The following is a 115,343-nucleotide window of genomic DNA, read 5'->3' on the forward strand; positions in this document are numbered from 1 at the left end:
ATTACATAAATATACACGCTATCAGAGTTTGAAATCACTATGTTTTTACTTTAGTTTTTATGGGTTATCAACATTATAGTTTCTCTTACTATATCCTCCCAATTTTCAACTATTTTGAACACCAAAGAAGAAATAAAATAAGGTCGTTTTGTATTTTTGCAGCTCTTAAAAAGAGTACATATGTGGTACAGACGCGCGCTTAAAATATCAATCATTTTCTTATACCTCATTATCATCGCAGGGGCGGTGGTACGTATGACGGGAAGCGGTATGGGTTGCCCAGACTGGCCGCAGTGTTTTGGGTACTTAGTACCTCCTACAGAAGAGAGCGAGCTGCAATGGGAGCCTAACCATAGTTATGAAGATGGACAGGTCATTATACGCAATGAGTCGCTGCGCGTTGCGCCAGCAGATTTTACTTCTGGAGCCACCTATAATGAGCAAAACTGGGACACTTATGACACGCACGACTATGCCAGCTTTAACGTATGGCACACCTGGATAGAGTATATAAACAGGCTTGTAACGGCACTAGCCGGTATCCCTATGTTACTTATGGTGATTCTCGCTTTCTGGTACTGGAAGGGACGCAAGGGGCTTATTTTTGCCACCTTTATGGTGTTGCCTTTAATGCTTTTTCAGGCGTGGCTGGGGAAGCAAGTAGTAGACTCAAACTTACTACCGGTAAAAATTACCATCCATATGATTGCGGCCCTCTTCATAGTAGCGCTACTCTTGTTCTTGTGGTATAAATCGCAGCATAAAGAGATGGGGATTACGCTTTCGCGAAAGCGTACTTATGACCCTGTTTTTAAAAACCTCATTGTGGTCGCTAGTATACTCACGCTTGTGCAAATTGCACTAGGCACACAAGTACGACAGTATGTAGATGAGCGCGTGGCAGAGGTAGGCTATGAGGCAAAGGAGTTATGGCTTAACCCGGCTACGGTATGGTTTTATGTACATAGATCGTTTTCTATACTCGTGACATTATTAAACCTATATATATTCTGGCGTAATAAAAACCTACTGCTAGGGCATACCAAGTTACTTAACTGGACACTCATACTCATAGCCTTAGAGGTGGTGACGGGAATCGCGATGTACTATATAGATTTCCCGTTTGGGAGTCAGCCATTACATTTAGTCTTAGCGTCATTACTTTTTGGGGTTCAGTTTTATATTTTGTTAGAAAGTTTCCCAAAAAGGGAGGCTATCACACCTACGATATAGGGATAAACCAAGTATCTTTACCATCTTAAAATTTGTACAATGATTTACCGTTTTAGAGCAATTCTAGACACAGAAGAAGATGTTTTTCGCGATCTTGAGATCGAAGCTGCGGCTACGCTTGAAGACTTGCATAATGCTATAAACCAGTCTTTTGGGTTTGATGGGGCAGAGGTTGCTGCTTTTTACCTAAGTGATGATACCTGGATGCAGGGCGAGGAGTTTGCCCAGTTTGAAATGGGTGAGGGTGAGAGCCAGTTGCGCCTTATGAATGAGACGTCACTAGACGGGCTTCTGGGAGAACACCAGACGCGTCTTATTTATGTATATGACTTCTTAAATATGTGGCGTTTTCTTGTAGAGCTTGCAGAGATTACAGAGCCAGAAGATGGCGTGACGTATCCTAACCTTATGTTTGTACAAGGGCAAGTGCCAGACCAAGCACCAGAGTTTGAGATGGAGCCACAAGACGAGGAAGATGAGGATGATGATGAGTTTAATGATGATTACAACATCGACGATTTTGACGATTTAAGTTTTGATGAGAACTGGAATTAGTATTCTTGTATCTCTTTATAACCTAACCTGTGTGCATCGCATACATCACAACACATACATACGACTATGATAAATTTATATAGCGCTCAGATAGAGTCACTATCTATACACCGTATAGGTAATAAAGGAAAGGCAGAAGGACTTTTTGTATCTCAAGACCCGTATCCTTTAAGTGATGAGCTTACTCCGCTTATTAAGGAGTTTTTCTTTAAGCCTTTTAGAGAAAAGGAAGAGAACTACTATAAGTTTTTTCACGATCAAGATTTAGAGTTTAATACGCTTTTTACGTTAGCAAAGAAAGTTTTTGATAACCCACACGGGACGCATTTACTCTCTGAGGATATTGCAAAACACTTATATGCACAAAGTGATCACCCGCACATTAAGGCTGGTGAGTTGTATATCGCACACCTAGAAGGCGTGCAGATAGATAATATCAAGACAGATGCCCTAGGTATCTTTAAGAGTGAGTTAAAGCAGGATTTCTTACAGTTTCGCGAAAGCGGGACAAACCTAGAGATGATACTTGAGCAAGGTATTAATCTTAATAAACTAGATAAAGGCTGTCTTATCTTTAACCATAAAGAAGACGAAGGGTATAAGGTACTCTCTGTAGATTCTAACCGTTATGACACAAAGTACTGGCTAGAGAATTTTATGGGTGTAGAGACCTTTGAAGATGATAACTTCTACACAAAGAAGTATCTTAAGTTTTGTCAAGACTTTGCAAAAGACGTGGTACTCCCTGCCGAAGATAAAAAGGAAGAAGTGCTGTTTATGAACCGCGCGGTAAATCACTTTGCAAAAAATGACACCTTTGAGGAAACGGCTTTTATGAATGACGTGATAGATAATCCGGATCTTATTCCAGAGTTTCGCCATTATAAAACAGAGCAGTCGCCTAAGTATAAAATAGAAGACCTTACAGACTTCTCGATAAGCAATAAAGCGGTTACAGCCCAGCGTAAGAAAATAAAAAGTGTGATTAATCTCGATACCAATATCCAGATTAAAATGGACTTTATTAACCCAGAAAGCGCAGAGAAATTTGTAGAAAAAGGATGGGATGAAGAAAAGCAGATGTACTACTACCTTGTGTACTTTAACAAGGAGCAGAACTAAGCCTTTCCATATTATATAAAAAAAGCGTAGCTAGATAGCTACGCTTTTTTTATGCTTTAAATCTCCTTTATGAGACGTTTAAGACTGATGTCTTCATAATTACGTTTTACAAACTCTAGTGCTGCACGTAGTACGGCTCCCATATTTGCAGCACGTTTAAATTTGAGATCACTTGTAAAGTCAAAAATATCTGCTCTTAGCTGGCGCACATTCTCACGAGGAGAGATATTATCTGTAGCCATTACACGTAGTAATCTCGTGAGTCTCTTTTTACCATTGAGAATTCTCCTTGCAAGTAGAGCTCTCTCTTCATTACGGTATTGCTCGATAGAGCGGTTGTCTAGTCGCTTTGCAACCAGTTGTACCAGTCTTATGTTTTCTTTAAAAATAGCAGGCTGATATACTTTAAAATTACCTTCAAAACACTGTTGGTCAAAATCTATTGCGCGTATTTTATAACGTACCGTGTCAAAATCGTGGGTAGGGATAATAACGTAGTTATAAGCTCTCATATCACCCAGTAGGGTAATCATACAGCGCTCGTTAAACTTTACAAACTCCTTTGCGATTTGTGTAAGACCTAGGTCGTCACACTCGCTGAGGTGATTTTTTATAAACTCATCACCAGGTATACCAGAGATGTGCTCTTCTATAAGCGTGTCTTCATATACCAGAAAGTTAATACGGTTAGGCGACAAGATGTGCTCAAGCTCAAGTCCATAAACTCTACTAGCATCTGCCTGCTTTACATAAAAGTATACGTAGTTATTATTATAAATATTAAGCACCTTAATACGAAAGGGCTTAGAGTTACCAAAAGTGCAAAAGTCTATACCCGCAATGCGTAGGTAGTCAAAGATATTCTCATTACCATCTGAGTGCAGCTGGGTATAAATACGTTTAAGATTATACTCTATCTCATCTTGTTCAAACTCGGGATAGTAAACACGTATCCATAGCGTGTCATTATCTTCTTTATCAAAAACACTCACACCACCAGAAAACCTAAGCAGATCTTCATAAGAGATCGTAACCTCAGATGTCCTTGCGTAGGTGTCTAGATAGGAAAGAAGCTTCTCATTTACGGGAAATGAGGGTTTCTTTTTAGACATCAGTTTGTTTTCCATTGCGGGGCGTTTTTATGTAAAGATACTAAAGGCGTGTAACAAAAGGTCTACATAGCCGTCTTGTAAACACTAGCAATCAAAAAACATACTTCATATTGGAAACAATCCTAACGATTAATAATCTAACGAAACATTACGGCCTTGTAAAGGCTGTAAATGACCTCTCGTTTACGATAGAAAAAGGAAACGTATATGGCATACTAGGCCCTAACGGTAGTGGTAAATCTACCACCCTAGGTATGGTACTTAATGTGGTAAACCCTACTTCTGGAAACTTTCACTGGTTTGATGGGTCAGACACCACACATAATGCTTTAAAAAAGGTGGGAGCTATTATAGAGCGACCTAACTTTTACCCATATATGACTGCGGCACAAAACTTACAGTTAGTCTGCAAGATAAAAGATGTCCCGTCAGATAAGATTCAAGAAAAACTTGAAATTGTAGGACTTCTAGACCGTATGCATAGCAAGTTTAGTACCTACTCACTAGGTATGAAACAACGTCTAGCCATTGCCTCTGCACTTCTTAACGATCCAGAGATACTTATACTAGATGAGCCTACAAATGGTCTTGACCCACAAGGTATACACCAGATACGTGAGATTATAAAGAAAATTGCCGCAGGAGGTACTACCATACTACTTGCCTCTCACTTACTAGATGAGGTAGAAAAAGTATGTACACACGTAGTTATCTTACGTAAAGGCGTAAAGTTATATTCAGGACGAGTAGATGCGATGAATGCCAGTCACGGCTTTTTTGAGTTGCGCACAGATAACTTATCTATGCTCGAGACCTATCTCAATGCTCACTCAGATTTTGGCGAGGTAAAGATAGAAGGCGACTTGCTCACTGGGTTTTTATTAAATCCGCTAGAAGCCAAAGAGCTCAACACGCAACTACACCAGCAAGGTATCGTGCTCACGCACCTTGTAAAGCGCAAAGAGAGCTTAGAAGAGCAATTCCTTGAATTAACTAAAAACTAAACAACCCAATGTTACGACTACTCACCATAGAATATCATAAACTCAGACATAGTAAGACATCACGTGTCCTTATCATAGGGTACTTTGTGTTACTATCTGCTATAGCACTGCTTGCCTCAATTAAGTTTAACCTTTTTGGAGCCGAGTTTCGTCTGGCAGACCAAGGTATTTTTAACTTTCCATACATCTGGCACTTCAATACGTATGTAGCGGCAATACTCAAATTTTTCTTAGCCGTTGTAATAGTATCTATGACCGCAAATGAGTACAGCAATAGAACGCTTAAACAAAACCTCATAGACGGTTTGAGTAAGAAGGAATTTATACTCTCTAAGTTCTTAACCGTTGTTGTCTTCTCAGCCATCTCTACTTTATTTGTGGCGGTACTCAGTCTTATCTTAGGCTTCTCGTTTTCAGACTTTACAGAGATGTCTATCATATTTTCTGACCTAGAGTTCTTATTTGCCTTTTTCCTTAAGCTGGTTGCCTTCTTCTCATTCTGTTTATTTTTAGGGATACTTATAAAACGCTCTGCATTTGCACTTGGCTTTTTATTAATGTGGTATTTCTTTGAAGGGGTAGTTCAGCTCATCTGTTTATTCTTTCAAGAGAAGTATGATATGGAAGGACTGCGCAGCAATGTGTCACAATTTTTACCACTTGAGAGTATGAGTAATCTTATAGAACAACCACTCACAAGGCTCAATATTGTACAGTCTGCAGCAAATCAAATTCAGGCAGATGTCCTTTCAGATTACACGGTATACTTTCACGAGATAGCTATCGTATCGGTATGGACGTTCTTATTTATATATGCAAGTTTACTATTGTTAAAGAAAAGAGACTTGTAGTATCACGCTTTCGCGAAAGCGTAATCAATCACAATGCAACCTCAAAAGGGTTGCATTTTTTGTATATTCATTTCAGAAAACGGCCCTAGCGGTGACTTAAAAACCTAATGCTTTAATAATCTTGAGAAAGTGATGGTAGTTGAAACCCCGTTTATAGCTGAAAATTAAAAGGATAATACCCTGTAAAGTACTGTGAATCTTAAAAAATAACCTATTTTCGCGAGAATGTCTATGACCTTTAAAGATCTCAATCTCGATAAATTTTTGTGGAATGCCCTAGATGATATGGGGTACACACAACCTACTCCTATACAGGTAGATGCACTTGCGCCTGTAATGTCTGGAAGTGACGTAGTAGGAATTGCTCAAACCGGTACAGGTAAAACATTTGCATACCTCTTACCTATACTAAGAACATTACCATACTCAAGACAAGAAAACCCTCGTGTACTTATTCTAGTCCCTACTAGAGAACTTGTACTACAAGTGGTAAACGAACTTGAAAAGCTCACAAAATACATAGATGTGCGTATTGCGGGTGTTTATGGTGGTTCTAATATCAATACCCAAAAGGCACTCATTGCTCAAGGGCAAGATATTGTGGTAGCAACACCTGGTAGACTATATGATCTAGCCGTGAGTAGAGTATTGCAACTTAAATCTATCCAAAAGGTAGTGATAGATGAGGTAGATGTGATGCTGGATCTAGGTTTTAGACCACAGCTTATGAACATTTTTGACATTCTCCCAAAAAGGAGACAGCACATTATGTTTAGCGCCACGATGACAGAGGATGTAGATGCGCTTATTAAAGATTACTTTAACAAGCCTCAGTTCATAAAAGTTGCTCGTAGTGGGACACCACTAGAAAATATAAAGCAAGTAGGGTATAAGATACCTAACTTCTATACCAAGGTTAACTTTTTACTAGAAGAGCTCGCTTCCGCGAAAGCGTACCCAAAAACGTTGCTCTTTGTAAGAGACAAGCGTATGGCAGACAGGCTATACCTCAAGCTTGAAGAAGCGTTTCCAGGGCAAGTAGACCTCATACACTCTAACAAGACGCAAAACTACCGTATAAACAGTATCAATGCCTTTTCTGAAGGTAAAGTACGTATGATGGTAGCGACAGATGTAATGGCGCGTGGTCTTGATATAGATGACATAACACACGTTATAAATGTAAACACACCTCGTTTTCCTGAAAACTATTTACATAGAATAGGGCGTACCGGTAGAGCACAAAAAGAAGGTACTTCAATAGTATTAAGCACTCCAGCCGAAGATGCTTTTCTAGAAGAGATAGAAGCACTGATGGGTGTAAAAGTACCTATAGAGACGCTGCCAGAAGATGTTCAAATCTCTAAAGAACTCACACCAGAAGAGCGACCAGAAGCTAAAGAAATTTTTAATCCTCATAAATGGAATAAAAATGATGAGGATGCTCCGGGACCAGCTTTTCACGAGAAGAGTGAGAAAAACTCTAAGGTAAATCTGGGAGGTTCTTACAGAAGAGAAATTGCAAAAAAATACAAGAAGCCTAAGACCAGAGGCGATAAAAACTATAATAAAAGAAATAAACGAAAGTAAACAATGAAGCGACTACTGCAGATGTTAGGGATCTGTCTAGCCGTACTACTATTACATTCTTGTTTTGACAAGAGTAAGTATGCCCCCGAGCCTTACCTAAGGCCGCTAGAGATAATAAAACTATCTGATCAAGACTATATGCACGTCTCATATCTTAAGGACGGTAAAGATGGTTACATACCTTGTAATGGTTATATACGTAAGGAGGGTGATGAGGTTTTTGTATTTGAGACACCCCTAGATGATTCAACATCTGTACAACTTATTGACTTTATACAAAATGATCTTAACGCGACCATAAAGGCCGTTATGGTGAGTCACGCTCATATAGATGGCGCAGGCGGTGTAAAAGCATTTAATGAAGCAGGCATACCTACATATGGCTCGTCAAAAACAGCAGCATTACTTGCTAGAGATACAATCACCTTAAGTAATACTTTTCAGCGTAAAGATAGTTTGATGCTAGGGAAGACCCTCGTAAAGATGGATTACTTAGGTCCTGCACATACAGATGATAATGCGATAGCCTATCTAGAAGGACCAGAGGTATTACTAGGCGGGTGTATGATAAAATCTCTAGAAGCAGGAAAAGGCAATCTAGCAGATGCAAACCTAAAGGAATGGGCAAAGACCGTAGCCACAGCAAAGTATCTGTATCCAGATGTAAAGCAAGTAATACCAGGTCACGGGATGCGTGGAGACAGCACACTGCTTACCTATACCATAAAAATGTTTCAGGAGGAAAAGCCCATAATTAAAGAATTAACAAACACCACTGAGCAGGAAACTGTTCAATTATAACTAATATATAATGGAGAATAATAAAAAAGTAGCAGGTCTAGCACCTATAGCCGTAGAGCTTGAAGAAGGAAAAAAATACTCTTGGTGTACTTGTGGACACTCTGCAAAACAGCCATTTTGTGATGGCGGACATAAAGCGGCAGAGAGTACCCCTAGTTTACGTTTTGAGGCAGTAAAAACAGGCACTGCCTATTTATGTAATTGTAAGATGACTAAAAATCCTCCTTATTGTGACGGGAGTCATAAAACCTGCGAGATAGGTTAATACGGTCATTTATAGATATAAAAAATCCCCTTGATATACTTCAAGGGGATTTTTGTTTTATAAGCTATAATCTTATGCAGTAAGCCCCATAGTCTTTGCTTTATCCATCATAAAGGCAACGGCAGCTTCTTTTTCGTTAGGTATCTCTCCTTCTAGTATAGCTTCCTTTATGGCTTCTTTGAGCGTTCCTATCTCACGACAAGGTTTTAGATTAAAGGTTTCCATAATTTCTTCACCAGATACTGGTGGCTGGAAGTTACGTATGTGATCGCGCTCCTCAACCTCTTTCATCTTCTCACGCACAACCTTAAAGTTGTTATGGTAGCGTCTAAAGCGTTTTGGGTTTTTTGTAGTAATATCTGCCTCACAAAGCGTCATAAGATCTTCTATATAATCTCCTGCGTCAAAAATGAGTCTGCGCACAGCACTATCTGTCACGTGATCTTCAGAGATAACAATAGGGCGTGAGCTCATCAATACCATCTTTTGAACAAACTTCATCTTGTCATTAAGAGGCATTTTAAGGCGCTTAAATAGTTTGTAAACCATCTTTGACCCTACAAACTCGTGCCCGTGAAAGGTCCACCCCACTTTTTTTGAAAACTTCTTAGTAGGTGCTTTTCCTATATCGTGTAAAAGCGCTGCCCATCTCAACCATAGATTATCTGTATGGCGAGAGATATTATCTACCACCTCTAGGGTGTGGTAAAAGTTATCCTTATGTTTTTGACCCTCTATCTCGTCTATACCCTTAAGAGCAACAAGCTCTGGCAAGATATAAGGAAGTAAGCCTGTTTTTTCTAATAATAAGAATCCTTTAGAAGGCACTGGGCTCAACATTATCTTGTTAAGCTCGTCTACAATGCGTTCATTAGTAATAATCTTAATACGTGCTGCATTACGTGTGATAGACTCCATAGACTTGCGTTCTATCATAAAATCAAGCTGTGTGGCAAATCTTATGGCACGCATCATACGCAACGGGTCATCACTATAGGTAATATCTGGATCAAGTGGAGTGCGTATTATTTTGCGATCCAAATCACTTATCCCTCCAAAGGGGTCAATTAAATCTCCATAACCCTCGTCATTAAGACGTATGGCTAGCGCATTTATGGTAAAGTCTCTACGGTTTTGATCATCTGCTAGCGTGCCGTCTTCTACTACTGGGTTGCGGCTATCTTTTGAGTATGACTCCTTGCGGGCTCCTACAAACTCTACATCTATCTGGTTAGAGCGCAACATTGCGGTTCCGTAGGTTTTAAAAACTTGAACTTTAGGTTTGTTAGGTAACAGTTCAGAGACTTTGCGAGCTAGCTTTATACCGCTCCCTACGGCTACAACGTCTATATCTTTTACCTCACCACGTTTAAGGATGTAGTCACGCACAAATCCTCCTATGACGTATGTCTCGAGTTGTAAATCATCTGCAGCGCGTGAGATGGTATTAAAAATAGGATTGTTTAAAGCGTTTTTAAGATTCATTAGGTATGTAAAATATAAGGCAAAGGTACGGCTTCATTCCCTCTTTGTAAAAGTAGTATGAGCTGTAAAAAGGGTTGCCTATGTAGTATGTTTATGTGGGGGTAAGTACGCTTTCGCGAAAGCGTAAAAAACTACTTTCTAATAATAGTTACTTTACCGTCTTCTGTAAGTTTTATAATAGCACTTGGTTTGCTAGATTTACGACTACGATCTATGTTTACTACATAATCTACACCATCTATAATCTCTTGTGAGATCTCGCTAAAGCTTTGTGGTGTAGGTTGTCCAGTAATATTTGCACTGGTTGAAACGATAGGTTTTTTAAACTTTTTAAGAAGAAAATTACAAAACTGATTGCGACACACTCTAAAGGCTGTACTGTTATCTGGTGCAATAACATTAGTCGCTACACGTATAGGATCGTCGTAGATAATGGTAGTGGGCTTTGCAGCATATTTAAGAATATCATAAGCTACCTCAGGTATATTTTCTACATACTGGTTGAGCATTTTGAAGTCACTTACTAAGCAGATTAGAGATTTACTTTCTGCTCGTTTTTTTAGGGCATATACTTTATCTACGGCGTCTGGATTAGTCGCATCACAACCTATACCCCATACGGTATCTGTAGGGTAGAGGATGAGACCCCCGCGTTTAAGTACTGCTAGTGCTGCGTCGTGTTCTTCTTTCATTTAGTTTATTTATTGAGTACCTCTCGGTATACGTTTATATATTGTCTCGCCGCCTCATCCCAGCAAAACTTTTTTGAGTGTGTTATACTTTTCTCTTGAAAAGCGCTTTTGTTGTGAGCTACCTCTGCAAGACCTGATGTTACTATTTCTGCCATATATTTGGCATCATAGTGATCCCAGTAAAAAGCGACATCACCGCCTACCTCTGGTAAGGAAGTGTTGTTAGATATAAAAGCAGGTTTGCCAAAACGCATAGCTTCGATTGCTGGTATACCAAAACCTTCTCTCAACGTAGGAAACATAAAAGCTTCACAATTTTTATAGTAATAAAATTTATCTAAGTCAGAGATACGTCCAGTGAGGTGTACACGATTTTCTAAGCCCAAATCTTTTATTGTTGCTTTTAGTTTTCCTTGTGCATATTCTGATGCCATTTTACCCGAAATCACCAGGTCAAATCCATTTAAATACTTGAGCATCTTAACCAGTGCGTGTTGATTTTTGCGTTCACATACGTCTCCTATAGTAAATAGGAATGGCCTGGAAGGTGATATCTCTGGAGTGTATGTGTCTGAAATTTCGACCTCTTTTATAGTATTTCCATTATAAATAATATACTCTGGAACCTCTGGCACTTTGAAATATCGATGTGTAGATTGTTTTGCAAAAGTAGATATGTAAGTAATAGCTGTCGCTCTATCTAGTTTTTCTTGAAAACGTTTGTTTCTCTTATGATTTAGATCAGATGAAATTTCATCTATGAAGTTTACATCGTGTACTGTGAGTACATAAGGTAAATCGCGTAGAGGTTCAATTTTCGTATTTTGATTGAGTGAGTGCCATACATCAAAACGTTTCCGTATACCAATACTTTTATTTCTTGTAAAGTTGTAATACTTTTTTATTGCTACATTTTGACCAAAATGTTCACTCCATTTATTCTTATCTCTTGCGTGTATTACAAATTGAAAATTATTTGAATTTTGACGTATGAGTGCGTCTATAAGATGCTTGTTAAATTGCCCGAACCCAGAAAATTCATTTTTGAGGTTATGGCTTTCTAAAAAGATAGAGGACTGATTTGACATAGCCGCAAAGATAGCAATACTAATGCTAGGTTTCATAGTTCACAAATCTGTACTTTTACCTCGTGAAACACACTTTTTCTGATACATATACAGGCGAGCAAGAGGAGATTTGCGCAATGATTGCAAATTTTGATACGCAAGGAAAATCCTTTGATGAGCGTGATCGTAACTCACTTAAACTATTTAATATAGGTGATGAGACGATTAATGTAAAGTCATTTAAAGTTCCTCACCTTGTAAACAAAATTGCTTATAAATTTTTTAGAAGCTCAAAGGCCGAACGCTCATTTACTTACGCACATAAGTTGCTGGATAATGGTATTTTAACTCCTGCGCCTATTGCTTATTTTGAAGAAGAAACTATACTCTTTGGCCATAGTTATTATGTAAGTAAGCATCTTAAGTACGATCTTACATATAGAGAGCTCACAACCGAAGGTATTTACAAGGGTAATAAAGAGATACTGGCAGCCTTTGCAAAGTTCACGTATACACTTCACAATAAAGGCATACATTTTCTAGATCATTCTCCTGGTAATACGCTTATAGTTATCAATGATGATGGCTATGATTTTTACCTCGTAGATCTCAATAGGATGAATTTTGGACCTATGGATTTTGAAACTCGTATGGCAAATTTTGCACGCCTTTCATATAATGAGAGTGATATTGCTATTATGGCAAAAGCTTACGCGAAAGAAAGTGGAGAAGATCAAGAAAAAGTTTACAAAGCTATATGCAATGCAACTCAGTCTTTTCAAGAGAAATTTCATAAAAAGCAAAAGCTCAAAAAGAAGCTAAAATTCTGGAAGAAAGCATAAAGTTGCGTCTATTGTATCTAGATTAATTCTTACTAGAGATATTAAGACAGCAAGTCGTTATTTAGTTCTACCTTCGCGATTATATAGAAGTGGCTGCATATAGGTCATTTCAGAAAACCTATTTATGTCATTTAAATCTTTGGGGCTATCTGACGCCCTGCTCAAAGCTGTGAGCGAAAAAGGCTATACAACGCCATCACCTATTCAACAAAAAGCAATTCCAAAAGTACTAGAAGGTAAAGATGTTCTTGCCAGTGCTCAAACAGGTACCGGTAAAACCGCAGGCTTTACACTACCTATGTTACACAACCTTATCGCAAACCCGCGACAAGGTAGGCGCAAAGTAAGAGCGCTTGTACTTACACCTACTAGAGAGCTAGCTGCTCAGATCTATGATAATGTGCGCGAGTATAGTAAGTACGTAGATATTAAATCTACAGTAATTTTTGGTGGAGTAAACCAAAATCCTCAAGTACGTACCATACGTCAAGGAGTAGATATCCTTGTGGCAACACCTGGGAGACTACTTGATCTTGAGAATCAAGGCCTACTTAGTCTTTCTGATATTGAGTTCTTAGTACTTGATGAAGCAGACCGTATGCTTGATATGGGGTTCATACACGATATTAAAAAAGTATTAAGACTAGTGCCTGCAAAGAGACAGAACCTGCTTTTTAGCGCTACTTTTAATAAAGATATTAAGAAACTTGCAAGTAGTATACTTACAAATCCGGTACTAGTAGAAGCAACACCAGAAAACACAACCGCCGAAAAAGTAGACCAGAAGACGTATAGAGTAGATAAGTCTCGTAAGACTGAAATGCTTATAAAGTTTATTAATGAAGGTAACTGGGATCAGGTACTGGTATTTACGAGAACAAAGCACGGTGCAAACCGTCTTAGTCAAAAACTAGATAAAGCAGGAATAACATCTGCAGCTATACACGGTAATAAAACACAAAATGCGAGAGTAAAAGCACTTGCAGGTTTTAAAAGTGGTAAAATAAGAGTGCTTGTAGCAACAGATATTGCTGCACGTGGTCTTGATATTCCATTACTACCTTATGTTATAAACTACGAGCTTCCTAATGTGCCAGAAGATTATGTACATAGAATAGGTCGTACGGGTAGAGCAGGAGCTAGCGGCCAGGCTATATCTTTAGTAGGGGTAGATGAGGTTGCTTATGTACGAGGTATAGAAAAACTATTAGGAGAAAAACTTCATAGCGAGGTGCTAGAAGGTTTTCAACCTACAGATACAATAGAGCAACTTAAAAAGGAGGCAGCCGAAAATAAAGCGCGTCACCAGCAAGGGCGCCGTAATAGTCGTAATAACAAACCATCTGGTAATAGAGGTGGAGATACTTCTAATAGCCGTTCTAATAAGTCTAGAAGAAGAAGATAGGTATATAGTTTTTACGAAGAATTTAATCAAAAGTCCTCTTGAAGATAAACAAGGGGACTTTTTTTTGGACTTTTCATAAATTTTGAAAATCATTAAGTAGGTGTTTAATCTATTGATAATAAGTGGTGTGTGTGGTTAATTGTGTTATGTAGACTTGTCTTAACAATTTCTTATTCTTATTTATTCTAAATAAAGTTGTGTAGACCACTTCTCTCTATTATTTTTGCCGTCGTAAACAAATTTACTATTTATAATAAGTCTAAATAAAAATGAAGAACTACTTACCAATAGCACTAGCACTTACGACAATTGCATTTACATCTTGTGAAGATGATGATCCAGTAATAACTGATGGAGGTACAGATATAGAAGTGACGGCACCGGCTACATACTCTTTTGAGAGAGATGGAGAGAGTTCTGTAAGCTTTTCTGGTCAAACTACTAGAATACAAATGGCTCAAGAGCTTGTAAGCGAGATGAGCGATTTTGACAATGCAACTGTAGCGTCACTATCTAATATGTTTTCAAATGAAGAAAACCCTTTTGAGAACGAAGATTTAAATGCTTCAGATAAAAGTATAAAGAGCAAGGTTGCTGCATCAGCAGATTATTATGCTGGTAATACTGCAGCATCTGCAACAGTAAAGGCATTTTTTGAAGCACGTCTTGCAGATCAAGTAAACGAAGTTTTTCCTGCTCAAAACACAGTTGCTACAGAAGGCGTAGCTGGACAAATTGCAGATGGAGAGAGTACAAGATATGTAAATGCTCAAGGTTTTGAGTACAACCAGATAGTTGCAAAGGGACTTATAGGAGCTCTTATGATAGATCAAGCGCTTAATAACTATTTAGGTACGGCTGTTCTTGACGAAGCTACTAATGTGGAAGATAATGATAACGGTGTTGTAGTAGAAGGGAAGTCTTATACTAATATGGAACACAAGTGGGATGAAGCATTTGGTTACCTATACGGTAATGCTGCAGATGCGGCAAATGCAAATGCTACAGCAGGAACAGATGACAACTTCCTTAATAAGTACTTAGGTAGAGTAGAAGGAGATGAAGATTTTGCAGGAATTGCTCAGGAAGTATTTGATGCTTTTAAACTAGGTCGTGCTGCTATTGTAGCCGGAGATTATGAGCTTAGAGATGAGCAAGCAGAAATATTAAGAACAAGATTATCTGAAGTAGTAGGAATACGTGCTGTATACTACTTACAGCAAGGTAAAAATGCGATAGAGGCAGAAAACTTTGGTACAGCTTTTCACGACTTATCAGAAGGATTTGGATTTGTATATAGCTTACAGTTTACACGTAACCCTAATACAGATGCACCTTACCTTTCTACAGAAGAGGTAAATACATTTATTAGTCAGCTTACAGCAGATAATGGTTTATGGGATGTTACTCCAGAAACACTTGATGCTATATCTACTGCTATTGCGGCACAATTTGATTTTACAGTGGAGCAAGCAGGAAGTTAATTTGAGTTTGTATGTTTTCAACAAGGGAGCCCATTGGCTCCCTTTTGGTGGTAAAAAGAAGAATTAATTATGAAAAGAATTTTTGGAATACTAGCAATTTCGCTATTCATTTATGCCTGTGGAGGAGATGACACTACAGTAAGTACAGATGATACAGATACTGTAACTCCAGTAACTTTTGATCGTAGTGCAATGCTCACAAACTGGGCAGATAATATTATAATACCAGGTTATCAAGACTTTGTTGCAAAAGTTAATACGCTAGAAGCGCAAGTAGCCTCATTTACAGATACGCCTAGTGACCTTACCGCGGTAAGAGCAGCTTGGCTAGATGCATATACCACTTGGCAACGTGTATCTATGTTTGAAGTAGGACCTGCAGAGACGGTTAACTTACGTCTTAATGTAAATATATACCCGGCGAATGTTGCTACTGTAGAAGATAACATCACAGCAGGATCTTATAACTTAGATCTTTCTTCTAACAGAGCAGCCAAAGGTTTTCCCGCAATAGACTACTTACTTTATGGTCTAGGTGAAGACGACGCAGCTATACTTGCAATATATAATGGTACTAATGGTGATGCTTACAAGCAATACCTTCTAGATATAATAGCAGATATGAAAACTCTTTCAACCACAGTACTTAACGAGTGGGAAGGAGATTACAGAGATACTTTTATTGCAAACGATGGTGCCTCTGCAACGGCATCTACAGATCGTTTTGTAAATGATTATATCTTTTATTTTGAGAAGCACTTAAGAGCAGGAAAAATGGGTATCCCTGGAGGCGTGTTTTCTGGAAGTGTTGAGCCTAATAATATAGAAGCACTTTATGCTGGAGGTGTCTCAAAAGATCTTTTTATAGTAGGACTTAACGCTACACAAGATTTCTTTAATGGTAAAGCATATAACAGTAGCGCACAAGGTGAGAGCCTTGCAAGTTACTTAGATGAACTTAATGCAATAAAGGATGGGGCAGATTTAAGCGAGATAATTAACTCTCAATTTGATGTCTCAAGAACTGTAGTTTCGGCTTTAGGTAACTTTGAGCAGGAGCTGGCTATAAACCCTCCTACAAATTTCTTAAACGCTTATGATGAGGTACAACGCCTTGTGCCATTACTCAAAGTAGATATGGTAAGCGCTATGAGTATAAGCATAGACTTTGCAGATGCAGATGGTGATTAGATAACTAATGAGTACACGCATAACAACATATTTTAATACCCAAAGAGAGGCCGCACCACTAGCGGTCTTTCGTGTGTTTTTTGGTGTACTAATGTTTGCGAGTATTGTGCGCTTTTGGAGTTATGGATGGATAGAAAAATTTTATATCACTCCTAGCTTTCACTTTACTTTCTACGGGTTTGAGTGGGTGAGACCCTTAGGTGATTATACCTACTTACTTTTTGCCATTTGTGCATTAAGTAGTCTTTTTGTGATGGTAGGTTATAAGTACCGCTGGGCAATTATAATTTTCTTTTTGAGCTTTACTTACATAGAGCTTATGGATAAGACAATGTATCTTAACCACTACTACTTCATAAGTATGTTGAGCTTCTTGATGATATTTCTTCCAGCTGGAGCTTACTTTTCTGTAGATGCTATTACGCTTTCGCGAAAGCGTAACACAACCCCACCACAATTCATCCCTGCTTGGACTATTGATAGTATAAAACTGCTTTTGGGTATTGTTTATGTGTATGCTGGTCTGGCAAAACTTAATAGTGACTGGCTCTTTAAAGCGATGCCGCTTAAAATATGGTTACCCTCTAAATTTGATATACCCGTCATAGGCAATCTTATGGGTGAGGAGTGGGTTCAGTATGCCTTTAGCTGGTTTGGTGCGGGTTATGACTTGTTTATTCCCTTCTTTTTACTGTATAAAAAGACGCGTCCTTATGCCTTTGTAATGGTGATAATCTTTCACGTGCTTACACGCGTGTTGTTTCCTATCGGGATGTTTCCTTATGTGATGATTGTAAGCGCACTTATCTTTTTTGACGCAGCGTTTCATAAAAAGATTATTTACGCTTTCGCGAAAGCGTTAAAATACCCCACAGCACTACTTAAAACGAGTAGGCAATACGTTGCTAGTTCTGCTATTTCAAAAAATTACGCGGTTGCTGTTGTTGTCATATTCTTTGTGATACAGATATTATTACCGTGGCGATACCTGGCTTATCCTGGTGAGTTATTCTGGACCGAAGAGGGTTATCGTTTCTCCTGGCGTGTGATGCTTATGGAAAAATCTGGGTATGCTCAGTTTAAAATTGTAGACGGTGTGACGGGCAGACGGTTTTATGTAGATAACACAGATTTTTTGACTCCGTTGCAAGAAAAGCAAATGAGTTTCCAGCCAGACTTTATTCTCGAGTATGCTCACTATCTTCGCGACCATTTTGAGAGTCAAGGCCATCAAGAGGTACAAGTATATGTTGAGTCATATGTTGCTCTTAATGGGAGATTGAGTACAACATATATAGATCCAGAGGTAAATCTGGCAGAAATAGAAGATTCTTTTAAACACAAAACGTGGGTTACCCCATTTACAGATGAGATTAAAGGTTTATAATACACTTATTTTTATACTTATAGCAACTACTGCCATTGCTCAAAGCAGCCTGAGCGGTACGATCTCTTCTCAAGATGGGAAGGCGCTAGGAGATGTTGAGATTTACTTAAGAGAAGCAAATCAAGTAGCTAGTACAGATGCGTCTGGAAAATACCGTTTTGAAAATATAGAAAACGGCACTTATAACCTCATCGTTTTTGGACTGGCCTATGAACTTGTAGAGCAACAAATACGTATAGAAGGAGAAACTGTAAAAGACTATACACTTACACCACTAGGTGAATCCCTAAGCGAGGTAGTACTCACAAGCCGAAGAGAAAAGATTTTTGCCTTACGATCTCTAAAAAAAGTAGAAGGAACTGCAATTTATGCGGGTAAAAAAAGTGAAGTAGTATTGGTAGATCAACTTACGGCAAACCTTGCTGCAAATGCCCCGAGACAAATATATAGCCAGGTAGTAGGCCTTAATATCTACGAGAACGGCGATGCAGGGTTGCAGCTAAATATAGGTGGCCGTGGTCTAGACCCTAATCGCTCTGCAAACTTTAATATACGACAGAATAATTATGACATAAGCGCAGATGTGCTGGGGTACCCAGAGAGTTACTATACACCACCAGCAGAGGCGCTTAAAGAGATACAAGTAGTGCGTGGTGCTGCATCTTTACAGTACGGAACACAGTTTGGCGGATTGATAAATTTTAAATTCAGAGAGCCCGTAAAAGACAAGAAGATTGAATTAATATCAAGGCAAACCGCAGGCTCGTATGGATTGCTTACCTCTTTTAATAGCCTAAGTGGTACGATAGGTAAATTGAGCTACTACACATATTTTAACTACAAAGAAGGTGACGGCTGGAGACCTAACTCTCAGTTTAATAGTCGTAATTATTTTGCACACGTGGCATATGAGTTAAGCGAGCGCACTACACTTACGGGAGAACTTACCCTTTTTAATTATTTAGCAAAACAAGCTGGAGGTCTTACAGATGCTCAATTTATAGAAAACCCTGACTTTAGTAACCGTGATCGTAACTGGTTTGATGTAGACTGGAAGGTGTACTCATTGCGTCTTGATCACGCTTTTAGTGATAAAACAGATTTTAGTTTAAATGTATTTGGACTTGATGCACAACGTAGCGCCGTAGGTTTTAGAACTAATAGAGTATCACAGCCAGATGATGTAGAAGAGCCTAGAGAACTTCTTGTAGATAATTTTACAAACTGGGGAGCAGAGGCAAGATTACTTAGCAGGTATCGTATAGGTGATAAGGATGCGGTCTTCTTGATAGGAAGTAAGTACTATGATGCTAGTAATAGCCAGCAACAAGGACCTGGAACTACAGCTGCCGATGCAGATTTTAGTTTTGCAACAGAGCAGTTTCCTAATTATGAACGACAGGCACAGTTTGATTTTCCTAATAAGAACTTAGCGGTTTTTGGAGAAAATATCTTTAATCTTACAGATAGATTTACGGTTACACCAGGCTTTAGATTTGAGTATATAAAAACAGCAAGTGCTGGTTCTTATAAAGACATCGTGTTAGATCTAGCAGGTAACGTGCTTGTAAATCAAGACCTGGCAGATAATCGTGATTTTGAACGTGACTTTTTATTATTGGGACTTGGTACTACATACCAGCTATCTCCTGCTGTTGAGTTGTATGGTAACTTTAGTCAAAACTATCGTTCTGTTACTTTTAATGATATACGAGTGGTAAATCCATCTTTTGTGGTAGATGAAGATATTAAAGATGAAGAAGGCTTTACCTTAGATATAGGGGCAAGAGGTCGCATAGATAATAAGTTTGCTTATGATGTAAGTGCCTTTGGTGTGCGCTATGATGACCGTCTGGGAGAAGTGCTTTTTGAAGATACAGATGGTAGTATAAAAAGGCGTCGTGGTAATATAGGCGATGCTTTTATTTATGGTCTTGAAGTTTTTACAGACTGGAACCTACGCAATACTTTTTTTGAAAGTCATAAAGAGTTTAAACTCAATTTATTTACAAACCTCGCGCTTACTAGTTCAGAGTATCTTAGTTCTGAGGAGATTGGGGTAGAGGGTAATGAGGTAGAGTTTATACCAGATGTAAATTTAAAAACAGGATTAAATTTTGGTTATAAGAACCTTACAGCAAGTGTTCAATATACGTACCTCACAGAGCAATTTACAGATGCTACAAATGCGCCACAAGATGTAAATGATAATCAGCGTGGTATAGAGGGGAGTATTCCCTCATATGGAGTGTTAGATGTTTCGGCAGCTTACTCTTGGAAACAGTTTAAGTTAGAGGCCGGACTTAATAATGCACTTGATGAGTCATATTTTACAAGAAGAGCAACCGGGTATCCTGGTCCTGGTATTATACCTGCAGAGCCTCTCACATTTTATACTACATTACAGATTAAATTATAAGCCTGTCTTTTACGAGATATGCTACATATAACAAAAGCCCTCTCATAAAGGTATGAGAGGGCTTTTGTTATTTATTAATAAGTAAAGTACTAAGCTTGTGCTTGTGGTGCCCACGATGCACAGAGCATACCTGGTGCAGCAGTTTTTGGGTTTGCACAATCACTTTCTTCATAGCGCTTGCAAGTAACACAGTTACGGTCATCCTTAAGAGCAGCCTTCATTTCAAAGCTGTCACAGGTATATGCTGAGTTTACGTGTACTTGGTGCTTGTTACAATAATTATCGTCTTTAAGTTGATCACAGTTTATACAGTTATGTGCGAGTTTAATAGCCATTTTTTTCTTTTTTTAAGTTCGTATTCTTTCCTAAAGTTATGAATAAAGGATGTTTGAAAATTATAAATAACTGTTAATCAGGTTGTTTGTATTTAGATTGAGTAAGAATAAAGAGATAGTTGCGGTAAAATTGTTTCAAAATTTCTTAGCGATATTCTATTTAAATCACTCATTTTAAGTGTCTTAAATGTAGATTTGATAGATGGGCGAGTTATATTGATTAATTAAGCGTATCTTTGCACGCAATTAATTGTTAGCGTGGATTTATAGTAGTACGCTTTCGCGAAAGCGTAAAAAACTCCACTCTCACCTCTTAAAACAATAATTGCTATGACTGCACACGAAAATAAAATTCTAGGAGAAGGGCTCACCTATGACGACGTACTTCTAGTTCCTGCTTTTTCTGAAGTATTACCTAGAGAAGTAAGCATACAATCAAAATTTACTCGCAACATCACTCTTAATGTACCTATTGTCTCTGCGGCGATGGATACGGTTACAGAGAGTCGTATGGCAATTGCTATTGCTCAAGAAGGCGGTATAGGAGTATTGCACAAAAATATGACTATAGATGAGCAGGCTATCAAGGTGCGTAAAGTAAAGCGTGCAGAGAGCGGGATGATTATAGACCCTGTGACATTACCTCTTAAATCTTTAGTAAGTGATGCAAAGGCTGCAATGCGCGAGCATAGTATAGGAGGAATTCCTATTGTAGATGATAATGGAAAATTGATAGGTATTGTTACAAACCGTGATTTACGTTTTGAAAAAGACAATGACCGTCCGGTAAGTGAGGTGATGACATCAGAAAATCTTGTTACTGCAGCAGAGGGAACCTCTCTACAACAAGCAGAAGAGATACTTCAAAATCATAAAATAGAAAAACTACCTGTTGTAACAGGAGATAATACACTTGTGGGGCTTATCACTTTTAGAGATATCACAAAACTTACTTTAAAGCCTAACGCAAATAAAGATAAATTTGGTCGCCTACGCGTAGCAGCTGCTATAGGTGTTACTGGTGATGCTGTAGAGCGTGCTGGAGCACTTGTAAAAGCTGGAGTAGATGCTATTGTTATAGATACAGCTCACGGTCATACTAAAGGTGTGGTAGAGGTCTTAAAATCTGTAAAAGCATCTTACCCAGAACTAGATTGTGTGGTAGGTAATATAGCTACTGGAGCAGCAGCAAAATATCTTGTAGAAGCGGGTGCAGATGCTGTAAAAGTAGGTATAGGCCCAGGATCAATCTGTACAACACGTGTTGTTGCAGGAGTTGGTTTTCCTCAGTTTAGCGCTGTGCTAGAGTGTGCAGCGGCTATAAAAGGAACAGGAGTTCCAGTAATTGCAGATGGAGGTATACGTTATACAGGTGATATCCCTAAAGCGGTTGCCGCAGGAGCAGACTGTGTGATGCTAGGTTCTTTACTTGCAGGCACAAAAGAGTCACCAGGAGAGACTATTATTTATGAAGGACGTAAGTTCAAATCATATAGAGGTATGGGATCTGTAGAGGCTATGAAGCAAGGCTCAAAAGATCGTTACTTTCAAGATGTAGAAGATGATATTAAGAAACTAGTACCAGAAGGTATTGTAGGTCGTGTACCTTACAAAGGTGAGCTTAACGAGAGTATCCACCAGTTTGTAGGAGGTCTTAGAGCTGGTATGGGTTACTGCGGTGCTGGTAGCATCGAGGCTCTTAAAGAAAATGGACAATTTGTAAAAATTACTGCTAGTGGTATAAACGAGAGTCACCCACACGATGTGACTATCACAAAGGAAGCTCCTAACTATAGTAGATAGAATTTTTTTAATTACGCTTTCGCGAAAGCGTAATTACATATAGTGAAATAAAAAAAGAGCCGTCTCAAATTGAGGCGGCTCTTCGCATTAAAAATTGGGGACTTATTAATTTTTAATGAATCGTAGCGACTGGCTTGCTCTATCTCCAGTAAGTTTAAGGAAGTATACGCCTGTCTGTAAATCTGAAACATTAAGACTGGTCATAGCATTTTTAAGGTCAAATGACTTGACTACACTACCTACGATATTAATAATCTGTGCATTATGAATAGTCGTGTCTGTTGGGTTTGATACGGTTAGTGAGCTTTGAGCTGGATTTGGATAAATAGTGACACCAGTTTCTATTTGAGCAGTGGTAGTAGAGAGTGCTTCGGCATTTATTGCCCACTCTAGAGTGTTAGACATAAGTTGCGCAACATCAGAACTGCTTTCCCAAAAATCTGCTCTAGAGTCTGAAGAGGGTGGATAGAGGTTTATAAATGCGCGTCTCGCATCCATAGGACCTATGTTTTCTTTAGTAATCACAAGAGGAGATCCATCTGTCCACTCTGCAACTACCGTTGCGCCACTAGCAACATATCCTTCTGCATTATGAAAAGATGCCATACCACCATCTATAGTATTGACCTCTGTAAGTATGTAACTATCTGGCTGGTGAATAGTGCCTAGACCTAAAAAAGAGTCGCTAGCTTGCCCGCATTGCATATACAGTTCATAGGGAGACCAGTTACCAGTAATAGGTATGTTTGCAGTAAAAGTGGCATCTACTACAGAACCACCACTTTCTAAGTACTCTGCGAGCACATTGCCAAAAGCAACAGGATCATTAGGCTCATTATCTGTAAAGGTAAATACAGCGTCATATGCTTGTAATTCTTCTAATGTAGGCGTGGCAGATGTTGTATTAAATGTGACAACATCGTGTTTGCCTATAGTTTCAATTTTTTCTTCAATATCAAAAAGCCATACAGCGTGTGCGGGTGAGGCAGCTATAAGAACGGTGGAGCTAGAAGAACTACGTAGGTTCTGATTGCCATAATGATTTTGATAGCCAGTAAGTGTGTCAGAAATTTGTGTTGCAGAGCCGCTCCCCTGTGCGAAACTCTGAGAACCAATTAGGAGTAAAAGGGTCGTAAGTAATGGTGTTGTAATTTTCTTCATAATAAAAGAGATTAATTACGCAATTGCGTTATGAATACTAAGAATGATTTGAGGGTAAGTAAATTTAATCGGATAAAGTGTTAGTTCACAGGTGTTTAACCTATTTATTTAGTCCGAATACACTTACGTTAAAATGTTGAAAGTCAGAATATTACAAGTTAATAATCTCATTTTTTCATCAATACAACGTTTTAGTGAAAAAACTGCTGTTTTTCTTACTTGTATTATTTTAGTATGCTGAAAATCAGGAAAAAGTAAAAAAGTCAGATAAAGCGTAGAGAGGTGACTAAAAAGAATAGGTTTATAGAAGTCAGAATTTACAAGTTGGGTGCAACCACACATATATAAATATTGAGATTTTAAGCAGTACTCTCCTTAAAATCCCGTACTTTTACACCCCGTAAACGAACCTTCAGAAAAACCTTTAATGGCATCTACAAAATACATCTTCGTAACGGGCGGAGTATCCTCTTCACTAGGTAAAGGTATTATCGCAGCATCACTAGCAAAACTTTTGCAAGCGCGAGGATACAGAGTCACTATTCAAAAACTAGATCCTTATATTAATATAGATCCTGGTACACTTAATCCTTATGAGCACGGAGAATGCTATGTGACAGATGATGGTGCAGAGACAGATCTTGATCTGGGACATTACGAGCGTTTTCTTAATGCACCTACCTCACAGGCTAACAATGTTACAACGGGGCGTATCTATCAAAGTGTGATAGATAAAGAGCGTAGAGGTGAGTTTTTAGGTAAAACAGTGCAAGTAATACCTCACATTACAAATGAGATCAAGGAGCGTATCCAGATTTTAGGGAAGAGCGGAGATTATGATATCGTTATTACTGAGATAGGAGGAACTGTAGGTGATATAGAGTCACTACCATATATAGAGAGTATACGCCAGCTCAAATGGGAGCTAGGTAAAAAGAACTCGCTAGTTATACATCTTACACTTATACCATACCTTGCAGCAGCAGGAGAGCTTAAAACTAAGCCTACCCAGCACAGTGTAAAAACACTTATGGAGAGCGGTATTATGGCAGATATACTTGTATGCCGTACAGAACACGAGCTAGGGTATGATCTTAAGGCAAAACTTGCACGTTTTTGTAACGTAGAGCAAGAAGCTGTTATAGAGTCTAGAGATGCTAGTACTATATATGACGTACCAAACTTGATGCTTGAAGAAGGTCTTGATGCAATCTCTCTTAAAAAATTGGACCTGCCAGACGCTACACAACCAGAACTTACGAGATGGAATGAGTTTCTAGCAAAGCATAAAAACCCAAAATCTGAAGTAACGATAGGCCTTATAGGTAAATATGTAGAACTTCAAGATTCTTATAAATCTATACTTGAAGCATTTATACACGCAGGTGCAGAAAATGAGGTAAAGGTAAATATAGAGAGCATACATAGTGAGCATATCACTCCAGAGGTGATTAAAAATAAAATTGCAAACCTTGACGGTGTGCTAGTAGCACCAGGTTTTGGAGAGCGCGGTATAGAAGGTAAAATTAAGGCAGTGCAATATGCAAGAGAGCATAAGATTCCGTTTTTAGGGATATGTCTTGGTATGCAAATGGCAGTTATTGAGTACGGAAGAAATGTTTGTGAGTTTACAAAAGCAAACTCAACAGAGATGGACCCAAACACTCCGCACCCAGTCATAGATATAATGGAGGAGCAAAAGAGTATCACAGATATGGGAGGTACAATGCGTCTAGGGGCTTGGGCTTGTAAGCTTGCGCCAGATAGTATTGTAAAAGACGTATATGGCGATGAAATTATTATGGAAAGACACCGCCATAGATATGAGTTTAATGACGCATATCGTGAGCGATTAGAAAAAGCCGGTATGAAAATTACAGGTACTAACCCAGATACAGGTCTTGTGGAGATTGTAGAAATAGAAGATCACCCTTGGTTTGTAGGCGTGCAATATCACCCAGAGTATAAGAGTACGGTAAGCAACCCGCACCCGCTATTTGTAGCGTTTGTGAGAGCAGCCGTTAGTTATGCTCAAGACAGTACGCGTGCCAGTATGGCATAAATAAACCCTTTGGCGAGTAAATTGCTTTGAGAAAATCACGCTTTCGCGAAAGCGTAATCAAAAAACACCCACCTAAACAGGATTAATGAAAAAGAACTTTGACACAAATTCACTTATTGGAATGCTCCTTATGGGAGGTATCCTTTTATGGATCATCTACTTTAATAAGCCTACAGCCGAAGAGCTAGAAGCTGAGAAAGCGGCACAAACAGAGCAGGTAGAATCACAAGATACAGATGTAGCTAGCCTGCCAGTTGCACAAACAGCTCCTGCAGTAGCATCAGACTCTATTACAAATATTGCATTACAAAACAGACTAGGTGCATTTGCATACTCTGGCTCATTACCATCTGCAAAGGAGGGAGCAACCACTACCATTTCTAACGATGTTTTAGAAATTAAAGTGAGTAATAAAGGTGGATATATAACAGAGGTGAAGATGCTACAGCATAGCACTTATGACTCGATACCTGTATACCTTATTAAAGATGGTAACAGTACTTTTAATGTAAGTTTTAGTACGTCTGATAACCGTAATCTTAATACTAAAGACTTGTTTTTTGAGCCTAGTCTTTCTAAAAACGGTAACAACGATGTGTTATCTATGAAGCTTAAGGTTTCTAATAACGAGTACCTAGAGTATCGTTACGAGCTTAAGGAAGGCGATTATATGATGGATTTTGGGATGCGTTCTCAAGGACTTTCTACTAGACTTAACACATCAAACCCTATGCGTATGCAGTGGGATTTTAAAGGGATGCGTCACGCACGTAGCCAGTCTTATGAAAATAGATACACGCGTCTTACATACAAGTATGAAGAAGATAAAACAGATAAGCTTTCACCAGCAGGAGATGATGATGAGATAGAAGAGGATCTTGTGTGGATGAACTACCGCCAGCACTTCTTTAGCTCAATGCTTATCTCTGAGACACCTTTTAAAGAAGCGAGACTTACCTCAAAAGATCTTTATAAAGAAGCAGACGATAGAGATGAAGAAACCATATTTACAAAACAGTATGGATCTGACGTTTTACTAGAAGCCAAAAACGGAGAGCTAGACTACGCAATGCAGATGTACTACGGCCCTACAGATTACACAATCCTTAAGTCTTATGATCAAGGACTAGATGAGGCAATGCCATTAGGGTGGGGGATATTTGGGTTCTTAAATAAGTACCTCGTTATCCCTTTCTTTGGGTTCTTATCTGGATTTTTACCAGCAGGTATTGCTATTATAGTAATGACTATTGTTATAAAATTATTTTTATCTCCTGTACAGTATAAACAGTACACGTCACAGGCTAAGATGAAGATTCTTAAGCCAGAAATTGCTGCTATCTCAGAGAAGTATAAAGATAACGCAATGAAGAAGCAGCAGGAGACTATGGCGCTGTATAGTAAGGCAGGGGCAAGTCCCGCTGCAGGTTGTTTACCAGCGTTATTGCAAATTCCAGTGTTTTATGCGCTATTTACTTTCTTCCCATCTGCGTTTGATTTAAGAGGAAAAAGCTTCTTATGGGCAGATGATTTATCTAGCTATGATGAGATTGCAAAGCTTCCGTTTGAGATTCCTTTTTATGGTGATCACGTGAGTTTATTTCCTATACTAGCTGCAGTTACTATTTTCTTCTCTATGAGATTAACTACAGGTAACCAGCAAATGCAACAGCCTACTCAAGAAGGTATGCCAGATATGAGTAAGATGATGAAGTATATGATGTACTTCTCACCATTACTTATGCTTGTTTTCTTTAATCAGTATGCAAGTGGTCTGAGTTTATATTACTTTATTTCTAACTTACTTACTATAGGTATTATCTTAGTTATTAAAAACGTGATTATCGACGAAGAGAAGATAAGAGCAAAGATAGAAGTGAAAAAAGCTAAGCCTAAGAAGCAAGGTAAGTTTGCAAAGAAAATGCAACAAATGATGGAGCAAGCAGAGCAACAGCAGAAAAACAAAAAGTAAGCTGCTTCTTTATAAATATCATATCAAAAACTCCTACCTCTTCAGGTAGGAGTTTTTTTAGTTTTTATGGGGTATGAGAGCGCTTTCGCGAAAGCGTAAAAAGAAAATGTAACAACTGCTGTAACAAAACCTATGATGTATCGTCTTCCTAATAACTAACCAATTAATCGATGGACCAACACTCGTTCATAAAGCTTGTAAATCCTTTTAAGGATAAGATATATCGCGTTGCAAAGCGATTGCTCGTATCACAAGATGAGGCGCAAGATGCTACGCAGGAAGTACTACTGCGACTATGGACAAAGAGGTCTAAAATAAAAGAATATCGAAGTGTTGAAGCATTTGCGATGACGATGACAAAAAATTATTGCTACGATAAGCTTAAAGCTAAGGGAAGCAATAATCTTAAAATCGTTCATAACAATTATGAAGATCACTCAGGTAATACAAGCAAGCATATTGAGGTTGCAGATGAGGTCGCGTGGGTGTTTAAACTTATGGAAGACCTACCAGAGCAACAACGACTTATTGTACAAATGAGAGATGTAGAGCAAATGGACAATGCAGAGATTGCCGTGGCACTCCAGATGAATGAGACCGCTGTGCGAGTAGCACTCTCTAGAGCCCGCAAAAAACTAAGAGAAGAATTGATTAAAAAACGAAATTATGGAATCTCATAATATAGAGAAACTACTAGAAGATTACTTTGAAGGAAGTACCACGCTCCAGCAAGAAACAAAACTACGTGACTACTTTACGGGTGATAACGTGGCGCCACATCTTAAAGAGTATGAAAGTATGTTTACAGCATTTGCCGTAGCAAGTGAAGAGACTTATGATAGACCTATTGTATTACCTAAGCAGCACAAGCCTAGATATAGATTTATGGCAAGTGCAGCAGCAGCGGTAATAGTAGGACTAGTAATCTGGACACAAGGTACTCAGGTAGATAATCGTATCTCTACAAATTATGAAAACGAAGAAGTAGCCATCTTAAAAACCAAGCAAGCTCTTGGTATGATGTCTCAAATGATTAACAGTAGCACCACACAGCTGGATGTGGTAGAAGAATTTGACAAAGCCTCTAGCACCTTATTTAAATAAAAATCAAAAAACAAAGAAGATGAAAAAGTTAATAATGATAGCAGCTCTTGCATTAGTAACCCTAGCAAGTAACGCTCAGAGCCCTTTTGATAAGTACGAAGATCTTAAAGGAGTAAGCTCTATAGTAATGAACCAGAAGATGTTTAAGCTACTCAGTAAAGTAGACCTTAACTCATCAGACCCAGAGATGCAGCAGTACATAAACCTAGTAGATAATCTAGAGAATGTAAAAATGTATACCAGTGCAAATGCAGGTATAATGGACCAGATGAACGCCTCTATGAAAGGCTACATAGCAAGCAGCGGTTTACAAGAACTAATGCGAGCAAAAGACGATGGTAAGAATGTAAAGTTTTACTATAAAGAAGGAAGTAGTGAAGACTATGTAAAAGAGTTTGTAATGTTCTTAAACGGAAATATGGAAGGTGAGCAACGCGCTGTATTCTTTCAGGTAACTGGAAACATAGATTTAAAGCAAATATCTAAGCTAGCTCAAGACCTAGATTTTAAAGGGAGTGAAGCTCTTAAGGAAGTTCAAAACGCAAAAAAGTCATAATATGTATAACACAATAAAAACAGTAGTAGCAGCCTTTGCGGTGGTGCTCACACTTGCAAGTTGTAGTAATAAACAATCGTTGCAAGAGTATTATGTAGATAATCAAGAAAACGGCGACTTTATTCTTGTAGACGTACCTACTAGTTTACTAGGTAAAAATGTAGAGGCGTTAAGTGAAGAGCAGCAAGAGGTTTTTAAAACCGTGCGTAAAATAAACCTAATGGCATACCAGACTAAGTCTGGTGACACGGCAGCAATGCAAGTAGAGCGCGATAAGGTAAAAGACATCCTTACCTCAGATGATTATGAGGAGCTTATGAAAGCCAGCGGAGATATGGGACAAATGCGTCTCTATTTTAAAGGAGAAGAAGATGCTATAGATGAGGTGATCTTCTTTGGTGCAGATGATAATAAAGGTTTTATGCTTGCTCGCTTACTAGGTAATGATATGAATATAGGAGATATGATGCGTATGGCAGAGTCTCTAGAAAAGAGTGATATAGATGTATCACAATTTGGAAGCATTATGGAAGTTTTTGATAATAAATAAAGTCAAAAAATGTTGAACGCATAAGCCCTATTTGGCGATAGGCTTTCCATATATAGAGGTACCCGCAAGGGTGCCTCTTTTTTTTTGGAGTATATTCAGCAGGTGTATTTACAAGAGCAGTATCCCGCTTTACGTTGCAATTCCTCGGGATGGCACAGCCAGCCCTGCGGGATTTACACTACAATCGGGGCTAGCTATGAGATTTATAGAGTACTCCCTTAGTACCTTATAATTGGCAAGTATATTTTCATCTAAACGTGTATCTTAGACAACCTAATTTTACGATATGAAAAAATACAGCATTCTTGCCATTTGTTTATTAGTCGCAACCAGCACCTTTGCACAGTTTTTAGATTCAAAAAAAGATCTAGTAACCTCAAAAGGATTTTTCACACTGCATTATGATGAGAGTGATGATAAGATATATGTAGAAGTAGATAAGCTAGATGAAGAATTTTTATACGTACACTCACTGCGTACAGGCTTAGGAAGCAACGACATAGGTCTAGATAGAGGGCAACTAGGTGGTAATGCAGTAGTAAAATTTCAGAAAGTAGGTAATAAAATAATGCTGGTACAGCCTAATATGCGCTATAGAGCAAATACTACAAATGAGCTAGAACGCAAATCTATAGAAGAAGCCTTTGCAAAGTCTGTACTCTTTGGGTTTCCTATAAAAGAGCAAAAAGGAGGGAAGTACCTCATAGACTTCACACCGTTTTTACTAGAAGACACACACGGTGTAGCTGCGAGATTAAAACGTGGTAAGGAAGGTACTTATAAATTAGACAAAACAAGAAGCGCTATGTATATGGAGCGCACAAAGGCTTTTCCAGAAAACACAGAGTTTGAGGCGTTACTCACTTTTAAAGGAAGCCCAACGGGAAGAAACATACGCTCTGTTGCACCAGATGCAAAGGCACTTACTGTGGTACAGCACTACTCATTTGTAAAGTTGCCAGATAATAAGTACGTGCCTCGTCCTTTTGATCCTCGTGCTGGAGTAAACGCAACTACATACCTAGATTATGCAACACCGGTACAAGAGCCTATAATAAAGCGCTATGCAAACCGTCATAGACTGGAGAAGAAAAATCCTAATGCAGCTATGAGTGAAGCAGTAGAGCCTATTATCTACTACCTAGATCCTGGTACACCAGAGCCAGTAAGATCTGCATTACTTGAGGGAGCAAGCTGGTGGAATCAAGCATATGAGTCGGCGGGATTTAAGGATGCATTTCAGGTAAAAATGTTGCCTAAGGATGCAGACCCTATGGATGTGCGTTACAATGTAATACAGTGGGTACACCGTAGTACTAGAGGGTGGAGTTATGGAGCAAGCGTGCGTGACCCACGCACTGGGGAGATCATAAAAGGTCACGTAAGCCTAGGGAGTTTAAGAATACGTCAAGATTTTTTAATCGCTCAAGCTTTGATGAATAAGCCTTTTGCAGAGCGTGATGATAATTATGAGCCTATGCTAGAGATGGCGCTCGCAAGAATAAGACAATTAAGCGCTCACGAGGTAGGTCACACTATAGGGTTTGCACACAACTTTGCAGCAAGTTCAAACGGTAGAGCCAGCGTTATGGACTACCCGCATCCTACACTTACGTGGGATGGAAGTGAAGTAGATTTTTCTAATGCCTATGCAACAGGTATAGGAGAGTGGGATAAAGTTACTGTACAGTATAACTACGGAGTGGCTCCTAAGGGAGTTTCAGAAAAAGACTTTCTCAATACTATCTTAACTAAAGCAGAGCAAAGCGGCTTACGTTATATAACAGATAGTGATGCAAGACCGCAGGGAGGAGCTCACGCTAAGGCGCATCTATGGGATAATGGCGCTAGTGCTTACCAAGAGTTAGATAAGATGCTTGCTTTAAGAAAAGGAGCTATCACAAACTTCTCTGTAGATAACATACGTAGCAATGAGCCCTACTCTGTGCTTGAAGATGTATTTGTACCACTATATTTTTACCACAGATATCAAACTGAGGCAGCGGTAAAAATGGTGGGAGGTCTTGAGTATAACTATGCTGTAAAAGGAGATAATAATCTTGACGTTACAAAAATTCTTGACGCTGGTGAGCAAAAAGCAGCGCTTAGTAGTGTTTTAATAACCTTAACTGCAACAGAGCTGGCTATACCTAAAGACAAGTTGGCCTTATTCCCTCCTCGAGCACAAGGGTATGGGAGATCACGTGAAAGTTTTAAAAGTAATGATGGCGTAGGCTTTGATGCTTTAGGCGCTGCAGCAACAGCAAGTGATATGACGTTGTCACTGCTTCTTCATCCAGAAAGAGCAAACAGACTTGTGCAACAGAAGGCGATAGACCCGTCTCAAATGGGACTTGATGGAATGCTCTCTACGCTTGTAAATAGCACCATATTCAGCAACGAGCAAGATTCTTATAAAGCAGGAGTACAACAAACTATAAATTACAATGTACTTAAACATCTTATGAATCTTTCGGCGCATAGTAAGTCTATACCACAGACTAAAGCTTTTACGAGAGCACAGCTTAAACAGGTGAGAGCAAAACTCGCTAGTCAAACTACAGATGCAAATGCGGCATTTATGGTAGATGAAATTGAGACATTCTTAAAAGCACCAGAAAAGTTTAAGGTGTTACCATCACCAAAAATTCCAGATGGATCACCTATAGGATGTATGTAAGTACGCTTTCGCGAAAGCGTAAACTTAAAACTCACCACCACATATTATAATTATATCATACACTAGAATTAATGAAAATAGATTTACGCTCAGATACACTCACAAAGCCTACTCCGGCTATGCTCGATTTTATGATGAAAGCACAAGTGGGTGATGATGTTTACAAGGAGGACCCTACAGTAAACGAGTTAGAAAGTCGCCTGGCTAGAATGTTTAAGATGGATAGCGCTCTATACTTTCCTACGGGGAGTATGGCAAATCAAGCAGCCATTAAGTTACACACACAGCCAGGAGAGCAACTTATAGCAGACCAATATGCGCACGTTTATAATTATGAAGGAGGAGGAGTATCCTTTAATAGTGGCGTGTCGTGCAAGCTTATTAATGGCACTAGGGGTATGATAACTGCATCCCAAGTAGAGGCAGCTATAAATCCGCCAGATTTTTATCATAGTCCGCTCACAACATTAGTGTGTCTAGAAAACACAACAAATAAAGGTGGAGGAGCTTGTTATGATCTAGAAGAGATAAAGAAAATTAAAGCAGTATGCAATAAACACGGTTTAGGTTTACACCTAGATGGTGCAAGATTATGGAATGCTCTTGTGGCAAAAGGAGAGGAGCCATCTAGTTATGGAGAACTATTTGATACAATATCTGTGTGTCTTTCAAAAGGTCTTGGAGCGCCTATGGGATCTGTATTAATAGGCAAGCAGCAATTTATGGATAAGGCAATGCGCGTGCGTAAAGTTTTAGGCGGCGGTATGCGTCAAGTAGGTTATATGGCGGCTGCAGGGCTGTATGCGTTAGATAATCACGTAGATAGAATGGTAGAAGATCACCAGCGAGCGCAAGAGATAGCAACTTTATTAAAAAGTCAAACTTACGTTAAATCTGTTGAGCCTACAGAAACTAATATTGTCATATTTAACCTTAAAGAAACAATTAATGAGACTTCATTTGTAAAGTATCTTTTTGATAATGAGATAGCTATAAGTGATATGGGCCAGGGTAAATTAAGAATAGTTACTCATTATGATTATAATAAAATTGCACACGCCCGTGTTCTAGACGTTTTAGGCAGATTTTGAGCGATTTATCATAATTAGAAAAATCACTAAAAATGCGTTAAGACGTGGAGATTGAGTTTTTTTGTGTTGTTGGTCGTTTTAAACGTGTATTTAATCCTTTTTAAACTTTCTTAAAAAAAAGTTAACGTCTTTATAAGGGAAAGCGGTTATTTTTGTACTTTTAAAATTGAATTCCAACACTTTAATCTTTTAACTATCAATTATTATGAAGAAAATTTTATTTTTATGTGCATTAGTAGGATTTGCATTTGCAAATGTTCAAGCACAAGATTTACCTACAAATCCAGAACCAGGTAAGTGTTACGTACGTTGTACAACTCCAGACATCTATGAGACTCAGAGTGTACAGATCCAAAAAACACCTGCTTACAAAGTACTTAAAGTAGTACCAGCTCAATACGATACAGTAACTGAGCGTGTAATGGTAAAAGAAGCTTCTAAGCGTCTTAGAATTATACCAGCTACTTACAAGACTGAAACAGTAACTTATGTAAAGAGTACTTCAGGTTCTTCTTTAAGAGTAGTTCCTGCTTCTTTTTCTAACGATTCTGAAACTATCGAAGTTAAGTCTGCTTACGCGCAGTGGGAATTAGGTGCTCCAGCTCCTGATTGTGCTTCTTCTAACCCAGACGATTGTCGTTACTGGTGTTACAAAGGATACCCAGCTGAGTATACTACAGTATCTAAGCGTGTACTTGCTGCAGATGCAACTGTACAGTCTACTCCAGGAGGTTCTGCAAACGGAACTTACACTAAGAGAGTTGTTGATCAGCCTGCAAGCGTAGTAGAAGAAGAAATTCCTGCTGAATTTGCAACTATCACAAAAACTGTTCTTGTAAAAGATGCTACTACTACTGAAGATGTAGTACCTGCAACTTTCAACACTGTTTCTAAAGAAGTTCTTAAGCAAAAAGGTGGTCTTACTACTTGGAGAGAAGTTGAGTGTGCTCTTGTTGAGTACCAAGCACTTCCTATCAACTGGAATACTAACTCTGCAACTTTAACTCCTGCTGCAAAAAACATTATCGATACTAGATTAATGCCATTACTTGCTGAAAACCCAGGTGTAAAATTAGAGATCGCTTCTCACACAGATTCTAGAGGAGCTGCTTCTTCTAACCAAGATCTTTCTGAGCGTCGTGCACAGTCTGTAGCAAACTACCTTATCTCTAAGGGAGTAAACAACAGTCTTCTTGTAGCAAACGGATTTGGTGAGCGTAAGCTTAAAAACCGTTGTGCAGATGGTGTTTCTTGTACTGAGCGTCAGCACGCTGCAAACCGTCGTACTGAGTTCCGTCTTATCAACAACTAAGACTTACATTAGCACTAGCTAATCAGTTATATATTAAAGCGCCTTCATAATGAAGGCGCTTTTTTTTGCTTTATACTCAAATAAGTGATTATAACAAAAAAGGCAACCACGGTATGTGGTTGCCTTTTTTAATGCATAATATATATTGTATTATTTAAACATATCCATTCCTGGTATATTAGGCATACCTTCCTTAGCAACGGCAGCCATTTCTGTGTCGTGTATACCTTGTGCCTTTTCTAGTGCCTTATTAAGGGTTAATACAAGATAGTCCTCTAGTTGTTCTTTATCTTCAAGTAACGCTTCATCAAGGCTAATCTCTTTTATACGTCCACTTGCTGTAACAGTAGTTTTAAGCAATTGGTCTGACGATACTTCGTCTATTAAAACTGTTTTAAGTCTTTCTTTTGTTTCTTCAGCTTTTGCTTTGGCTTCTTGTAGTTTTCCCATTAAGCCCATCATATCTCCAAACATAAGTATTGTTTTTAATCATTAGTGAGTACAAAGTTATTAAAAGCTTTGATGACCTATTTCATACAAGCCAGAATTGTTAGACAGATGGGTTGTACTTTTGCATTTCTATAAAATATAAAGCTCTTGATAAAAAATAATATACCACCTGTAGCCAAAAAAATCGCTGTTCAACTAGAAAAGCATAATGATACCCGAGTAGATGATTATTTCTGGATGAATGAAAGAGATAGTCCAGAGGTGTTATCACATCTTAAAGAAGAAAATAGGTATTATGATGAGATGACGTCCCATACCAAAGCTTTTCAAACTGAACTTTTTGAGGAGATGAAAGGTAGAATAAAAGAAGATGATACCTCTGTACCTTATAAGCATAATGGATACTGGTATTATAGGCGTTTTGAAACAGGTAAGGATTACCCATTATATTGTAGAAAAGAGGGAAATTTAGATGCCCCAGAAATCATCGTTTTTGATAATAATGAGATGGCTTCTGGTCATTCATATTTTAGTCAAGCTAGTTACTCTGTCTCAGAAGATAATACCATTGCAGCTTACGGTGTTGATACTGTAAGTAGACGCCAGTATACCATACGTTTTAAGAACCTCCTTACTGGAGAGATATTTAGTACAGAAATTAAAAATACAACCGGTGGTGCTGTATGGGCAAATGATAATAAAACTGTCTATTACTCTAGAAAAGACGAAGAGACACTGCGCTCTAATCAGATATTTAAACACACATTAGGTACAGATCCTAGTGAAGATGTGCTTGTTTATCAAGAAGACGACGAGACTTTTTATACATATGTCTTTAAGTCAAAGTCAAAAAAATATATTCTCATAGGTTCTGACAGTACGATGACGAGTGAGTTTAGATTTGCATCTGCAGCCCGAGGAACAACAGATTTTAAAGTTTTTCAAGAGCGTACACGAGGTCTTGAGTATGCAGTATCGCATTATGATAACGCGTTTTATATACAGACTAATAAAGATAAGGCTACTAACTTTAAGGTAATGAGAACCCCAGAAAACCAAACAGCGATGCAGCACTGGGAAGACCTTATACCTCATAGAGAAGACACGCTTATAGAAGATGTAGAGATTTTTAAGGAGTACTTAGTGATAAGTGAGCGCAGCAACGGGTTAAATAAGATAAGAATCAAAAGCTGGGATGATAGCGTAGACTATTACCTTCCTTTTGATAATGAAACTTATGATGCATACCCTACGACAAATATAGATTTTGATACTCCGGTACTCAGATATGCCTACAATGCTCTAAATACGCCTGCATCTGTTATAGACTTTGATATGAAAACTCAAGAAAAAACGGTTCTTAAAGAACAAGAAATTCTGGGTGGTAATTTCTCAAAAGATAACTATAAGATGGAGCGCATCTGGGCACCTGCTCAAGACAGTGCAAAAATTCCAATCTCTATCGTTTATCATAAAGATACAGTACTAGATGGAAACGCTCCGCTATTACAATATGCATACGGAAGCTATGGAAGTACCATAGATCCATCCTTTAGCAGTATACGTCTTTCTCTGCTTGACAGAGGTTTTATCTATGCCATTGCCCATATACGAGGTGGTGAGTATCTAGGTCGTAAATGGTATGAAGATGGAAAACTCTTAAAGAAGAAAAACACTTTTACAGATTTTATAGATGTTTCAAAACATCTAATAGCACAAAATTATACGTCTTCAAAACACTTGTATGCCTACGGAGGGTCTGCCGGAGGGTTGCTTATGGGTGCGGTAATAAATATGGCACCAGAGCTTTACAACGGGGTCATTGCTGCTGTTCCTTTTGTAGACGTAGTTACAACAATGCTTGATGATACCATACCACTCACCACCGGAGAGTATGATGAGTGGGGTAACCCTAATGATAAGGAGTTTTATGAATATATGAAGAGTTACAGTCCATATGATAACGCTTTCGCGAAAGCGTACCCAAACTTATTAGTAACAACAGGATATCACGATAGCCAGGTGCAATATTGGGAGCCAGCCAAATGGATTGCAAAGCTAAGGGAGAATAACACTTCTAATAACCAAATCATCTTTCAGTGTAATATGGATGCAGGTCACGGCGGAGCATCAGGACGTTTTGAGGCTCTAAAAGAGGTGGCGCAAGATTATGCGTTTTTGCTTGATTTAGAAGGGGTTACTAAGTAGTGGTGAGCGGTGTTGTTTATAACTGTGTGGAATAGAACCCATAAGAAAGAACTTATTTTTAAAAATTATGGTACTTTTGCCCTGTTTTGAGCACAAGTTTTAACCAGAAACCGCTCAAGGCGCTAACCTAGATATATGAACAAGGACTTAAATGTTTATGATAACGCGTTACAACTTATAGGTAACACACCACTCATAAAATTAAATAGCATTACGGCAGACTTTGATGGTGAATTTTTAGCCAAAGTTGAAGCTTTTAACCCAGGCCACTCATCAAAAGATCGTATAGCACTTCACATTATAGAAGAAGCAGAGCGTACGGGAGTACTTAAACCTGGTGATACCATTATAGAAACTACATCTGGTAATACAGGTTTTAGTATTGCTATGGTAAGTATTATAAAAGGTTATGAGTGCATACTCGCTGTAAGCTCAAAATCTTCTCCAGATAAAATTGATGCTCTTAAAGCAATGGGAGCAAAGGTGTATGTATGCCCGGCAAATGTAAGTGCAGACGACTCTAGATCTTATTATAGTGTAGCAAAAAGACTGCACGAAGAAACTAAGGGTTCTGTATACATTAATCAGTATTTTAATGAGCTCAATATAGATGCTCATTACTTATCTACAGGTCCAGAAGTGTGGAATCAGACAGAAGGGAAGATTACTCACCTCATTGCTTGTAGTGGTACAGGTGGCACAATATCTGGTACGGCTAGATTCTTAAAAGAGCAAAACCCAGAGATAAAAGTAATAGGAATAGATGCTTATGGGTCTGTGATTCAAAAGTATCACCAGACACGTGAGTTTGACGCTACAGAGATTTATCCATACAGAATAGAAGGTTTAGGTAAAAACTTAATACCTACAGCTACAGATTTTGACGCTATAGACGAGTTTGTAAAAGTAAGTGATGAAGAGGCAGCACATAGTGCTAGAGAGATTGCGACCAGAGAGGGGTTATTTGTAGGTTATACAAGTGGTGCCGCTATACAAGGTTTAAAGCAGCTTGCTGCACAAGGGGAGTTTACAAAAGATAGTAAAGTAGTTATCATATTTCCAGATCACGGAAGCCGCTATATGAGTAAGGTCTTCTCTGATAAATGGATGAGTGACCAAGGCTTTTTTGATAGTCAAAATGAAGAAGCTGTCGCAACTATAGAATACATAAAGTAATCTAAAATATTACGTATATTTAAACTCCTACCTCGTGTAGGAGTTTTTTGTTTTTGGCAATCATACTATTAGATTTTACTGTTAGGTAAAAATGTCAAAATTGTGTACTTTTGCACCTGTTTTCAAAACAAGCATATGAAAGATTTATTTGATAAAATTTACAAGGATAAGGGACCATTAGGTAAATGGGCATCAGTAGCAGAGGGATATTTTGTATTCCCAAAGTTAGAAGGGCCTATTTCTAACCGTATGAAGTTTCAAGGGAAAGAAGTGATCACGTGGAGTGTAAATGATTATTTAGGTCTTGCAAATCGTCCAGAAGTAAGAGCAGTAGATGCACAAGCAGCTGCAGATTATGGATCTGCTTACCCTATGGGTGCTCGTATGATGTCTGGTCACACAGAGCTACACGAGCAACTTCAAAATGAGTGTGCAGCCTTTGTACAAAAGGAAGCAGCTTACTTACTTAACTTTGGTTATCAGGGCATTATGTCTACTATAGACGCGCTGGTAGGTAAGGATGATATCATTGTGTATGATGTAGATACCCACGCTTGTATTATAGATGGTGTGAGATTGCATATGGGTAAACGTTTTACCTACAAGCATAACGATATGGCAAGTATCGAAAAAAATCTTGAGCGTGCTACAAAAATGGCAGAACAGACAGGTGGTGGAATCTTAGTGATTTCTGAAGGTGTGTTTGGTATGCGTGGAGAGCAAGGAAAACTAAAGGAAATAGTTGCTCTTAAGAAAAAATTTAACTTCCGTTTACTTGTTGACGATGCACACGGTTTTGGTACACTAGGTGCTACTGGTGCAGGAGCAGGTGAGGAGCAAGGTGTTCAAGATGATATAGATGTATACTTTGCAACGTTTGCAAAGTCTATGGCATCTACAGGAGCATTTATTGCTGGAGATCAAGAAATAATAGATTACTTAAAATATAACCTACGTTCACAAATGTTTGCAAAGTCACTGCAAATGCAACTTGTGGTAGGAGCACTTAAGAGATTAGATATGCTACGCTCTATGCCAGAACTTCGTGAGAAGTTATGGGAGAATGTAAATGCATTACAAGGTGGTCTTAAGGAAAGAGGTTTTGATATAGGTACAACACAATCTTGTGTAACACCAGTATATCTTAAAGGATCTGTGCCAGAAGCAATGGCACTTGTAAAAGACTTACGTGAGAACCACGGAGTATTCTGTTCTATTGTTGTATACCCTGTAATACCTAAAGGTCTTATACTTCTTAGAATGATACCTACGGCATCACATACGCTTACAGACGTAGAAGAAACACTTAATGCTTTTGAAGCGATACGTGAGCGTCTTGATAATGGAACGTACAAGAGACTTTCGGCAAAGGTGGCAGAGGCTTTTGGAGCTTAAGTCTTAAGCATAATAAAAATTAAAACCCGTTACTAGTTATAGTAACGGGTTTTTTTATGCTTTCGCGAAAGCGTAATAACAACTATTCACTTTCACTTACCATTGATAGTTTGTTATCAAATTGCAGCGTTCTTATAGGGAATGGAATATTTACATCATTTGCATCAAATGCTTTTTTAATAGCTAGCATCCCTTTGTGCTTTGCTGTGAGCTTCTCTTTTCCGTTTTGACAGTCTACCCAGTAACGACATACAAAGTCTATAGAACTGCCACCAAAGGCCGTGTAAAAGAATTCTACCTCCTCATTAGATCCATCTTGTGCAAATGTATTATTAATGGTCTCTTTAGTAAGCTTTTCTACCATCTCAAGGTCAGACTCATAGCCTACACCACATTCTATAACAATACGTGCGCGGTCTGTGATAGAGTAATTCTTTAGTGGATTATCTGTAATCGTTTTGTTAGGAATGATTACAATATTGTTATCTGGTTCACGTAGGCTAAAATTATTGAGTTTTATGTCTTCTACATAGCCTGTATATCCACTCGTTTCAATCCAGTCACCTATATTAACTCGTTTTCTAAAGGAGAGTATAATCCCTGCAATACCATTTGCAAGCGCTCCTTGTAGAGCCAGACCTATAACGAGTCCAGATACACCGGCACCAGCTATAAGTGTGTTGAGCGTTTTATCAAGATTAAGAACGCCTAAGGCAAGAAATAAGCCTACAAGCACAACGATTACGGCAAGGGCTCTACCTATAAGTTTTGTAATAGACTTTTGCGGTACATACTTCTTTACTACCTTTTGTGAGTACTTGTTTACTAGGCGTGATACAAAGTATGCGATCACAAGTACAAGTATAGCGACTGCTAGATTAGGAAGGTTTCTTATAAATGCTTCTACCCATCCCCATAATTTGGTTGATAGATTATTTAATGATTCTGTTATTTTATCCATTAGGTTTTTTTCTTTGGTTTAAAACCAAATTACCGTCAAATGTTAAAATTTCTATCTCATTTAACCTTCATTAACTAGTAAATATGGGTATTTCTAAAAAAAATTAAGAAAAATAGGAGTGCGCTTTCGCGAAAGCTATCTCGTCGCCTCTAGCTCTTCTTGCTCTGCAATGCGGGCAGAAATCCTCCCATCTGCTATGATCTCTTTGATGTCTTGAACTTCTTCTTTTGACATACTAGGGTTAGGAACGTCTACATCTACAAGCGGGAAAGCGATGTTATAATACATCGCAAAATGATCTGAACCAAAGCGTGGTAAACGCTTCATCTGGGTGACGTGCAAATCCTTTGAATAAAATAAATGATCTAGCGGAAATCTAAGCAACCAGTAGTTTGCGTGGAAGGATGGATACAACCCTCTTCCTACACGTGGGTCAAGATATCCTGTCATTTTACTAAAAAGGCGTGAGGTTTTAGACCATACCACATCATTGAGATCACCACATACTACGGTAGCGTCTTGTGACTCTCTACATTTTTTACCCACAAGCATAAGTTCTGCATCCCGTTCTTTTGACGTTTCATTTTCTGTAGGGCTAGGTGGAGCAGGGTGTATTGCTATGAGATTGAATAGCTGGTTTGCGTAGTTTATCTCACAATGTATGGAAGGAATATCCTTTTCTACTAGATAATGTACATCTGCACTCTTAAAGGGAATTTTAGAATAGATATGCATCCCATAAAAGTTATCTAGCGTAGCTTTTACAGTATGTATATACTCTGGAAATGCCATAGAGATAGCGTCATCCCACTTTTGGTCTGACTCCATCGTAATAAATATATGAGGCTTGCTTTCTTTTATGAGTTCTATAAAGGCATCATAATGTGTATTAGTTTGTAAAACGTTTGCTGTGACCAGCGTGAGTTGTTCTTTGTGAAATTGCTGCTTAGGCTTACGTCTGTGATAAAATGGCGTGTATGGTCTTATAAGAATGACCTGGTATAGTAGTACAGCAGCAATGGCAGTAATAGCAATTATTTGCAAGACATTAAATTGCTTCCAGAAAATAAAAGCAAGGGCAATGAGTATAACTTGTATAACAGCCGTTTGTAATCGCACAAAATCAAAAAACCTAACGGTCCAGTGAGATTTAGGCAAAAGTGGTAGCAGTGGTGCTACAATAAACAAACAGATAAGCCCTATTAACATAGTAGTAAATGTAAACAGGCTATATGATATTTACTATATTTTTTACAATACTTTGTGACGACAGCTTTTAGCTCTCGCCTAAAAGCTCTTTCATTTTTGCACCTAGGGCAGACCCTCTAAGGTCTTTTGCGATAATAACTCCATTCTCATCAAGTAAAAATGTAGCTGGTATTGCACGCACACCATAGCTTCTAGGTATTGGGTCTTGCCAGTAGTTTAAGTTAGAGACGTGGTACCAGTCCATTTTATCATCTTTAATAGCTTTTTTCCACCTAGCATCTTGCCCTGGTCTATCTAGAGATACACTTATAATGTTAAGTCCTTTATCGTGATACTGGTTGTATACATTTACAACATTAGGGTTTTCCATACGACAAGGTCTACACCAAGAAGCCCAAAAGTCTATGATCGTGTACTTTCCTAATGCATCAGATAAGGAAAGTTCTTTACCTTCTGGAGTCTTTGCGCTAAACTCTGGAGCTTTGTTACCCACACTAGCCAGAGCACTTGCAATACGTTGTGATTTGAGCTGTGCGATATAGTTTTCTACACTTTCACCTATAGGAGAATCTTGTATGTCTTTTGATAGGCTCTGGAAATAGGCATCAGACTCTTCTACCTTAAGAACTTTTGCATTAATAAGATCAGATAGAGCTATAATTGAGACCATCTTGTCTGTATTATTCTCTACTACGGCTTTTTTATCAACAATAAATTGCTCGTCTATGTCTGAAATTTTTTCACGCATAAGAGTGACCATTACGCCATCTGTCTCACGTTGCGCTTTTTGCATTTCTTTAATGTATTGTTGTTTTTTTACAGCAGTCTGTCTAGCGCTATTTCTGTAAGAATTAAATAATTCATTTTCTAAACTTCCTGTCACAATTGATGCGCCTAGACTATCTTTGTACAATTCTACAGTAAGAGGTTTTGCGTCCTTTACTAGTAAGAGTTGGTTATTTGGTTTTCCTTGGCTTAAGATTAAAATGCCTGTACCGTCAGTAATAGGTTTTTGAAAAGTAAACTTTTCTGCTGTTACAAGAGCAGTATCTACAGCTACACGTTTATTGTTAGAACCTAATTCTTCTAAGTAAAGCTCAGTGCCATCAGGCATTCCAGCAGCGGTACCTTGTATTGGAGAAATGTCATTATTCCCACAAGAATAAAGTAAGAAAAGTACGGCTATCGCTACTAATTGTTTCATAAATGATTATTTTAAGTAACAAAAATAAGAATAGTGCGTATAATAAAGAAAGAAAGAGGGCTATAGAAGCCAGAAGTTATGAAAACGAGTATGCAATTTAAAAATCAAGATTTTCCGTTGGACCTACGTTTTAGCGTGGAGAAGCTTATGGCGCACTACACGCAAGAAGCAGCAACAGATCATCTACAGGCTCAAAATAGAATTAAAGAGCTTACTCAAATAACACAAAAGTTTCCAGAGCTTGTAACAGGTATAAGCGATCTAGACAACTTATCACAATATCAAGAGCAGATAGATAATTTACTCTTAGATCTTTTTCCTGCAGTATTACAAGGCAATGAGATAAAAATAGTCTCAATGCCATTTCAAGAGACGGTATTACAATCTACAAAGCGATATAAGTCTATTATAGCTAGCGGAGGTGAAGAGTATACTCCAGAGATAACAAACTTTGATGATAACCATTATTATATAATGGGGTGCAGCATTATCTTAATGCAGTATTACGGATATAAGATTGATTTTAGAAGGCCATTTTATTACGAGATACCAGATGCAAGTGGTATGACACGTTCATATAGAATGCTATATAACGGAGACTTTGTAGGTATAGAAAAAAAGCCAGAAACTCCAGAAATCACAGAAGAGGATGTTGCCGTGTTACTAGATAACTTTGATAACATAGAGGTGTGGAAAGAAAAATTCCCTTCTCAAGGTTATATTTTTAAGGGCTTTGTAATTGCAAATCTATATGATGCTACGGTAGATGTATCCATATCAAACCTAAAATCTGGTCTATTACAATATGACCAAGAGAACACAAACTTTACAGAAGATTTTCATAAAATCTTTCAGGCAATATTCAATTTACCAGAAATCCAAATAGGTTTTTCTAACTATAATGAGCAAGAAGGTAAATTTGAGCTGGTACCCCTTAAAAAAATAAACAGCTATATCCTTTATGGTGAGACTGAGGCTACCTGTACATCTGCACTCTGTACAGGATCATATGACGCCGTTTTTAAGACAGGTAAGTATTTTGCAGTTTCAGACATCAACCATCATCATAAAAGTTTTCCAGACATCAAGATGTATGAAAACTTTAAAGATCAAGGTATAGGGAGTGTGATTCTTGCCCCTGTGAGGTATAAGGGCAAGTTACTAGGTATTTTTGAGTTAGCTTCTCCTAATGTAGGTGAGCTTAACACTATTAATGCAAATAAGCTAGAAGATGTAATGCCTTACATTGTAGAGGCAGTAGTTAGAAATAAAGAGCAGCAAGAAAATGAGATAGAACTCATTATTCAAAATGAGTGTACCTCAATACATCAGAGTGTCTATTGGAAGTTTGAGCAAGAGGCAAAACGCTTCTTAAAGTTGCAAGCTCAAGGAGATGCAAATGTTCAGTTTAGAGATGTTGTTTTTAAGGATGTATATCCGTTATTTGGTCAGATTGACATAAAAGGGTCATCAGAGTCACGTAATAAAGCAACCCAAAAGGATATCTTGTTACAGCTAGATAAGGCTATAGAAATTCTAAAAGAAGCGCGTAGCATTGAGAATTTACCCATATATGAGCAACTAGAGTTTAATCTTAATGAGTTTCTAATTGAAACTACTGAGCAACTTGAGGTAGACAGTGAGCGTAAAATACTTAACTTTTTAAAAGAGAATATACGCCCATTATTCAGTCATTTATTAAAACGCAGTGATAAGCTTAAATCACTCATCACATCATATAGAAGCCAGATAGAAGATAATCTAGGGCTTGTGTACCGACACCGTAAAGAGTATGATGAGTCTGTTATGTTGCTTAACAAGCGTATGGCGGCCGTACTCGAAAAGAAGCAAAAAACGGCTCAAAAAATGTATCCACACTTTTTTGAATTGTTTAAAACAGATGGAGTAGAGCACAATATGTACCTGGGAGAGTCTATAACAAAAGACGATAGCTTCAATAAAATTTACCTCTATAATTTACGCTTGTGGCAACTACAAGTAATGTGTGAGATGGAAAATGAACATTTCTCGCTTTCGCGAAAAATGGATCACCCACTAGAAGTTGCTTCTATGATATTAGTTTTTAACACCTCATTATCGGTACGTTATAGAATGGACGAAAAACGTTTTGACGTAGATGGTACTTATAACGCAAGATATGAAGTTGTAAAAAAACGTGTAGATAAAGCTTATATAAAAGGCACTCAAGAGCGTATTACACAAGCTGGTAAAATTACCATCGTGTACTCGCAATATGAAGACGAACAAGAATACTTACGTTATATAAAATTCTTGCAGACCAAAAATTATTTAGGATCTGAGATAGAGATACTTAAGTTAGAAGATTTACAGGCTGTTACTGGCCTCAAGGCATTACGCGTTAACGTACTTTACGCTCAGAAAAAGGGAAAAGCAAAAAAGAGCTTCTATACCTATGAAGATCTTATGGAAGAGATAAAAGCATAAATAATATATCTTAGGCTTTATTTATATAAAGCCTAAGGTCATATTAGTAAGATCTCCCACGCCTTCTACCACTGTTGCGGCTTTATCTCTATAGATAAAGAATACTGCAAACGTGATTACAGATATGATAATACCTATCATAAAGACATTATAGGTCATACGCAGCAACTTATATTTCCTGTCGAGTACGACTCCTAAGAAGTATAAATCTTTTGTAAGTGCAGAGTATATATACTCTTTATCTTGCAACATTTCTCCTATAGCCCACTCATAATCTTCAAGTTTCATTTTATGAAAATTTCCAAAGAAGAGTAGGTTTACCTTTTTCTGGCGCACATCTTCTTTGTCAAATTCACCACGAGTAACATTTGGTCTAGTAGCTATAATAGACATTACCATAGAGATCATTGCAAATAGCACAAATACGGCAGTAGGATATATTAAGTGAGCATTACTTTCATTCTCAAGTTTTGGGATAAGATTTGCAAGAGCAAGAGAGATCACAATAGCGTTTACAGAGAGTAAAATGTTTGCCTTCGTATCAGCAATATCACTAAGCTTGATATGATTACGCAAAGCGATGCGATACATAGACTGTATACCTTTCTCTGGGCTTGCATCTTTAAGTTGCATTTTAAGTTTTTCCTTCTTTTTGGCTTTTTTTGCCTTTTTACGAGCCTTTGTTAGGTCATTGAGGTTACTATCTTTCTTGGGTTTCCAGTTTTCTTGGGCATAGGTGGTATAGTATCTATGCTTAACTGTAAACATCTCTATATTAGCCTTTGTCCACTCCTCTGGAGTATATTCTTTTATATCTTTAATTTTAAGTTCTTGGCGTAAATATTCGCTAGCTTCAGGAAAGTAGTCTTTTGCAAAGTGTGATGCATCTGCATCTCTAAGCACCTTCTCTAGGTAGGTTTCTGGCTCTACTCGCATATCTGTTGCGAGTATTACTTTTTTAACTTCAGAGATGATATGATCATCTACACCTTCACCTTTTAAGAAGGTCTCAGCCATTTGTGCACTACGTGCTTCGTGCTCTTTTGTACCGTCTACATACCCTATATCGTGCAATAGTGCACCTAGTTGAAGAATGAGTTTTTCTTCATCTTTAAGGTTTTCTTCACTATTATCTATAATTTCTTGGGTACTTTTAAGGACTCTCTTAGTATGTACGTAATTATGATATATACACGTCTTAGGTAGTTCGTTATCAAAAAGTTGTGAGATATAGTTATCAGTTTTTTCCAGTAATTCGGTCATAGTGATCGTAAACGATTAGACTTCTAAAGTACATTAAAAATAGCCATATGAACAAATATTACGTTTTTCTTAACTTCTTACTCGCCCTCTTTTTAAGTGGTTGTGCGACGTATGCGCCTAAGTATGCAAATGAAGTAACTGAGCCTCAAAATTTTGATAGTAGTACGCTTTCGCGAAAGCGTATACATAAAACCTTTTACCTTATAGGTGATGCTGGTGGTGACAAAGACGGCGGTAGTACATATGCGCTTGATGCTTTCAAAAAAGTAATAGATACAGCAGATACAGAAAATGACTATGCAGTCTTTCTGGGAGATAATATTTATGATGCTGGATTGCCTAAAAAAGATCACCCAGAGCGCGCAGAAGCAGAGCGCAGACTTGATATACAAACCGCTGCTGTAGAAAACTTTAAGGGGAAAACACTTTTTATACCAGGTAATCACGACTGGTACGCCGGTGGAGTAGAAGGTGTAAAACGTCAAGAAAAGTATATCGAAAAGGCACTAGATGATAAAGAAGCTTTTCAGCCAGAAAATGGATGCCCTATCGAGATGAAAGAGGTAAGTGATGATGTGGAGTTAATGATTATAGACACGCAGTGGTATCTAGAAGACTGGGATGAAAATCCTACTATAAATGACGATTGTAGCATACGTACTCGTGAGGGGCTATTTTTAGAAATAGAAAATGAGTTTAAAAAGAACAATGAGAAAACGATAGTTGTTGTAATGCATCACCCTATGTATACAAATGGGGTACACGGTGGTAAATTCAGTTTTGATAAGCAATTATATCCTACGCAAGGTAAGTTTCCGCTTCCGGTGCTAGCTTCTCTTGTAGCACAGATTAGATCACAAGGTGGTGTTTCTATACAAGATAGATATAATAAACGCTACAATGAGCTTATGAAACGTATAGCGGTACTTGCTACAGATACAGATAAAGTAATTTTTGCATCTGGTCACGAGCATAGTATACAATATATAGAAAAGGACGGTATCAAGCAGATCGTGAGTGGAGCTGGGGCAAAAAACTCTGCAGCAGCACTGGGAGAAGATGGGCTTTTCTCTTACGGAGGTCAAGGCTTTGCAATATTAGATATTTATGAAGACGAGTCTTCGGCAGTACGATTTTATGCGGCAAACCAAGGAGAGCCAGAATTATTATTTACCTCACAAGTACATCCACCTCGCGAGCCGGTTAATCTAGACTCGCTGCCAGAGTTTTATCCAGAGACGGTAATGGCAACGGTATATGAACAAAATGATACAGACGTCTCAGATGTACATACGTCACTCTGGGGAGATCATTATAGAGAAGTTTATGGTACGCCAGTTACCGCTCCTGTTGCAACGCTAGACACGCTTATGGGAGGTTTTACAGTAGATAGAAAGGGTGGTGGGCACCAGACACGCTCTTTACGACTTAAGGATAAAGATGGGCGCGCTTATAACTTGAGAGCCGTACGTAAGAGTGCAGTACAGTTCTTACAGAGCGTGGCATTTAAGGATAATTTTATTCAAGAAGATTTTAGAGATACGTTTACAGAAGACTTAATTCTTGATTTTTACACATCTGCACACCCTTATGCTTCACTTGCGGTGGCACAACTCTCTGATGCGGTAGGTATATACCATACTAATCCGCGTTTAATTTATGTACCTAAGCATAAAGCTCTTGGTAAGTATAATGCAGATTATGGAGATGAACTATATCTCATAGAAGAACGACCAGACGAAGATTTTACAGATGTAGACTCTTTTGGTAATCCAGACAGTATAGATAGTACAGATGATGTATATGAAAATTTAAGAGATGATGAGGAGTACCAGATAGATGAAGCAGCTTACCTAAGAGCACGTATTTTTGATATGCTTATAGGTGATTGGGACCGTCACGCAGACCAGTGGAGGTGGGCTCGATTTGATTCAAAAGGAACAAAACTTTATAGACCTATACCTCGTGATAGAGATCAAGTGTTTTCAAAATTTGATGGAGCAATTTTAGGTCTTCTTAAAACGCTTATCCCAGCGGTAAAACAATTTCAAAACTATGATGGAGATCTAGAAAACGTAAAGTGGATTAATGAGGCGGGTATCAAAATGGATCGCGCACTACTCAAAAATGCCGTAAAAGAAGACTGGCTACGTGAGGCTACATATCTACAAGAAAATCTAACAGATCAAGAGATAGATGAGGCTTTTAAAGCTTTACCTCTAGAGGTGCAAAACCTAGGAGTTGATGAAATTAAAAAGAGCCTGCGAGAAAGAAGATCTAACATTGTAGATATAGCAGAGACTTACTATGACTATATCTCTACACTCGTAATTCTTACGGGAACAGATAAAGATGATCACTTTGAGATTACAAGAGGTGATGAGAGTACCAGAGTACAAATCTCTAGAATAAAAGATGGAGAGGTTAAAAAACCTTTTGTAGATAGAACAATTTCATCACAAGAGACTAGCGAAATATGGATTTACGGTCTCGATGATGATGATGTTTTTAATGTAAGTGGAGGAGGGAAGAGACCTATTAAAATGAAAATTGTAGGTGGTCAAAACAACGACATTTATGAGATAAAAGACGGACGTAGACTTAAAGTGTATGAGCATAAAACAAAGCCAAATACCGTAAAAGAAAAGAGCGGAGCAAATGTGAAGTACTCAAATATCTATAACTTTAATACATACGACCCACTCAAGAAAAAAAGTACAGCAAATAGTACATTACCAGCCATAGGCTTTAACCCAGATGATGGGCTTCTCATAGGCGTGACTAATGTATTTTCTACATATGGGTTTAAAAATGACCCTTTTAGCAGTAGGCATACACTTAATGCGACATATTCATTTGCGACAGAGTCACTTAATTTAAAATATGAAGGCGACTTTGCAAATGCTTTCGGACAATGGAATCTCGTAGTAGGAGGTAAGTTTACAAACGAGGCATTCTCTCGTAACTTCTTTGGTTTTGGAAATGAAACAGTAAATAATGACGACGATTTAGGACTCGACTTTAACCGTGTACGTAATGGCGAGATTGGTGCACACATAGGTGTAGAGAGTGATAATACCTTTGGTAGTAAACTACGTTTTGTAGCAAACTTTGAGCGTATAGAAATAGAGCAAACAGGAGGACGTATTATAGACGATGCTACACTATTTACCCCAGATACAGATAACTTTTTTGGAGGGCAATCTTTTATAGGTGTAGAAGGTTCATACAGTTATGTAAGTGCAGATAATCAAGCAAACCCAACTAGAGGTATGGAGTTTGAAACAGTTATAGGTGCTAAGCGCAACTTGAGCTCTGGTGATAGAATGTATGCATATATCAACCCAAAAATAGGGTTTTATAATGCGCTTTCGCGAAATAGGAAATTAGTCTTAAAAACACTCGTACAATCACAAATAAGAATAGGTGACGACTTTGAATTTTATCAAGCAGCCTCACTAGGAGCAAGAACAGGATTAAGAGGCTATCGCTTTAATAGATTTACCGGGGAGTCATCACTAGCAGCTTCTGGAGATATAAGATATAGTTTTGATCGTTTTAGTACAGGTCTTATCCCTATACAGCTAGGAGTTTTTGGAGGAGCAGATGTAGGTCGTGTGTGGGTTGATGGTGAAGAAAGTAAGAAATGGCACAACGACTTTGGAGGTGGTTTCTGGATAAATATGGTAGAAACCATATCTGGACAAATAGGAGCCTTTGCTGGTGAAGACGGGATGCGTATAGATTTTAGATTTGGAGTTAGATTGTAAAAATCTATAACTCAAATAGCTTTAACAAATAAAGGCTCCCAAGTGGGAGCCTTTATTTTAGTCTAATCTCAAGCATACCTTTACAAACCTAATGATAACCCAAAACCTAGTCTGCCTCCTTCTGGCCCGTAAAAATAATGTACATCTGTTTTAAGCACTGCAGCGGTAGTAAATTGTAATCCGCCGCCATAGCTGTAGTGTAATGTGCTATCTTCATTTCCACTAGTCCAGACGCGTCCCGTATCGTAACCTACGTATCCTTGCGTACGCAAAGGAAATAAAAAGGTACGCAAGGGTTTTAATTTAAAGCCTATATCTACAGATCCAGCAAGTGATTGCTCACCTCTAAAACGACCTTGTCTATAAGATCTCAATCCATTATTTGCACCTAGCCTTGCAAGTCTATAAAATGGAATATCATCACCAAATCGTAACTCACTAGCAATACTTGTTTTTAAAACTATATTGCGTGATCTATCTATAGCATTCCAGAATGTTATACTAGGATCTATGGCTCCCACATATTGCGATGAGGTAAGCTCATCTGCTACACTACTACGTATTGTAAAATGCATTCCTCTTGTGGTAAAAGCTTCATCATCTCTACTTTCATACTCATATTTCCCAGTGAGGGAGAGATACTCTGTACTTGCTAGTGCAGGAGTTGTGACATTTATACCTCTCAGATCTGTGTTTTCATAAGTAAGATCAAAAGCTGTAGAAGAGCCATATTCACCAGTATAGTATAGACCTATCCCACCTTGTAAATATTGAGTGTACACTCTATTATCATCAAAGCTATTTGCATTGTTCAAGCTACCATTACCGAGTCCAAAAAAATTCTCTGTATAATTTGCAGATGTCAAACGCCCAAAAGCTTTAAAATTCCAATCGTGAAAGAGGTGAGCCTTATGCCACTCTAGTGAAGCGTCTACCGCCTGTGTGAGTGATATATAACGGGCATCGAGCTCAATCTTTGTTGTAAAAGGATGCCTCTCGTAGCCCAATGTAGATTTTCCAAAAATAAGTCGCGGTGAGAAGCCCTCATCCGGATTGTAATTTGCCTCAAGGCCAAAAGTACCGCCGCTATCTGGTCTACGCTCGCTGTCATAAATATGATTCTCGTAAATATCATCTATGTGGCGAGTTGCCTTCCCTTTATTTGTAATCGAATTTTTATAAGACTTTTGATCATAAATGGTAACATTTTTTCCGCCATTTACAGTAAACGTGTCATTCTCTAGTCCTCCTACAAGCACTATTTTTATAGGACTAATAAGTGAGCCGTTTACTTCAAATATATCTTTATCATCAAGGCCATAAATCCATATGTTTTCTGTCACGTCTTTATCCAGTATTCGGTCAAAGAGTAGTGTGCCTTTCTTACCATCCTTAATACGATAAGCCATCACTCGCACATTTCCATTTGTCAGGTTTTCAATGATAAAGTGATCATCTTTATCAGTTCCTTTAAGAGATACAAACTTGCTTAAATGGCTATAATAGCGTTGTACGATATCGTGAAGATTACGCTTTCGCGAAAGCAAACTCTCCTGTATCTCCATCCACGTAGCATCTTGGATTTCTTTTGGAGCAGCTTTAAAAGCACTTTGCACAACCTCTTCTGTAATGCGTTCTTGAATATAAGTTACCTCCTCTAGCCAAAGCGATAGATCTGCTCGCTGTAATATGGCTCTGTCTAGGTTTACGGCACTCTCGCTAAATTGCTCAATAAATGGAATGTCTGCCCCATAGTTACCAAACTGTCGCATCCCGCTCATTATTTTTTGTGCTTTTTCTAAAAATGCTCCGTCAAATTTTGCAAACACCTGATCCCTATCTCTGGGTACAGCAAGATATTTTATGATACCATCTGCCTCATCTACCTTATCTTGGGCCCAGCGCCACTGGTCTTCGTGTCTATCCCAGTCTCCTATGAGCATATCAAATATGCGCGCTCGTATGTACATACGCTCATTAAGCTGGTTAGACTCATCCTCTCGTAGTTCTTTAAATAAATCTGGTGTGCTTTCTACCTCATTGCTAAATTCAAACATATGTGACTTATTAAAGTCACCACTAGGTTTTTCTACAATCATATAAAGCACATTACCGTGATCTTTATTAAAGTTGCCTAGTGCTTTTTGCTTGGGTATATAATATAGTTTTGGGTGTGTGTGAGGGATATCTATAGCACCAGCAAGTCTTGGTATTGCAAATGCGCCATAAGGATGCGCGGCTGTATAAAAGTCTTCAATTACAGTTGCGGGCACGGTATCTTCAAAATAATTTTCGGCATCAAGATCATTATACCCCGCCGACTTTAAAAAAGCAAGCGGATCTTTTGCAATAGCTCTCATATTATACTCACGCCCTTCTTTGTCCTCAAGGCGTAGACCATTAGTCTGATTTCCGCCACCAGCACGTTGCACCGTGAGGCCTCCATACAATGTGTCGAGCAGGGCGACGGGAGCTTCAACAGGCACTCCATATACATATCTATAATGCTTTCCCCAGAATTTTTCATACTTAGCACTTTTTATAACGCTTTCTTGGGGGTAAATAGATGCCACCATCGTTTTTGGAAAACGTGTAGGAAGGCTGTCTATGTTATAATCCTTAGGTTTTTGAAAAGCTGTTTTTGAGTATAGTTCTGTCAGGACCCCATCTTGTAATCCATAAAAATGAACAGAAGATGCGCCTCCCTCATACAGTCTCACCTCAGAAAAACCAGGTTTTGTAGACGTAAAAAGTCCTTTTTTACTCAATCTTGCAGGCTTTACAGAACTTCCCGTACCGGCAATGACTTGCTTTATTTCTCCCTGGTCTATGTATTGCATAGATCGCTCGTGTGAAGAGAGGATAATAACTCTAGGTGCGTCAAAACTAACGAGCTCTATATGAGACATAAGCTCGTTCATAAGTGGGTTGTATCTGTCTTGTTTTGATAATCCTCCTTGTGATCGTAAAAAAGACCAAAATGTTCCCACTCCTGGGATAAAGAGGTTTTCTGCCGTGGGACGATAAGTAACCTCTGCAGGTATTTCGCCTCCGTATACACCATTTGCATAGAGCGGGTGGTGCATCCCTATAATAATTGTTTTGTGACGAGCCTTGCGTATCTCGCTACTTAGTAATGTAGTAAACTGCTCGCGTGTCTTAAGCTCACACTTGTCGTTCATCTCTTTTACTTTACTCCAGTCTTCTATATACCACTGTGAGTTAATGAGAATGAGCTCAACTTCGTCATTAATTTCTATGGTTTCTAGTGGGCAACCATTTTTCGGTATAAAATGATCTTCTTCGTCATAAAAGTCTTCTATGGCATCTTCTATTTCTTCCATTCCCTTAAGACCAGTCTCGTTCCACTCAAGTTCTCCTGGTAAAAAGAGTGCGGTGCCCTTAAAGTTTTTTGTGATCTCAAGTTGTTGTAAAAGTTGTTTTTTACTGCGAGTATCTTTTATGTCATTGCGATGTAGGTTATCGCCCGTAAATAAAAAGTAATCTTCTTTTTTACTATGTTTTTTTATGTAGTTACTTACACCATTTAGTAATGACTCATTTGCACCGCGCGCATAGGCACCAGCGTTACCTAGCTGGAAGAAACTTACATAATTTTGGCTGGTGTCAACTGTTATGTTATGTGTTTGTTCTCTATACAAGTCGTGATGTACAGCACAAGATGCACATAGTACTATGGCCCCTAGCAGGAGGAATTTTGTGATTATAAATGAAAGGGAGTGTACTGTTTTATTCACGTTTTAATTTTATTCAATCTACACATCATTTTTCATAATTATCCTTAGCAAAAGATTAATGTTTGTTAAATAAAAACTGCCTATCTCATTAATGAAATAGGCAGTCTAAAGAAGCTTTATGTCTTTGTCTAAATGCGAATATAATTTTTGTTGAGGTTCGTATCTGCTATCATATCACGTGTAAAACTTAGATGCCCTTTTGTGGTGATAATTCTAAAGCGATAGTCTTTCATTTTTGTGAGTGTGTCTAGTAGTAGCCACTTGGTTTTAAGCAGCTGAGGTTTTGTAGATTTTAAACTCACCTCAAAGAAGTATTTTATGCCACGCTTTTCGGCCACGATATCTGGTATGATGGTGTTTCCGGTTTCTTGTCTTGTAAAGGATGTAGGCGTCTCATAGCCTGCTACATCTGCTTTGATATTTTCAAAACCTTTGTTTTCAAGATAGGTAATGGTCGTGTTTAAAAATGCGTTGTTTTTGTTTTCTTCTTTGTCTAAATGTATCATAACCCGTAAGATACAGTTGTAGTATCCCATTTTGTACTAAAAAAGGGTTAAAAGAAAACGACACAATGTTAAAACCTGTAGGGTGTAGTGGTGCGCTTTCGCGAAAGCGTAATTACCCCGAAGTGCTGTTTTATCTCACAATGAGTAAACGTGTTGTGGCAGTTGTACTTGTCATCACTTTTAAAATATATACACCGCTAGGTAGGTTATGAATGATAGGGCTACCACTCTGAAAGTTATCTTTATAAACCTCACGACCTAGAGTATCAAACAAGAATACCTCACCAGTTTCTTGAGGGGTAGTTATAGTAATTGCACCCGAAGATGGGTTAGGATATATAGTCATATCACTAAGCTTATTATCTTCAACCCCCAACGGATTAGTCCACTGCTCACCTACGTTTGTACCCCAGATATACTCTACAAGTTCTGGCATATCTATAAAGGGATTACGATTAAACTGCCAGTTATAAATAACGTTATTACGATTCATCTCATAATCATCTGGTGGGTCGTTACGGTGCCAGTCTAGTAAAATATCTAGGTCACCTAGAGCTCCCACAGTCGTATTTGCGGGATTGCCAGATACTACGTCAAGCCCGTTATAGCGTATGGTTAAGAAAAAGATACTACGCGCTACATCACCATAAAAACTACCTTGATTACCTGTAGGGCCACTGTACTCGCCGTAGTCTTGGTTACCGCGAGAGCTATTTTCTGGTCCATCTGCTGCACGCAGTGCGTGGGCATCACTATTTGCGTGGCGTAGTGAGTCTGCCTTTGTGGTTGTAAAAATGTCTATACCATCTGCTACTTGATCGTACTCTATGTCATTAAAACCTCCACGCGATCGTGGGTAGGTGTGCTCTCTGTTCCATAAGCCCTCATTACTACCTCCAGAAGTCTGAAAATCTAACTTAGGACGCTGCTGCTCTGTATAGACTAGCCATACCTGATTACTGTTAAGTGGGCTTTGGTCTGCCTCTTTTAAAATATCTATAATATCTGCATAGGTTTGCGCACGTACAATAGATGGATCTGCTATGATATCTTGTAAGGCTTGTATAAGTGCGTCATCTGCAAGTGTATCAATGGGGTCGTAATAGCCATCTGGTTGTGTACTCTCTACTTGGTCATAGGTAGGAGCGAGGGGAGTACCGTATGAGGCAGTTGTAAAGTCATTGTCTATGATACGTATGATAATATTATCATTTGCTCTTTTAAAACCATCTGGCATTTCGCCAAAGGTGATTTTCAGCTCCTCATCACCCTCATCGTCTTGATCGTCTATAATTGTAATGGTAGTTTGTCCTGTAGAAGCACCCGCTGAAATGGTAACACTTGTGTCACCCGTAAAATCTGCCGAGTTAAAGCCTGCATTGTCCAGGGTAAATGTAAATATGGTAGTGTTTGTAACGGCTGTAGTCGTGGTGAAGTTTATGGTAATCTCTTCACCTTCATTATAAGCTGTTTGAGAAGTACTAGCGCCTATAAAATTAAATACCACTCCAGATCCATCATTAAGTTGTCCTGGGGTAGGGGTTGTGACATCATATCCTCCCGTACTATTAAGTTGGATGGAGTTACTGGATGATGCACCATTACCACCTTCGTTTACTTGTGTGGTTTCTCCTAGTAGATTGAGGAGGTTTGTATCATTACTATCGTTAGTATCATAAACTAGTGCATCTACAAGATTTGCTGTGGTAGCAAGTGTACCTTCAGGAAAGTCTTGTTCGTCTCCTTGATATATTGCAACGGCATCTGCGCCGTTTTGTATCGTATTATCAAACAGTATAAAATCTGGTACAGGTACCACATTATTACTGCCTATAAGTACAATACCGTTTACATCTGCCACAAGGCCATCTAGATCAAGTGCAAAGTAGCTGCTATCACCGCCACTACTAGATCCATTAAATAAAACAAGCACATATCCGTCTAGAGAAGCTTCTGGAGTGGTAAGGAGTTCTATAAACTCTTGGTCATCTGTACTAGGTGTATCTGCATCAAGTTCATTTATAGTGACCTGCGCTATTAAAGGATTACAGCAAATAGAAATAAGAAAAGCAACTAAGTAAAAATGTTTCATACAAGAGATATTGTAGCTACAAAATTATTACTTAAGTGTTCTAGGGGTGTTAAGTGAGCGTTAAGTCCCTTGAGAACAAATTACTAAAACAACTAGTTTACACCCATATTGAGTAAGTTCTGCTCTTTGAGTTGACTTTTTGCACTTTTTATTTCAGAGTCTGTTGGTTCTTGGGGAAGTTGTAAACTTGCTCCTTGTGGCTCATAGGTAAGCTCTGAATATACTGGGAAATGATCAGATTTTATATGACCTGTGCGCTCTAGCTTTTTTACTCTAAACTCTTGAGAGGTAAAAAGGTGATCAAGAGGCCATCTCATCAGTATATTTTTCGCATTAAATGTGTTGTAAAAACCACGGCCTATGCGGGGGTCTAGTAGTTTACTCACTTTTCTAAAGAGCGAAGTCGTTCTTGACCAAGCCACATCATTAAAGTCACCCATCACAATTACGGGAAGCGTTCTTTTATTTACTGTAAATGCCGTTTTCATCATCTCTGTGTCTCTATCCGAACTCATAGGGTTGTGTTGAGGCATAGGTGGAGTAGGGTGTATGGCATAAAGTTGTATTTGGTCTCCGCTCTCTAGTGTAACAATGGCTTCCATAGATGGAACTTCCTTATCTACGAGGTGTCTTACCTTTTTTTGGGTAAGCGGTAGTTTTGAATAAAGTAGCATTCCATACGTATTACCACGCGGCTCAAGTAAATGGTGGGAGTATGTAGATGCGAGACTACTGTGTACCGCTTTTTTCCAGACTGTATCTGTTTCCATAAGTAATACAATGTCTGGATCATAATCTGCTACTTGAGATAGTAGAAGGTCATATTGTGTGTTTTTTTGTAAAACGTTTGCACTATATATTTTTATAGACTTGCTAGTGTCTGTGATTGTATTTTCTAGTGCTTCTGGAGCTGCAAGTGGTGTATAGTCATAAATCTTAACAAGCTGAAATATAAAACACGCAGCGAGAACACTCACAAAAATATAATCTCCTACATACTTGATATTAAAGCGTATAAAATAGGTGACAAGAGCTATAAACGTAAGCAGCGTAAGCTGCGCGTGCGGAAAATCAAAAATGCGTATCCACCAGTAGTCTATAGCAATAAGCGGTAATAAGGTGAGGATAATGGCTATAATACCAAAACCTTGTAGGAAGTTTTTAAGTGAGAATTTCATTTAATGTGATTGGTTAGTACAGTAAAGTTACTTCTAACCTAGCCTAACTATCTTAAAACCATATTAAATGGGATAGATTTAAGATTTTAATTGTTTCATAAAACAGAGACTATTTGCTACTCCTTTATATTGCCCATAGTTTGCGATACTAGTGTAACCTAACTTGTTGTAGAGTTGGACGGCATCTTGCATACGCTTACCAGTTTCTAGTACGGTATGTGTGGCACCTAGTTCTTGCGCCCATTCTTCTAGTGCATTTACAAGTTGTATTGCATATCCTTTACCTCTTGCAGTGTGGTGTACGTACATTCTTTTTATTTCAAAGCTTGTGGACTCAAACTTTTTGATGGCACCACAACCTACGGCAACGTTATCATCATAAATTACGAGGCAGTGTTGCAAGGTAGTTATGCCATTAAACTGGTTATAAAAATGGTGGTCGTCACCATCTACTTGAGCTAGATATGCATCAAGTAATGCGACTAGTTTTATAAAGTCTGGATGCGACGAGCTTGTACGTTCTAAAAGTATCATCACCTTAATACTACAGCGGTACCCATTGCAGAGACGCCTAGTTTTGTGTTTTGGCTTATAACCTCTACATCCATAGTGACTCCCACAATCGCGTGAGCTCCCATTTCCTTAGCTTTCGCTTCCAGTTTCTTGAGTACTTCTTGTTTGGCGGCATCTATTCCTTCTTCGCCACTTTTATAGACTTTACTCATACTAAAGGAATCTTTAAAACTGAGTCCCTTTGTATCAAAAAGTTTGGCATACATAAAACTTGTAATCACACCTAAGTACTGTGTGATCTCTCTGCCTTGTATACTGTTTGTAGTTGTTATAATCATTTATATGAGTTTGTATGTAAGTAGCTTTTAAAATGGTTTTGTTACGCTTTCGCGAAAGCGTAATTGAAAACAATCAAAATTACAGAGGTATTTAATAGTAAACAATCTCTTATATTAGTACTCTATGCTCACGACCACTGTTTACACCGTTACTGCCATTGTCTGTCTTATTACGGCTGTGGTTATACAGCGCATTTACTTTAAGGAATTACAACGCGGAGCTTCTTTGAAGGCTGTAAACGGTATAAAATGGTTTGGATGGGCCATTTTAGTTTGGGGAGTAGGCGCATTATCTAACCTTGTACTGGTAGGGATATTTGACAGTAATTACAGCAGTAGATCAATCATATATCTAGGTGTACTTTTTTCCTTAGTAAACTCGCTGTGTATTTTACTCTCATTACCATCTATAGAACATAACAAAGAGCGTAGCCTAGTTGTACGACTAGTAGAACGTTTTACAGAGCGTGAGTTTGTGCGCGTATTTTTAGGGATACTTATGATGATCTCTTTTGTTTTTATAGTAACCTCGTATAATAATACAGCTATAAGCAATACACTTATCTGGCTTATAGATATCCCTATTTCTATTGTTGTGGCGGTGGCATTACTTATCGAGTTGCATAAAGCATTTAATAATAGAGATATGCGATTTATGGTAATCCCTGTAATTGCTCTTTTTATCCTGATTGTAATTGCAGTGACGCATCGTATTATACCAAATAGCTACATAGAGAATACATCACTAGCAGCAAGTTGGGCAGCCATAGGTGCGGTAACTTCTATATCATTTAAGTTTCTCTTTATTTTATTATTTTCCATCTTGTTATATAGTTGGAAATTCTTATCAGAAAAAGAACAAGAAGAAAGTAGAGCGGCATCACTCACCCTTGAAAATAGTAGACTACTTAAAAATCAAGAGCAACTTACACTGGCAAATGAGAGCCATCTTGATACTATAAAAAGTATGAAGTCTGAGCTTAAAACGCTCAAGGCAGCACATAAGATTGAACTCTCAGACAGGCAAAAAGAAGTTTTAGGCAACTTAGGGTTATATGGCGATACAATGTCTTATGGAGAGATGGCAGAGGCGATGCACATCTCGCTAGATGGTTTTCAAGCCCATATACACCAAATCAAAAAGATGCTAAGCATAAGCGGAACAGGAGGTAAGGAACGACTAATTGCATTTGCAAAAGCAAATGACTTATTGCAGCACGCTTCTATAAAACAATAGGGTTAAGAAGTACTTAAGTACTTAACTATGTCTTTTTGAACACTGCGTAACCTTTTATAGTGAGCATAAGTATATGACTTTTGAGAAGATCAAAAACATATACTATGAATCTCTTTTTATGTATTCAAAACAGCTCTCTAGATGAGCGTATTAATGAACAATTTGATAAGGCAACTAGCTGGTTTGTAGATGCAGTAATGTGGCAAATTCCCATTACTGAAAATGTGGGCTTGCCTTGGGTACTTATCGTTCTTATTGCTGGAGCTACATATTTCACCTTCTATTTTAAGGCTATTAATGTAAGAGGTTTCTGGACTTCTATTCAGGTTGTGCGAGGTAAGTATGATGCAATAGAAAAGGGAGAAACGCATACGACCACAGTAGATTTACCAGATACTATAAGAGACGAAAGTGAGCAGGGAGAGGTAAGTCACTTTCAAGCCCTCACAGCAGCATTATCTGCAACAGTAGGACTTGGTAATATTGCAGGGGTTGCAATTGCACTTTCTATAGGTGGTCCAGGTGCAACTTTCTGGATGATTGTTGTCGGGTTGCTAGGTATGTCATCAAAGTTTGTTGAGTGCACGCTAGGTGTTTCTTATAGAGAAGTAGCAGCAAATGGAACTGTATATGGAGGGCCTATGTATTATTTGAGTAAAGGTCTCAGGAGTAAAGGATTCACAAAACTAGGAAAGGTGCTAGCTGTTATTTTTGCTATAATGTGTATAGGTGGGTCTTTTGGTGGAGGTAATATGTTTCAGGTAAATCAAGCATTTAAGTTATTTGAACACGTCACGGGAGCAGAGCAAAGTTGGTTTTATGGTAAGGGATGGCTTTTTGGACTAATAATGTCCATACTTGTGGGTATCGTTATCATAGGAGGAATAAAGAAAATAGCCACGGTTACAGATAAAATTGTTCCAGCTATGGTGGTGATGTATGTACTTGCCGTGCTCACAGTAATAGGGCTAAATATAGACGCATTGCCTGCAGCATTACTAAGTATATGGGACGGAGCATTTAGCCCAGAAGGTGTTACTGGTGGTTTTGTAGGTGTGATGATACAAGGCTTTAGGCGTGGCGCTTTCTCTAATGAGGCGGGTATAGGTAGTGCCTCTATCGCACACAGTGCTGTGAAGACCAATTATCCAGCAAGTGAGGGATTAGTAGCTTTGCTAGAGCCTTTTATAGATACCGTGCTGGTTTGTACAATGACTGCGTTAGCACTTATTATAACAGATACACTAGTGGTAGGGGCAATTTTGAATGATGAGCAAGGCGTCTTGCTCACGGCATCTGCGCTAGAGAGCGGGATTTCTTGGTTTCCTTATTTACTTTCTTTTGCAGTGATACTTTTTGCCTTTTCATCTATGATATCGTGGTCTTATTATGGGTATCAATCGTGGAGTTATCTCTTTGGGAGAGGTAAAAAAGTGGAGTATGCCTATAAGACGCTCTTTTGCATATTTGTAGTAATTGGTGGTGCAGCTAGTCTAGGAGCGGTCATAGGATTTTCTGACGCAATGGTATTTGCGATGATGGTACCTAATATGATAGGGCTTGTGATACTTGCTCCTAAGGTTGCAAATGAATTAAAGAAATATATGTCTGTCATTAACAAGCCATCATAATGCGTTAGGGATAGAGGCAATTGTTGAAGCTCCTCGTAGAGAGCGACTGCCGAAAGCCCGACCGACAGGTAACGCCCAACTATTAAAACTGCATAGGCACCTCGATAAGTAATATTTTAGAGTCAGATTGTGCGGTAATTTCTAGCTCGGCAATGTCATAAACTCCTATGGCATCACGTCTGTCTAGTAGTTCGCCAGCGGCGTGAGCACTACCTTCAAGTACAAAAATAAAAAGGCCGTTCCCTTTTTTATGTAATTTGTGTACAAGCGTTTGCTCTTGTGTAAACTCACCCATATGAAACCAAGCATCTTGGTAAATCCATACACCCTCATCACCTTGATTTGGTGATAGTATTTGTACAAATTCATTTTTGAGGTGATGCTCATTTATTTTAATCTGATCATATCGAGGCGAGACTGGACGCTGGTTAGGCATAATCCAGATTTGTAAAAACTGCACCTCGCGATCCTTATTTTTATTATACTCACTGTGATCTATTCCAGTCCCAGCACTCATCACTTGGATGTCACCTTGCTGTATCACCGTCTGGTTACCCATACTATCCTTATGCTCTAGATCACCAGAGAGCGGGATGGATACAATTTCCATATTGAGATGCCTGTGCATATCAAAACCTCTACCAGCCGCAACCGTGTCATCATTGAGCACACGCATCGCTCCAAAGTTCATACGATTAGGGTTATGGTAACTCGCAAAGCTAAAGGTGTGAAAACTCTGTAACCAGCCGTGGTTTGCGTTTCCTCGACTGTTTGCTTTATATAGAATCGTTTGCATAGGTGATAAATTAGGGGTTAAGTAGCTCTATTTTTTGTTATAAAGTTACGATATGTGAACTTGTTTTTAAATGTGATTGTTACGCTTTAGCGAAAGCGTAAACCTCATACTACTCTACGTAAGCTATATTTCTAATAGTGAGTTTCTTCTCGTCATTACCTAGCTGAAATGTAGGTGTTTCATCCACCTTTCTGCCAATAAGGGCTCTAGCAATAGGAGCGGTGAAGGCAATTTTTTTGTCTTTTACACTAGCCTCATCTACGCCCACAATCTGGATGGTAATGGGCTTAGTCATACCAGCGATGGTATAGGTGACTGTGGCGCCAAAACGTATTTCTCCCTCATCCTTTATGTGATCAAGTAGTCTTGCGCTCTGTATGCGTTCCAATAGTAAGTTGCGCTTCCCATTAAGAACTGCGAGTGCGCGCCTGCGCTCGCGCTCATCTGTCTCATCTAGGGTGGAGATTTTATTATCTAGCGTGCTAAGCTCTTCCTTAAGTTGCGTTAATCCGTGGCTAGTGACGTAGTTTGTCACACCATCTGGTAGTGCTGCCCTAGGCGGAATTATAGGAGTTTCTTCTTGGTCATCTTCTTTTACAAATCCTCTGCTCATCTTCTTTATTTTTCGTTCTTCATTAAGGCTATACTGCGCTCAGACCAGCTTATAGTGCGCGGTCCAAAACATTCTAAAATTGCATCTACACCTATCACACTTCCCTTAGATAGTCTGCCCAATACCGCTAGTGGTACAAAACTTTTACCTTCTGGTACTTCTACATAACCATAATCGTCTGTGCGTATGCCTAGATCTGTATGTTTAGGCTCAATCATCTCGTTGCCTAGTAAGTTTTTAATGATAGGTGTATCTACGGTGACAAGTTGTGGAGAATCTAGTACGGAGTTAAGCATTACATCTACGGTAACCTTATTACTATCAGATTTAAGTTGCCAGCCTCCGTCTACGTAAGTGATTTCTGGATTATTTACAAAGCCGAGATCTAACAATCCTGCTTTTGCAAGCGCAATAAGTTGTTGTATGCTTTCAACGGGTGGACCGTAAGAATATCGTTTTGATGCTTCGTCTAGCGCAATAACTTCGGCAACCACATCATCTGCGATTGCTGGATATGAGAACTCTCTGTAGATGGTAGGCTGGCAGTGTCGCCATACTTGACCTATAAAGTAGTCGAGGCTTACCGGTGCTTCTCCTACTGCCATTTCCACTTGTTGTTGCATCATTTGCAAGACAGGTTTTTGATGCGATAGGAGTAGGGGATGCGCTAGTGCTTTATTGTTGAGGTAGTTTATGGTTAAGTAATAAACTTCTTCTTCGGTAAGATCGTGTCGTATGGCTTTGTCTCCTAATTTTAAAAATAAGGGAGCCACAACAGCTGCCATTGCTTCTAGTAGGAAGTATTGATCCTTGGCAGGGTGATCGCCACAAGCTCCTTTATGTATCGCTTTCGCGAAAGCGTTTATAACATCATCACTTGGCATAAACCACTTATCTACCGCTTTATTTATAGGTTTTGGCACCATAGGAAGTCCATCTAAGGAAAAGGGAACAAACCGTTGTGGATGGTTTTTTCCGCCGTGAAAAGCTACTTCTTTGGTATCATTATCAAGTATCTCAAAATGTGCACCGCGCTGCAAGGTAAGCGCACGTATCTGATCAATCATTGCAAGTCCAAAACCTCTAAAAGCAACTACGCTCTCTGAGGTGATGTTTGCATTTATCATTTTTTCTACGGGATAGGCTTCTGTAAATAGGAGGGCGTTATCAGTTTGTGCAATGTGATCTTTCCACTCTTGCAGCTGCTCTGATAGTTCCGTATCCTGATGCCCAATGGTAAGTACTACTTCATCTATTGCGGTGATGGATGTATCTTTTGTATTTGCTGTGAATTCTGGTGGGATATAGGTGAGTTTAGTGACAGTCTCCTGTACAATATTTAGCAAGTCAAATCCCTTAAGCGCACTTGTAATAGTCTCAAAACGAGCATTAAGATAGGTTCCCATCTTTGCCCGTGGAGGAAACTGATCTGGATGCGTAGCTGGTGGATTTTGTTGTTTTTCTGGTAACCACTCCGTATATGAGGGAAATGCAGGGATAATATCATTACCTAGTTTTATTTCTGGTCTGCCAGGTAAGTCTTGTAAGGCACGCTCAGTAATATTAAGCCAGTTGCTCGCTACTTGCTCAGGATTCCATACCCAGCCTGCTCCAGGATATTTAAAAGGTTCAAATAAGGTAACTTTTATTTGAGCTTCTGGAGCGTTATTGTAGAGCGCGGTAAAAAGGCTTTCAAGAGCAAAAAGTCCTCTGGGACCTCCTCCTATTATGGCGTAGTGTTTCATAGGTTGGTTGTTAAACTCACCCTTTGTAAAAGGGCAAGTGTAACAAAGCTATGGCATTACTACGCTAGACGGTAGTTGTTTAAGATTGTGTTAGGAGTTATTTAAGACCCCATACTGATAGTTACATCATTTGCAAAGCGCTCGTTATTAACCACAAATCGTGTGTGCAACTCTTTAAATAAATCTATAAGCGGAAGCACAGGACTGTTCCAATTATCAAATTCTAGATGATATTTTGCTATCAAAAGATAATGATCATCCTCGTTTGTACCCGTAATTATAGGCTGGAAGCTATCTTCTTGAGCAATTTCTTTTAAGATTGCAATTTGACTGTTGTTTCTTAAAAACTCAGCCATTTGAGCGCTGTCGCTATTGATGTTAAAGCGCTTTGATTTACCTATAAAAAGTGATTTAATATGCGAGTTTGTAGTGAGTTCAAAAGTGTGACTCTCTGGCTGTTTTGGTAACTTCATAGAGATATGACCAGAAAATTCTTTTCCTGTGATATTGATGATGTTTATCTCAGTATCCCCTACAGGTATTTTTAATAAATACTGAACCTTAGGAAGGCGTATGCCGCCACCTATGCTAGTATCTTGATCTTGGTATAAAAAAGTACCTCCTTGCTCTGTCGCTATATTTTGAAAAAATGATTTATACATACCCTATATGTAGGAAAGTATTTCACTTTGTTACATCAACTACGTTTTTTTAATCTGTTAAAGTCTAAAAACCAACGCATACGTAAACTCAAGGTTTCTATACCTGTAGCATCACTAAGTGTATGTATTCCGTCTAAGTAATCTCCATCTACATTATCTGCAAAGGCAGTTTTACCTACACGATACCCTAGTGATAGCTCACTTGCGGGAGCAAACTGCCAGCGCGCGACAAAGTCAAGATTAAAAGCATTAAATGTGCTGTCAAAACTATCAGGATCTATAGAGAGGTTATTTACCGTCAGGTTTCCGTCCTGCTGTAAAGCGTATTGATTTTTATAATCTACTTTAATCCAGTAGTGACGTAGTCTTAGATTCATATTAATTTTTGCGTTTACCGCATAGTTGAGCTGTATTGCATTGGTGAGCTGGTTTATAGAACGCTGGCCTATGATGATCTGGTCCTCTTGATTTGTGATATAACCTATATCGTTAGGGTTATCTGTATAATCTTGCTCAAACTCTGCAAAGAAGTGTTGCCCCAGTCTTGCACGTAAACCATAACCCATCACGTACTGTTCGGTTTGTATGTTGTGATTTTTATAATCTACTGCTACAAAGTAACCAGCCCACGATAGATTCTTATTTCGGTTAGTTTGATATTCAAGAACGATCTCAGAGAGCGCAGGTCTATTAAAAACGCGGTCTTGTACTCGTGCTTCAAAAAAGTCTTGACGTTTTGAGACGTAGCTTAGCGTGACAAAGAGATTTTGGTTACCCTTTGTCGTAGCAAAACTTGAGAAGCGATATTGCGAGCGCTCACGTTCCATAAGGCTGTAATAAAATCGCTGCTGGTGATCTAGATCTAGTTGATACTGCTGGAACCATTTTTTTGGAGCAGTATTGCGATAATTTACATTCCCACGGAAAACCATACTGTTGTTACGCTGCAAGAAGCCAAAATCATTATTATCAAAATCTTCATCCTTTAAGTTCCAGCTCACGCCTCCCGTCCAGGCGCCACTTACTTTTGATACATAAGCATTATACTCGTGTCCAAAAATATTATCTCCGTCCAGCCCATATTGTTGTGACACGGCCTTCTTAAAGCTAGCCCTATAAGTGCGTTTTGCATTAAACCATTCGTATAAAAGTGCGCTAAAGTTACTGTCATAAGCACTTCCAGATCGTAATACGGAGTTATTTATGAGCGTGACAGAACTATTGTTTTTGAGTTGTTTATCTATGACCAGCGCATTATAATTTGTGAGCGGATTTGTAATTACCTCTCTTACTTCATCTGTAGATGTGTTTTTTATTTCCGCTTTCGCGAAAGCGGTTACCCCATTAAGCACCCCTACAGAGAGTCCGTTTTGTGACTTTCCGGTAAATTTCACAAGATTTATAATATTTGAACTTGTAGGATAACTAACCACCGTCTCATTATCTGAAAGCGTAAAAGCATTTGCATTTATAGGTCTACCACCTATGCGACGTGTAAAGAGGTAGCCGCCTTTATCAAAAAGCTCTGTACCTTCAATAAAGAATGGACGTTGCTCTGCAAACTGTACTTCAAAAGGAGATAGGTTGAAAACCTGGTCATCACTGCGTGCCTGGCTAAAATCTGGAATAACAGATACATCAAGCGTGTATGCATTATCAATCACATACTTTACATCGAGTCCAGGGTTAAGCGTGGTCTCTGTAGCGCCATCGCTATCTGTCTCGTGTACGGCAGATACAAAGGGTACAAAAGACAAGTTGAGCGGTGGCTTTACACGCTCGATACCTACAAGCGACCCAAACTGGTTGAGGTATCCATCTATAGTAGGATCTATGGGACTCCAGAAAGATTCTTCATTAAGCGCCCCAGAAAAACGCTGAAAGTTAATCGTAAAATCTGATAGGTCTTCTTTTGGGAAACGTATGCTATTCCAGGGGATGCGTATCTCAATGTCCCAGTGAGTATCGTGCACGGTGACTTCACTTTCCCAGATAACATTAAAATTTTCGTCTGCACCGGTGTTGCCAGATATTTTACTGTCAAACTGCACACCGGCTGCCGTCACAGTAAAGTCATAACCCTCGCGTGTCTGCCCAAAGGGATCAATTTGCACCCCAAAATAGTCTGCATTACCCACATCATCACGAGCGGTAAGGAGGCGTCTTATTTCATCTTTATCATTTGTATTGAGTACAGCGCCTACGTAGAGGTAATTATCATCATATAGTACGGCAATCTCTGTTGCTCGTAGAGAGGGTTGTCCAGCATTAGGTGCTTTTTGTGTAAACGTTTTGGTTTCTAGTTGTGCTTTCCAGACTGCCTCTGTGAGGTTTCCATCTATTTTAGGTGCCTCTCCTGTGCGATGCGCTTTAAGAGATTGCTGTGCAGTGACGCTTGTTGTGAGTAAGGTGAGTATAAAAATGAGTACTGTTTTCATAAGGTTGGTTCTTTTGTTTGATGGCACAAAAGTGAGATCATCTATTTGATAATCAGGTTAACCACGGGTTAAGGGCTAGGTTAATGTAAAAGCAAGAACAACAGTCGTTGTATTAACCTAAGAGCGAAGTACATACTGAGTAAGGGTTACAAGCAATTTTAAGGTTAATGCTCGGTTAACGATGGGTATTAATTATGTCTAACTGTACTTTCCCACTACATTTACAACATCAACCAGCTACAGATGAAAAGTAAATTCTCCTTATTAATAGCAATATCTGCACTAGCATTACTAGCGTTATGTGCCATACAAGCTTATTTAATAAGTAATACCTACGAGCTCAAAAAAACCGCTTTCTTTAATGAAACCTCAAATGCGGTTTCTGAGATTGCAAATGATAGAGAATTAGATTCTCTCTATGACGCACTTATAGAAGTAGACCTAGAAGATCACCTAGCAGATTACTTTAATGAGAGTATAACTAAGCGACAGGTGGTAGAACGATTTTACCGCAATGCAGATACTTATAACGAGCAGTATATGCAACGCTATGAAGCCTTGCAATTACAAAAAGAGTTGGGTTATGAGGTTGCTTATAGACAGAATTTGTTAAGCATTGTCATCATAGACTATCCTAATACAGACACCATTTTTCCTATAAAAGATAATGAGAGAAAACGCATTTTTGGGCAGAAGTTTAAAACAGGAATTTCAAGAAGTATCAACTATGCACGCACCTTTGATACAAATGAGTTTATAGACCGTAGGGGTGACAGTATAAGTATAAGCTCGTACGATTTTGAAGTGCGCACCACACAAGAGATACAAGTACCTAACTGGAAATCTCTGGTACTTAAAAGAATGTGGGTACTCATTGTAGGAAGTATCATTTTATTCCTTTTTGTAATAGGGTTACTGTACTACTCAATAAAAAACCTAATTACTCAGAAAAAAATTGCCGAGGTAAAAACAGACTTTATTAATAATGTCACTCACGAGCTCAAAACACCTCTCGCAACACTAGGTATCGCTACCAAAAGCTTGCGCAATGAAGCGATAAAAAGTAATCCAGATGCCTTTAATAACACGCTAGGCATCGTAGAGCGACAAAATAGTAGATTACAAAAGTTAATAGATCAAGTACTTACTAATAGCTTGAGCGCAGAGGAGCTACAGCTCAATAAAGAGCAGGTAAGTGATAATGTGTTTTTTAAGGACCTACTTTCAGATTTTGAGATTGCTACACAGCACGCACATCTCACAGTCTTAAACAAGGTCTACAGTCCAGAAGTGCTCTTGCGCATAGACAGATTTCACCTCACTACGGCACTTCTTAATGTGCTAGAGAACGCAGTAAAGTATGGTAAAGACCAAGTTACCGTGACGGTCATCACGCGCCTTGTAAATAGAAACTATTGCATTGAGATATCAGATAACGGGACCGGTATCTCACCAGCAGACCAGAAAGCTATTTTTGACAAGTTTTATCGCGCTGGTAATAGTGATGTACATAACGTAAAAGGGCTAGGTCTCGGTCTCTATTTTACACATCAAATTATTACTGCTCACGGGGGAACCATAACCCTTAAAAGCATAGAAAACGAGGGAAGCACCTTCACTATAAAATTGCCTTTATAATGATTGCAAAAAACAACATACTACTCGCCGAAGATGATTTTGATTTTGGGAGTATCCTCAAGCAATATCTCGAGATACACAATTTTGAAGTTACTTGGTGTAAAGATGGGGAAGAGGCTCATAACGCTTTCGCGAAAGCGCACTCAGAAGGAGTAACCTATGACATCTGTGTTTTTGATGTGATGATGCCTAAGATGGATGGGTTTACACTTGCAGAGAAAGTGATAAGTATTAACCCAGAAGTTCCCTTTGTGTTCCTCACCGCACGTAAGATGAAGGAAGACCGCATACAGGGGCTCAAACTTGGAGCAGACGATTATATCGTAAAACCCTTTGAGGCAGATATACTCGTGCTACGCCTTACTAATATTTTAAAACGATCTAGACCTAACCTCGCAAAGGTTAGACCAGATATAAATGAAATCACTGCGATAGGAAACTATCACTTTGATGCTCACAATCACACGCTCACCTTTGGAGAGACCGTACAATCTCTCACAGAAAAGGAAGCACAGTTGATTCAGTTTTTTTACGAAAACAAAAATCAGCTACTTCGAAGAGAAGATATTCTGTCTAAAATCTGGGGAAACGACGACTTTTTCTCAGGCCGCAGTATGGATGTCTTTATCAGTCGGCTTCGAAAATATTTTAAAGATGATTCTTCCATTTCAATTGCTAGCACAAGAGGTGTAGGATTAACCTTTACAATTGAATTATCAAAAAATGAATAGGTAATCGCTTTCGCGAAAGCGGAAGATTAAAAAAGTAACACAATGAAAACAGTAAGAAATATATGCACAGCAGCCCTTATAGGCTTAGGAATGAATGTAATTGCACAAACAGCTCCACCAGCTCCGCCAGCCCCACCTGCAACGGTTTATGAAGATGCAACCACCACGGTAACTACAAACTCTTCTAACGTATCTGTGATTACCCAAAATGGTAATTATGGAAGTGGCGGCAGTACGTCGTACTCAGTAAGTAACTCAAATGATGAGTACCGAGTAAAATCTCGTTATCCGAGTAACAGATATGCCGCTATAAAAGACTTCTTAGTAGCCGAAATGGGTACAAAAAATATGCAATCTAGCGGGAAGGATATGGTCTGGAGTCTTGAGGGTGATGAAGATACCGTTTATGAAATCGCACTGAGTGAGAAACGCCTCAAGATTGAACTAGATAAAACGATCGCTGCACCAGATATGATTGCAAAGTTTACAGATATGGGTAACATCTTACGTACCCTTGTTTCTGGAGGAAGCGAGCGACAAGAAATACAACGATTAGAACGCGATGCAGACCGTGCAAGACGTGATGCAGCACGTATGCAACGAGAGGCTGCACGACTAAGGGAGGTTTCTGTAAGAGATGCTGCACGGCTAGAGAGAGAGGCACTGCGCCTCTCTAATGAAGCAGAGCGACTAGGTCTTAACTCAAAAAGAGGTGGAGGTATAGATAGTTACGTGCGTAATTTACTAGAGTTACCTAGTACAAAAACGGCAGCAAGTGATGTGAATAGTAATATCTGGCAATGGCCAGTGGTACAAGAAGCCCTCATTAACACTCTAAATAATGAAGGACTACTTAAGGGTGAAGAAACTATTGTATTTGTAAAAGAAGATGCCGGAGCTTATGCAAACGGTACACGCTTATCTAGCACTCAATGGTCTAAGGTGAATAGCGTTTTTAGGAAATACGGTATGCAGGACGTTACAGAGGTAAGTTTCTATAAAAAGGGAAATCATATTGTTATTGTAGATGGCTTTACAGCTGTAGAAAAGATTGTAACGTGGTTAGTACGTAATGATTACATAGCTAGTTCTAGTAGATCTGTAAAAATGATGCTTAACGGAAGTTCGGTTATAGTAGATAATGTTGCCTTGCCTAACAGTGATGTCAAGAAGATAAACAACTACTTACTTACTGAGGGAGTAATAACAGCTCCGGGCAAATCGCTTGTGATAAAAGAGACCGGTATGTCGCTGGGTTACAGTTATGATAAAAGTACACTAGGCACCTGGGTAGGTAAGGACTAGTTTTTACTCCTCTTCGTCTTGAAAAGTATCTCTTGCGAGCAACTTTGCAGATACTTTGTAGGTTGCAGCGTAGGTAAGACCTGCTTGTTTTGTTTTTGAAGTTAAGAATGCTCTTTTAAACCAGCGATGGTCGGTAGCTCTTTTCTTTAAATCTTCGTGAGTGGTTGTAGCATATGGAGTCCCTTTGAAGAATGACTCAATGGTATAGATACCCAGCCCATAATGCTCTGCACGATCTAGTACAGTTTCAAAATCTGCTTCAGAAAATTGATAAGCAGTATCTGTTCCTGATCCATCATTTTCTGGTGTTAATCCTGCAAATACTTGTTGTTCTAAAAACTCTGATTTTTCCATAGTGCAAAAGTCGTTATTTAATCATCAAATCTATCACGATTTATAAAATAAGAATACCCTTATGGCGTTTTACGCACACCATCTAACAATGCCTTGTTAAGCACACCATCATCCTCTGACGATGAGGTGTGTAACACAGATATGTCACCTGTAGATTCAAGTACAACTGCCTCTACTTGCTCATAGGTAAGTACATTTGCCTCTCTAAGTTTGGCAATAAGTTGCCCTTTTTCTATACGAGCATACTTTAGGTTTTCTTCAAGAATGGTACTTCCGTCCATAAGGAGTAGGGGTTTATTTGATATAAGTTTGTTTATGGCAGGCACAGCACGCTGTAAGTAAGAAAATATAAATGTAAGAATCAGTAAGGCCCCCACAGCTACAGATCCGTGCGCAATAGAGGTGCTAGAAGTTAGTGTAGAAGATATGATACTACCTATTGCGATGGTAAATGCAAAATCATAAGCTGTAAATTTTGCAAAAGATCGCAACCCTATAATACGTGTTAATATGATGACTACTATAAAAATCATTAAGCTTCCGGCTATTGTTTGTAGTAGTGGGTCGTCTGTGCTATAAATCCAATCCATATTGTTGTTTTTTGAGCATAGTTTATTCACAAGTTGTGATAAGCTATTATTGGTTAGACTGTAAATTATTAAATAATCACAGTAAACCAACGACCCATAACAAAGGTTTAATATCTATTGTGAAGGTATTAACGTGCTGCTTATTATATATGCCGACAGATAGCTATGTATGAATTGACCAGTTGAGGTGGGAAGCGTGTATTTACGCTTTCGCGAAAGCGTAATTCTCAACTTAATACATTGAGCAATTATAAGTATGATTTCAGTTTATTAATACTTACTCTCAGACTTGTCATCCTCTTTGAGAGGTTCAAAAGTAATTGTAGCAGTAACTCCAAGTTCTGGTCCAGCGTCTATGTAAAGCTCATAATTTTTGAGAAGCTTTATTTTTTCTGGCGTGTGTGAAGAGATCTCGATGGTATCTATAATCTTCCCTTCTTGTTGTATCCTTAAGATAAAGTGAGAACTACCTGAATTGCTTATGATAGCGTAACACTCTTTACCATCATATGGATTTATGACGCCGTCTTGCCCCTGGCCTTTACCAGTGAGTAGCATACTTTCTGAAGCGCCTATCTCAACAGTTTCTTGAGCAAAGCTATCTAGTTGACCTAAAAAAGTAAGGCAAATAAGGAGGAGGAATGTTTTCATTTATAATAATTTAAGTTTTAATAACTCTTTTAAAGGTACTTATTAATTTACTTTTTAGGTAAGAACAGCTTTAAATTATCGATAGTTAAATTGTCAAGATGCCTCATTTTGGACTCGTCTTTTGTAATGAGATGTAGGTGAATGTCGCTGTCGTGATGGGTGAAGATACCCTTATGCATTGTAGAGAAAAATCCTATAATTTCTACTTCTTCGTCTTGCAGCGTGTAATTTGTTTGGCCTTGATGCGCTTCTTGTGGAGAAGAAACTTTTGTGTCTTTAGTCAAGTTTTGTATGTGTATCTCTGCCTTAGATACAGTACCCTCTAGTTTAAATGCAAATGGTCGCTTTGCTTCTTTTGTGCGTTCACTTACAAAGTCTTCTATATCTTTTATAGTCTTCACAGACGCGGGAAGATTTATCTCATACCAGTCTGTCACATTCGTATACACAAAAAAAGGAGCAGAGACTTCATAAGTAGGCGTTACCGTCATTGTAGTGTCTGAGTTCACTTTTGATAGATAGCTAGTACCGTTTACAATGAGAAGTTCGCCAGTGAGATAACTCTCAGGGCCTAAGCCATAAAGTCCTTTCTTATTTGTGATGGTATCTAGTAATATAGAACCTTCTAGTTCCCCTTTCCACATCACGTTTTTCATAGCGCCCACCACCTTTACATCTGGATACGTCGTGGCGGTTCCGGTTTCACCTTTTGAATTGCAGCTTGCTAGGCATATAGCAAATGTGAGTAGTAAAATGTATTTCAAAATATAGGTCTCTTAGGGTTTTATAGAGCACAATATAATACTAATTCATTTTATACTTCTGCCTGTACTGGCTTGGGCTTATGCCTTCTTTCTTTTTAAAGAGTCTTGAGAAATAAGGAGGGTATTCAAACCCCAGTTCATAAGCTACTTCAGAGATAGACTTCTGCGGATTGAGCAAGGTGTTCTTAGCCTCGTCTATTAGGTACAACTGTAAGTGTTCTGTTGTGGTTTTACCTGTTTCTTTTTTGAGGGTGTCGCTCAGGTAGCGTTGTGATACAGAAAGCTTGCCTGCGATTTGTTCTATACTGGGGATGCCGTTTTCTTGCAGCTGTCCGGTTTCAAAATAGGTGTCTAGCTGTTGATTAAATAGACTTAGTAAATCTGTAGAGAATTCTTTACGGTTTAAGAACTGACGTTCATAAAAGCGGTTTGCATACTTAAGTAGAGTACTAAGTTGTGAGATGATAATATCTTTACTAAACTCGTCTTGATTATTATGATACTCTGTATCTATGTTAGTTACGATAGACTCTATTTGCTTTTCTTCTTTTGGTGAGAGGTGTAGTGCTTCATTAACATTATAAGAAAAGAAGTTGTATTTCTTGATTTGAGCCACAAGCTCTGTACCTTTTATAAAGTCTTCGTGAAAGGTAAGAGAAAAACCTTTTTGATCATAAATCACACTACTATCCCATTGAAGAACCTGTCTAGGTGCAATAAAAATGAGTGCACCATTTGTAAAGTCATACTTAGTGCGACCATAGGTTAAGTCACCTTTTATTATTTTCTTAAGGCTTATGGTGTAGCAATCATTTGTGATAGGAGGGGAGCTTTCTCTTGGACAAGGTAGATATCCATCTCCCACGGTTGTAAAAACACTAAGCATAGGGTGCTCTGCTGGAGGTAATCCTAAGTAGTTAATATATGATGATAAGGTTTTAAAATGCTCCATATTAAAAAACTAATTGTACTAAGTCGCTTTTGTGAAGTTACTTATAACGTTTTAGATCTCTATTTTATTTTAACTATCTAGTAGCTATTATCCTTTTGTGCACTTACTAGATGCTTGTTATAATCGTTTATTCTTGCATAAGCCGTACCATCTATAAGTAAGATTACGATAAGCATTGCTATGGTAGTGATACTTATGGCACGCCAGCTAGGTGTGTTTACAAATATAATGAGCAATGCAGCTATAATAATTATGATGGGGATAGCTCTAAACACAACTGTAGTATACTCCTTAAGGGTTGCTTCTGTACGGTCTATCTCTGAGGTAATAAAAGCTGTTGCGTCCTGCTGGTATGCGGTCTCAAACTGTGTGATTCTAGCCTTATTTGTAAAAAACAACCCTAAACCTATGGTGACTAATAATACTCCCGCTACCAGTGTAGGTATAATGTATGCTCTTGCAATATCTGTTTTTCCCAGTTGCCAGAAGCCTATACTTGCAGCTATAAACACCACCCCAAAGAGTACAAAAAAAGGTGTAGAAAATAGCTCTGCTTTTGCCCAGTCTGTTGCGGCTTTTAATATATCCATATCTTAAGGTTATAGTATAATTTTAAGTCTAAATGTTTGTATAACACGTTATAAATTCCAGCTAAAGCCTGTTGCTTCTTCAGACACTTTCCATAGTTGCTCCATCACCTCTTTATTTTTTGCGTGTGGCTCTAAGGTACATTCACCCACGGGTCCCGTCCAGTAGTTTCTTCCTGTGGGGCCATAAAAGGCAGTTTGATTGAGATCTGGCTCTGTAGCACACATAAGTTCTGGATATGCACCCTTCTCTGCAGATTGTACAAAGGGTGATAGCTTCATAAGTTGCCACACAAAACGAGTCATAAGGCTGCCACTCGTCTTAATTAATGAGGTACGTGAGGCACCTGGATGGCACGCATAGGTTTTTACATTAGTCTTACCAGCTTTTTTGAGTCTGTCTTGTAACTCATAGGTAGTCATAATTTGTGCAAGCTTACTCTGGCTGTATACACTATTAGGGTTATAGTTATGATCCCAGTTCATATCGTTAAACTGTATCGTTTTTATACCCATTTTATATCCTTCACTACCTACGGTGACAATACGCCCATTAGATTGCTCTACTAGCGGAAACAACAAACCTTGTAATAAGAAATTACCGTAGTGATTTACACCTAGCTGACTTTCAAAACCATCTACGGTAAGTTGTTGTTGGGGAACTTGGGCAATGGCTGCATTAAGCATAAGGGCATCTATGCGAGGTACTGTTTTAAGTACTTCTGCGGCTGCTTTTCTCACAGATGCAAGTGAGGCTAGGTCCATCTCGATATTAGACACATTAACAGTATCTCCTACTTCTTGTTTTAAAGTAGCAATGGTATTTGCAGCTTTAGTATTATTACGATTAAGCATTACAACAGTCGCACCCTTAGCGAGTAAAATTTTTGCTGCTTCATAACCAGTACCACTCGTAGTACCTGTAATTAAAAAGGTTTTATCCTTAACATCTGTAATTCTTTCTGGCATCCATCCATTTTTTCCAAACTGATAATCTTTCATCTTGCTTCGTTTTTAATTACTGGGGCAAAGGTAAGAGTGAGAAGTGGGAGGTTTCTTATACAGATTTTCAGATGTAGTATAGATTTTGGTAATCAGTCCCTTAGAAGGTGCAAAAAAGTATAAGTGTATGTGGTGTTATGGTATTCCGCTTTCGCGAAATTTTAAAATCAACAAAAGCTCCCTAGATAAAATCTTGCTTTCTATTAGTATGTAGTCAATAATACTCTATAACCTGCTGAATGGTAGAAGGGTTTTAATTTGGAGAGGGTTGTTTTTTGTTAAGTGTTTTTGGTCAGTAAAAAGTATTATTCTAGCTTCAGGTAATTTCCATTTTCAAAACTTATAAGTTCTATTCCTCTTCCTTCTGATGAATACAAAATAAGCTCAATTGTGTTGTTTTCGTTTAAAAAACTGTTATTGAAAACATAAACATTTTCAAATTCAAATCCATTTACATTGATATTAACAATTTGCTCATTGGAAGGGTTTCTTAGAGTTTCAAAATATTCATTTTCAGTATTATCACTATTTTGAATACCATAATTAATATCAAATGAAGTAATATCATTAGACGTTTCCATATTTAATTGTATTGAAAACCCATTTTGACTAAAATTGATGAAATTTGTTATAGTTTCAACTTCCCAATATCCGCATCTTTCAGCTCCTCGAGATTCTTTCTCTATTTGAATAGTTCGCGGTTGAGTAGTGGCTCTTACTTGCTCACCATTTTCATTTACATAAAACAAATCTTGATAATTGTCAAATGGGATTAATGATTTTTCAAAATCCGAAAGTAAAAATGTATCAATAATTGAATCGTCACAGGTACAACTGCAACAAAGAAGTGTAAATAAAATGGAAAGGCCTTTTAGGTAGAATTTCATATTATTTAGTAGATTTTCTAATCTTAGAATTAAGTTCTGTTATGTGCTTAGACTTTAATTTAACCACTGCCGGTTTTCTTCATTTTTAGTTATTTCATAACTAAGTAAAACTGTGATTTAGTTCTTTACTTTTATTTTATCTAAGTCTATAGCTTGTTTACTGTCATTTCTTTTTATGTATGGATAAAATCGAAATCTATATTTAGTATTAGCGACTTTTGGTGTGCCGTGAATGAAATCGTGCAAAATATTTGTCAAATAGTATCTATCTCCATTTTCAAATTCCAGTTCCCAATATCCGAAATCAGATATAAGCATTGGCATTCTACTTCCTCGGTCTAGTGCATTTTTGTAATAAATACCTAAGTGATAGATGGATTTTTTTATCTCACTTTTTAAATACGCTTTTTTAATACCACAGTGAGTTATAATAATTTTTTCCTTTTCATTGTCTAGAGTGAAAATTGTGTTTTTATTTTCAAAATAATAGTTGAGGTATATTATTAATACAGGGATATTCAATAGTGCAATAAATCCTAAAAACATCCAAAGCCAAATTTCATTATAAATAAAATTAGTTCCGTTACGCCATTTGTAATAAATAGGTAAAAAGATAATGATGACTCCAAAAACTCTTAAGTTGTCTAGAGCTATCTTTCTAATTAGTTTGTTGTGTATTTTAAAGTGTTCTCTCAAATATTGGTTATGATATTACTACTCTATACAAGTCCAGTACATTCCTTGCTAAGTCTCTATTAATTTGTTTTTTAATTGTCGGCTTAAATATACATTTATTTATGAGGTTAAGGCCTTAGCATCGCATTGCTTACTTTTTTTTGTGAAGTATCCCGCTTTCGCGAAAGCGTAAATGTAAGAACGCGAAAAATCACCGATATCACAGCATCAAATAACCTTTTAAAACAAGCTATTACCATCATAAAATGAGGAAATCTTTATGATGAAAATTACAAATCACAAGAGTCCCAAAGCTACCGTTAAGCCTCGTCTAGACAAAGGTGATTTTTAACTCAGTTTTTTGTTGTTTAACTTTTTATTAAATTATTTTCAATTATTATACCCTTATTTTTAACTATCAATTTTATTGTATTGATATTTTGAAGATTCTTCAAAATTAGGTAGTGTCAATATTAAATTTAATATTATGAAAAATTACATTTTAAGTTCAGTTTTAGCGTTATTTATTTCAGTCTCTTTGTATGCTCAAGGGCCTCAATCAAATTTTAATGAAGGTGATGTTTTTCAAATAGGTACTGTAGATTATAATAATTACAAGCATATCAATTTTCCGAGAGCAAACTTTATTATAAAAAAAGGAGGAATTGCAAATTATGAGAATGTTAAGGGTCAAAGAGTGGTAATAACCTCAATTAAAGAGAAAAGTAATGGGAAGAAAGTCGCAACAATAAAACTTGCTGATTCAGGAAGGTTTTTTAACAGTCATAAATATATAACTGTAGATGTTGATGCGGCATTAAAAAATGAAGAGTTGTTACCTGTTAAATAAAAAATTCACTTTTAAAGGCTTTCTAAAATAGAAAGCCTTTTTTAATATAAGATCTAAAAGACTCTATATAGATTGTTGTAGATCAATAGTTTTAAGATTCTACTCCAGGCGCACCTAGAGTAACTTGTTTTCTTATTAAAAGAAGGGAAATGGCGTTAATCTTTATCTATTATTGCTGGTAAAATATATTCACTTATCATCTTATCAACATTAGTATGGGCACTGGGACTATTATATGCTGAAGCAGTTATAACGATAACAAATGGGATGTTTTTGAAAATAAAAATCTTATTTCCACCTCTTCCGCTACAATAAGATGCTTCATATTCTTTGTCGTTATATTTATAGACTTTATTCCAAAATAAATAGCCATAGTGACCATTTTCTGTTGGTCGTTTTACTTGCTTAGCTAAGCTCTTTTTAACCCATTGTTTACTTAAAATTTGCTTGCCATTCCACTTTCCATTATTCTTATATAATTGTCCGTATTTGGCAAAATCAATAGCTCTTAACTGTATCCCGCCAGCGGTATTACCAACTTTTTGAGGTGTGTATTGCCACTTATAATCAGTTATATCAAGAGGGTTAAATAGTTTTTTATCTGCATAAGACACTAAACCACTAGGGACAGATTGATGTATGACATCTCCTAGTACCACTACACCTGCTGTAAAATAAATGTAGTCTTCTCCTATAGTTCTATCTTGTTGCATAGGTAAATCAAGTGTAAATTTTACCCAATTTTTTGTAGGGTACATATTTTCTTCATTTCCAGGGTTACTATAGTCTGCATCATCACCAAGAAGCCCAGAACTCATTGTTAAAAGAGATTTTAAGGTTATGGCATCTTTTTTAGGGCTATAATTATCAAAAGACTTTAGGTTGTAAAAATCTTTTAATAAGACGTTTTCGTTTTTTATGAAACCCTCTTCAATTGCAATTCCCATGATTGTTGAAGCAATAGTTTTACCCACAGATCTTGGGTCGTGCAAGCTATTTCTGTTTTCACCATTAAAGTATTCTTCTATTAAAAGCTTATTTTCTTTTATAACCACTATGCCATTAATATCTTCAAAACGTCCTTGTGCAATTTTTTTGTTTAGAGCTTCTATTTTAGTACTGTTGTAAGTATCATTAGATAATTCCCAGCCACTATCAGGTTGTATTTTTTGAACGGGTACTAAGCTTTTATCTATAAAGGCTTGTGTGTTAATAGTACCTTTTGCAAGAATCTCGCCTATCTTTAATGTATCTTCTTTTATATATGGTCTTACTTCGATATTTAAAGAATGATTGCCTTCTAGAAGAACATCTTGACCTCCTCCTAGTTTCATAAACTTTGACCACATAAACCAACCCCAAAAGTCAATTTGTGTAGGATACACTAATGGTACTAAATGTTTGAGTTGCGTAGTTTTTGAGTCTATTGTTCCTGCTCCCTTGTTTAGGTTTTCTACATAAATTACTTCACCATCAACTAAAAATGAAAACTGAAAATTTCCCTTATTTAATAATTGATCTTGTGATAAGTGTGGTGCTAGCAGTTTAATACTTTCAATAAGGGGTTTTTCTAAGGTAAAGTCAATGCTGAGAAATTTATCTTTATTGAGAGTAAAACTGTTTGAATAATTATTTGATGTAGGCTTATTTTTTTTAAAGTCAACTTTTGTAAAATGCAAATTCTCTATTTCATTTGTTTGAGAATTTTTTGCGGTTGATTGCGTCCTACCTTTGCAAGATATTATTAAACAAGCAAGGAGCACTAAGTAATAGTTTGAGTTCATAAATGTTATTTGATTTTTGATTGAAATATTCATCAAATCTAGTACTTAAGTAAAGTATCAAAAGCCCCATATTATAGAATGGCACTAATTTTAATCCTTCTTAGGGGTACTTTTTATTGACTTTTTATAATATATAGGAGTTACGCCCGTAATATTTTTGAAAACCCTATTAAAAGTAGTTTTTGAATTGAAACCGCATTCATAAGACATTCCTAATAGCGTTATATGATTGTATTTATCACTGTGTAATTTATCAATAATGGCATTTACACGATATTCATTTACAAAGTCAGAAAAGTTTTTACCTAAGCCATCGTTTATTATTTTGGACAATAAATTGGGATGTATATTGAGATTATCAGCCAGAGACTTTAATGTTAATTCTGAATTAAGGTAAAAAAGATTAGTTTCCATCTGTTCTTTAAGCCAAGATGCTTTGGTTAATATTTCTTCAGAGGGACTTTTTGTGGTTTCTTGAGATGATTTAGTCTTGTAAATATCATTTTGTTTGTTAGCCTCAAGTAAAATTATTTCAGGTCTTAAAAATGCTTCTGCACTAATCCAAATTGTTATAATAGAGAGTAGCATATAAATAGGGTAATAGTCACTTATATCTAATTGAAAATCATAGATTATATAGTCTATAAACGTATAGGGCACTAATAAAAACCAAAGTATTGCAAATAAGATAAGTAATCTGTACAACCACCTTAAACTATATGCATCATTATTACTATAGTTTTTCTTGAGCCAAGAATGATAGGTTTTTATTAATCTAAGTGCATAAATACAATAGGTTATAATAGAGATAATTGCCAGAAGTTGAGTAATAGGCATTAGTATAAGATAAGTTTCTGTTTCTATACCAATAACATTATTTGAAAGAGCATCTTGACTAATAATAATATGTACGCATAGTTCTATAATTACAGGCAAGAAATGAATACTATCTCTCTTAGAAAGGTGATAACTAAAGTTAGTTGTCTTTTTTACATATAAATATAATAATGGACCAAGAGCTAATGAATAGTTCAACGGTATTAAGTAAAAATGTGGTAGATAATTTGTTATTTGAAAATCTATACTCAATACCCATATATTCCAAAAAACAATAATGAACGTTACTAGGCCCAGTAATACATTAGCCTTTTGATTTATCCGCCTAGTGAAAATAAGTAGTAGCCCAAATGTGAAACCTATAAATACAGATGCTATTATAATAAGGTTAAAAAAATTTAAATTGAATTCACACATTAATAAATGACGTTCTTTTTACAATACGAAGCTTATCAAAAGCTAGCCTTTGATAACGTGATTAGTAAAACACTCTTGGTTTTAATTTGTAAAGCTCGTTGTACAACTGGCCACTTTAAAACCAAGCGAAGCTCCCGGTAACGACCGGGATTGCTAGATAGCCTGTATTGTTTTGTTGTTTAATTGATTGGCTTAAATATACACTTATTTAAGACGCTATGGTTTTATCTTCGGGTGGCTCAATTTTTCTGGAGGGGATCCCGCTTTCGCGAAAGCGTACTTAAGATTCTCTGTAACGATAACTCATTGCGCTAAAAATAAACTTAGTAGCTTCTGGAGCTTAATTTCTTATCCCGTTCAGTTCGGTTTCCAATGCTGTTTTTATGGCGTTTTGGGTAGTTGTAAGTGTTCCGTTTAATAAATTCTCTTGTTCGTAAGGATCACTAGTAAGATCATAAAGTTGGGCATCGCCATCAATGGTTTGGAAAAGCTTATAATCACCATTGCTTATAGTCCAGAGGTTGTTTACTCCGTCATCTTTTTCACAATATTGATAATCTCTTATACTGGCTGACTGTGACAGTAGGGTTTTAAAACTTTTACTATCATTAATACTGCTACTAGAGACACCAGCTAGTTGTGCAATTGTGGTAAATACGTCTGTACTTGTTATTAAGTTGTGATCACTACCTGTTCTTAAAACTCCTTTGCCAGCTATAAATAGTGGTACATTTATACCACCTTGATTAAGGGAGCCTTTTGCCGTAAAGAAGCTATATGGATTTTGTGCTACCTCATTAGGGGTGCCATTATCTCCTATAAAAATAAGTACAGTATTGTCTTTTTCTTCTTCAGGTAAAGAATCTAGTAGTTTCCCTATCTGAAAATCTATAGCCTCTATTGCAGCCATATAGTATGGTGTTTCATCCATTCCATCTGTAAAAGGTGGCAAGTTGCCTTGAGAGTGCATATCGCTAGGTGGTACGTGATAAGGCGTGTGAGGGGCATTATAGGCTAGCCATAAAAACCAGGGCTTGTCTTGTGCATTTACCCAGTTTATAGCTAGGTCTGTAAATTTTGTAGTAGCATACGCTGTCTCGATATTGCTCACTCCATCTTCTGTAAGTAGCCAGTTATAGTAACTTTGTGGCTCACCTCTTAATAGTCCAGCGTAGTAATCAATACCAAATACCTCTGGATTAAAGGTGCTACTATTGCCAGAAAGATGCCATTTACCTATAATAGCGGTCGCATAGTCATTGCTACTTTCTTCGGTAATATATTGCTGCAAACTTCTTTCTGATAGATTAATCTCATCACCAGCCCATTTTACCCCTGTTCTATAACCGTATTTACCAGTAAGTATAGAAGCCCTAGTAGGGGAGCAGGTAGGATAAGACCAGAAATTAGAAAAAGAGAGTCCTTCATTTCTAATGGCATCTATGTGAGGAGTAAGAGGTTTTATGGTTCCTTCTGTAAATCCTGATATTGCATCCTTTCCTAAATCATCTGCTATAATAAATAAAATGTTTGGAGCATTTTCTGTGTTATCATTTGTTGACTGTGTTACTGATGTCTCATCTGTAGAGCTACAACCTAGAAGGAGCAGTAAAGAGCAGCTCAAAAAGTAAAATTTCATAAAATAGGAGATATTTAGTTGAAAGGGTTGCTGTATTTCTCATCACTTATCATTTGTATATCTGTAAGTGTATTAAGAAAAGCAACAAGAGCATTTTGTTCTGCTTGTGTGAAGTTAAACTGGCCCACCTCACCATTTGAGTTTACGAGAGGAGTGATAAGGCTAGAATGATTTTTTATCCCAGAACTATAATGGCTCACTACTTCCTCAAGGGTAGGAAATCTACCGTCGTGCATATATGGCGGAGTTATACCTATATTTTTAAGAGAAGGCACTTTAAACTTCCCTATGTCATTAGGATTTCCAGTAGCTTCATTTACACCTAAGTCTGTTGTAGATGTCGCATCTAGGCCATTTGTTGTAGCAAAAGAAGTAAGTGTAAAATTAATATTAGGTAATGGGCCTACAAAAGCTTCTGTTTGATGGCAAGCGGCACAGTTTGCCATCTCACCATTAGTAAGTTCTCTAGGTATAAAAAAGAGCTGTTTTCCTTGGTTTTCTTCCGTTGTAAAACTTGGAAAAGGAGCAAGAGGAGAAGAAACTTCACTTCTCGCTTGATCATACCTAGAGGTGGTACTTACCATACTTCTTACAAACTGAGCGAGCGCACTAGAAATTCTGTCTGTGTTAATTGTAGCGTCTCCAAAGGCTTCACTCATTAATGGTGGGTAATACTCTTGGTCATTTACTATCTGGACAAGCTCTGTGAGGGTTAGTCCCATCTCTACTTCATCTTGAAAAGGCATTAATACTTGTTCTTCTAGCGTTTGTGCTCGTTCATCCCAAAAAAACTGTCCGTCGGCATAAAATCTAGCATTTGCAAGACCCATAGAATGTCTTCTAGTAAATTCACCATCAAAACCTTCACTTAAAACACGTACGTCAGAAAAACCGTTTGCAGCTTGATGACAAGACGCGCAAGAGGTTGAACCATTTGCGCTTAATTTTTTATCATAAAAAAGTACTCTCCCCAGTGTTGCTCCTGCATCTGTAACTACGTTGTTGCTTGGCGTGTTGTCATAAGCCGTTACAGCCTGAAACTGGAACTGATCAGGAAATTGACTCTCTGTATAGTAATCAGGAAGTTCAATATTTGCATAGTTAAAATAATCCTCAGGTAAGTTTAATTCTGCTAGTTGATTATCATCTATTGGAGTATACTGCTCATCATCTGTAGTGCTACAAGAGCAAAGAACAATTACCATAAGTAAGAGCGTTGCGATAAGATTTTTCATAAAGAGAGAGTTGGTTAGTCCTTATGTTAAGACGCAGTTTTTATGAAAAGGTTTAATGGAGAGATATTACAAGCTCGTTTTGTGTTTGTAAAGTTATTTGATTTGAAATGTAAATACGCTTTCGCGAAAGCGTACATAGAACTATAACCACCGCAATTTAATTTCTTCCATCTTAATGGCAACTAGTATAATAGCAGCTACATCCTCCATTCATCGCCAAAAAACAAGCCATAAAAAAAGCCTCCCAAGATTAAAAGGAGGCTTCTACGCACTAATAAAACTAAGATTTTATAAGTCTATCGTAATCTATCTACAGATTTTACAAGATCTTCATCGCGCTTGATTGCCTTGTTTGCCAAGACTAGTAAAACGATAGAAACAAGCGGAATGATCATCCCAATACCCTTCTCAAGAACCGCCGTCCCTCCAGATAAGATTTGTGATCGATATACCAATACACCTAATAAAACAAAGTTTAATAAGATATTAAGACGTCCTAAGACGAATTGGTTTTGTCTTTTGCTCCATAAAAATATGGAAATAAATGAGAGTACAGCACTTACACTAAAAAGAGTAATATAAAGTACCTCATCTGCAGCCCATACAGCTTCACCCGTAGCATCTGCATATAGGCTAAAGGCATACGGCAAGCCTAAAGAGGCAAGCGCTGCAAGTAATAAATAAACGGTTTGAATACGTTGTATCAAATCTTTTACATTTTTTATATACCAGCAAAAATAAGTTTCATTTTGTGATATTGCTAAGAAAACTTTAAAAATAAAATTGTATCATTGTTGTATAATATCATAACAAGCTCTCCGCTTGTTATTTAATTACTTCAATATTCGTATCAAATTCTTCTTTTGATACATAATAATCACTCGATTTTTAATTTACTACATTATTAGATGTTTGACATTTCAGAATTAAAAGCAAAGAAGCTTCCCGAGCTTCAAGAAATTGCAAAAGGGATAAACGTTCCTAAGTTTAGATCCTTAAAAAAACTAGATCTAGTTTATAAAATACTAGACCTGCAAGCTGCAGACCCAAAAAAGGTAGAGGCCGTCGTGCCAAAAGGTAAGGAAGAAGCTGCTCCAGCACCTAAGCCTAAGCAAGAGCGTAAGCCACGTACACCTAGAGCACCTAAGGCTACTACAGAGGCAAAAGCTACCACTCCAGAAGACAAAAAAGAAGCCCCAGCACAAAAAGAGGCTCCAGCAAAGAAGGAAGCCGTAAAGCGTGAGCCAGCAAAAGCTAAGGTAAAAGATACAGAAGAGGCAAAAACACCTCAAAAACGCGATACTCATAAAGACAAGCGTTCTAATAATAATAACGATAAGCGCTCTAGCAATGACAACCGTCAGAGCAACGACAAGCGCTCATCTCGCGATAATAATCGTAACAATAATAATAACCGCAATAACAACCGTAATAACCGCAACCAGAAAGATGGTAATACACACGGTAACAACGGTAATAAGGATAATCGCAACCGCTACCGCGAGCCAGATTATGAGTTTGAAGGTATTATAGAGAGCGAGGGAGTGCTAGATATTATGCAAGATGGTTACGGCTTTTTACGTAGCTCAGATTATAATTACCTAGCATCACCAGACGATATTTATGTATCACAATCACAAATACGTCTTTTTGGTCTTAAAACAGGAGACACTGTACTAGGTGTGATACGCCCTCCAAAAGAGGGAGAAAAGTACTTCCCACTTATTAAAGTAAGCCGTATAAACGGTCTTAACCCTAACATTGTGAGAGATCGTGTCTCTTTTGAGCACCTCACACCATTATTTCCTACAGAAAAGTTTAACCTAGCAGAGCGTCAAGCCAGTATCTCAACACGAGTGATGGATATGTTTGCACCTATAGGTAAAGGGCAGCGTGGTATGATAGTATCACAGCCTAAAACGGGTAAAACAATGTTACTTAAAGACGTTGCAAATGCCATTGCTGCAAACCATCCAGAGGTATACCAGATTGTACTCCTTATAGATGAGCGACCAGAAGAGGTAACAGATATGCAACGTAATGTAAAGGGAGAGGTTGTAGCCTCTACCTTTGATAAAGAAGCACACGAGCACGTAAAAGTGGCAAACATTGTACTTGAGAAGGCAAAACGCCTCGTAGAGTGTGGTCACGATGTAGTCATACTACTAGATTCTATCACACGTCTCGCAAGAGCATATAATACCGTACAGCCAGCTTCTGGTAAGATTCTTTCAGGAGGGGTAGACGCAAATGCACTACATAAACCTAAGCGTTTCTTTGGAGCAGCACGTAATATAGAAGGTGGAGGGTCACTCTCTATCATAGCGACAGCACTTACAGAGACCGGTTCAAAAATGGACGAAGTAATCTTTGAAGAGTTTAAAGGTACTGGAAATATGGAGCTACAGCTGGATCGCAATATTGCAAACCGCCGTATCTTCCCAGCTATAGATCTTACCTCTTCATCTACACGTCGTGATGATTTACTACACAGTAAAGACACCTCACAACGTCTATGGGTATTACGTAAGTATCTAGCAGATATGAACCCAGTAGAGGCAATGCAGTTTATGAGTGATCGTATACGTAGCACAAAAAATAATGAAGAATTCTTGATTTCTATGAATCAGTAAGACCACTTCATAACCCTTATAAAAAACCTCTTGAGCTATCTCAAGAGGTTTTTTTGTTTAACGTGTTCGTTTAAGGAGCACTAGGGTAGGAGCATCTCATTAAAAGTAGTAACCCGCTTTACATTGCAATTCCTCATTGCGCTGCGCTACATTGCGGGATTTTCATTACAATCGGGGCTAGCGAGTATGGATATAGCATTTTTTTCTAAATGAAGAAGTGAGTTTGTATGTAGGGTGTTGTAGATAGTCTATTGTATATCAATGTTTTGAATTGTATGTGGGCTATGGGTAAATGTAAAAGCAATGCTAAAATTGTTGCTCAGCCCAAAAATTTACTTACTTTTGCCCATTAGTCTAGTAATCCCATAGATTAATAGATGTATATTAGACAAAACAATGATTTTAGATCAAATCTTTTTACAAAGAGACAAAGAGAAAAGTAAATCATACCAAAAAGATAAAACTTCAGAAAAGCCTATGCGTAGTATCGTAAAGGCATTAAGCTGGAGACTCGTTGGTACATTAGATACTCTTTTTGTTTCATACCTATTAACAGGTGAGTGGTTACTAGCCACTTCTATTGCCTCTATTGATTTTTTAACAAAACTTATTCTTTACTTTGCGCACGAGCGCATTTGGAATAAAATTAACTGGGGAAAAACCGCATCATAACTATGTACACAGCAAGTGATATAGACGCCCTCAACGCGCGCTTTGCAACTGCAACGCCGCAAGAGGTAATAAGCTACGCCATAGCACAGGCTAGCAAAGCTATTATAACAACAAATTTTAGACCCTACGAGGGAGCATTGCTACACGCAGTGACACAAGTAGCACCACAACTGCCTGTTGTATGGTGTGACTCGGGTTATAACACAAAAGCAACCTACACACACGCACAAGAGCTTATAGAGACGCTAGACTTACAAATAGACCTCTATGTGCCTAAACAAACGAGGGCTCACAGAGATATCCTTATGGGTATCCCATCTATAGATGACCCACAGCACGCAGTGTTTACAGAGCAAGTAAAGATTGAACCATTTACTAGAGCAATGGCGACACAAAAGCCAGATGTGTGGTTTACAAACTTACGCAAGGGGCAAACTGCTCTGCGCGACTCACTAGATATTTTTAGTGTAAGTAAAGCAGGCGTACTTAAAGTGAGTCCGTTTTATAATTATAGCGATAGTGATCTAGATGTCTACCTTAAGGAGCATAACCTTCCTAACGAGACAGATTATTATGATCCTACAAAAGTGCTAGCACACCGTGAGTGCGGCATACACCTTTAAAAAAATTATGGATATTACAACACAACCTATTATAGATACTAAGGCTACTCTTGCACTCAATCCATTAGAGAGTGAGGCGGTTTACATTTTTAGAGAAGTCGTAGCTCAGTTTGACCGTCCAGTGTTATTATTTTCTGGAGGGAAAGACAGTATAACGCTTGTACGACTAGCACAAAAAGCCTTTTTTCCGGCTAAGATTCCTTTTCCATTATTACATATAGACACTGGGCACAACTTCCCAGAGACAATTGCCTTTAGAGATAAGCTTGTAAAAGAGCTAGGTCTTGAGCTTATAGTACGTAACGTACAAGATGCCATAGATGAAGGTAGAGTGACAGAAGAGACGGGTAAATATGCCAGTCGTAATATGTTACAAACCACCACACTTCTAGATGCGCTAGAGGAGTTTAAATTTGACGCTGCTATAGGTGGTGCACGTCGTGATGAGGAAAAAGCAAGAGCTAAGGAGCGTATTTTTTCTGTGCGTGATGATTTTGGACAGTGGGATGAAAAGAACCAGCGTCCAGAGTTATTTAACTTCTTAAATGGAAATATTGATCACGGTCAGAATGTGCGCGTGTTTCCTATAAGTAACTGGACAGAACTAGATGTGTGGAGCTATATTGCTTCAGAAAAAATAGAAATTCCTAGTATCTATTTTGCACACCAGCGCAAGACCTTCTTAAGAGATGGTATGTTATGGTCTGCACAAGATGATGTAGTTTTTAGAGCAGAAGATGAAGAGGTTGTAGAGCGCACAGTGCGTTTTAGAACGGTAGGTGATATGTCTTGTACAGCAGCAGTACTCTCTACAGCAGACACTATTGAGAAAGTAGTAGGTGAGATACGTACCTCTACCATTTCAGAACGAGGTGCTCGTATAGATGACAAGCGCTCTGAGGCCGCAATGGAAAAACGTAAACAACAGGGATACTTCTAGGAGGTAAGGCTGTTTAACTTTTCGCGAAAGCGTAAAAGAAATTCAAAGATTAAGACACAATACAATGGACGTATTAAAGATAGCAACCGCTGGAAGCGTAGATGATGGTAAGAGTACTCTAATAGGGAGGTTACTATACGACACAAAATCGCTCACTACAGATAAGCTGGAGGCGATAGAAAAGAAGAGTAAGGCAAATGGATTTGATTATCTAGACTTCTCACTTGCGACAGATGGTCTGGTAGCAGAGCGCGAGCAGGGTATTACTATAGATGTAGCACACATCTATTTTAGCACGGCAAAGAAGAGTTATATCATTGCAGATACACCTGGACACGTGGAGTATACGCGTAATATGGTGACTGGAGCATCTACATCACAAGCGTCTATTATTCTTGTAGATGCACGTAAAGGAGTGGTAGAGCAAACGTACCGTCATTTTTTTATAAACGATTTACTACGTGTAGAAGATATTGTAGTTGCGGTAAACAAGATGGATCTTGTAGATTATAATGAGGAGGCTTTTAATAAGATTGTTTCAGATTTTGGAGCGCTTACACAAAAGCAACAGTTTAAAGCGCAACGTATCACTTTTGTACCTATAAGCGCTTTAAAAGGTGATAATGTGGTAAATGCCTCTACTGAGATGCCTTGGTATGACGGTGAGACTTTACTAGAACATTTAGAACAATTAAATCCTTCTCAAGTAGAAGAGGTGGGAGCAAGGTTTCCCGTGCAAACCGTTATACGCCCTAAGCAGGATCAATATCACGATTTTAGAGGATATGCAGGTAAAGTTTCTGGAGGAGCGCTAGCAGTAGGTGATTCTGTGACAGTTCTTCCTTCTGGTAGATCTTCTGTAATAAAAGATATTTTATTTTATAATGCATCTTTTACTAAAGTAGATGCTGGTAACTCGTGTACCATCACGCTAGAGGATGATGTAAACGTAAGTCGTGGTGATATCTTAGTTAAAAGTGCGCAAGCACCTAGTCTTACTAAAGAGCTACAGGCTACCGTATGCTGGATGGATAATAATGCACTCGTACCTGGTACAAAATACTTAGTACAGCAGGGTACGGCTCAAATTTTAGGAAAAGTAAAAAGTATAAATAGCATTGTACATACAGACTTTTCTGGTGTAGATGCTACAGATAAACTTGTGCTTAACGATATAGGTAAGGTAACTATACAGCTTAGTAAGCAGGTGCTTAATGATCAGTTTTTAGATAATAAGCAAACCGGGTCATTTATACTAATTGATACGCAGTCACACGCAACAGCGGGTGTAGGTTTTATAGGTTCTTAATATGTCATAGTTGTTGGATACTATTCGATATTAAAAAAGGCGCTTTATAGCGCCTTTTTTTGTCTTTCAACTCAATTGGTTGATATGAGTGTTATAGCTCGTTAGAGATTGTCTCTATTGTTTTTAGAGAGGTGTGTGCCCCTTAGACAAGTTTCATTTTTTATATTGCTAGGCCTCTGTGTCTAGCACTCCAGAAAGTACGTGATAACGAGGGTCATCTACACTTTCTTCAATTACTTTGTCAAATTTAGGAGAGGCTTTGCGCATTAAGTCTTTACACTCTGTACTGAGGTGCTTGAGTGTGATTGTTTTACCTACGGCTTCATACTTCTCAAGGAGTACAAAAATCGCTTCTAGGGCAGAGTGGTCTGCGACTTTTGCCTCTATGAAGTCAATTTCTATGTGGTCTGGATCACCGTTTATGTCAAACTTAGAATTAAAACTCTGAATACTTCCAAAGAATAATGGGCCCCAGATCTCATATACCTTTGTGCCATCTGCTTTAAATTTCTTTCTAGCTCTAATTTTCTTAGCGCTACTCCAAGCAAATGATAAGGCTGCTATAATTACACCTACAAATACAGCAATAGCAAGATCAAAAAATACAGTCACTGCAGATACTATAATAAGAACAAATGCATCTGATACTGGTATTTTCTTTAAAATTCTAAAACTAGACCAAGCAAATGTCTCAATAACCATCATAAACATTACACCCACGAGTGCAGCAATAGGCACTTGCTCTATAAAGCGGTCTGCAAATAAGATAAAAGTAAGTAGTGTTACTGCCATCATTACACCAGAGAGTCTACCACGACCTCCAGCGTTAATGTTTATTACTGTTTGCCCTATCATACCACAACCACCAGTTCCTCCAAAAACACCACTCACGATGTTACCAGCTCCTTGTGCGACGCACTCTCTGTTTCCATTACCTCTAGAGTCTGTCATCTCATCTACAAGGTTCATAGTCATCAAGGTTTCTATAAGTCCTACAGAAGCTGCAAGAAATGCATAAGGCGCTATAAATTTAAGTGTATCAAGGTTAAATGGCAGGTTGCTCCATAGGTCAAATACATTGAGCTTGCTTGAGATTTCTGCCATACCATTTAAACCGGCACCACCACCATCTCTTATAAATTCACCTACGTTTACAGCATCTAAGCCTCCAAAAATCGATATCAATGATACAATAACAATAGCTGTAAGTGCGGCAGGAATTTTAGGAGTTAGTTTTGGTAATCCCCATACAATGAGCATTGTAAGCAGTACAAGGCCTATCATTGTAAAGAGGGACTTGCCTTTCATCCAGGTTTTTACAACTCCTTTGTCTTTTACAGAGTAAAAGCCATCTTGTGAAGCGTTAAAAACTACCTTTTGTGTATTTGTATCATAAACTTGTCCGTCTGAGAGTACAAATACTTCCTTGTTTGTGGCTTTGTTTATGACTGAGTTTCCTTCTATTGTAAATAGTACGGTATTAGAAACTTTGTCTTTTACTTCATTATCAGATACGGTATAAACGAGCTCTTTTGAAGCTGTTTTACGCATATTGTCACCAGCGTAATCTTTCTTATTTTCTTTAAACATCCCTAGTTGTGCAAGAAATATAACGATGGCTAGACCGTTTACAAACCCCATCATTACTGGGTGTGGTATTAAACGCACAAACTTCCCTAGCTTGAATAAGCCAGCAAATACCTGAATAACTCCCATTAATACCACAGCGGCGAGTAAATAGAAGTACCCCATATTTTCAACAGGCTGATCAAATAGTAATCCCTTTGCGTGGCCTTCTTGAATCATCTGTACAAAAATCACAGCAACAGCTCCTGCAGCACCAGAGATTAACCCTGGTCTACCGCCAAAAAGTGCAGAGATAATACCAATAACAAATGCCCCAAATAAAGCAACAATAGGGCTTATTTGTGCTACAAAGGCAAAGGCAACTACCTCAGGTATCATTGCTAGAGAAACGGTGATTCCAGATAGAATATCGTTTTTAGGATTTGCAGTAAAGTTGTTAAAAATGCGTTTCATAGGTCGTTTTTAAGAAGCCGCAAAGATAGGGTATTCTTAAAGTATAGACAGTGCTCGTTTTAGGATAATTACGATACCTATTTTCGCGAAAGCGTATAAAAAACAAACCCTCACCATATGACTTGTGAGGGCTTGCGATGTAAGGGGGTTATTTTTTGGCTCTGTAGGTACTCAGTTTAAATGGAGCATAAAGCGGGCAAAATGAGATAAAACTTGTCGCGATAAATACTAACGCTAGAATGCCTAGTACAAGGGCAAGAGTGCCATTTATAACGTGGGTTGCATAAAGTATACCTATTATTACCGCTGCTGCAATACGTAAACCGCGGTCTAGATTTCCCATATTCTTTTTCATAATGTGTTGTTTTAGATAATAATACAGCACAAATGTAATGGGAGCTTTTCCATTAAACAGTGACTATGGTCACACTTACTTGATTTTTATGGTGCGTCCCTCTTGTGTGATATGATTTTCGGCCTCTAGTTTTTTTAAAATCCTGCTTACTACTTCTCGAGCAGTACCTAAGTCTGTGGCTATTTCTTTATGAGTGATATGTAATGTTTGAGAAGAGATTACACGTGTTTTTTCTTTGAGGTAATCTAGTATGCGAGTGTCCATCTTATCAAACAGGAGGTGGTTTACGGCATTCATCATATCAAGATAGCGAGCATCATAATTTTTAAAGAAAAGGGTGTTGAGCGCTGGATAGCTTTTAAGCCATTGTTGTACATTTTTGACAGGCAGAAGGAGCAATGTAGCCGCTGTCTCTGTGATAGCATAGCCACGGCTAGGTAATTGTGAGATGCCAGAAGAAAAAGAAATAATACAACTCTCTGCTGGATGAATGTAGTAGAGCAGGAGCTCTCTATCCCCATAACGAGAGTACACTTTTACAAGGCCTTCTATCACAATAGGTATAACCTTTGCATATTGTCCCTCACGTAGTAACTCTGTTTGAGCAGGGAGCTCTTTTATGATGCCGTGCGTGTTGATCTCTTCTATAAGTTCTGGATGAAATCTAGGGAAAAGCTCTTTTACAATCATAAGTAAATGTACTAGTTGATACAAAACTACAACTCGGTAGCTTATTTGTTCAATTGGGTCGTATGGTTTTTGTAATCCTTAAGTTAGAGTTCATATTTGTAGTGTCAATCAATAGCCGATATCCTCAACATCAAAATATATCAATTATGGACTATGCTACTTTCTTTAAGATATTTATCACGCTACACGCAGTAGGTGGGTTTATTTCTCTCATCTCTGGTACTATTTCTGTCATAGCTCGTAAGGGTAATGTGTGGCACAAAAAGTCTGGGATGATTTTTTATTATGGGATGCTTACAGCAGGTATTTCGGGTATTGTGGCTTCACTACTGCCAGATCACAACAATCCGTTTCTGTTTGTGGTAGGACTATTTAGTGTATATCTCGTGCTTTCTGGGTACAGAGCGCTTAGGTTTAAGAGCGTACGCAAAATGGCAGATCTACGCTGGGACAAAGTTATCTCTTGGTCTATGGCTATTATAGGTTTAGGTATGATAGGTTACGGATTGTATCTCGTTTTTAAAAGTTTTACAATGGGCTGGGTGCTTGTGGTTTTTGGCACCATAGGTTTACTTAATGCCATAAATGATTTAAGAGCAATGCGCGATTTAAAGCTTTTGCGCAAGAAATACTTACGACTACATATAGCAAAAATTTCTGGAGCATACATTGCTGCTTTTACAGCCTTTTTTGTCACAAATAGCGTGTTACCATCATTGTTGAGTTGGCTATTACCTTCGGTTTTTGGGATAATTTTCATCTCTTACTGGATGCGTAAGACGAGACTTGGCAAGAAAATTACAGCTGAGACTGTATAAATGACAATTGGGTAGATTACGCTTTCGCGAAAGCGTACTTAAAACCATCTTTACATCATCAATCAAAACAATACTATTATGAAACACTTACTTCTTATTATCGCATTATGCAGCAGTACCTTCCTTATAGCTCAAACTAAATATGAGCAGGGTATGCGCAAAGCAATGGAACTCTGGGATCAAGATAAACTTGATGAAGCTTCAAATCTTTTTGAGCGTATCGCAACGGTAGAAAAGGATAACTGGTTGCCCTCATACCACGTGGCACAAATAGCCATTGTGAAGAACTGGCGAGATTTTGAAAACCAAAATGAAACAACGCTCAAAGTAAATGGAGATAAGGCGCAGGAGTATATCAATGCAATGCGTACGATAGAAAAAGATAACCCGTATGCAGATTATCTACAAGCGCAGCTATATACCGTGTGGGTAGCTTATGATGGTATGAAGTATGGAATGAAATATGCCGGTACCATAGGCGAACTGTACCAGAAAATGGTTAAAAAAGATCCAGATAATCCCATTTTTATAGCAGATAAGGCACAGTGGGATATGGGGAGTGCAAAGTACTTTGGAAGCTCAATAGAACCGTATTGTGCAGAGTTAAAGCGCGCCATTGAGCTTTTTGCTACCTTTAAACCTGAGACGGAGTTCCATCCCAAAGGAAATGTAAAAAGAGCTTTAGAAAGTGCAGAGGCTTGTAATTAAGAAGAAATGAAGTATTATCTAACAGAGTTTGCAAAGGCAAATATTGTAGGCTTAACCATATTTATCGTTCATAGTATCATACTGTACGTGCTGGGTAACCCTTGGTATGGAGATGGAGTAATAACCTTTTTTATCCAAAACCAAATCTTTTCTGTAGCGCTGTATGCAGTAAATACGATGGTTATAGTAAACTTTAGAAAACGTTTTACCGCTACTCTGTGGAATTTTAAGGTGCTTACTTATGCGCTTATTGCGCATATTGCTGTGACTTTAGTTACGGTGTTTGTACTGCGATTACTACTTATTACGAAGTATTACAACATTCCTTTAGATCAATATTGGGCTAGTGAAGGTCTCGAGGATTATATATTTCCTTTTATAATAACAGCTGTAGCAACAACCTCGTTTTATGCGGTGAGTCGCTGGAAGAGAAAGCAAGAGAGTAAAGTAAAGGAATCTAAAATTATTGCAGGAGCCGCTTCTGCAAAGTTTGATGCACTTAAAAATCAGCTGGATCCTCATTTTTTATTCAACAGTTTAAATGTGCTAGCAAGTCTTATAGAGGAAAACCCAAGACAGGCAACCAAGTTTACCACTTCGCTTTCAAAAGTATACAGATATGTACTAGAGCAAAAAAATAAAGAACTAGTACCACTAGAGGAGGAGCTTGCCTTTGCTCGTACGTATATGAATCTTATTAAAATGCGTTTTGAAGACAGTATTGTGGTAGACATACCTGAGCAATCTTCTCACTCAGAGTACAAAGTGGTGCCGCTATCGTTACAATTACTATTAGAAAATGCTGTAAAGCATAACCAAGTAACTCCTTCAAATAAGCTTCACATAAGAATCTATGAAGAGGGAAATACGCTATATGTGACTAATAACATCCAGAAAAAACAAGTAGTAAAGAAGAGTAGCGGTGTAGGTTTACAAAACATACGCCAGCGCTACGGCCTGCTTACGAGTAGTGATGTTGTTATAAAAGATGATGGTGCAAACTTTCAAGTAGGTGTGCCGTTACTTACACAAGCTGGACAAGCTAGTTTTGAACCTAAACAAACAGAGTATCTAGAGGATAAACGTTATCAACGTGCAAAAAAGAAAGTAGAAGATCTCAAAGGATTTTACATACACTTCACTATATATGCGATTATGGTGCCTGTCTTTATTTATTTTAACGTGATGTCTACCAGTTTTCCTTGGGCACTTTTCCCTATATTGGGATGGGGCTGGGGTGTTGTAGGTCACGCCTCTGAGGTGTACGGCTGGAGCCCTATATTTAATAAAACTTGGGAAAAGCGCAAGATAGAGAGACTTATGGATGATGATGATTTCTAAGTTGTAAAACTAAGCTCCATAGAATAGGTCGATAATTTATTACATAAAAAAAGTGTCTTTAAGCCGTAGCCTAAAGACACTTTTTACATTCTGTAAGAAAGATGTTAGTCCTTTTTGAGGTGCTCTACATTTTTCTTCATTTGTATTTGTGCTCCAGAGTCTTTTGTTTTCATAGCTCTGTATTTGAAGTTTATAAACTCTACCAGTAATGAGAAGGCAATCGTAAAGTATAAATAACCCTTAGGGATGGCTCCTACGCTTGATCCAAAGATTTCTAGGTGTGATAGGTGCGCGCCTTCTGCAATAAGCATAAAACCTATTAAAATTAAGAATGACAGCCCTAAAATCTGTAAAGATGGATGCTTTGCAATAAAGTTTCCTACAGGGTTTGCAAAGAGCATCATTATCCCCACAGAGATAACAACTGCTATCACCATAATGATTAATGCATCTGTTGGATTGTCAGAGAGTCCGTTAGTCATCCCGACAGCCGTAAGTATAGAGTCAAAAGAGAATACAAGGTTGATAACTGCAATTTGTACAATGGCATTACCTAGCGTAGTAGAGCTCTTTTTTGAAATCTCTTCTTCTTCTAGTCCTGTTTCATCCACCTTCTCGTGTATCTCGTGTACAGACTTCCAGATAAGGAAGATACCTCCTGCAAGAAGTATAACCGCTTGCCAGCTTATCCCTCCTGTTATCCAGCTTGCGTTTATATGCCAGAAAGGAGCACTTAAGGCCACAAGCCACGATATCCCAAAAAGTAATGCGATACGCATACCCATTGCAAGTGCAAGACCAATATTAGTCGCTTTTTTACGATCCTTTTGCGGAAGCTTTTCTGCGGCGATAGATATAAAGATGATGTTATCTATACCTAATATAATTTCAAGAAAGGTAAGCGTAAGCAGTGCAATCCAAGCATCTGCAGTGGTAAGAATGTCAAACATTAGTTAGTTGTTTTTTTTGCGGTTCCGCGTTGTTTGTTGGTTTCTCCTACGAGGGAGTACTCAAAGGTATAAAAATCTCCGTCAGTAGCTATGATTTTCATATGGAGTGCTTTTTCCTCACTCATACTTTTTGGGTTCAACTTCTTAACGATGTACTCACAATCATTAATCCATCGCACAGAAGAGGAGTCTGCTTTACCATTAAAAAAATCTACTTCAAGAGTATCGTTACGTGTAAATGTTGTGGCTACAAGTTCGCCATCTAGAAGTGTCTCAAAAGTAAATGTGCCAGTCTTAAAATTTGCACAATCTCGCTCTGGACTTTTACAGCTTAAAGCGAAAAAAAAACAAGCAGCAATCGAGTAAAAAAAGATACGTTTCATAGACTACAAAAATAATATACAAAGAGTTGGAACTCGTAATTTGAAACCTCTTTTTTAGAAGGTTTTAAATTGCCGAAAATGAGCTAGGTTATTTAATTAGATAATGAGACAAACTACATTTCATAACTTTCAAAAGTTCCATCTTCTAAGAAAATAATCACTCTCTTAACTGCCGATTTTGATGAAGAAAAAGCGCCTATATTTTCTATGCTTTTTTGAGCTGTTTTTGGGGTCTGCTCTTCGGTAGTTTTTTGGAGCGAGTTGGAGAGTTTTTTTTGTAAGTTTTCTTGTGGCTCAATTATCGTTTTTTCTGGAGTAGTAGGGGGCGGTTTTGGAGTTGTTTTCTTCCCGTAAAGTAACCATTCTAATTCTATATTTGGAAAGGTGTCTACTACCTTCATAACAAAGTCTAAGCTGGGCTTGTTTCTGCCCGCCATAAGGTGGGAAATTGTTGCACGACCTACAGATAGTTTTTCTGCAAATGATGTGGCGCTAAGCTCGTGTGACTCCATAATTTTTTGAAGTCGCTTTGCAAATTTTGTATTGTCAAGTAGTGTTTCCATTTGTATACAACAAAGATACGTTACAATTGTAAACTATGGCGATCTATACTTGTTAAACATAAAATTTACTTATAAATAGATTAAAGTTTTAGTTTATATTTAAATATTTAAGTAACTGATTTGCAATGTTGAAATTATAATGAGTATGAATTTTATCTATTTGAACTGTATTTTACAATAGTAACGCTCCATTTGTATAAAGAATCCTTGTTTACAATTGTAATACAACACTTGTAAGAGCTAATTTCAAAAAAAGTATCTTTGTCATTCAAAGTAAGATTATGATATTATCTAAGGTTTTAGAAGAGTTTACTAGTTGCCGTGAGAAAGCTATTTCTGGTCGCTACATTTTGCCAGAATTTATTACAAATTTTGTTGAAAATTTACCAGAAGAATTTACTGTTTCTATAGAAGGTGATTCTGTAGAAAAACGTCCTATTTATTCTGTGAAATTTGGGTCTGGAAAAGCTAAAATTTTAATGTGGTCACAGATGCACGGTAACGAATCTACAACCACAAAATCTTTACTTGATTTTTGTAATTTTTTACAAAAAAATGAGCATCAAAATGATGTGAAAAATGTGCTTGATAATTGTACATTTTTTATGATCCCTATGCTTAATCCTGACGGGTCAAAAATGTGGACTAGAAATAATGCAAACGACGTAGATCTTAATCGAGATTCTCAAGATTTGAGTCAGCCAGAATCAAAATTATTACGTCAAATTTTTAATGATTTTAAGCCAGATTTTTGTTTCAACTTACACGGGCAACGAACTATTTATGGTTTTGAAAATACAGGCAAACCATCTATACTTTCCTTCCTTGCACCTTCGGCAAATGAGGAAAGAAATTTTACATTTTCGCGTAAGCAATCTGCTAGTGTAATCACACATATTTTTGAAAATTTACAAGACGATTTAAGTGGAAATATAGGCCTATATAATGATGCTTTTAATAACAATTGTGTGGGAGATGCTTTTCAAGAAGCTGAGGTGGCAACCGTACTTTTTGAAGCAGGTCATTACCCAAATGACTATGCTCGCGAAAAAACACGAGCATACATTTTTGCATCATTATGGTATGCTATTGAGGCTTGTCAAAAAGATATATCCTACCCTGTTGAGGATTATAAAATGATACCTGAGCATAGTAAGTGTTATTGTGATTTGCATAGCAAAGGAGTAGCTATTGAGAAATTGCAGTATAAAGAAAAGGTAGAAGATGGAGCTATTTTATTTACTCCAGAACCTCTTGAAGAGGTGCTAGGTACAGGTGTTTTTTGTCATCAAGAAGTAGATAATGCATCTAGCTTCAAACTTGTGTAGTATAGTCTCGATTTAAGGTAAAAAATAGGGGGTAAAAAGTTTACGATAACGTTTTAGTAAATAAGAGGCGCTTGTTGCAGAATAATCAGTAATATTCTATTATTTTTGCATTATATTCAAAAAACGCAGATACAATGGCAAAGTTCAAATTAGACGAAGTAGACCACCAGATACTCGATATGCTTATCGAGAATACAAGAACTCCTTTTACAGATATAGCAAAAAAATTACTCATCTCTGCAGGTACTGTACACGTACGTGTTAAGAAGATGGAAGAAGCGGGAATTATCACAGGTTCCTCACTTACACTAGATTACGGAAAATTAGGCTATTCTTTTATAGCATACGTGGGTGTATATATTAATAAGACATCACAAACTACTTTTGTGCTTGAGCGCATTGCTCAAATCCCGTTTGTAACTGTCGCTCACGTAACTACAGGTAAGTTTAATATCTTCTGTAAAATAAGAGCAAGAGATACGAATCACGCAAAGAATGTTATATTCTTACTAGATGATATAGATGGTGTATATCGTACAGAAACGATGATCTCGCTAGAAGAGAGCATTAATGACAAGAAAAGATTAATGCACTCTATCTTTCAAGATCTAGTATAATTAGAACCGCAGAATATTTTAAAACCCTTTCTCACAACGAGAAAGGGTTTTTTATTACTTTTAACTTAAATTTTTTAGACTATGACAACGCGAGCAGAAGTTAAAGAGCCAGAATATAACACCTACTATAATCAGTATATCTCTCAGGTACCAGAAGAAACAGATTTACTTGAGGCATTACAATCTGGGCTAGATTTTACCGTGTCGTTTTATAATAGTTTATCAGAAGAGCAATTACTCTTGCGTTATGCGCCTGGTAAATGGACTCCTAAAGAGGTATTGTTACACCTTATAGACACTGAGCGCATATTTTCATATCGTGCATTACGCTTTTCTAGAATGGACGCTACGCCTTTGCAGGGTTTTGAGCAAGATGATTTTGTGGCTTCAAGCAATGCAAATGAGCGTACTATATCATCTCTACTTGAGGAGTATGCTAGTGTGCGTCTAGCAAGCTTAAGTCTCTTTACATCTATGACAAAAGAGACTGTGCGTGTAATAGGAGAAGCAAGTCAAAGCCCGTTAAGCCCTCGCGCAGCAGGATTTATAATCGCGGGTCACGAGCGTCACCACATTACCATAATTAAAGAAAGGTATTTATAAGGTAGCTTGCTGTGTGCTCTCTAGATAATGATCAAAGGCCTTATATATAAGTTCGTTTGGAGCTTGTTTGTCTATAACGGCACTTCCTATACTTTCTAGAAGTACAAAATTTATATTACCATTTGTATTTTTCTTATCGTGCTTGAGGTATTCTATAATGGGTTCTATGTCCGCTTTCGCGAAAGCGACCTCCTCATACATATCATTAAGCGTAGTTGTAATATCATCTAGCGCATCCTTATTAAGCCCCGTAAGCTCCACCGAAAGGTAGCTCTCTAAAATCATCCCAATTGCTATTGCCTCTCCGTGTAAAAGCGTCTTTCTAGTGTCTGAAGCTAGGCAGTATGACTCAATAGCGTGACCGAGTGTATGACCGTAATTAAGGGTTTTTCTTATACTTTGTTCTCTAGGGTCTTGAAGTACAATTTCATTTTTTATGATGATACTCTCATAAATGAGTTGGCTCAAATCATCTGTGGTCATCTCGCTCAAGTTTTTAAGCTTGTTCCAGTAAGATTTATCTGCAATGAGTCCGTGTTTATACATTTCTGCAAGGCCAGAACGGAGTTCTTCTGGTGGTAATGTTGCCAGAAAGCCACCGTCTATAAGTACCATTTGTGGGTTGTTTATAACACCTATGAGATTTTTAAGTGTGCCTAGATCAACACCTGTTTTGCCACCTACACTGGCATCTACCATAGAGAGAAGAGAGGTCGGGATATTTATAAAGTCCATACCACGTTTAAAAGTACTTGCTACAAACCCACCTAGATCTGTAACAACTCCTCCACCTACGTTAATCACAAGTCCTTTTCTATCTGCATCTAGTGCTGCTAGGGCATCCCAAACTCCACTACAGGTTTCTATCGTTTTATTAATCTCACCGTGTGGTATCTCTATGACTTCTATAGGTATTTCGGTAGCTAGATTGCCTAAAAAAGGAGCAAGACAATCTTCGTGGGTATGATCATCTACTATTACAAATATCTTACTGTAAGAGCTTTGGAGTAATAGTACATTAAGGGCATCATATCCAGATTGATTAAAAACGATATCGTATGAGGCAGCTTGAATGGTAGTCATTATAATGTAATTTTAACAGTTGCAAATTACTCACTTTTGGTTTAAAAAAGTGTAATCTAGATGTATATTTGTCTAACTAATTTAAGCATATGCAAACCTCTCTTTTTGACAATACAGAAAATGCCTTTAAGCTCAAATCTGATAGTGAGTTAGAACGCGCGTACTTTCTTTTTAAAATGATTTCTAAAGAACCACTTGTGCGCATAGGTACAGCAGCAACTCGTTTTGCACTTAATGCAAACCTGCCTGTAGAAGGTCTTATACGATCTACTGTTTTTGATCACTTTTGTGGAGGTGTTAATGAAGAAGACTGTATGACATCTGTAGATAAACTGTACAGTGCAAATGTGTGTTCTGTTCTAGATTATTCTGTAGAGGGTAAGGAAGAAGAAGCTTCTTTTGACGAGTGTATGAATAAAGTAATAGGTCTTGTAGAGTTTGCAGATGAGAAAGATGCAATGCCTATCGTGGTTTTTAAACCTACTGGTGTAGGTCGTTTTGCAATCTGGCAAAAGCTTACAGAGGGAACGGCGCTTACCTCAGAAGAACAGGTAGAGTGGGAGCGTATTAAAGAGCGTATGCACGCTATATGTAAGATAGCAAAAGAGCGTGATGTAGAAGTGCTCATAGATGGGGAAGAATCGTGGATGCAAGATGCCGCAGATGATATGGTGGCAGAGCTTATGGCAACTTACAATAAAGAAAAACCCATTGTCTATAATACCTTGCAGTGTTACCGTCACGACCGCTTAGAGTACTTAAAAAAACTACATCTTGAAGCACGTGCTAGAGATTTTAAAATAGGTATGAAAATCGTGCGAGGTGCCTATATGGAAAAGGAAAATAAACGCGCTAAAGAAAAAGGATATCCAACGCCTATATGTAAAGATAAGCGCGCTACAGACGAAAACTTTAATGCGACGATGCGTTATATTTTTGAAAATATAAATGACATCTCTCTATTTTTAGGAACACACAATGAAGACAGTTCTTTACTTGCAGTGAAGCTTATGGGGGAGATGGGAATCGCAAAAGATGATAACCGAGTGTGGTTTGGACAATTATATGGTATGAGTGATCATATAAGTTTTAACTTATCTCTTGAGGGGTATAATGTGGCAAAATACCTTCCCTTTGGCCCTGTAAAAGATGTAATGCCATACCTCATACGTCGCGCCGAAGAAAATACATCTGTAGCGGGACAAACTAATCGTGAGCTAGAGCTTATTAAAGCAGAGCGTAAGAGAAGAAAGTTATAGTTATTCTACTATTTCCTTAGTATTGTTGTTTTCTCGGTTAGTATAAAGATCTATTGCCTTGAGGTAGTTAAGGCCGCCTTGAAGTGTTTGATCTATCATAAAACCATCTAGCTCCTTGTGATTATTTACTATCCACTGGGTAAGACCTTCCTTTTGCTCGGTCCATAATTTCCAGTCAGTATTGATAAAATCAACATTGTCAATCCTACTTATTTTACCATTAGTAAAATGTACTAAATGTTTAGTGACAAGAGGATTGTTTCTTAAAAACTCAAATCGTTTAGAGCTTGCAGATATAGTTACGAGAAGGTCATTTTCTTGTTGCTCAATATTAATAATCTTTACCTGAGGCACAAATACAGAATCCCATTTAAAATGAGTTTTAAAACTCTCTGGTGTAAAATTCATTATATAATCACCTTCTGTGATTGTGAGGCTGTCTGAGAGCTGAGTCTCTATTAATTTATAATCACCATTATTAAAGCCGCTGTAGTAATTTTTTACCGTCGCAATACGTGAAGTTTCTTTTGAGGAACAAGCACTTATAACTAGTAGTAGAAGTATAGCGTATGTTGCTGTTCTCATAGTGGTATAGCGTTATTCTTTAATTTCTTTTATAGAAACTATGCGTACCGACTCTTCACAATTATCTAGCGTCATTTTAAGATCTTTACCAGTTTCATCCTCTCCGGTAATCACATAAAAACCACAAGGCTCTTTGCGTGTCTCGCTTTCACCAAAGTCTACTTCTCCTAGTTTTAAAAGTCTATTTATAGTTACAGTGTCACGTTGCATAGACGCAAGCTCTGCTGTAGCATCTGGTGACAATGTATAGGGTTTAATTCGTAAGTTTTTTAAAACCCGCTGCTGCGGAAAATAGGCACAACTTGTTTTTTTACCGCTAAAAAAGAATGCGAGTACGATAAGTCCTATAGAAAAACCACCTAGGTAATAACCTATACGTTTTAGAATGTGCATATGCTTGCTAGAAAATCAAAAGGTTGATGTCTCGGTGAGAAAGATTAAACCAGTCTGCTACCGATTTTTTGGTTAAAATACCGTGGTAAAAATACAATCCATTTTTTAATCCTCGGTCAAAGCGCAGCTTATTTTCTATACCACCTTCCTCTGCAATATCTAGTAAGTAAGGAGTAAAAATATTACTAAGTGATACAGAAGCCGTACGCGCAAATCTAGCAGGTATATTAGGCACGCAATAATGAGTCACTCCGTGTTTTTTATATGTAGGAGCATCGTGTGTTGTTACTTCAGAAGTTTCAAAGCAACCACCCATATCTATACTTACATCTATAATGACAGCTCCATTCTTCATTCCTTCTACCATCACCTCACTTACAATAACAGGAGCGCGATTTGCGCCTCTTACAGCACCTATAACCACGTCGCATCTTTTTAATGCTTTTACAAGGTTTTTAGGCTGTATGGTAGAAGTGTATAGTGGTCTCCCTACATTAGTTTGTATAGAGCGTAGTTTAGTAATAGAGTTGTCAAATATTTTTACGTTTGCTCCAAGACCTATAGCAGATCTAGCGGCAAATTCTCCCACAGTTCCCGCACCTATTATAACAATCTCTGCAGGTGGCACACCACTTATATTGCCTAGTAGCATACCAGTACCTGTTTCTGAGCTAGACATAATTTCGGCAGCCATTTGTACAGCAGCGGTTCCTGCTATTTCAGAGAGTGTACGTACGGCAGGGTAAGTACCATCTTCGTCTTTTATAAACTCAAAGGCAAGTGCTGTGATGCGCTTGCTAGCAAGGGTTTCAAAATATTTTTTTTCTTGTGTTTTAATTTGCAAGGCAGATATGAGTACCGTCTGTGGGTTCATCATCTCGATTTCCTCTAGTGAAGGCGGTTCTACCTTTAAGATCATAGGGCAAGAAAAAACCTTTGCGGTATCTTTTGTGATCTCGGCACCGTTTTCTGAGTAATCTTTATCGGTATATCGAGCGCCCTTTCCAGCCTTAGACTCTACCATCACACGGTGACCATTTGCAGTAAGTGCACCTACAGCATCTGGCGTGAGACATACACGTCGCTCTTGAAAATGCGTCTCTCTAGGGATGCCTATAAAGAGCTCGCCACGTTTCTTTTCGACCTCAAGGCATTCTTCTTGAGGAAGTAACATTTCTTTGGTAAAAGGTGAGCTGCTCGTGTCCATTGTAGTTTGGTAAGTAGTTACTCAAAAGTAAGGAATTATTTACCAAAACTTTACTTATAGTCCCCTAGAGGTGCTTATGGAGATTTGTATTGCGCTTTCGCGAAAGCGTACTCACACCCGTACTAATTATTTGTAATGCGGGTGATGCATCTGCGTCTTACTAAGTATCTTTGCAATCAAAAATTAAAGGAGATGAACTACGCCGAAAATATATTAGGAACTATAGGAAACACACCTATGGTAAAGATGAACGCACTTGTAAAAGACTTGCCTTGTCTTGTCCTTGCAAAGTATGAGACTTTTAACCCTGGTAACTCTGTAAAAGACCGTATGGCTTTACAGATGATAGAAGATGCAGAGGCAGATGGAAGACTTAAACCAGGAGGTACAATTATAGAAGGTACATCTGGTAATACAGGTATGGGACTCGCTCTTGCGGCTATCATAAAGGGGTATAAGATGGTTTGTGTTATTTCAGACAAGCAGTCTAAAGAAAAGATGGACATATTGAGAGCTGTGGGGAGTGAGGTAATTGTTTGTCCTACTAATGTAGAGCCAGAAGATCCAAGATCATACTACTCGACATCTGCACGTCTGGCAAAAGAAACGCCTAATAGCTGGTATGTTAACCAGTATGACAACCCTAGTAACGCAAAAGCACATTACCAAAGCACGGGTCCAGAAATATGGGAGCAAACCGAAGGTAAGGTTACACACTTTATAGTGGGTGTAGGTACCGGAGGAACAATTTCTGGAGTAGGTAAATATCTTAAAGAACATAACCCTAATGTAAAAGTATGGGGAGTAGATACCTATGGATCTGTATTTAAAAAGTATCACGAGACGGGTATTTTTGATGAGAATGAGATTTATCCATACATCACAGAAGGAATAGGAGAGGATATTTTACCAAAAAACGTAGATTTTTCTATTATAGATGGATTTACTAAGGTGACAGATAAAGATGCCGCTGTATATACAAGAAGACTAGCAAAGGAAGAGGGAATGTTTTTAGGAAACTCTGCCGGGTCTGCCATAAAGGGGTTACTGCAACTTAATGAAGAAGGTAAATTTGGCCCAGATGACGTAGTGGTGGTACTTTTTCACGATCACGGTAGTCGTTATGTGGGTAAAATGTTTAATGATGACTGGATGCGTGAGCGCGGTTTCTTAGATCAAGAGTATAAAGTTGCTAGTGATCTTATTAAAAACCACATAAATAAACCATTAATTACTGTAAAAACAGAAGAGCTTGTATCACACGCTATAGAGCGTATGCGTGAGTTTAAAATATCTCAAATACCTGTAGAAGATACAACTGGCATAGTAGGATCTGTAGATGAGGCCGACCTTTTTAGAGCCTATATGGAAAATAATGATGTAGCAGATACACCTATTAAAGACGTTATGGGAGCTGCATATCCCGTAGTTCAAAAAACTGCAGTCATTTCTGAAGTGTCAAAACTTATCACAAAAGAAAATAATGCAGTGCTTGTAGACCTGGGAGAAGGTAAACATCACATAATTACAAAGCACGATATCATAAACGCTATCTAGTGGTTGCATAGATAAGGTGAGAGCTAAAGAGGTGGACATTGTCTACCTCTTTTTTTTGCTCTCTCATAGAAGTAATAGCGTATCCTTATAATGTTGATTTACAATCTAATTACTTGTAAATAGTAACATTAGTTGTGAGAATTTTCTATTTTAGAACCTTAATACTTGGTGTCTATGCAAGAAGATTTTCTTCATTATTTATGGAAATTTAAGAAGTACGCTTTCGCGAAAGCGAAAACCATCACAGGCGTACCTATAACCTTAGTAGCCACAGGACAACATAATGAACTCTCGGGTCCAGATTTTTTTAATGCAAGTTTGCATATAGGTGATCAGTTATGGGCAGGAAATGTAGAGATACACTTAAAATCTTCTGACTGGTATGCTCATCATCACGAGAGTGATCCAGCATATGACAATGTGATACTGCACGTAGTCTGGGAGCACGATGTTGAGATTTATAGAGCAAATAATGACGCCATACCCACTCTGGTTCTTAAAGATTATGTCTCACCACAGGCGCTCGAGAATTATGAAAAGCTATTTGCAAATCAATCTCAAAAGTGGATAAATTGTGATGTAGATATCAAGCGTGTGCCAGATATGATAGAAAATAACTGGCTGGAGCGTTTATATTTTGAAAGACTAGCTCGCAAAACCGACCTTATCAAGCCTTTGCTAGAGATGGTAAATAATGACTGGGAGGCTACATTTTTTATATTGTTACTCAAAGGCTTTGGGACCAAAATCAATGCAAGTTCTTTTCAATCAATAGGAGAGAAGCTCCCTTTTTCTGTAATACGTAAATGTGCTCCAGAGCCCTTTAAGCTAGAGGCGTTATTGCTTGGTATGGCAAACCTCCTGCCAGAAGATACTATAGATTCTTACCCTATACAGCTACAGGGTGAATTTGAATTTATACTACATAAATTTGCTCTTGATAGTAGTGGTATTTTGCCCGTGCAGTTTTTTAAATTACGTCCAGATAATTTTCCCACCATACGGTTATCCCAAATAGCGCAACTATATCACAAGCATCCTAATTTATTCAGTAAAGTGATGACCGCAAAAAACGTAGAGGATTTATACTTGCTTTTTGATATAAAAGCGTCCTTATATTGGGATACACATTATTCTTTTGGAAAAGAACAAAAGAAACGAGTAAAAAAGCTCACAAAATCTTTTGTAGATATTTTGCTTATCAATGCGGTCTTGCCGTTACGTTTTTATTATTCACAATATCTAGGGAAAGATGAAGGTGAGTTGTTGCTCAAAATGATACAAGCTATAAAACCTGAAAAAAATAGTATCATTAAGAAATTTGAACAGATTAGAGCAAAAACAAAAAACGCCCAAGAGACTCAGGCGCTTTTAGAATTAAAATCTCAATATTGTGATGTAAATAAATGTCTATCGTGTGCTATTGGAAATTTCCTCATAGCAGATAGTTGAATTCTATTGTATACGTGGTAAATATAATTTCTATTAATTATAGATTTTACTAATTAAAAATTAATAACAATAAATTAAAATTATTAAAATTCAGTTATTTTAAAGGTTTCTAATAGGTTTTTAAATTTAAACCAGCCACTTGTAGCGTTGATACCTTAAAAAACTCTTAGAGTCGCTTAAAATGAATATTTCGTAAAATTTTAATTTTTATGTCTCATTGTTTAATCTTTAAATTCACTCACGTAGTGCATTTTTACAGATGGATATTTTTGTTGAGTCATCTGTAAAGTAAAAGGGGAGTCGGCAAGAAATACGAGTTGACCTCTTTTGTCTTTGGCCATAAAACGCTGTTTAACTCTCAAGAATTCTTTAAATTCTTCGCTTTTTGGGTCTTCTGGATCTACCCAGCAAGCTTTTGATACGCCTAGAGGTTCATATGTACATTTTGCGCCATACTCGTGCTCTAGTCTATATTGTATTACTTCATATTGTAATGCACCTACGGTACCTATAACCTTTCTCCCGTTGAGTTCTAGTGTAAATAATTGTGCTACACCTTCATCCATAAGTTGATCTATACCTTTTGCTAACTGCTTAGATTTCATAGGGTCAGCATTGTTTATATATCTAAAGTGCTCTGGAGAGAAAGCAGGTATACCTTTATAGTGTAGTATTTCTCCAGAGGTTAAGGTGTCGCCTATCTTAAAGTTACCGGTATCGTGTAAGCCCACAATATCACCAGGGTAAGAGATGTCTACAATTTCCTTACGCTCTGCAAAAAATGCATTAGGACTTGAAAATTTTAGGTTTTTCTTATTACGTACGTGCAAGTATGGTTTATTGCGCTCAAAAACACCAGAAACAATCTTTATAAAGGCAAGTCTATCTCGGTGCTTAGGGTCCATATTTGCGTGTATTTTAAATACAAATCCAGAAAAAGCATCTTCATTAGGTAAAACAAGGCGCTCCTCGCTCATTTTAGGCCTTGGTGGCGGTGCAATCTTTACAAAACAATCTAAGAGCTCTCTCACTCCAAAATTATTTAATGCCGAACCAAAAAACACAGGTTGTTGATGTCCAGCTAGATAGTCTTCTTGATTAAACTCGGGGTATACGCCTTGTACAAGGTCAAGTTCTTCTCTTAAATCATTTGCAGATTTCTCACCAACGAGTTCATCTAGTATGCTGTCTTGCAGGTCTGATACCTTAATAGTTTCTTCTATATTCTTTCTACTATCACCACTAAAAAGATTGACATTCTTCTCCCATAAGTTGTATATACCTTTAAAGTCGTAGCCCATACCTATAGGAAAACTTAATGGAGTCACTTTAAGGTGTAGCTTTTCTTCTATTTCATCAAGCAGTTCAAAAGCGTCTTTACCTTCACGATCCAGCTTGTTTACAAACACGATCATAGGTATATTACGCATTCTACACACCTCTACAAGCTTCTCTGTTTGTGGTTCGACCCCTTTTGCTACGTCTATCACTACAATTACACTATCTACAGCTGTGAGTGTTCTAAAGGTATCTTCGGCAAAATCTTTGTGTCCTGGTGTATCAAGTATGTTTACTTTAATACCATTATATTCAAAGGCTAGTACAGAAGTGGCTACAGATATACCACGCTGGCGCTCTATTTCCATAAAGTCACTAGTTGCTCCTTTTTTAATTTTATTAGATTTTACCGCTCCGGCTTCTTGTATTGCTCCTCCAAAAAGGAGTAGTTTTTCTGTAAGAGTAGTCTTTCCTGCATCTGGGTGAGATACAATCCCAAAGGTTCTTCTACGTGCTATTTCTTTTTTGAAACTCATAAGATGTGCATTCTATTAGCTTGCAAATATACTATATAGTGGTTAGTGTTTAGTTATTGATACAGAGCACTTGTAATAGCTTGATTTGTGGTAATAAGTGTTTGATATGTAGCGTTTTGAGGGGTTCGCTTTCGCGAAAGCGTTAAGATATTATTTTGATATTAGAGGATTTAAGTTGCAAACATTTCTGTTGAACTGCTTTTTTTGTGTATTTTACCGAGTATAAAATGCAATTGGACTAAAAGTTGATTTTTCAAATTTCGAATTTCAATAATGACGTATATTTGTATCCCCAACTTAGAATGACATAAATTAACTAAATCTCAAATTGAGGTTTTTGAAGTTTTTTTTGATTTTTTTGTTGTGGTCTATTTTATTGCAAACCTGCACAAAACATAAGTAATGTGTTTTCTCACAGAACTTAAATCACTAAAATTTTTTTAAACCAATTTTGAGTCGAATTGATTTCGTACTTAAAATGTATAATTATGCTTTTGCATAATAATTGAATAAGATGAAAAGAAAATTACAATTAAGCAGTTTTATTAAAATCTCTTGTATTGCTATTGTTGCAATGTTAAGTTGTTTTGAGGTGAGCGCACAGTCGCAATCACCCTCAATTACTTCTGGCGTGACGTTTGATTATAGCGATGTTCAAGATGTTAATAATGATGGTTCTATTACTGGTTTAGAGAGAAATAGACCAGCTACTATTAGGTCTATTAGTGTTGGGTCAAATGTGTATAATACATTTGTAGTTCCTTCTAATTACCAGTTAACTAGGCTAGGAAGTTCTGGACATAATCCAAATGGAATTTACCGTAATGGAAGTCTTATCGTTAATACGAGTTCGACAGCTACACTTAATATTAATGATTCTAATACTTGGGATGATGCTGCATTAGACGCATTTCAGGACAAAAATTTAAATCATTATTTTACTTCAAATCCAAATGGAGCTAATTTTTGTGGTAATTTTTCTGCGGCTGCAACTACAAATGCTCAAAAGCAAACCTTGTTTTATAGTCCTGCAATACCATCTAATCAGGATGGTGTTCTTGCAGTTACTGAGCGTGGTGGTAACAACTGTTACTATATAGAGATGTGGGGAACGCCGGCAGGTGGTGGTCCTGAGCAAAAATTAGGAGAGACATTTGTGAGAACAAATGGAGACTTAAGAACTGCAAATGTGCAGCCTCCTAATCAAGGAACAGCAGCTAGTGGAGATGAGTCTGATTATTGGGCTTCTGGTAGAATGCTTGAAAACGGACAAACTATCGCAATAGCGCTTTTTGAGTTAAACGATATTGCACCTGTAGGGTCAAAAATTTCAAGAGTAGAATTTGTTGCTGCATCTAATGATCACGGAGATGGAAAGTTATTTATACTTCAGAAATATGCGGTAGATCAATTAGAGATAGGGTGTCTTGATGAGATGTTTGAAGGAAATATTGATCTTTCTAATAATGTGCCAGATGGTTCTCATTATACATTAGTAGATGGTCCTTCTCCAGCAGGAGCTGGATTTAATCTAAATGGAGATGGTACTTTTAGTTATACTCCTCAACCAGGTTTTACTGGTGATGTGGTTTTTGAATATCAAGTGTGTTTACCTGCGCCTAACTCTAGTGTATGTGATAGAGCTTTTGTAACTCTTAATTATGTAAGTCCTCCAGAGGCTGCGATTGTTGATTTAGATTGTAATGCAAACGGAACAACAAATCTAATAGTTACTAGTCCTTTAGGAAGTAACTTAGAATATTCTATAAATAACGGACCTTTCCAGTCTAATACTACTTTTTCAAATTTATCTGAAGGTTCATACATTGTAACCGTACGTGATATAAATACGGGATGTTTTCAAGCATCTACATCTGGTTTTGTTATAGAAAACCTAGAGGTAGCGGTACCTATTGATGTTACAGATGTTAGTTGTTTTGGTGGAGATGATGGTGCAATTAATCTTGAGCCATCTGGTGGTACGCCTCCTTATGAGTTTGAGTGGAGTAATGGAGCAACCACAGAGGATATAAGTGGTTTAACTGCGGGTTCTTATACCGTTGTTGTTACAGATTCTTTTGGGTGTGAGCTTGAGGCAACTGCAGTTGTAAGTGGTCCGGCGATGGCTGTAAGTATCGCTCCTGATACTGTGATTGCAGATGTTTCTTGTTTCGATGGTAACGAAGGCGCTATAAATATAACACCTCAAGGAGGAACAGCTCCTTATACTTACATATGGAGTAATGGTGCTACTACTCAAGATATTTCAAATCTAGAAGCGGGTTCTTATACAGTAACAGTAAAAGATTCACGACAGTGTGAGGCTGAGGCTACATTTACAGTTGAACAGCCTACTGCAGCATTAGCAGAGTCAGCTTCAATAACTAATGTATTGTGTAATGGAGATAGTACTGGTGTTGTTCAATTAACAATAACAGGAGGTACACCTCCTTACTCTTATGAGTGGAGTGATGGATCAACTTCTGCAACATTAGAAGATGTTGCTGCTGGTAGTTATTCTGTTACTGTGACTGATGCTAATGATTGTGAGCTTCAAGAATCTTATACTATTACTGAGCCAGACTCACCTTTAAGTATAAATCTTACGAGAGAAAATGCAACTACAGCTCAAAATTGTGAAGATGGAGTAGCAACTGCAGCGGTTACTGGAGGAACAGCTCCTTATTCATATCTATGGAGTAACGGTGCAACTGTTGCAACTATTTCAGATCTTTCTGATGGCACATATTCTGTAACTGTTACAGATGCAAACGGTTGTGAGCTTACTCAAAGTGTTGTTGTAGACTGTATAAACACTTGTGATGCAGTTATCGCTATTGGTACTGTAACAGATGTGTTATGTGCAGCAGAAGAAACTGGTTCAACTACTGTAAGTGCTAGTTCTGAGGCAAATCCAGACGCTCTTTTTACATTTACTTGGAGTAATGGTGAGGTTGATGCAGGTGTAACAGCTAGTACATTAAATAATATAGGTGCTGGTGTTTATACGGTGAGTGTTACTATAGATGGTACTGTGTGTCAGCCAGTAGAGCAAAGTGTGACAATATCTGAACCGAGTTCAGCTGTAGGGGTTGCGATTTCTACAGAAGATGAAACGGGCCCTGGTCTATCTAATGGTGAGGCTACAGCTTCTGCTAATGGAGGGGTGGCGCCTTATACATACTCTTGGAGTAATGGAGCAACCACAGCTCAAATTGAAAATTTAAGCCCTGGAGATTATACTGTAGAAGTTACAGATGATAATGGGTGTACAGTTGAAAGTACTGTAACTATTAATCCTGGAAGTTGTAATAACTTAGCAATTACTACAGGGGTAGAAGATGTAACTTGTAATGGTTTTTCAGATGGTTCTATTACATCAACGACAACCGGAGGAAATGGTCCATTCACTTATTCTTGGAGTAATGGAGCGACAACAGAAAATATTAATGATATAACAGCTGGTTCTTACACAGTTACAGTTACTGATACTTTTACAAATTGTACTGCTCAGTCTACAGTTACTGTAAACGAGCCAACGGTCTTAAGTGCTGGTATAGCTGTTAATAATGTATTGTGTTTTGGAGAGTCAACTGGTTCTTTAAACCTTACTGTTTCTGGAGGTACTTTAGATTACTCTTATGAATGGAGTAGTGGTCAAACTATTGAGGATTTAACAGGCTTACCTGCGGGTAGTTATTCAGTAGTTGTAACAGATGGTAATGGTTGTACAACTACAGCATCTGCTGTAATAAGTGAGCCTACTAGTGCTGTGACTGCTG

97 protein-coding genes (1 of these 97 only partly in view) are annotated in these 115,343 nt (G+C 37.9%); 50 read left to right on the top strand and 47 right to left on the bottom strand.

What is annotated here, in order from left to right:
• Positions 1 to 180: 180 nt before the first annotated feature.
• The 3 genes from Q0948_RS14000 (at position 181) to Q0948_RS14010 (ending at position 2,910) form a co-directional block, all read left to right on the top strand.
• Positions 181 to 1,233 carry a COX15/CtaA family protein gene (locus Q0948_RS14000; RefSeq protein WP_298354174.1) on the top strand — a complete coding sequence of 351 codons (1,053 nt, stop codon included), beginning with the start codon at positions 181 to 183 and terminating at the stop codon, positions 1,231 to 1,233.
• A 39-nt stretch (positions 1,234 to 1,272) separates the two neighbouring features.
• On the top strand, positions 1,273 to 1,788 hold the full coding sequence (locus tag Q0948_RS14005; protein WP_035328315.1) for a hypothetical protein: 516 nt from the start codon (positions 1,273 to 1,275) through the stop codon (positions 1,786 to 1,788).
• 66 nt (positions 1,789 to 1,854) lie between these two features.
• Positions 1,855 to 2,910 (top strand): nucleoid-associated protein, encoded by a 1,056-nt coding sequence (locus Q0948_RS14010; RefSeq protein WP_298354170.1) that lies wholly within the window; start codon positions 1,855 to 1,857, stop codon positions 2,908 to 2,910.
• 56 nt (positions 2,911 to 2,966) lie between these two features.
• Here Q0948_RS14010 and Q0948_RS14015 read toward each other — a convergent pair whose 3' ends face one another.
• Positions 2,967 to 4,037 (bottom strand): hypothetical protein, encoded by a 1,071-nt coding sequence (locus tag Q0948_RS14015; protein WP_038600429.1) that lies wholly within the window; start codon positions 4,035 to 4,037, stop codon positions 2,967 to 2,969.
• Positions 4,038 to 4,132: 95 nt separating this feature from the next.
• Between Q0948_RS14015 and Q0948_RS14020 the strand changes: the two genes are divergently transcribed.
• The 5 genes from Q0948_RS14020 (at position 4,133) to Q0948_RS14040 (ending at position 8,533) form a co-directional block, all read left to right on the top strand.
• Complete coding sequence (locus Q0948_RS14020) at positions 4,133 to 5,026, top strand: ABC transporter ATP-binding protein (protein ID WP_038600433.1); 894 nt, start codon at positions 4,133 to 4,135, stop codon at positions 5,024 to 5,026.
• 8 nt (positions 5,027 to 5,034) lie between these two features.
• Entirely contained in the window at positions 5,035 to 5,877 is an 843-nt protein-coding gene (locus tag Q0948_RS14025) for an ABC transporter permease subunit (protein WP_298354163.1), read from the top strand.
• Between the two features lie 231 nt (positions 5,878 to 6,108).
• Positions 6,109 to 7,467, top strand: coding sequence for a DEAD/DEAH box helicase (locus Q0948_RS14030; protein WP_298354263.1), 1,359 nt, complete (start codon positions 6,109 to 6,111; stop codon positions 7,465 to 7,467).
• Positions 7,468 to 7,470: 3 nt separating this feature from the next.
• The gene (gene bla / locus Q0948_RS14035) at positions 7,471 to 8,268 is read left to right on the top strand and encodes a subclass B1 metallo-beta-lactamase (protein WP_298354160.1); all 798 of its coding nucleotides are present in this window, start codon (positions 7,471 to 7,473) and stop codon (positions 8,266 to 8,268) included.
• Positions 8,269 to 8,278: 10 nt separating this feature from the next.
• A complete protein-coding gene (locus Q0948_RS14040) occupies positions 8,279 to 8,533 on the top strand; it encodes a CDGSH iron-sulfur domain-containing protein (protein ID WP_035328326.1) in 255 nt (84 codons plus the stop codon).
• 72 nt (positions 8,534 to 8,605) lie between these two features.
• Here Q0948_RS14040 and Q0948_RS14045 read toward each other — a convergent pair whose 3' ends face one another.
• The 3 genes from Q0948_RS14045 to Q0948_RS14055 form a co-directional block, all read right to left on the bottom strand.
• The gene (locus Q0948_RS14045; protein WP_035328329.1) at positions 8,606 to 10,018 is read right to left on the bottom strand and encodes an HD domain-containing protein; all 1,413 of its coding nucleotides are present in this window, start codon (positions 10,016 to 10,018) and stop codon (positions 8,606 to 8,608) included.
• 131 nt (positions 10,019 to 10,149) lie between these two features.
• Complete coding sequence (locus tag Q0948_RS14050; RefSeq protein ID WP_035328332.1) at positions 10,150 to 10,710, bottom strand: L-threonylcarbamoyladenylate synthase; 561 nt, start codon at positions 10,708 to 10,710, stop codon at positions 10,150 to 10,152.
• Positions 10,711 to 10,715: 5 nt separating this feature from the next.
• Entirely contained in the window at positions 10,716 to 11,834 is a 1,119-nt protein-coding gene (locus Q0948_RS14055) for a glycosyltransferase family 1 protein (RefSeq protein WP_298354152.1), read from the bottom strand.
• Between the two features lie 26 nt (positions 11,835 to 11,860).
• On the opposite strand from Q0948_RS14055, the gene Q0948_RS14060 reads away from it, so the two are divergent.
• From Q0948_RS14060 to Q0948_RS14085, 6 genes are all read left to right on the top strand, one after another.
• Positions 11,861 to 12,619 (top strand): Kdo domain containing protein, encoded by a 759-nt coding sequence (locus tag Q0948_RS14060; protein ID WP_298354150.1) that lies wholly within the window; start codon positions 11,861 to 11,863, stop codon positions 12,617 to 12,619.
• Between the two features lie 124 nt (positions 12,620 to 12,743).
• Positions 12,744 to 14,024, top strand: coding sequence for a DEAD/DEAH box helicase (locus Q0948_RS14065; RefSeq protein ID WP_298354147.1), 1,281 nt, complete (start codon positions 12,744 to 12,746; stop codon positions 14,022 to 14,024).
• Positions 14,025 to 14,293: 269 nt separating this feature from the next.
• Positions 14,294 to 15,508, top strand: a complete 1,215-nt coding sequence (locus Q0948_RS14070) for a DUF4856 domain-containing protein (protein WP_298354143.1) — start codon at positions 14,294 to 14,296, stop codon at positions 15,506 to 15,508.
• A gap of 69 nt (positions 15,509 to 15,577) precedes the next feature.
• Positions 15,578 to 16,699 (top strand): imelysin family protein, encoded by a 1,122-nt coding sequence (locus Q0948_RS14075; RefSeq protein WP_298354140.1) that lies wholly within the window; start codon positions 15,578 to 15,580, stop codon positions 16,697 to 16,699.
• Positions 16,700 to 16,706: 7 nt separating this feature from the next.
• On the top strand, positions 16,707 to 18,086 hold the full coding sequence (locus tag Q0948_RS14080; RefSeq protein ID WP_298354137.1) for an HTTM domain-containing protein: 1,380 nt from the start codon (positions 16,707 to 16,709) through the stop codon (positions 18,084 to 18,086).
• On the top strand, positions 18,067 to 20,505 hold the full coding sequence (locus Q0948_RS14085) for a TonB-dependent receptor (protein WP_298354135.1): 2,439 nt from the start codon (positions 18,067 to 18,069) through the stop codon (positions 20,503 to 20,505). Before Q0948_RS14080 ends, Q0948_RS14085 begins: the two co-directional genes overlap by 20 nt.
• Positions 20,506 to 20,594: 89 nt before the next feature.
• On the opposite strand, the gene Q0948_RS14090 is transcribed toward Q0948_RS14085, so the two are convergent.
• Complete coding sequence (locus tag Q0948_RS14090) at positions 20,595 to 20,840, bottom strand: hypothetical protein (protein ID WP_038600477.1); 246 nt, start codon at positions 20,838 to 20,840, stop codon at positions 20,595 to 20,597.
• A gap of 330 nt (positions 20,841 to 21,170) precedes the next feature.
• Here Q0948_RS14090 and guaB point away from each other — a divergent pair, with 330 nt between their 5' ends.
• Positions 21,171 to 22,643, top strand: a complete 1,473-nt coding sequence (gene guaB / locus Q0948_RS14095) for an IMP dehydrogenase (protein ID WP_038600485.1) — start codon at positions 21,171 to 21,173, stop codon at positions 22,641 to 22,643.
• 105 nt (positions 22,644 to 22,748) lie between these two features.
• Here the strand turns inward: guaB and Q0948_RS14100 are convergent, their stop codons facing one another.
• Positions 22,749 to 23,804: a T9SS type A sorting domain-containing protein gene (locus Q0948_RS14100; RefSeq protein ID WP_298354127.1), complete on the bottom strand. Its 1,056-nt coding sequence runs from the start codon at positions 23,802 to 23,804 to the stop codon at positions 22,749 to 22,751.
• A 427-nt stretch (positions 23,805 to 24,231) separates the two neighbouring features.
• Between Q0948_RS14100 and Q0948_RS14105 the strand changes: the two genes are divergently transcribed.
• The 9 genes from Q0948_RS14105 (at position 24,232) to Q0948_RS14145 (ending at position 35,131) form a co-directional block, all read left to right on the top strand.
• Complete coding sequence (locus tag Q0948_RS14105) at positions 24,232 to 25,866, top strand: CTP synthase (protein WP_298354124.1); 1,635 nt, start codon at positions 24,232 to 24,234, stop codon at positions 25,864 to 25,866.
• An 85-nt stretch (positions 25,867 to 25,951) separates the two neighbouring features.
• On the top strand, positions 25,952 to 27,838 hold the full coding sequence (yidC, locus tag Q0948_RS14110) for a membrane protein insertase YidC (protein ID WP_035328358.1): 1,887 nt from the start codon (positions 25,952 to 25,954) through the stop codon (positions 27,836 to 27,838).
• 170 nt (positions 27,839 to 28,008) lie between these two features.
• The gene (locus Q0948_RS14115) at positions 28,009 to 28,518 is read left to right on the top strand and encodes a sigma-70 family RNA polymerase sigma factor (protein WP_035328361.1); all 510 of its coding nucleotides are present in this window, start codon (positions 28,009 to 28,011) and stop codon (positions 28,516 to 28,518) included.
• On the top strand, positions 28,505 to 28,942 hold the full coding sequence (locus Q0948_RS14120) for a hypothetical protein (RefSeq protein ID WP_298354118.1): 438 nt from the start codon (positions 28,505 to 28,507) through the stop codon (positions 28,940 to 28,942). Before Q0948_RS14115 ends, Q0948_RS14120 begins: the two co-directional genes overlap by 14 nt.
• A gap of 19 nt (positions 28,943 to 28,961) precedes the next feature.
• A complete protein-coding gene (locus Q0948_RS14125; RefSeq protein ID WP_298354115.1) occupies positions 28,962 to 29,498 on the top strand; it encodes a DUF4252 domain-containing protein in 537 nt (178 codons plus the stop codon).
• Position 29,499: 1 nt separating this feature from the next.
• Positions 29,500 to 30,048 (top strand): DUF4252 domain-containing protein, encoded by a 549-nt coding sequence (locus Q0948_RS14130; protein ID WP_298354113.1) that lies wholly within the window; start codon positions 29,500 to 29,502, stop codon positions 30,046 to 30,048.
• Between the two features lie 286 nt (positions 30,049 to 30,334).
• Complete coding sequence (locus tag Q0948_RS14135; protein WP_298354110.1) at positions 30,335 to 32,728, top strand: zinc-dependent metalloprotease; 2,394 nt, start codon at positions 30,335 to 30,337, stop codon at positions 32,726 to 32,728.
• 71 nt (positions 32,729 to 32,799) lie between these two features.
• Positions 32,800 to 33,819: a GntG family PLP-dependent aldolase gene (locus Q0948_RS14140; RefSeq protein ID WP_298354107.1), complete on the top strand. Its 1,020-nt coding sequence runs from the start codon at positions 32,800 to 32,802 to the stop codon at positions 33,817 to 33,819.
• Between the two features lie 205 nt (positions 33,820 to 34,024).
• Positions 34,025 to 35,131: an OmpA family protein gene (locus tag Q0948_RS14145; RefSeq protein WP_298354104.1), complete on the top strand. Its 1,107-nt coding sequence runs from the start codon at positions 34,025 to 34,027 to the stop codon at positions 35,129 to 35,131.
• A gap of 150 nt (positions 35,132 to 35,281) precedes the next feature.
• Here the strand turns inward: Q0948_RS14145 and Q0948_RS14150 are convergent, their stop codons facing one another.
• Positions 35,282 to 35,605: a YbaB/EbfC family nucleoid-associated protein gene (locus Q0948_RS14150; protein WP_298354102.1), complete on the bottom strand. Its 324-nt coding sequence runs from the start codon at positions 35,603 to 35,605 to the stop codon at positions 35,282 to 35,284.
• A 123-nt stretch (positions 35,606 to 35,728) separates the two neighbouring features.
• Between Q0948_RS14150 and Q0948_RS14155 the strand changes: the two genes are divergently transcribed.
• The 3 genes from Q0948_RS14155 to Q0948_RS14165 all read left to right on the top strand — a co-directional run bounded on the left by Q0948_RS14155 (position 35,729) and on the right by Q0948_RS14165 (position 40,360).
• Positions 35,729 to 37,789: a S9 family peptidase gene (locus tag Q0948_RS14155; RefSeq protein WP_298354099.1), complete on the top strand. Its 2,061-nt coding sequence runs from the start codon at positions 35,729 to 35,731 to the stop codon at positions 37,787 to 37,789.
• 135 nt (positions 37,790 to 37,924) lie between these two features.
• Positions 37,925 to 38,965 carry a PLP-dependent cysteine synthase family protein gene (locus Q0948_RS14160; protein WP_298354094.1) on the top strand — a complete coding sequence of 347 codons (1,041 nt, stop codon included), beginning with the start codon at positions 37,925 to 37,927 and terminating at the stop codon, positions 38,963 to 38,965.
• 135 nt (positions 38,966 to 39,100) lie between these two features.
• On the top strand, positions 39,101 to 40,360 hold the full coding sequence (locus Q0948_RS14165) for an aminotransferase class I/II-fold pyridoxal phosphate-dependent enzyme (protein WP_035328391.1): 1,260 nt from the start codon (positions 39,101 to 39,103) through the stop codon (positions 40,358 to 40,360).
• Positions 40,361 to 40,442: 82 nt separating this feature from the next.
• On the opposite strand, the gene Q0948_RS14170 is transcribed toward Q0948_RS14165, so the two are convergent.
• From Q0948_RS14170 to Q0948_RS14180, 3 genes are all read right to left on the bottom strand, one after another.
• Positions 40,443 to 41,321 (bottom strand): mechanosensitive ion channel family protein, encoded by an 879-nt coding sequence (locus tag Q0948_RS14170; protein WP_298354091.1) that lies wholly within the window; start codon positions 41,319 to 41,321, stop codon positions 40,443 to 40,445.
• A gap of 135 nt (positions 41,322 to 41,456) precedes the next feature.
• A complete protein-coding gene (locus Q0948_RS14175) occupies positions 41,457 to 42,530 on the bottom strand; it encodes an endonuclease/exonuclease/phosphatase family protein (protein ID WP_298354088.1) in 1,074 nt (357 codons plus the stop codon).
• A 67-nt stretch (positions 42,531 to 42,597) separates the two neighbouring features.
• Positions 42,598 to 43,734, bottom strand: a complete 1,137-nt coding sequence (locus Q0948_RS14180) for a TlpA disulfide reductase family protein (RefSeq protein WP_298354085.1) — start codon at positions 43,732 to 43,734, stop codon at positions 42,598 to 42,600.
• 78 nt (positions 43,735 to 43,812) lie between these two features.
• Here Q0948_RS14180 and Q0948_RS14185 point away from each other — a divergent pair, with 78 nt between their 5' ends.
• Positions 43,813 to 46,200 carry a GAF domain-containing protein gene (locus Q0948_RS14185; RefSeq protein WP_298354082.1) on the top strand — a complete coding sequence of 796 codons (2,388 nt, stop codon included), beginning with the start codon at positions 43,813 to 43,815 and terminating at the stop codon, positions 46,198 to 46,200.
• Between the two features lie 21 nt (positions 46,201 to 46,221).
• Here the strand turns inward: Q0948_RS14185 and Q0948_RS14190 are convergent, their stop codons facing one another.
• Positions 46,222 to 47,463, bottom strand: coding sequence for a Pycsar system effector family protein (locus Q0948_RS14190; RefSeq protein ID WP_298354079.1), 1,242 nt, complete (start codon positions 47,461 to 47,463; stop codon positions 46,222 to 46,224).
• 47 nt (positions 47,464 to 47,510) lie between these two features.
• Here Q0948_RS14190 and Q0948_RS14195 point away from each other — a divergent pair, with 47 nt between their 5' ends.
• On the top strand, positions 47,511 to 51,233 hold the full coding sequence (locus Q0948_RS14195) for a metallophosphoesterase (RefSeq protein ID WP_298354076.1): 3,723 nt from the start codon (positions 47,511 to 47,513) through the stop codon (positions 51,231 to 51,233).
• A gap of 80 nt (positions 51,234 to 51,313) precedes the next feature.
• On the opposite strand, the gene Q0948_RS14200 is transcribed toward Q0948_RS14195, so the two are convergent.
• From Q0948_RS14200 to Q0948_RS14225, 6 genes are all read right to left on the bottom strand, one after another.
• The gene (locus Q0948_RS14200; protein ID WP_298354073.1) at positions 51,314 to 54,991 is read right to left on the bottom strand and encodes a hypothetical protein; all 3,678 of its coding nucleotides are present in this window, start codon (positions 54,989 to 54,991) and stop codon (positions 51,314 to 51,316) included.
• A gap of 128 nt (positions 54,992 to 55,119) precedes the next feature.
• On the bottom strand, positions 55,120 to 55,497 hold the full coding sequence (locus Q0948_RS14205) for a hypothetical protein (RefSeq protein ID WP_298354070.1): 378 nt from the start codon (positions 55,495 to 55,497) through the stop codon (positions 55,120 to 55,122).
• A 130-nt stretch (positions 55,498 to 55,627) separates the two neighbouring features.
• Positions 55,628 to 57,589, bottom strand: a complete 1,962-nt coding sequence (locus Q0948_RS14210; protein ID WP_298354067.1) for an endonuclease — start codon at positions 57,587 to 57,589, stop codon at positions 55,628 to 55,630.
• A 92-nt stretch (positions 57,590 to 57,681) separates the two neighbouring features.
• On the bottom strand, positions 57,682 to 58,767 hold the full coding sequence (locus Q0948_RS14215; RefSeq protein ID WP_298354064.1) for an endonuclease/exonuclease/phosphatase family protein: 1,086 nt from the start codon (positions 58,765 to 58,767) through the stop codon (positions 57,682 to 57,684).
• Positions 58,768 to 58,845: 78 nt separating this feature from the next.
• Positions 58,846 to 59,301: a GNAT family N-acetyltransferase gene (locus Q0948_RS14220; protein WP_298354061.1), complete on the bottom strand. Its 456-nt coding sequence runs from the start codon at positions 59,299 to 59,301 to the stop codon at positions 58,846 to 58,848.
• Positions 59,301 to 59,618, bottom strand: coding sequence for a heavy metal-binding domain-containing protein (locus Q0948_RS14225; RefSeq protein ID WP_298354058.1), 318 nt, complete (start codon positions 59,616 to 59,618; stop codon positions 59,301 to 59,303). The genes Q0948_RS14220 and Q0948_RS14225 overlap by 1 nt, the downstream gene beginning before the upstream one ends.
• A 124-nt stretch (positions 59,619 to 59,742) precedes the next feature.
• Here Q0948_RS14225 and Q0948_RS14230 point away from each other — a divergent pair, with 124 nt between their 5' ends.
• Both Q0948_RS14230 and Q0948_RS14235 read left to right on the top strand, forming a co-directional pair.
• Positions 59,743 to 60,855, top strand: coding sequence for a sigma-70 family RNA polymerase sigma factor (locus tag Q0948_RS14230; protein WP_038600563.1), 1,113 nt, complete (start codon positions 59,743 to 59,745; stop codon positions 60,853 to 60,855).
• Positions 60,856 to 60,959: 104 nt separating this feature from the next.
• Positions 60,960 to 62,486 carry a sodium:alanine symporter family protein gene (locus Q0948_RS14235; protein WP_298354054.1) on the top strand — a complete coding sequence of 509 codons (1,527 nt, stop codon included), beginning with the start codon at positions 60,960 to 60,962 and terminating at the stop codon, positions 62,484 to 62,486.
• Between the two features lie 82 nt (positions 62,487 to 62,568).
• Here the strand turns inward: Q0948_RS14235 and Q0948_RS14240 are convergent, their stop codons facing one another.
• From Q0948_RS14240 to Q0948_RS14260, 5 genes are all read right to left on the bottom strand, one after another.
• Positions 62,569 to 63,282, bottom strand: coding sequence for a pirin family protein (locus Q0948_RS14240; RefSeq protein ID WP_298354051.1), 714 nt, complete (start codon positions 63,280 to 63,282; stop codon positions 62,569 to 62,571).
• Positions 63,283 to 63,391: 109 nt separating this feature from the next.
• Positions 63,392 to 63,895, bottom strand: coding sequence for a GreA/GreB family elongation factor (locus tag Q0948_RS14245; RefSeq protein WP_298354048.1), 504 nt, complete (start codon positions 63,893 to 63,895; stop codon positions 63,392 to 63,394).
• A 5-nt stretch (positions 63,896 to 63,900) separates the two neighbouring features.
• A complete protein-coding gene (locus Q0948_RS14250; protein WP_298354045.1) occupies positions 63,901 to 65,640 on the bottom strand; it encodes an FAD/NAD(P)-binding protein in 1,740 nt (579 codons plus the stop codon).
• A gap of 101 nt (positions 65,641 to 65,741) precedes the next feature.
• The gene (locus tag Q0948_RS14255; RefSeq protein ID WP_298354042.1) at positions 65,742 to 66,302 is read right to left on the bottom strand and encodes a hypothetical protein; all 561 of its coding nucleotides are present in this window, start codon (positions 66,300 to 66,302) and stop codon (positions 65,742 to 65,744) included.
• Between the two features lie 35 nt (positions 66,303 to 66,337).
• Positions 66,338 to 68,740 (bottom strand): DUF5916 domain-containing protein, encoded by a 2,403-nt coding sequence (locus tag Q0948_RS14260; RefSeq protein WP_298354039.1) that lies wholly within the window; start codon positions 68,738 to 68,740, stop codon positions 66,338 to 66,340.
• Positions 68,741 to 68,983: 243 nt separating this feature from the next.
• Between Q0948_RS14260 and Q0948_RS14265 the strand changes: the two genes are divergently transcribed.
• From Q0948_RS14265 to Q0948_RS14275, 3 genes are read left to right on the top strand one after another with little or no spacing between them, the layout of a single operon-like run.
• Entirely contained in the window at positions 68,984 to 70,378 is a 1,395-nt protein-coding gene (locus Q0948_RS14265; protein ID WP_298354036.1) for a HAMP domain-containing sensor histidine kinase, read from the top strand.
• On the top strand, positions 70,378 to 71,109 hold the full coding sequence (locus tag Q0948_RS14270; RefSeq protein ID WP_298354033.1) for a response regulator transcription factor: 732 nt from the start codon (positions 70,378 to 70,380) through the stop codon (positions 71,107 to 71,109). The genes Q0948_RS14265 and Q0948_RS14270 overlap by 1 nt, the downstream gene beginning before the upstream one ends.
• Positions 71,110 to 71,151: 42 nt before the next feature.
• Complete coding sequence (locus tag Q0948_RS14275) at positions 71,152 to 72,414, top strand: hypothetical protein (protein WP_298354030.1); 1,263 nt, start codon at positions 71,152 to 71,154, stop codon at positions 72,412 to 72,414.
• 3 nt (positions 72,415 to 72,417) lie between these two features.
• Here the strand turns inward: Q0948_RS14275 and Q0948_RS14280 are convergent, their stop codons facing one another.
• From Q0948_RS14280 to Q0948_RS14320, 9 genes are all read right to left on the bottom strand, one after another.
• Positions 72,418 to 72,768 carry a hypothetical protein gene (locus Q0948_RS14280; protein WP_298354027.1) on the bottom strand — a complete coding sequence of 117 codons (351 nt, stop codon included), beginning with the start codon at positions 72,766 to 72,768 and terminating at the stop codon, positions 72,418 to 72,420.
• Between the two features lie 59 nt (positions 72,769 to 72,827).
• Positions 72,828 to 73,358 carry a DUF421 domain-containing protein gene (locus Q0948_RS14285; RefSeq protein ID WP_298354024.1) on the bottom strand — a complete coding sequence of 177 codons (531 nt, stop codon included), beginning with the start codon at positions 73,356 to 73,358 and terminating at the stop codon, positions 72,828 to 72,830.
• Between the two features lie 270 nt (positions 73,359 to 73,628).
• Entirely contained in the window at positions 73,629 to 74,009 is a 381-nt protein-coding gene (locus Q0948_RS14290; RefSeq protein ID WP_298354021.1) for a hypothetical protein, read from the bottom strand.
• 47 nt (positions 74,010 to 74,056) lie between these two features.
• Positions 74,057 to 74,773 (bottom strand): acetolactate decarboxylase, encoded by a 717-nt coding sequence (locus Q0948_RS14295; protein WP_298354016.1) that lies wholly within the window; start codon positions 74,771 to 74,773, stop codon positions 74,057 to 74,059.
• A 40-nt stretch (positions 74,774 to 74,813) separates the two neighbouring features.
• Positions 74,814 to 75,725: an AraC family transcriptional regulator gene (locus Q0948_RS14300; protein WP_298354013.1), complete on the bottom strand. Its 912-nt coding sequence runs from the start codon at positions 75,723 to 75,725 to the stop codon at positions 74,814 to 74,816.
• Between the two features lie 77 nt (positions 75,726 to 75,802).
• The gene (locus tag Q0948_RS14305) at positions 75,803 to 76,315 is read right to left on the bottom strand and encodes a hypothetical protein (RefSeq protein ID WP_298354009.1); all 513 of its coding nucleotides are present in this window, start codon (positions 76,313 to 76,315) and stop codon (positions 75,803 to 75,805) included.
• 48 nt (positions 76,316 to 76,363) lie between these two features.
• Positions 76,364 to 77,314 carry an SDR family oxidoreductase gene (locus Q0948_RS14310; RefSeq protein ID WP_298354006.1) on the bottom strand — a complete coding sequence of 317 codons (951 nt, stop codon included), beginning with the start codon at positions 77,312 to 77,314 and terminating at the stop codon, positions 76,364 to 76,366.
• Between the two features lie 305 nt (positions 77,315 to 77,619).
• On the bottom strand, positions 77,620 to 78,201 hold the full coding sequence (locus tag Q0948_RS14315) for a hypothetical protein (RefSeq protein WP_298354003.1): 582 nt from the start codon (positions 78,199 to 78,201) through the stop codon (positions 77,620 to 77,622).
• A 117-nt stretch (positions 78,202 to 78,318) separates the two neighbouring features.
• Complete coding sequence (locus Q0948_RS14320; RefSeq protein ID WP_298354000.1) at positions 78,319 to 78,897, bottom strand: hypothetical protein; 579 nt, start codon at positions 78,895 to 78,897, stop codon at positions 78,319 to 78,321.
• A gap of 466 nt (positions 78,898 to 79,363) precedes the next feature.
• Between Q0948_RS14320 and Q0948_RS14325 the strand changes: the two genes are divergently transcribed.
• Positions 79,364 to 79,726, top strand: a complete 363-nt coding sequence (locus tag Q0948_RS14325) for a dihydroorotase (RefSeq protein WP_298353999.1) — start codon at positions 79,364 to 79,366, stop codon at positions 79,724 to 79,726.
• A gap of 155 nt (positions 79,727 to 79,881) precedes the next feature.
• Here the strand turns inward: Q0948_RS14325 and Q0948_RS14330 are convergent, their stop codons facing one another.
• The 5 genes from Q0948_RS14330 to Q0948_RS14350 form a co-directional block, all read right to left on the bottom strand.
• Positions 79,882 to 81,543, bottom strand: coding sequence for a serine hydrolase (locus Q0948_RS14330; protein WP_298353996.1), 1,662 nt, complete (start codon positions 81,541 to 81,543; stop codon positions 79,882 to 79,884).
• Positions 81,544 to 81,600: 57 nt separating this feature from the next.
• The gene (locus tag Q0948_RS14335; protein WP_298353993.1) at positions 81,601 to 82,545 is read right to left on the bottom strand and encodes an AraC family transcriptional regulator; all 945 of its coding nucleotides are present in this window, start codon (positions 82,543 to 82,545) and stop codon (positions 81,601 to 81,603) included.
• A gap of 559 nt (positions 82,546 to 83,104) precedes the next feature.
• The gene (locus Q0948_RS14340; protein ID WP_298353990.1) at positions 83,105 to 84,403 is read right to left on the bottom strand and encodes a sulfatase-like hydrolase/transferase; all 1,299 of its coding nucleotides are present in this window, start codon (positions 84,401 to 84,403) and stop codon (positions 83,105 to 83,107) included.
• A 14-nt stretch (positions 84,404 to 84,417) separates the two neighbouring features.
• Positions 84,418 to 85,638: a cytochrome c peroxidase gene (locus Q0948_RS14345; protein ID WP_298353987.1), complete on the bottom strand. Its 1,221-nt coding sequence runs from the start codon at positions 85,636 to 85,638 to the stop codon at positions 84,418 to 84,420.
• Positions 85,639 to 85,934: 296 nt separating this feature from the next.
• Positions 85,935 to 86,345, bottom strand: a complete 411-nt coding sequence (locus tag Q0948_RS14350) for a DUF4293 domain-containing protein (protein WP_035329128.1) — start codon at positions 86,343 to 86,345, stop codon at positions 85,935 to 85,937.
• A 201-nt stretch (positions 86,346 to 86,546) separates the two neighbouring features.
• On the opposite strand from Q0948_RS14350, the gene rho reads away from it, so the two are divergent.
• The 5 genes from rho to Q0948_RS14375 all read left to right on the top strand — a co-directional run bounded on the left by rho (position 86,547) and on the right by Q0948_RS14375 (position 91,815).
• A complete protein-coding gene (rho, locus tag Q0948_RS14355) occupies positions 86,547 to 88,271 on the top strand; it encodes a transcription termination factor Rho (RefSeq protein ID WP_298353982.1) in 1,725 nt (574 codons plus the stop codon).
• Between the two features lie 396 nt (positions 88,272 to 88,667).
• On the top strand, positions 88,668 to 88,943 hold the full coding sequence (locus tag Q0948_RS14360; protein WP_035328436.1) for a DUF2061 domain-containing protein: 276 nt from the start codon (positions 88,668 to 88,670) through the stop codon (positions 88,941 to 88,943).
• 2 nt (positions 88,944 to 88,945) lie between these two features.
• On the top strand, positions 88,946 to 89,566 hold the full coding sequence (locus Q0948_RS14365) for a phosphoadenosine phosphosulfate reductase family protein (protein WP_038600638.1): 621 nt from the start codon (positions 88,946 to 88,948) through the stop codon (positions 89,564 to 89,566).
• A gap of 7 nt (positions 89,567 to 89,573) precedes the next feature.
• Positions 89,574 to 90,506 carry a sulfate adenylyltransferase subunit CysD gene (gene cysD / locus Q0948_RS14370; RefSeq protein WP_298353974.1) on the top strand — a complete coding sequence of 311 codons (933 nt, stop codon included), beginning with the start codon at positions 89,574 to 89,576 and terminating at the stop codon, positions 90,504 to 90,506.
• Positions 90,507 to 90,570: 64 nt separating this feature from the next.
• Positions 90,571 to 91,815 (top strand): GTP-binding protein, encoded by a 1,245-nt coding sequence (locus Q0948_RS14375; RefSeq protein ID WP_298353971.1) that lies wholly within the window; start codon positions 90,571 to 90,573, stop codon positions 91,813 to 91,815.
• 168 nt (positions 91,816 to 91,983) lie between these two features.
• On the opposite strand, the gene Q0948_RS14380 is transcribed toward Q0948_RS14375, so the two are convergent.
• The 3 genes from Q0948_RS14380 to Q0948_RS14390 all read right to left on the bottom strand — a co-directional run bounded on the left by Q0948_RS14380 (position 91,984) and on the right by Q0948_RS14390 (position 94,900).
• Positions 91,984 to 93,855, bottom strand: coding sequence for a SulP family inorganic anion transporter (locus tag Q0948_RS14380; RefSeq protein WP_298353968.1), 1,872 nt, complete (start codon positions 93,853 to 93,855; stop codon positions 91,984 to 91,986).
• Between the two features lie 148 nt (positions 93,856 to 94,003).
• Positions 94,004 to 94,210 carry a DUF2892 domain-containing protein gene (locus Q0948_RS14385; RefSeq protein ID WP_298353965.1) on the bottom strand — a complete coding sequence of 69 codons (207 nt, stop codon included), beginning with the start codon at positions 94,208 to 94,210 and terminating at the stop codon, positions 94,004 to 94,006.
• Between the two features lie 75 nt (positions 94,211 to 94,285).
• Positions 94,286 to 94,900, bottom strand: a complete 615-nt coding sequence (locus Q0948_RS14390; protein WP_298353963.1) for a Crp/Fnr family transcriptional regulator — start codon at positions 94,898 to 94,900, stop codon at positions 94,286 to 94,288.
• Positions 94,901 to 95,046: 146 nt separating this feature from the next.
• On the opposite strand from Q0948_RS14390, the gene Q0948_RS14395 reads away from it, so the two are divergent.
• The 3 genes from Q0948_RS14395 to Q0948_RS14405 all read left to right on the top strand — a co-directional run bounded on the left by Q0948_RS14395 (position 95,047) and on the right by Q0948_RS14405 (position 97,767).
• Entirely contained in the window at positions 95,047 to 95,718 is a 672-nt protein-coding gene (locus Q0948_RS14395; RefSeq protein ID WP_298353961.1) for a DUF2306 domain-containing protein, read from the top strand.
• A gap of 78 nt (positions 95,719 to 95,796) precedes the next feature.
• Complete coding sequence (locus Q0948_RS14400; protein WP_298353958.1) at positions 95,797 to 96,426, top strand: hypothetical protein; 630 nt, start codon at positions 95,797 to 95,799, stop codon at positions 96,424 to 96,426.
• Positions 96,427 to 96,432: 6 nt separating this feature from the next.
• Positions 96,433 to 97,767 (top strand): 2TM domain-containing protein, encoded by a 1,335-nt coding sequence (locus Q0948_RS14405; protein WP_035336425.1) that lies wholly within the window; start codon positions 96,433 to 96,435, stop codon positions 97,765 to 97,767.
• A 104-nt stretch (positions 97,768 to 97,871) separates the two neighbouring features.
• Here Q0948_RS14405 and Q0948_RS14410 read toward each other — a convergent pair whose 3' ends face one another.
• The 3 genes from Q0948_RS14410 to Q0948_RS14420 all read right to left on the bottom strand — a co-directional run bounded on the left by Q0948_RS14410 (position 97,872) and on the right by Q0948_RS14420 (position 99,663).
• On the bottom strand, positions 97,872 to 98,717 hold the full coding sequence (locus Q0948_RS14410) for a TerC family protein (RefSeq protein ID WP_035328452.1): 846 nt from the start codon (positions 98,715 to 98,717) through the stop codon (positions 97,872 to 97,874).
• Positions 98,717 to 99,100, bottom strand: a complete 384-nt coding sequence (locus Q0948_RS14415) for a DNA topoisomerase IV (protein WP_298353951.1) — start codon at positions 99,098 to 99,100, stop codon at positions 98,717 to 98,719. The genes Q0948_RS14410 and Q0948_RS14415 overlap by 1 nt, the downstream gene beginning before the upstream one ends.
• Before the next feature lie 113 nt (positions 99,101 to 99,213).
• Entirely contained in the window at positions 99,214 to 99,663 is a 450-nt protein-coding gene (locus tag Q0948_RS14420) for a helix-turn-helix transcriptional regulator (protein WP_298353948.1), read from the bottom strand.
• A gap of 281 nt (positions 99,664 to 99,944) precedes the next feature.
• Here Q0948_RS14420 and Q0948_RS14425 point away from each other — a divergent pair, with 281 nt between their 5' ends.
• From Q0948_RS14425 to Q0948_RS14435, 3 genes are all read left to right on the top strand, one after another.
• Positions 99,945 to 100,991: a M14 family zinc carboxypeptidase gene (locus Q0948_RS14425; RefSeq protein ID WP_298353944.1), complete on the top strand. Its 1,047-nt coding sequence runs from the start codon at positions 99,945 to 99,947 to the stop codon at positions 100,989 to 100,991.
• 134 nt (positions 100,992 to 101,125) lie between these two features.
• On the top strand, positions 101,126 to 101,608 hold the full coding sequence (locus Q0948_RS14430) for a winged helix-turn-helix transcriptional regulator (RefSeq protein WP_013751723.1): 483 nt from the start codon (positions 101,126 to 101,128) through the stop codon (positions 101,606 to 101,608).
• 81 nt (positions 101,609 to 101,689) lie between these two features.
• Positions 101,690 to 102,211 carry a DinB family protein gene (locus Q0948_RS14435; RefSeq protein ID WP_298353942.1) on the top strand — a complete coding sequence of 174 codons (522 nt, stop codon included), beginning with the start codon at positions 101,690 to 101,692 and terminating at the stop codon, positions 102,209 to 102,211.
• On the opposite strand, the gene aroB is transcribed toward Q0948_RS14435, so the two are convergent.
• Positions 102,206 to 103,294 carry a 3-dehydroquinate synthase gene (gene aroB, locus Q0948_RS14440; RefSeq protein ID WP_298353939.1) on the bottom strand — a complete coding sequence of 363 codons (1,089 nt, stop codon included), beginning with the start codon at positions 103,292 to 103,294 and terminating at the stop codon, positions 102,206 to 102,208. The genes Q0948_RS14435 and aroB overlap by 6 nt on opposite strands.
• Positions 103,295 to 103,383: 89 nt before the next feature.
• Here aroB and Q0948_RS14445 point away from each other — a divergent pair, with 89 nt between their 5' ends.
• Entirely contained in the window at positions 103,384 to 104,553 is a 1,170-nt protein-coding gene (locus tag Q0948_RS14445) for a proline dehydrogenase family protein (protein ID WP_298353933.1), read from the top strand.
• Here the strand turns inward: Q0948_RS14445 and Q0948_RS14450 are convergent, their stop codons facing one another.
• From Q0948_RS14450 to Q0948_RS14460, 3 genes are read right to left on the bottom strand one after another with little or no spacing between them, the layout of a single operon-like run.
• Positions 104,554 to 105,138 carry a hypothetical protein gene (locus Q0948_RS14450; RefSeq protein WP_298353930.1) on the bottom strand — a complete coding sequence of 195 codons (585 nt, stop codon included), beginning with the start codon at positions 105,136 to 105,138 and terminating at the stop codon, positions 104,554 to 104,556.
• A 12-nt stretch (positions 105,139 to 105,150) separates the two neighbouring features.
• Entirely contained in the window at positions 105,151 to 105,531 is a 381-nt protein-coding gene (locus Q0948_RS14455) for a hypothetical protein (protein ID WP_298353927.1), read from the bottom strand.
• A 7-nt stretch (positions 105,532 to 105,538) separates the two neighbouring features.
• Complete coding sequence (locus Q0948_RS14460; RefSeq protein WP_298353924.1) at positions 105,539 to 106,738, bottom strand: alanine dehydrogenase; 1,200 nt, start codon at positions 106,736 to 106,738, stop codon at positions 105,539 to 105,541.
• A gap of 192 nt (positions 106,739 to 106,930) precedes the next feature.
• On the opposite strand from Q0948_RS14460, the gene Q0948_RS14465 reads away from it, so the two are divergent.
• Together Q0948_RS14465 and Q0948_RS14470 are read left to right on the top strand one after the other, a co-directional pair.
• Entirely contained in the window at positions 106,931 to 108,295 is a 1,365-nt protein-coding gene (locus Q0948_RS14465) for a pyridoxal-phosphate dependent enzyme (RefSeq protein ID WP_298353921.1), read from the top strand.
• Positions 108,296 to 108,469: 174 nt separating this feature from the next.
• Positions 108,470 to 109,747, top strand: coding sequence for a DUF2851 family protein (locus Q0948_RS14470; protein ID WP_298353918.1), 1,278 nt, complete (start codon positions 108,470 to 108,472; stop codon positions 109,745 to 109,747).
• 221 nt (positions 109,748 to 109,968) lie between these two features.
• Here Q0948_RS14470 and Q0948_RS14475 read toward each other — a convergent pair whose 3' ends face one another.
• Positions 109,969 to 111,561, bottom strand: a complete 1,593-nt coding sequence (locus Q0948_RS14475) for a peptide chain release factor 3 (RefSeq protein WP_298353915.1) — start codon at positions 111,559 to 111,561, stop codon at positions 109,969 to 109,971.
• Between the two features lie 514 nt (positions 111,562 to 112,075).
• On the opposite strand from Q0948_RS14475, the gene Q0948_RS14480 reads away from it, so the two are divergent.
• Positions 112,076 to 115,343, top strand: part of the annotated coding region (locus Q0948_RS14480) for an Ig-like domain-containing protein (protein WP_298353912.1) (this coding region is incomplete at its 3' end). 557 nt of the annotated region lie beyond the right edge of the window; 3,268 of its 3,825 annotated nt are in view.

The sequence above is a fragment of the uncultured Dokdonia sp. genome, assembly GCF_947496725.1.
Lineage (GTDB): Bacteria > Bacteroidota > Bacteroidia > Flavobacteriales > Flavobacteriaceae > Dokdonia.

What these genes read in the sequence shown, in the direction of transcription:
- Q0948_RS14230 (WP_038600563.1), top strand. Translation starts at nt 59,743, where the DNA reads ATGCTCACGACCACTGTTTACACCGTTACTGCCATTGTCTGTCTTATT.
- Q0948_RS14340 (WP_298353990.1), bottom strand. Translation starts at nt 84,403, where the DNA reads ATGAAATTTTACTTTTTGAGCTGCTCTTTACTGCTCCTTCTAGGTTGT.
- Q0948_RS14260 (WP_298354039.1), bottom strand. Translation starts at nt 68,740, where the DNA reads ATGAAAACAGTACTCATTTTTATACTCACCTTACTCACAACAAGCGTC.
- Q0948_RS14135 (WP_298354110.1), top strand. Translation starts at nt 30,335, where the DNA reads ATGAAAAAATACAGCATTCTTGCCATTTGTTTATTAGTCGCAACCAGC.
- Q0948_RS14400 (WP_298353958.1), top strand. Translation starts at nt 95,797, where the DNA reads ATGAAACACTTACTTCTTATTATCGCATTATGCAGCAGTACCTTCCTT.
- Q0948_RS14055 (WP_298354152.1), bottom strand. Translation starts at nt 11,834, where the DNA reads ATGAAACCTAGCATTAGTATTGCTATCTTTGCGGCTATGTCAAATCAG.
- Q0948_RS14405 (WP_035336425.1), top strand. Translation starts at nt 96,433, where the DNA reads ATGAAGTATTATCTAACAGAGTTTGCAAAGGCAAATATTGTAGGCTTA.
- Q0948_RS14165 (WP_035328391.1), top strand. Translation starts at nt 39,101, where the DNA reads ATGAAAGATTTATTTGATAAAATTTACAAGGATAAGGGACCATTAGGT.
- yidC (WP_035328358.1), top strand. Translation starts at nt 25,952, where the DNA reads ATGAAAAAGAACTTTGACACAAATTCACTTATTGGAATGCTCCTTATG.
- Q0948_RS14010 (WP_298354170.1), top strand. Translation starts at nt 1,855, where the DNA reads ATGATAAATTTATATAGCGCTCAGATAGAGTCACTATCTATACACCGT.
- Q0948_RS14045 (WP_035328329.1), bottom strand. Translation starts at nt 10,018, where the DNA reads ATGAATCTTAAAAACGCTTTAAACAATCCTATTTTTAATACCATCTCA.
- Q0948_RS14465 (WP_298353921.1), top strand. Translation starts at nt 106,931, where the DNA reads ATGAACTACGCCGAAAATATATTAGGAACTATAGGAAACACACCTATG.
- Q0948_RS14250 (WP_298354045.1), bottom strand. Translation starts at nt 65,640, where the DNA reads ATGAAACACTACGCCATAATAGGAGGAGGTCCCAGAGGACTTTTTGCT.
- Q0948_RS14130 (WP_298354113.1), top strand. Translation starts at nt 29,500, where the DNA reads ATGTATAACACAATAAAAACAGTAGTAGCAGCCTTTGCGGTGGTGCTC.
- Q0948_RS14105 (WP_298354124.1), top strand. Translation starts at nt 24,232, where the DNA reads ATGGCATCTACAAAATACATCTTCGTAACGGGCGGAGTATCCTCTTCA.
- Q0948_RS14210 (WP_298354067.1), bottom strand. Translation starts at nt 57,589, where the DNA reads ATGAAACATTTTTACTTAGTTGCTTTTCTTATTTCTATTTGCTGTAAT.
- Q0948_RS14225 (WP_298354058.1), bottom strand. Translation starts at nt 59,618, where the DNA reads ATGATTATAACAACTACAAACAGTATACAAGGCAGAGAGATCACACAG.
- Q0948_RS14005 (WP_035328315.1), top strand. Translation starts at nt 1,273, where the DNA reads ATGATTTACCGTTTTAGAGCAATTCTAGACACAGAAGAAGATGTTTTT.
- Q0948_RS14245 (WP_298354048.1), bottom strand. Translation starts at nt 63,895, where the DNA reads ATGAGCAGAGGATTTGTAAAAGAAGATGACCAAGAAGAAACTCCTATA.
- Q0948_RS14180 (WP_298354085.1), bottom strand. Translation starts at nt 43,734, where the DNA reads ATGAAACAATTAGTAGCGATAGCCGTACTTTTCTTACTTTATTCTTGT.
- Q0948_RS14065 (WP_298354147.1), top strand. Translation starts at nt 12,744, where the DNA reads ATGTCATTTAAATCTTTGGGGCTATCTGACGCCCTGCTCAAAGCTGTG.
- Q0948_RS14175 (WP_298354088.1), bottom strand. Translation starts at nt 42,530, where the DNA reads ATGTTAATAGGGCTTATCTGTTTGTTTATTGTAGCACCACTGCTACCA.
- Q0948_RS14305 (WP_298354009.1), bottom strand. Translation starts at nt 76,315, where the DNA reads ATGGATATATTAAAAGCCGCAACAGACTGGGCAAAAGCAGAGCTATTT.
- Q0948_RS14325 (WP_298353999.1), top strand. Translation starts at nt 79,364, where the DNA reads ATGAAAAATTACATTTTAAGTTCAGTTTTAGCGTTATTTATTTCAGTC.
- Q0948_RS14030 (WP_298354263.1), top strand. Translation starts at nt 6,109, where the DNA reads ATGACCTTTAAAGATCTCAATCTCGATAAATTTTTGTGGAATGCCCTA.
- Q0948_RS14280 (WP_298354027.1), bottom strand. Translation starts at nt 72,768, where the DNA reads ATGGAAAAATCAGAGTTTTTAGAACAACAAGTATTTGCAGGATTAACA.
- Q0948_RS14235 (WP_298354054.1), top strand. Translation starts at nt 60,960, where the DNA reads ATGAATCTCTTTTTATGTATTCAAAACAGCTCTCTAGATGAGCGTATT.
- Q0948_RS14140 (WP_298354107.1), top strand. Translation starts at nt 32,800, where the DNA reads ATGAAAATAGATTTACGCTCAGATACACTCACAAAGCCTACTCCGGCT.
- Q0948_RS14390 (WP_298353963.1), bottom strand. Translation starts at nt 94,900, where the DNA reads ATGATTGTAAAAGAGCTTTTCCCTAGATTTCATCCAGAACTTATAGAA.
- Q0948_RS14070 (WP_298354143.1), top strand. Translation starts at nt 14,294, where the DNA reads ATGAAGAACTACTTACCAATAGCACTAGCACTTACGACAATTGCATTT.
- Q0948_RS14205 (WP_298354070.1), bottom strand. Translation starts at nt 55,497, where the DNA reads ATGATACATTTAGACAAAGAAGAAAACAAAAACAACGCATTTTTAAAC.
- Q0948_RS14470 (WP_298353918.1), top strand. Translation starts at nt 108,470, where the DNA reads ATGCAAGAAGATTTTCTTCATTATTTATGGAAATTTAAGAAGTACGCT.
- Q0948_RS14290 (WP_298354021.1), bottom strand. Translation starts at nt 74,009, where the DNA reads ATGAAAACATTCCTCCTCCTTATTTGCCTTACTTTTTTAGGTCAACTA.
- bla (WP_298354160.1), top strand. Translation starts at nt 7,471, where the DNA reads ATGAAGCGACTACTGCAGATGTTAGGGATCTGTCTAGCCGTACTACTA.
- Q0948_RS14265 (WP_298354036.1), top strand. Translation starts at nt 68,984, where the DNA reads ATGAAAAGTAAATTCTCCTTATTAATAGCAATATCTGCACTAGCATTA.
- Q0948_RS14345 (WP_298353987.1), bottom strand. Translation starts at nt 85,638, where the DNA reads ATGAAAAATCTTATCGCAACGCTCTTACTTATGGTAATTGTTCTTTGC.
- Q0948_RS14395 (WP_298353961.1), top strand. Translation starts at nt 95,047, where the DNA reads ATGGACTATGCTACTTTCTTTAAGATATTTATCACGCTACACGCAGTA.
- Q0948_RS14170 (WP_298354091.1), bottom strand. Translation starts at nt 41,321, where the DNA reads ATGGATAAAATAACAGAATCATTAAATAATCTATCAACCAAATTATGG.
- Q0948_RS14270 (WP_298354033.1), top strand. Translation starts at nt 70,378, where the DNA reads ATGATTGCAAAAAACAACATACTACTCGCCGAAGATGATTTTGATTTT.
- Q0948_RS14430 (WP_013751723.1), top strand. Translation starts at nt 101,126, where the DNA reads ATGGCAAAGTTCAAATTAGACGAAGTAGACCACCAGATACTCGATATG.
- Q0948_RS14255 (WP_298354042.1), bottom strand. Translation starts at nt 66,302, where the DNA reads ATGTATAAATCATTTTTTCAAAATATAGCGACAGAGCAAGGAGGTACT.
- Q0948_RS14300 (WP_298354013.1), bottom strand. Translation starts at nt 75,725, where the DNA reads ATGGAGCATTTTAAAACCTTATCATCATATATTAACTACTTAGGATTA.
- Q0948_RS14435 (WP_298353942.1), top strand. Translation starts at nt 101,690, where the DNA reads ATGACAACGCGAGCAGAAGTTAAAGAGCCAGAATATAACACCTACTAT.
- Q0948_RS14310 (WP_298354006.1), bottom strand. Translation starts at nt 77,314, where the DNA reads ATGAAAGATTATCAGTTTGGAAAAAATGGATGGATGCCAGAAAGAATT.
- Q0948_RS14145 (WP_298354104.1), top strand. Translation starts at nt 34,025, where the DNA reads ATGAAGAAAATTTTATTTTTATGTGCATTAGTAGGATTTGCATTTGCA.
- Q0948_RS14190 (WP_298354079.1), bottom strand. Translation starts at nt 47,463, where the DNA reads ATGACCGAATTACTGGAAAAAACTGATAACTATATCTCACAACTTTTT.
- Q0948_RS14445 (WP_298353933.1), top strand. Translation starts at nt 103,384, where the DNA reads ATGCAAACCTCTCTTTTTGACAATACAGAAAATGCCTTTAAGCTCAAA.
- Q0948_RS14385 (WP_298353965.1), bottom strand. Translation starts at nt 94,210, where the DNA reads ATGAAAAAGAATATGGGAAATCTAGACCGCGGTTTACGTATTGCAGCA.
- Q0948_RS14360 (WP_035328436.1), top strand. Translation starts at nt 88,668, where the DNA reads ATGATTTTAGATCAAATCTTTTTACAAAGAGACAAAGAGAAAAGTAAA.
- Q0948_RS14220 (WP_298354061.1), bottom strand. Translation starts at nt 59,301, where the DNA reads ATGATACTTTTAGAACGTACAAGCTCGTCGCATCCAGACTTTATAAAA.
- Q0948_RS14365 (WP_038600638.1), top strand. Translation starts at nt 88,946, where the DNA reads ATGTACACAGCAAGTGATATAGACGCCCTCAACGCGCGCTTTGCAACT.
- Q0948_RS14050 (WP_035328332.1), bottom strand. Translation starts at nt 10,710, where the DNA reads ATGAAAGAAGAACACGACGCAGCACTAGCAGTACTTAAACGCGGGGGT.
- Q0948_RS14075 (WP_298354140.1), top strand. Translation starts at nt 15,578, where the DNA reads ATGAAAAGAATTTTTGGAATACTAGCAATTTCGCTATTCATTTATGCC.
- Q0948_RS14040 (WP_035328326.1), top strand. Translation starts at nt 8,279, where the DNA reads ATGGAGAATAATAAAAAAGTAGCAGGTCTAGCACCTATAGCCGTAGAG.
- Q0948_RS14100 (WP_298354127.1), bottom strand. Translation starts at nt 23,804, where the DNA reads ATGAAGAAAATTACAACACCATTACTTACGACCCTTTTACTCCTAATT.
- Q0948_RS14150 (WP_298354102.1), bottom strand. Translation starts at nt 35,605, where the DNA reads ATGTTTGGAGATATGATGGGCTTAATGGGAAAACTACAAGAAGCCAAA.
- Q0948_RS14425 (WP_298353944.1), top strand. Translation starts at nt 99,945, where the DNA reads ATGATATTATCTAAGGTTTTAGAAGAGTTTACTAGTTGCCGTGAGAAA.
- Q0948_RS14450 (WP_298353930.1), bottom strand. Translation starts at nt 105,138, where the DNA reads ATGAGAACAGCAACATACGCTATACTTCTACTACTAGTTATAAGTGCT.
- Q0948_RS14025 (WP_298354163.1), top strand. Translation starts at nt 5,035, where the DNA reads ATGTTACGACTACTCACCATAGAATATCATAAACTCAGACATAGTAAG.
- aroB (WP_298353939.1), bottom strand. Translation starts at nt 103,294, where the DNA reads ATGACTACCATTCAAGCTGCCTCATACGATATCGTTTTTAATCAATCT.
- Q0948_RS14115 (WP_035328361.1), top strand. Translation starts at nt 28,009, where the DNA reads ATGGACCAACACTCGTTCATAAAGCTTGTAAATCCTTTTAAGGATAAG.
- Q0948_RS14375 (WP_298353971.1), top strand. Translation starts at nt 90,571, where the DNA reads ATGGACGTATTAAAGATAGCAACCGCTGGAAGCGTAGATGATGGTAAG.
- Q0948_RS14460 (WP_298353924.1), bottom strand. Translation starts at nt 106,738, where the DNA reads ATGGACACGAGCAGCTCACCTTTTACCAAAGAAATGTTACTTCCTCAA.
- Q0948_RS14090 (WP_038600477.1), bottom strand. Translation starts at nt 20,840, where the DNA reads ATGGCTATTAAACTCGCACATAACTGTATAAACTGTGATCAACTTAAA.
- Q0948_RS14330 (WP_298353996.1), bottom strand. Translation starts at nt 81,543, where the DNA reads ATGAATATTTCAATCAAAAATCAAATAACATTTATGAACTCAAACTAT.
- Q0948_RS14240 (WP_298354051.1), bottom strand. Translation starts at nt 63,282, where the DNA reads ATGCAAACGATTCTATATAAAGCAAACAGTCGAGGAAACGCAAACCAC.
- Q0948_RS14420 (WP_298353948.1), bottom strand. Translation starts at nt 99,663, where the DNA reads ATGGAAACACTACTTGACAATACAAAATTTGCAAAGCGACTTCAAAAA.
- Q0948_RS14000 (WP_298354174.1), top strand. Translation starts at nt 181, where the DNA reads ATGTGGTACAGACGCGCGCTTAAAATATCAATCATTTTCTTATACCTC.
- Q0948_RS14380 (WP_298353968.1), bottom strand. Translation starts at nt 93,855, where the DNA reads ATGAAACGCATTTTTAACAACTTTACTGCAAATCCTAAAAACGATATT.
- Q0948_RS14410 (WP_035328452.1), bottom strand. Translation starts at nt 98,717, where the DNA reads ATGTTTGACATTCTTACCACTGCAGATGCTTGGATTGCACTGCTTACG.
- Q0948_RS14015 (WP_038600429.1), bottom strand. Translation starts at nt 4,037, where the DNA reads ATGGAAAACAAACTGATGTCTAAAAAGAAACCCTCATTTCCCGTAAAT.
- Q0948_RS14275 (WP_298354030.1), top strand. Translation starts at nt 71,152, where the DNA reads ATGAAAACAGTAAGAAATATATGCACAGCAGCCCTTATAGGCTTAGGA.
- Q0948_RS14185 (WP_298354082.1), top strand. Translation starts at nt 43,813, where the DNA reads ATGAAAACGAGTATGCAATTTAAAAATCAAGATTTTCCGTTGGACCTA.
- Q0948_RS14455 (WP_298353927.1), bottom strand. Translation starts at nt 105,531, where the DNA reads ATGCACATTCTAAAACGTATAGGTTATTACCTAGGTGGTTTTTCTATA.
- Q0948_RS14195 (WP_298354076.1), top strand. Translation starts at nt 47,511, where the DNA reads ATGAACAAATATTACGTTTTTCTTAACTTCTTACTCGCCCTCTTTTTA.
- Q0948_RS14080 (WP_298354137.1), top strand. Translation starts at nt 16,707, where the DNA reads ATGAGTACACGCATAACAACATATTTTAATACCCAAAGAGAGGCCGCA.
- cysD (WP_298353974.1), top strand. Translation starts at nt 89,574, where the DNA reads ATGGATATTACAACACAACCTATTATAGATACTAAGGCTACTCTTGCA.
- Q0948_RS14125 (WP_298354115.1), top strand. Translation starts at nt 28,962, where the DNA reads ATGAAAAAGTTAATAATGATAGCAGCTCTTGCATTAGTAACCCTAGCA.
- Q0948_RS14215 (WP_298354064.1), bottom strand. Translation starts at nt 58,767, where the DNA reads ATGAAATTCTCACTTAAAAACTTCCTACAAGGTTTTGGTATTATAGCC.
- Q0948_RS14475 (WP_298353915.1), bottom strand. Translation starts at nt 111,561, where the DNA reads ATGAGTTTCAAAAAAGAAATAGCACGTAGAAGAACCTTTGGGATTGTA.
- Q0948_RS14160 (WP_298354094.1), top strand. Translation starts at nt 37,925, where the DNA reads ATGAACAAGGACTTAAATGTTTATGATAACGCGTTACAACTTATAGGT.
- Q0948_RS14085 (WP_298354135.1), top strand. Translation starts at nt 18,067, where the DNA reads ATGAGATTAAAGGTTTATAATACACTTATTTTTATACTTATAGCAACT.
- guaB (WP_038600485.1), top strand. Translation starts at nt 21,171, where the DNA reads ATGACTGCACACGAAAATAAAATTCTAGGAGAAGGGCTCACCTATGAC.
- Q0948_RS14415 (WP_298353951.1), bottom strand. Translation starts at nt 99,100, where the DNA reads ATGAAACGTATCTTTTTTTACTCGATTGCTGCTTGTTTTTTTTTCGCT.
- Q0948_RS14285 (WP_298354024.1), bottom strand. Translation starts at nt 73,358, where the DNA reads ATGGATTGGATTTATAGCACAGACGACCCACTACTACAAACAATAGCC.
- rho (WP_298353982.1), top strand. Translation starts at nt 86,547, where the DNA reads ATGTTTGACATTTCAGAATTAAAAGCAAAGAAGCTTCCCGAGCTTCAA.
- Q0948_RS14120 (WP_298354118.1), top strand. Translation starts at nt 28,505, where the DNA reads ATGGAATCTCATAATATAGAGAAACTACTAGAAGATTACTTTGAAGGA.
- Q0948_RS14315 (WP_298354003.1), bottom strand. Translation starts at nt 78,201, where the DNA reads ATGAAATTCTACCTAAAAGGCCTTTCCATTTTATTTACACTTCTTTGT.